The organism is Algiphilus aromaticivorans DG1253 (assembly GCF_000733765.1).
GTDB classification, from domain to species: domain Bacteria; phylum Pseudomonadota; class Gammaproteobacteria; order Nevskiales; family Nevskiaceae; genus Algiphilus; species Algiphilus aromaticivorans.
Window position 1 is genome coordinate 1,018,004 of record NZ_JPOG01000001.1, and the last position, 115,343, is coordinate 1,133,346.

A 115,343-nucleotide genomic window follows, 5' to 3' on the forward strand; every position below is an offset into this window, starting at 1 on the left:
GTTGATTCCGGTAACAACGACGAGGCCGACCTGCACGCGGCCTTGCGGCTCTACGACGGGTTGCTCGAGGAGATGCCCGACGCGCCGGGCAATGATCTGGCGCGCTATCAAAAGGCCCGTGCGCTGGATCTGCTGGGCCGGCGCGCAGATGCTGCGCGCGCCCTCGTCGCATTGACGGAGCGGCATTCGGAATCCGCCTTGTATGCGGACGCCGCCTTTCGCGCCGGCGAGATGTTCTACAGCGAAGACCTGCTCGCCGAGGCCGCCGAGGCATACGAGCGTCTGCTTGCGGTCCGCCCCGAGGTTGAATCGCTCTACGAACTCGCTGCCTACAAGCTGGGCTGGACGCAGCTGCGCGCGGGTCGTCATGGTGAAGCTGCGGAGGTATTTCTGGCCATTCTGGAGCGTCTGCTACCCGAATCCGGCTGCGCCAACGGCTGCCCCGAAGCGGTGCTCGACGACGAAGGTTTCGAAGGGCCACATCGCGAGATCGCGGAAGATGCATTACGCGGATTCAGTCGCGCCCTCATCGCGCTGGGTGGAGCCGAGACCTTGCGCGGGCGGGACCTCTCGCCCGAGGGGGCGCCGCTGTACTACTGGGCAACGGCGGAGGCCCTGCTCGAAAGGCAGCGCTACAGCGATGCAGCGAACGCCTTCGCTGCCTTCGCCCAGCGCTTTCCCGGGCACGAATTGGCGCCGAGATTCCAGGTACGGGTCGTGGAAGCCTACGAGGACGGCGACTTCGGGACGCTCGCGGGCGAGGCGCGTGCCACCTTCGTGACGACCTACCATCCCGAAACCGGCTACTGGGAGGGCCGCGAGCCACCGGAGTGGATTGATCCGACCCTGCGCGAGCAACTCGATCTGCTCGCGACCGATCAGCACGCCCACGCCCAGTCGCTTGCCGAATCGGAGGTAGCCGAACGCGAGGGTGCGCATCGCCTCGCTGCACACTGGTACGACAAATGGTTGGTGTTGCTAGCCGAGGGCCCGGAGCGCACCGCGGTGCGCATGCGTCATGCCGACGCCCTGCTCGACGCTGGCGCTCCTGAAGAAGCGATCCGCCAGTTCTCGCGCGTCGCCTACGACTCGCCGGAGGCCGCAGAGGCACCGGCGGCGGCGCTGGCTGTCGTACAAACGCGCTTCCGGCTTGCGCGCGAGGCGCCCGAGTCTGTGCGGGACGCGGAGCAACGAAAGGCCATCGCCGCCGCCCGTCAGCTGGCAGAGCGCTTCTCCGGGCACCCGGAACGGGCGCGCGTGTTGGTCCGCGCTGCAGAGGCGTCCCTTGCGCTAACCGAATATCAGCCGGCCATCGATATGACTGATGCCGTGCTCGCCGAGGCGGCGCCTGCCACGGAGCTGTGGCGGGTGGCGATGCATGTGCGTGCCGACAGCCACTTCGCGCGTGATGCCTTCGAACTCGCCGAGGTCGCGTATCGCGAACTGCTGGAACAGATGCCCTCCCGCGATCCGCAGCGCCCGGCGGTGACGCATCAGCTGGGAGCCGTCATCTACCGTCAGGGTGAGCAGGCCCGCGAGGCGGGTGAGTTCCGGCAGGCCGCCGCGCATTTTCTGCGCATCGGCACGGTGGTGCCGAATGCGCCGCAGCGGCCCGAGGCGGACTACGATGCTGCCGCAGCGATCGTGAAGGCCGATGACTGGGCGCAGGCTGCGGATTTGTTCGAGGCTTTCGTCGGGCGCCATCCCGATCACGAACTGGTGCCGGACGCGGACAAGTGGCTGGCTACTGCCTATGGCGAGCTGGGTACGCCGCGCAAGGCCGCGGAGGTCTATCTGCGTATCGGCCAGCGCCGTACGGAGTCGGCCGAGGTGCGGCGCGAGGCCGTGTGGCAGGCCGCCACGCTATTCGACGAAGCGGAGGCACGGCGCAGCGCCGCCGAGGGCTATCGCGCCTATCTGCAGGATTTCGGTGTGCCGCTGGACCGCGCGCAACGCGCGCGACTGCGCCTGGCGGCGCTTGCCGGTGGGGAGGATGGCGTCGAGTGGCTGCGCGCGGTGCGCCGCGCGCATCGCGAAGCCGGTGCTGCGGCAAGCGCCTATTCGGAGCTTGCGGCGGCGCGCGCAGCACTCATGTTGGGCACTGCGCTGGCCGATCGCGCCGGATCGGTGCGCCTTTCCTATCCTCTGCGCGCCAGCCTGCAGCGACGTCAGCCCCTGACACGAGAGGCCCTCGAGCATTTGCGCGCCGCGCGCGCTTCGGGCTTTGACGAGCTCGTGACCGAAGCCGCCTATCGCCTCGGCGCGGTGCACGCAACGCTGGCGCGTGATCTACGCAACGCCCAGCACCCGCCGGGTCTCGACGACTTCGAGCGCGATGCCTACGAGCTGATGCTTGAGGATGAGGCCTTCCCCTTCGAGGAGCGCGCCATCGCCGAGCACGAGCGCAATCTCGAGTACTTGCGAGAAGGGGTCTGGGACGAATGGGTCATGTCCAGCGGTCGCGCGCTGGCGGAGATGGCGCCGGGCCGCTATGCGCGCCGCGAGCGCCAGGAGGAAATGTATGCCGAGATCGATTGAGCAATCATCAGCAGTGGCCGGCTTGCCGGATGGGCACAGGCGCGTCGGGCGCCTTCTTCGAGGGGCGATGATGGTCGGGCTTGTGGCTGTCGTCGCCGGCTGCGCGTCGTCGCCGCGCTCGGGGGGCGATAGCTCGGTCAGGAGCGGGGCAGTATCGGCCTCCGAGCGCACTTCGGCGCGACAGGCTTCTTCGCCGGAAGTGCGTGAGCGCTTCCAGCAAGCCCTCGCGGCGATGCGCGAAGCCCGCTACGACGAGGCGCGTCCGATCCTGCAGGCGCTGGCGGAAGCCCACCCCGAACTGTCCGGTCCTCCGACCAATCTCGGCATTATCGCCATGCGCGCCGACAACGAACCGGCTCGGGCGCTTCAGCACTTTCGCTCGGCCGTGGCAGCCAACCCGGGCAATGCGGTTGCGCACAACTGGATCGGCGTGCTGTTGCGTCAGCGCGGCGCGCATGACGCCGCCGAGCGCGCCTATCTGCGTGCCCTGGAAGCGCGGCCTGATTACGCCAAGGCGCATCGCAACATCGGCATTCTCTACGATGTCCATCTCGGCAATCCCGGCAAGGCCAGGCAGCATTACCGGCGCTACCTCGATCTCGATCGCGAACAGGACAGCCTGATCGTTCGCGTCTGGCTGAATGCGCTGGAAGGCGTCCCTCCCGGGACAGCGGTGATTGCAGTTTCCGACGGTCAGCGAGGGCGGCAGCCATGAAGCGCTTCGCCGGGTGTTGGCTGGGGGCCTTGGCCTTCCTGCTGCTCGCCCCCGATGCGGCCGGTCAGCCCGCCGAGAAGCAGGCGTCGGCCGACGGCAGCGCCGTGATCGGGGACTACGATGCGGCCTTCGGTATGGTGCTGCAACCGTGGCGGGAGGAAGCCGTGAGCGATATCGATCGGCCGCCGCGTGTGCGCAATCTCGGCGCCGACGCGGATGCTCTGCGCGACGCACGCGCCCATGCATTGCAGTACGAGGCGTTGCACCGCTTCCATCGCGCGCAGCCGAAGCGACGCTGACTCGCTTCTGTATCGTCCGTGGGCTGGCCCCGTGCTGGCGCAGGGCATCCGGCCGAGAGCGATGATGGCATCGGTCCACCGGATCGCGAGGCGGGGGAGCATCGCGATCCGAAACGGGTGACCCCTCAGGCTGCTGCTCCGCGCGATTGCGCCGGTAGGCCTTACTGGGCCTCGAACCTTTGGCCGTCGAAGAAGCGGTCGGCACCCAGCGTCATGACGCCGTCTTCCGTCTCCGTCTGCCACAGCGCTGCGTGCATACCCTCCGGCTTGATGTCGCGTCGTGGTGTCGGCTCCCCAACGCGCGCTGCCGCGACGCGATAGAGATCCGGCCGATACACGGCATTGGCAATGGCAGGCACATCAATGTCTGCGGGAGCGTGTCGCCAGCGCTGCATCTGACGCAGGAACCACTGCGCATGGGAGCGCCAAGGGAAGGTCGCAGCTCCGGCGTGGAAGACGAGCCCAGGGTCCTGGTTCGCAAGTGCAGCGCCGGAGGTCAGCGACTGGCTGATAATGTGCGAGGGGGCGTCGACATAGTGGCTCGCTGAAAGCAGATGCGCTGCTTTATCGCGGTTGTCGGGATGATCCAGCCAGCGCGCGGCTTCGATAAGCGCCGCGACGAGTGCGGTATGCGTCTCCGGGTTGGCCTCAGCCCATTCCTCGGTGACGCCGAGCACCTTCTCCGGGCTGTTGTTCCAGATCTGGTGCTTGCTTAGCAGGATGCGTCCCGCGCCGGAGGCCTCGGCAAGCGTGTTCCAGGGCGCGCCGACGCAACAGCCATCGATGCGCCCAAGCCTCAGATGCTCAACCATCTGGGCCGGCGGGATAACAAGCAGCTCGAGATCGCGGTCGGGGTCGATGCCGCAACCGGAAAGCCAGTAGCGCAATTCGTAGTGATGCGTGGAGAAGGGGTAGACGTGGGCGAATACATGCGGTGGCACGCCGGCCGCACGATCCGAATCGAGCACGCGCTTGAGCGCGACACCAGCTGCCGCCGGATCGCCGTTGATCGCTCCCATGCGCTCGTAGAGCGAACGCGAGACGGTAATGGCGTTGCCGTTGAGATTGAGCGACAGGGCCGTGATCATGGGCACTCCGATGCCATCCAATCCCAGGGCGGCGGCGAGCGGCATCGGCGCGAGCATATGCGCTGCGTCGAGCAGGCCGGCGGCGAGCTTGTCGCGGATCGTCGCCCAGGCCGTCTCCAGGCAGATCTCCACATCCAGGCCCTGCCGGGAGAAGAAGCCGAGATCGCGCGCCACGATGATGGGTGCCGCATCGGTCAGCGGCAGGATGCCGACGCGTAGCGCCTGTTTTTCAATGCTTGGTGTCATCTGACAATCTCACAAAAGGTCCGCGGCTGAGATGATTGCCCGGGCGGCGTCGCCCATCTTGAGGTTGCGCGTCATTGCCAACCTTCTGAGCTGCGAGTAAGCGGTTTCTTCGTCCATATCGCGGCGCTTCATCAGCAGGCCCTTGGCCTTTTCGACATCGCGGCGATCCGCGAGCTTGAGCTTCGTCTCCTCAAGCTCCTGCTTGAGCGCTTCGAACTCCTCGAAGCGCGCGATCGCCACGTCGAGAATCGGCTTGAGGCGCTGCGAGCTGAGGCCATCGACGACATAGGAGGTGACGCCGGCGTGAACGGCCTGCCGAATGGTCGCGGGCTCGCAGTTCTCGGCGAAGAGGACGATGGGGCGGGGGAGACTTCTGTGAACCTGGCGCAGCGATTCCAGCGTGTCGCGGCTGGGCGCGTCGACATCAATCAGGATGACGTCGGGTTGGTGTCGCTGGACGGTGGCCAGAAGATCGGCGTCGGTGGGAGTCATGGCCACGATCTCGTGCCCGAGTTCGCGCAGCGAGGCCTCGATCGAGGCACATCTCTCGGGATCATCATCCACAAGCATTACGCGCATAAGGTTTCGAACTACCTTTCGAGAATCTGTAGGGCTTCGGGCCGTGCGGGCTTCCGCGACGGATGCATCATCGGTGTCGATCGTGTTGGTTTTCGGTCGGGTCATGACTTGGGTGACACCTTGTACAGAGCTTTCCTGATGCTTCTCCGGCGAATCCATCCCTGAAACGAATAACGGCGCCTGCCTCGAAGTGCTGGACGCCGTTGTCCGATTCACTCGTTGTCCGGAAACTCAGCGCAGGCAGTTGCATCTGATGTACTCCGGTTGTCGTACGAAAGGGAGCAATGCAACCGGCATGCCAGTGTCGGGATGTGTTGCGCCATGTCGCTGTTCTAGAGGACGTCGCCTTATCGCGGCGCCGCTCGCGCTGTGATGCACCAGAACGGTGACCTGGGGCAGGGGTGTGTGCGCGACTTTGGTGCGACGACGGCATCGCTGCCCTGCATCCGCCCGTTTCACGGCCTGACTACCTGGCACGGGATGTGCATCAAGTTATGGTGCGTAGATGCGGGGCAGTGTGCCCCTTAACTGAACATCTTTCCCGCCGTGAGTTCGGGATCCGGACAAAGCCGTCCATGGGCGTGGGCCCAAAAAGCCCACGCAAATGGGCGGCTTTGTCCGTTTGAGCAACATCAGGAGATGTATGAACGCAACAGGAAGATGTGCCGGAGCGGTGGCATTCGGTTCTCTCCATTCGGACGCGGGGACCACAGCCGTGGCTGAACACATCGTGCATATCGGAAAGGGAGTGGATGCATCGCGACCGAAGTGCCACTGGCATTTCGCAGCGCGATGCACGCCCGGGGCATGGATGTCCCGGACCGGGTCATTTGCCGAGGTTTGGAAGCGGGAGGGTGTGACCGCGGCCAAGCATTCAGGAGGTTCCGCATGAGCAAGCACATTGTTGTTATTGGCAATGGGATGGTCGGCCAGCGCTTCGTGGAAACCCTGCGCGAGGCCGACCCCGCAGCCCGTATCACCGTGCTCGGCGCCGAGCCGCGCCCGGCCTACGATCGCGTGCGGCTGTCGGCCTTCTTCTCCGGTACGAGCGCTGACGAATTGTCGATGGTGGCACCGGGCTTCTACGACGAGCAGCAATGCGTGCTGCGCATGAATGCGCGCGTAGCAAGCATCGACGCCTCCAGCAAGGAGGTGCATACCGAGCAGGGCGAGGTCGTGGCCTACGACAAGCTCGTGCTCGCCACCGGCTCCTATCCCTTCGTGCCGCCGGTCGAGGGTAGCGATCGCGACAATTGCTTCGTTTACCGCACCATCGAGGACCTGGAGGCCATGCAGGCTGCCGGGGCCGAGGCGCGCGTCGGTGTCGTCGTCGGCGGCGGCCTGCTCGGGCTCGAAGCGGCCAAGGCGCTGGCCGACATGGGGCTGGAAACCCACGTCGTGGAGTTCGCCCCCCGCCTGATGGCCGTGCAGCTCGATGATGCCGGTGGTGCGCTGTTGCGCCGAAAGATCGAGGCGCTGGGTGTGCATGTCCACACCGGCTGCAACACCAAGCTGATCGAGGATGGCGTGGAGTGCCGGCACCGCATGTGCTTCGCCGACGGCGAAACGCTGGAAACCGACATGATCGTCTTCTCCGCAGGTATCCGCCCCTGTGACGCGCTGGCGCGCGAGGCCGGTCTGGCACTCGGCGAGCGCGGGGGTGTGGCCGTGGACGACGCCTGCCGCAGCTCGGAGCCGGACATCTACGCGATCGGAGAATGCGCGGCCTGGAACGGCCGCATCTTCGGTCTGGTTGCGCCCGGCTATGAGATGGCTAAGGTAGCGGCGGGGCAGATCGTGGCCGCCCTCTCGCCCGAGAACGGGGCAGGGGATGCGGCCTCGCCTGTGGCGGCACCGCTTTTTCAGGGCGCCGACATGAGCACCAAGCTCAAGCTGCTCGGGGTGGAGGTCGCCTCGATTGGTAATCCGCACGCCGAAGGCGAGGGCGTTTACAGCCTCGCCTTCCAGGACGAGCGCACCGGCGTCTACAAGAAGCTGTTGCTTGGAGAGGCGGACAAGGCGTTGGTAGGTGCGGTCATGGTGGGCGACAGCGAGGACTACGCCACCTGGCTGCAGATGGCGCAGGGCGCCATGGCGCTGCCCGAGGATCCGCAGACGCTGTTGCTGGCCTCCAGCGACGGCGCGTCGGCCGCCTCGGACGCCATGCCGGATAGCGCTCAGATCTGCTCCTGCAACGATGTCAGCAAGGGCGCGCTCTGCGGGGCCGTGCGCGAGGGTTGCACGACCATCGCCGCACTGAAGAGCGAGACTAAGGCCGGTACCTCCTGTGGCGGTTGTGTGCCGCTGGTCACCAAGATCATGAACGCCGAGCTGGAAGCCCAGGGCGTCACGGTGAATAACCACCTCTGCGTGCACTTCCCCTACTCGCGGCAGGAGCTGTATCACTTGGTGCGCGTCAACGGCTATCGCAGCTTCCAGCAGTTGCTGGATGCGCACGGCCGCGGCCATGGCTGCGATATCTGCAAGCCGGCGGTGGCCAGCATCCTGGCTTCCTGCTGGAACGATTTCGTGCTGGCGCCCGAACATGCCGGGATGCAGGATTCCAACGACTACTTCCTGGGCAACATCCAGCGCGACGGCACCTATTCCATCGTGCCGCGCGTGCCGGGCGGCGAGATCACGCCGGACAAGCTGGTCGTGCTCGGTCAAGTCGCGCAGCGCTACGGGCTCTACACCAAGATCACCGGTGGTCAGCGCATCGATCTTTTCGGCGCGCAGGTCCATCAGCTGCCCCACATCTGGGATGAGCTGATCGCTGCCGGCTTCGAGTCCGGCCATGCCTACGGCAAGGCCATGCGCACCGTCAAGTCCTGTGTCGGCTCGACCTGGTGCCGCTACGGGGTGCAGGACTCGGTGGGCATGGCCATCGAGCTGGAGCATCGCTATAAGGGACTGCGTGCGCCGCACAAGATCAAGCTGGGCGTCTCCGGCTGCACGCGCGAATGCGCCGAGGCGCAGAGCAAGGATGTCGGCGTCATCGCCACCGAGCGTGGCTGGAATCTCTACGTCTGCGGCAACGGTGGCATGAAGCCGCGCCACGCCGAGCTGCTGGCCTCGGATCTGGATCGCGAGACGCTGCTCCGCTATATCGACCGCTTCCTGATGTTCTACATCCGCACAGCCGAGCGCCTGCAGCGTACCGCCGGCTGGCGCGACAACCTGGAAGGTGGCCTCGACTACCTCAAGGCTGTGGTCATCGAAGATTCGCTGGGCATCGGCGCCGAGCTGGAAGCCGAGATGGCGCAGGTCATCGCGACCTACGCCTGCGAGTGGCAGGAGGCTGTCAACAACCCCGAGGCGCGCAAGCGCTTCCGCACTTTCGTCAATGCCGACGGTGGCGATGAGCAGATCGTCACTGTCGAAGAGCGCGGCCAGCGCCGCCCGGCCACCGACGCCGAGCGCGCTACGCTGCGTGGCATTCCGGTGGTGCAGGAGACCCCGGTTACGGAGGAAGCCGAATGAGCCGCAATACCGACTGGCAGCGCATCTGTGCGGTCGACGACATCCTTCCCGATACCGGCGTCTGCGCGCTGGTCGAGGGACGGCAGATAGCGATCTTTCGCCTGCGCGCCGATGACAGCCTGCACGCCATCGATCAGTACGATCCCTGTTCGGGCGTCAATGTGCTGGCGCGCGGCATCGTCGGCGATGTCGATGGCGAGCGGGTCGTCGCCTCGCCCATCTACAAGCAGCACTTCAGTCTGACCACCGGCCGTTGCCTGGAAGCCCCCGAGCACTCGGTCTGTGCCTGGCCGGTGCGTGCCATGGACGGTGCGGTCTGGCTGCGGCCCGAGCCCAAGCGCTGCTTCCTGCCGCAGCCCGTCAGCAAGCGCGAGCCGGAGGATCTGGTGGTGATCGGCAACGGCATGGCCGGCATGCGCGTGGTCGAGGAGCTCCTGGAGATGGCGCCGGATCAGTACCGCATCACGGTCTTCGGCGCCGAGCCGCGCGGCAACTACAACCGTATTCAGCTGTCGCCAGTGCTGGCCGGCGACAAGCAGGCTGCGGATATCGAGCTGCACAGCCGCGAGTGGTACGCCGACAAGGGCATCACGCTGCACGCCGGCGATGCGGTGCTCCGGATCGACCGCGTGCGCCGCCGCGTCTGCGCCGCCTCCGGGCTGGAGGTGCCCTACGATCGCCTGCTGCTGGCGACCGGGTCGACTCCCTTCATGCCCCCGATCGACGGGCTGGCCAAGCGCGGCGTGACGCGCTTCCGCGATCTCGACGACGTCGATCGCATGATCACCGCCAGCGCGGATCACGGGCGCGCCGTTGTGATCGGCGGCGGCCTGCTCGGGCTGGAAGCCGCCAGCGGCCTGGCTGCGCGTGGCATGCAGGTCGAGGTCGTGCATCTCATGGACCGCCTGATGGAACGCCAGCTCGACCATCCGGCGGCCGCCATGCTGCGCGATACGCTGGCTGCGCGCGGCATCACCACGCATCTGGAGGCACAGACCGAAGCCGTGCTGGGCGGCGATCGGGTCGAAGGCGTACGTCTGGCCGACGGGCGCGAGATCGCGGCCGATCTGGTCGTCGTCGCTGCCGGCATCAAGCCGAACACGGCGCTGGCCGAGGCGGCCGGGCTGCGCTGCGAGCGCGGCGTGCTGGTCAACGACACCCTGTGCAGCTCGGATCCGCGCATCTATGCGGTGGGTGAATGCGTGCAGCATCGCGGGGCCACCTACGGGCTGGTTGCGCCGCTCTATGAGCAGGCCAGCGTCTGCGCGCGCCAGCTCGCCGGGGTTTCGGGCTCGGGCTACGCACCCTCGACGCTGGGCACGCAGCTCAAGATCAGCGGTGTCGAGCTCTACTCGGCCGGAGTCGTGAGCCCGCAGCCGGGCGACGAGGATCTGGTCATGCAGGACGCGCGCGCCGGCATCTACAAGCGCGTGGTGCTGCGCGACAACCGCATTGCCGGTGTCGTGCTCTTCGGCGACGCGCGCGACGGCAACTGGTATTTCGAGCAGATGCGCGACGGTGTCGATATCAGCGCCATGCGCAGCCAGCTCCTCTTCGGTCCCGAGTACTGTGCCGCCGCTTGATCAAGCGGACCACGGGTCGGCAACGACCTGCCCTTACTGCGGTGTAGGCTGCGGCCTGCGTGCCGCGGCGGATGGCACGCTTTCCGGCGACGCTGGCCACCCCGCCAACGCCGGGCGGCTCTGCGTCAAGGGCAGTGCGCTGGGCGAGACGCTGGGCCCGGCAGGCCGGCTGGGTGCACCGCAGCTGCGACAGCCCGACGGCGGCTTCGCCGACACGGACTGGGACAGCGCGCTGACGACCGTGGCCGATGGTTTCTCCCGGATCATCGCCGAGCACGGCCCGGAAGCCGTGGCCTTCTACGTTTCCGGGCAGCTGCTGACGGAGGACTATTTTGTAGCCAACAAGCTCATGAAGGGCTACATCGGCAGCGCCAATATAGATACCAACTCCCGGCTGTGCATGTCCTCGGCAGTGGCAGGGCACAAGCGCGCCTTCGGCGAGGATGTCGTCCCCGGCTGCTATGCGGATTTCGAGCAGGCCGATACCGTCATCCTGGTCGGCTCGAATCTGGCCTGGTGCCATCCGGTGCTCTACCAGCGTCTGGTAGCGGCCAAGCAGGAGCGATCCGATATGCGCGTCATCGTGGTCGATCCGCGCCGGCACGCCACCTGCGAAATCGCCGACCTGCATCTGCCGATCAAGCCGGGCAGCGATGTCACGCTCTTCAATGGGCTGCTGGGCTGGCTGGCGGAACAGGACAAGCTGGACCGCGACTATATCGATGCCCATACGGCCGGTCTGGAAGCGGCGCTCACTACCGCCCGCGCTGCCGGCGACATCGCCCGGGTTGCCCAGGATTGCGGGCTGCGTGCCGAGGATGTTGCCGCTTTCTTCGAGGCTTTCGCGGCCAGCCCGCGCGTGGTCACGGCCTTCTCGCAGGGCGTCAACCAGTCGAGCGCTGGCACGGACAAGGTCAACGCCATCATCAACAGCCATCTGGCCGTGGGCGCCGTCGGCAAGCCGGGTGCCGGCCCCTTCTCGATCACTGGCCAGCCGAATGCCATGGGAGGCCGCGAGGTCGGCGGACTGGCCAATCAGCTCGCCGCGCATCTCGATATCGAGGAGACTGCGCATCGCGAACTGCTGCAGGCATTCTGGGGCTGCTCCCAGATGCCCGAGCAACCCGGCCTGAAGGCGGTGGATCTCTTCGAGGCGGTACACGAAGGTCGGGTGCGCGCCATCTGGATCATGGCCACCAACCCGGTGGTCAGCCTGCCGGAAGCCGAGCGCGTGCGTGCGGCGCTGGCCGGCTGTGAGCTGGTCGTCGTGTCGGACATCATGGCCGAGACCGAAACCGCCAGACTGGCACATGTGCGCCTTCCGGCTGCCGGCTGGGGCGAGCGCGACGGCACCGTGACCAACTCCGAGCGCTGCATCTCGCGGCAGCGTCCCTTCCTGCCGTCCCACGGCGAGGCCCGGCCGGACTGGTGGATCATCTCGCAGGTGGCTGCGCGCATGGGCTTCGGGGCGGCCTTCGACTATGCCGGGCCGGAAGCCATCTTCGACGAGCACGCCCGGCTCAGCGGCTACGGTCAGGCGGCGGTTCCGCGGGTCTTCGATATTTCCGGTCTTGCAGGCTTGTCGCGTGCCGACTACGACGCGCTGGAGCCCCGCCAGTGGCCGCTGCCAGCGGGCGCCGATGCGGAGTTCGACAGCGCGCGCTGCTTCGGCGACGGGTGCTTCGCCACCAGCGACGGTCGCGCGCACTTCGTGGCCTGCACGCCGCGACCGCCCGCGGTCCGTCCCGATGTCGAGTTCCGGCTGGTGCTGAATACCGGGCGCGTCCGCGATCAGTGGCACACCATGACGCGCACCGGTCTGTCGCCGAAGCTGGCGGCACACCGGCAGGAAGTGACAGTGGATCTGCACGCCACCGACGCGCTGGCCTCCGGTGTGCAGCCGGGCGGGCTGGCGCGGGTGAAAAGCCCGCGCGGCGAAGTCTTCGCGCGCGTGAGCTGCAGCGGCGAGATGCAGCGCGGTCACGCCTTTCTGCCCATCCACTGGAACGGCCAGACCGCGGCGCGTGCCGAGGTCGGCAAGCTCATCGCGCCGGTCGTGGACCCGATCTCCGGCGAACCCGAGTTCAAGCACACGCCGGTCGCGGTATCGCCGCTGCCGGTGCGCTGGCACGGCTACGCGCTACTGCGCAACGACGATGCCGACAGCGCACATAACTGGCTGGCGCGCTGGGGAGAGATCTTGCCGGCGTACTGGTGTCTCATCCGCGGCGAGCAGCATCTGCAGTTCCGGCTGGCCGGCTTCGAGAAGCCGCAGGAAGTCGCGTCGCGGGTGCGGGCACTGCTCGGAGCGGGCGGCGATGCCGACTGGCTGGAGTACAGCGACCAGACCGCCGGCGATTACCGCGCGGTCTGGCTGGTCGACGATCGACTCGAAGCCTGCTTCTACCTCTCGGCGCGGCCGGACCTGCCGGGGACCGAGTGGCTGTCGGAGTGCTTTGCCAGCGAGCGGCTCGCCGGCAACGAGCGCGCCGCGCTGCTCGCGGGCGCGCCCAGCACGCGGGCCAATGAAGGCCCGACGGTCTGCGCTTGCTTCGGTGTCGGTCGCCAGACCATCGTCGATGCCATCCGTGACCAGGACCTGGACAACGAGGCCGCTGTTACCAAGCGCCTGCGTGCCGGCGGCAACTGCGGATCCTGTCTGCCGGAGATCCGCGCGCTGCTCGCTGACGTCGCGGCCTGAGCGTTACTGCTGGCCTTCGTAGAATTCCTTCAGAGCGTCGCGGCGCTCGGCAACGGCTTGCTGATCGGCCTCCGGCACGTCCTCGGTCATCTTCTTGGCCACGCGCAGGCTCTGCTGTAGGGCGTCCATCTGCTGGCGCATCTGCTGCTTCTGGGCGTCGCTCATCTGATCGTTGTTCTCGATCTGCGCCATGCGCTGCTCCATCTGACGCTCGACCGCTGCCATATCGGTGTCCTGCTGGCTCATTTCCAGGGCGAGGAAGGCGCGCGTGATGCGGTTGGAGGTCTCGGCCCAGTCGATGGCGCCGTCGAAGCCGTGCTCGCTGGCGATGTCTTCGAGTCCGTCGCGGCCGCTTTCGAGCTCCTTAATGGCGCCGACGAAGTCGGGGATGCCGTCTTCTCCGGCGGCGATCTCCTGCTCGTCGATGCCGTTCTTCTCGGCCCAGCTTTCCACCGCCGGCATGGCATCGAGCCAGCGGTCGATGGTGTCGGTGGTCAGCTTGCCGCTGGCCGAGACGCCGAAGGCGACGAGAAAGCCGGCGGCGACAAGAAAGATACGCGAGGCGTTCATGGGGGGCTCCTGGAGATGGTTCGGCCGCTACCGTGACAGGCGGTGCCTCGGCGCGCAACGCCGTTGCTGCCGCTGCGTCGCGCGACGGAGTGTTCAGTCTCGACTAATGGCGGCGTCATAGCATGCGATTGCGCTTCGGCGTTACCCATTCATTTCCAAGAGGAACTGATCATGAAGAAGCTCACGCTCTGTTTTTCCGGATTCGCTCTCGCTGGTGGCATGGCAACGCTGCCCTCCACAGCTTTCGCGCAGGACCCGGAGATGGGCGGCTACATCGGTGGCGGTCTCGGCTACTACCGGCTGAACGACGAGGATTTCCCGGATAGCGAGGATGAACTCGATGACAACCGCTGGTCCTGGCGCGGTCAGGTCGGCGTTCAGTTCAATCCGGTCGTTAGTCTGGAAGGCGGCTATACCGACTTCGGTGATCTCGACGACGGCAACCTGGAACTCGACGCCGACGGCACCTTCGTCTCTGCGCTCGTGCATCTTCCGCTGGGTGGCGGTTTTGCGCCCTACGGCAAGATCGGTCAGCTGTGGTGGGATGTCGAGCGCACCGTGACCACCAGCGACGGTGGACTGATCGGCGGTGACACCACGGTCGCGCGCAGCAGCGAGGATGGCAACGACACCTTCTACGGCGTCGGCGTCCGCTTCGGCGAGGGGCCGGGGCTGCAGATGCGTATCGAGTACGACCGCTTCGCGCTCGACGATGCCGACGCGGATATGGCATCGGTCAACCTGCAATACCGCTTCTAGTCGGAATCGGAGGGCGGCGCGCAAGCGCGCGTCGGCCTTCCGCTGTAGCGGGGAAGGTGCCGGGGCGACTAAGCTGATGGTGATTCCCGCAGAGGACGCTTCCGCATGTTGCGCTCCATCCTTCTCCTCCTTTGTCTGTCCCTGAGCACCCCGACCGCTGCGCGCGTCACAGCGGTGCATCTGATGCCCGATGGCGCCGAGATCACGCGCGAGCTTCAGCTCGCCGGTGAGCTGCTGACCGTCGAGGGCCTGCCCGCCGGTCTGGATATCGCCCGGCTCCGTATCGAACCCGACGAAGGCGTTCGCATCCGCTCGGTCGATCTGCGTATCGACCCCGAAGCGGCCGAGGGTGCGTCCCTGCGCGAGCGCCTGCAGGGCGAACTGAACGACGTGCAGGATCGTATCGCCCGACTTGACCGCGAAGCCTCCGATCGAGAGATCGCACGGGGCCTGCTGCAGCGCATTGGCAGCGGTGACGAAGAGCAGCGAAGCCTGCGTCAGACCATGACTGAAGCCGTTGATGCCCTGCATCGCTTGACGGGACAGGAGATCGAGGCCCGCGCGACACGGCGCGAGCTCGAAGCCGAACGCGATCAGTTGCAGGCACGTCTCAATGAACTGGGCAGCCGCGCGCGCAGCTCGCAGCAGCTTCACATCGACGCGGGCGAGGGCCGTGGGACACTGCGCTTGCGCTATCCGGTGGATGCCGCGCGCTTTGAGGTCGCCTATCGCATGACGCTGGATACGGCCGCCGGGATGATTGCGCTGCAGCCGCGCCTGCTGATCCGGCAGAGCACCGGCGAGGATTGGGACAACGTCCGGATCACCGCTTCCACGACGCGACGTAGCTACCGGCTTTCCGTTCCGGACCCTCAGCCGCGTGTGCTGCGACCGCGCCCGGAAGCCAAGGCCGATCAGTTTCGCGGCGCGGCCGCCGCCGCGCCGCAGATGGAGATGGCGCAGCGGGTCACCGCGGGGGTGCAGCCGCGCGCCTATGACATCGCCTTCGAGCTGCCCGAGCCCGTCAGCATCCCCGCCGACAATCGCCCGCGTCCCTTCGCGTTGCCCGAAGTTCGGCGCGAGGCGACGCTGCACGCCCGCATCGTGCCGCAGCAGGAGCCTGCGGCCTACCTGGTCGCGGAGTGGCACATGCCCGAAGACGCTGCCATGGCGGCCGGCCGCGCCGAGATCCTGCGTGATGGCGTGCTGGTCGGGCAGACGCGGCTGCCACTGCTCATGCCCGGCCAGGAGCACGAGCAGGGTTTTGGCATCGATCCCTCGCTGGAGGTTGATGTCGTGCGCGAGCCCGTCAAGCGCGACGAGAGCTTCTTCGGCGGCACGCAGCGCTGGGTGCAGGCGCAGACCGTGACGGTGGACAGCGCGCATCGTCAGCCGGTGGCGCTGCGCATGGTCGACGCCGTGCCGGTTTCCGGGGACGGCGACATCAGCGTCGAGCTGGCCGGGGACCCGCCCAGCGAACGCGACGTCGAGGGCCGCAAGGGCGTGCATGAGTGGCGGACCGAGCTCGCTCCCGGCGCCAGCCAGCAATGGTCCACACAGGTGACCATCTCGGCGCCGGCCAAGCTCGACCTGAATTTCTGAGCGCTCGCAGGGGCTGAGTCGGCCGCGCCGGTATCATGGCGCGATGGCCGAGATAACGACGACCCGGCTGCCCGGCATGGGCGGCCTTAAGCTTGCGGTGGACATTGCAGGCCCCGAGAGCGGCGCGCCGGTCGTGCTGCTGCACGGTGGCGGTCAGACCCGCCACGCCTGGGGACGTGCCTTCCGGCGCCTGGCCGAGGCTGGCTACCGCGTGCTTTCCTTCGACGCGCGCGGTCACGGCGACAGCGCCTGGCACCCGGACGGCGACTACGGCACCGACGCGCTGATTGGCGACCTGCGCGCCATCATCGCCACCCTGGATGCGCCGCCCGCGCTGGTCGGGGCCTCCATGGGCGGCATCACCTCGCTGGCTACCATCGGCGAGGCCGAGCAGCCGGTCGCGCGCGCGCTGGTTCTGGTGGACGTGGCGCCGCACATCGAGCCTGCCGGCGTCGCCCGCATCCGCGACTTCATGACCGGTCACCCCGAAGGCTTCGCCAATCTCGACGAGGCCGCCGATGCGGTGGCCGCTTACAACCCGTCGCGGCCGCGTCCGAAGGCTCCCAGCGGCCTCATGAAGAATCTCCGCACGGGCGACGACGGGCGGCTCTACTGGCACTGGGATCCGAAGATCATCAGCGAGCGCTTCGACGAGCACGCCGCCTACCTCGAGACTTTCGAGACGCGCATGACCGCCGCCGCGCGCAATATCCGCCTGCCGACGCTGCTCGTGCGCGGCGCGGCCAGCGATGTCGTCAGCCCCGAAGGCGCCCGCAAGCTGCGCGAGCTGATCCCGCACGCCCGCGTCGAGGACATCGCCGCCGCCGGGCACATGGTCGCCGGCGACCGCAACGACGCCTTCAACGACGTCATTCTCGACTTTCTGGCAAGGCTGCCGGGCATCACCTAGGCGCTTCACCGTCGTCGCTTCCGGGGCGATCGCCGTCCCGAGCCCGATCCCGGTGCAGCGCGTGCGCCTGTCTGGTGCACGCGCTCAATCTTGGGGTGCAGGCGCGCCCGCCATGGTGCAGGGCGGCTTCGCCGTGATTGGCACGCTTCCTGCTGTACTCCTGACAGGCCGTCATGCGTCGATGGATCAAGGGCGATCCACAGCAGCGGTGCTGATATAGGCAATGCACACGCCGCTTGGGCAAAGGCGCCCGCTCCGGTCACCACGGTGGCCGGAGCGGGCGCCTTTTTTATTGGGCAGGCGGGAGCGGGATAAGGCTTGCACTCCTGCTCTTCGCGCACGCTAGGAGCACAACCATGGAACTGGCAAATAAGGCGACGCGCATCCGTCTCTTCGACTTCAAGTCGATCCAGATGCGCACCTTCCACCTCACCTGGCTGGCCTTTCACCTCTGCTTCTTCGGGTGGTTCGGCATCGCGCCACTAATGGCCGTGGTGCGCGAGGATCTGCAGCTCGACAAATCGATGGTTGGCTGGACGATCATCGCCTCGGTGGCGATCACGGTGCTGGTGCGCTTCATCATTGGCCCGCTCTGCGACCGCTTCGGTCCGCGGCGCACCTACAGCGCGCTGCTCGTATTCGGCTCGATCCCGGTGATGGGTATCGGTCTCGCCGATAGCTTCGAAACCTTTCTCATCGGGCGCCTGGCCATCGGCGCCATTGGTGCCTCCTTCGTCATCACGCAGTACCACACCTCGGTGATGTTCGGCCCGAACTGCGTGGGCACGGCCAACGCGACCACCGCGGGCTGGGGCAATCTCGGCGGCGGCACGACGCAGATCGTCATGCCGCTGATCTTCGCCGCCATCGTCAGCCTCGGCGTCTCCGAGTTCGTCGGCTGGCGGCTGGCCATGGTGGTACCGGGAATCATCCTCTTCGGCATGGGCATTGCCTACTATCTGCTGACGCAGGATGCCCCCGACGGCGACTACCGCGAGCTGCGCGAGCAGGGTCTGATTCCTCCGGCCAAAGACGAGCGCAGCAGCTGGGGCAGCTTCAAGGTCGCGTCCAAGGACTATCGCGTGTGGGCGCTCTTCGTGGTCTACGCGGCTTGTTTCGGCGTCGAGCTGACCATCAACAACGTCGCCGCGATCTACTTCTTCGACGAGTTCTCCCTGGATCTGAAGACGGCCGGGCTCATCGCTGGCCTATTCGGGTTGATGAATCTCTTCGCACGCACGCTGGGCGGCTTCTTCTCCGATCTCTTTGCCCGCCATCGCGGCCTGCGCGGCCGGGTGCAGTTCCTCTTCCTGGCGCTTTTCGTCGAAGGCCTCGCGCTGATGGTCTTCTCGCAGATGACGGTGCTAGCGCTGGCCATCGGCACGATGATCTTCTTCAGTCTCTTCGTGCAGATGGCCGAAGGCGCGACCTTCGGCCTGGTTCCCTTCATGAACAAGAAGGCCCTGGGCGCGGTGGCCGGTATCGTTGGCGCCGGTGGCAATGCCGGTGCCGTGGCGGCGGGCTTCCTCTTCAAGACCGAAAGCCTGACTTACGGCCAGGGCTTGTTCTTCCTGGGTTGCGCGGTGCTGGTCTGCTCCTTCGCGGCACTTGCCGTGCGCTTCTCGGACGAAGTCCAGGCCGAAGAGGAAGGGCTTCTCGCCGAAGCGCTGGCTGCGCGTGCCGCCGACAGCGATGCGCGAGGCGAGGGGCGCCCGGTACCTGCCTGATTCGCGGTGCGGATACCCGATAACGCGGGCCGGCTGATGTTTCGGCCGGCCCGTGTCTGCAGTTCGCGCTGAGCGGCGCTGGATGCGCGTGCCGGACTCCGGCATGCTCCCCGGGCCCGGATTCCCGGGCCCAATCAAGACAGGGAGACCGCGATGACTTTTGCCTACTGGTGTGTGCTGATCGGCGCGCTGATGCCCTTCGCCTGGACCATGACCGCCAAGGCCGGCGGCAGGCGCAAGATGAGCCTGAATGAAAATCGCGCGCCGCGCGAGTTCCTCGCCAAGCTGGACGGTTCGCAGAAGCGCGCGGACTGGGCGCAGCAGAACGCCTTCGAAGCCTTCCCGGCTTTCGCGGCGGCGGTGATCATCGCGCAGGTGGCCGGGGCCGAGCAGGCCACGATCAATCTGCTGGCCGGTATCTGGGTGTTGGCGCGCATCGCGCACGGCATCGTCTATCTCGCGGATCTCGCCACGCTGCGTTCCGTGGTCTGGTTCGTGGCGCTGGGCTGCGTCGTCGGCCTCTTCATCGCCGCGGCCTGAGGTCCGGCGCGCCTGAGATGAAGGCGTGCGGAGGGCTGAGGATGGTGACGGCGGTATGATCCCCGCTGACGCCGAGAAGTCCGGGCCGGACGACGACGAGGGTGTGCCGCTGCCGCCAGTGGCCATGCTGCTGCTGGCTGTCGTGCTGGGCGTGGCGGGCGGGCTGGGGGCGATTGCCTTCAAGCTGTTGCTGGCATTGGTGCACAACGCCTTCTTCCAGGGGCGGCTGGCGCTGGAACTCGACATGGGGCTGGCGATCGCGCCGAGCGTCTTCGGCGCCTTCGTGATTCTCGTGCCGGTGGTCGGAGCGCTGCTGGTAACCCTGATCACGCGGCACGTGGCGCCCGAGGCGCGTGGCGGCGGTGTGCCCGAGGTGCTGGACGCCATCTATTACGGTCGCGGCCGCATCCGGCCGGTGGTGGCGCTGGCCAAGGCGGCTGCCACGGCCGTATCCATCGGCACTGGCGGTTCGGCCGGTCGCGAAGGACCGATGGTGCAGATCGGCGCGACGGTGGGCTCGCTGCTGGGCGCCGTCGCGCGCATTCCGGCGCGCCAGCGCATCACGCTGATGGCTGCCTGCGCTGCCGCGGGCGTGGCGGCGACCTTCAATACACCCATCGGCGGTATCGCCTTCGCGCTGGAATTGCTGCTCGTCTCGCTGAGCGCGCGCACGGTTTCGCTGGTGGCGATATCGGCGGTGGTGGCCACGGCCATCGGGCGCATGCATGGCGGGTTGGACCCGGCCTTCAATGTGCCGGGCATCGCGCAGTTCGAGGATCAGGGCATCGGCCTGCCCATGCTGTTGCTCAGCGTGCCCTTCGGTCTGCTGGTGGGGCTGGCGGCGGCCGGCTTCATTCGCGGCCTTTACGCCGTCGAGGAGCGCTTCGAGCGGCACTTCGCCAACCCTTATCTGCGGCATATGGCCGGCATGCTGCTGGTGGGCATCATGCTCTACGGCTTCATGCTTGCCACCGGCAACTACTACGTTGCGGGCGTCGGTTATCCGGTGATTCTCGACGTGCTGCGCGCGGCACTGTCCGATCCCTTCTTTCTGATGCTGCTCTTCGCCGCCAAGCTGCTCGCCACGCTGCTGACGCTGGGATCGGGTGCTTCCGGCGGCGTCTTTGCTCCTTCGCTCTTCCTGGGTGCGACGCTGGGCGGTGCCTTCGGCGGTTTCCTCGATCTGCTGCTGCCGGGCCTGGGCGTCGACCCCGTCGTCTTCGCCGTCGCCGGCATGGCCGGAATGATCGGTGGCACAAGCGGGGCGGTGATCACTGCCATCACCATGACCCTGGAGCAGACGCGCGACTACGGCGCCATGCTGCCGGTCATTACCACGGTAGCGCTGGCGCACATGCTGCGCGTACGGCTGGTGCCGCAGAGCATCTATACGCTCAAGCTCGCGCGCCGCGGTCACAGCGTGCCGCAGTCGTTGCAGGCCGCAATATCGAGCGCGCAGACGGCGCGCAGCGTCATGTCGCGCGACTTCGAGCTGCTCGATCTCGCCGAGCTGGAAGACTGGAAGACGCGCTTCACGCCCGGTGCCGGTCACCGCCACACCGTCGTCTGCCGCGAGGGCGAGGTGCTGGGCGTCGCGCAGCCGGAACTGCTCTATCTGCTGCCCGATGAATCGCCCGAGACCCTGATCGATGCCGACTGGTTCGGCGCCGAGGCGGCCACCTCGCTGCCCGTGATCATGCGCGGGCTGCGCGTCAAGGGCAGCGACACGGCGCTGGTCTTCAATCCGCGGGGCTCGACGCGCTCGGCGGACCTGGTGGGCGTCATCACTTCGCGCGAGATCGGGCGCAATGCGCGCGATAACGCCGAGCTGATGGACTGACATGAAAGCCGCCGAAGGCGGCGCCGAACCCCCTCTCCCGCTCTGCGGGAGAGGGGGGGGACCGCCCGCGGACGCGCGGGTGGTGGGGAGAGGGCCTGCGCGTCGCTGCTCCAGGCGCCGGCCTTCGCGGCCAATCTCTCCGCTTTACCCCCTCAAAGGCTGTTGCCGGCAGCTACCGCCGATGCCCAGGCCCACTGGAAGTTGTAGCCGCCGAGATGACCGGTGACATCCAGCACCTCACCGATGAAGTAGAGGCCCGGCTGCTGTTTCGATGCCATGGTGGTCGAGTCGACACCGCGCGTATCGACGCCGCCGAGCGTGACCTCGGCGGTGCGGTAGCCCTCCGTGCCGCTGGGCGGCACGGGCCAGTCGTGCAGCTGCCGGGCGATGCCGCGCAGGCGCTGCGCCTTGAAATGCTGCAACGGACCGTCATCGAATAGCACTGCGCAGAGCTGTTGCGCGAAGCGGCGCGGGAAGCGCTCGGCCAGCAGGTTCAGCAGTGTCGTCTGTGGCCGCGTCTCGCGCGCCTGCGCCAGCCAGTCTTCGGCATCCCCATCCGGCAACAGATCCAGTTGCAGGCGATCGCCGGGCGCCCAGTAAGAAGAGATCTGCAGAATGACCGGTCCGCTCAGGCCGCGGTGCGTGAGCAGCATCGCGCCGTCGAAGCTCTGCCGGCCGGCGTGGGCGCGAATGGGTAGCGACACACCGCTCAGCGGCTGCCAATCTTCCAGCGGCCGGCCGCTCAGCGTCAGCGGCACCAGCGCGGCGCGGGTAGGGCGTATGGCATGGCCAAACTGCTGTGCGAGGTCGTAGCCGAAGCCGGTCGCGCCCATCCTGGGAATGGACAGGCCGCCGGTGGCCACCACCAGTTGCCCGGTGGTCACCGGACCCGCACTGGTCGCGAGCCGAAAGCCGGCATCGGTGGCTGTCGCAGTCTCGACTTCGCACTGCGTGCGGATGGTGACACCAGCGTTCTGGCACTCGGCGAGCAGCATGGCGACGATCTGCTTGGCGGATTCATCGCAGAAGAGCTGGCCCCGCTCCTTCTCGTGCCACTGGATACCGTACGCATCGACCAGGGCGATGAAATCCGCCGGTCGGTAGCGCGCCAGCGCGGATTTGCAGAAATGCGGATTGGCCGACAGGAAATGCTCCGGCCGCACGTCGAGATTCGTGAAATTGCAGCGCCCGCCGCCGGACATCAGAATCTTCTTGCCGACGCGGTTCGCACGCTCGATGACCAGCACCGAGCGACCGCGCGCGCCCGCGACGGCCGCGCACATCAATCCGGCGGCGCCGCCACCGAGGATGACGACGTCGTAGCCAGTGGCTGCAGACGGATTCGACAAGAGGTGCTCGGGTTGTTCGGGCAGCGGACTATAGCGACAATGCGCGCCTCGGGATCGAGGCGCTGCGCGATGGTTGCGCGGTCGAACAGCAGGCCGCCGATGGCTGGCAACCCTCCGTGCAAGCCTGCTTCGCGTGGCTCGCTATGGAGCGGAACCTTCCAGGAAATCCCAGATCGCGAAGGTTGCATCGAGATTGCCACTGGTTGGCCCGAGCGAGATGCCGAAGACCGGGATGCTTCCGGGCCAGGTGTGACCGCCGCCCTCGATAGTGAGCAGTTGCACGGCGCTGTTGGCTGCGCAGTCGTGGTTGGTCCGCTCTGTCACCGAGGTGCCGTCGTCGACCGCGGGAGGCAGTGCCGCGATGACTTCGCTCGCCGGATCGCAGTTGTTGTGCGTTGCCCAGCGATCGAAGTTCACGTTGGCGGAGAGCAGTCCCAGGCGGCCGTCATAGGGCACGATGAAATCGCGCGTGCCGTGAGTGGCGATTACCGGCAGTGGTCGCTCGAGTGGGCACTGCAGGTCCTGCTGGCGCCGCATGCCTGCGGCGATCAGCGCGAGTCCGGCGAAAGGGAACTCGCTCTGGCAGGCCATGTGGGTGGCCATGAAGCCTCCCTTCGACATGCCGGCGAGGTGGATGCGTGCGGCGTCGATGGGATAGTCCCGTGTGACCACCGCCACGACCTTCTCCAGGAAACCGATGTCGTCCACCAGGTTCAGACCGTTGGGGTTCTCGCGCCACTGGCGATTCACGGCCTCGGGCAGGATGATCCAGGCCCCCCGTTCGGCGGCAAGTCGACTGACACGCGCCAGATTCGCCATCCGCTCGGGCGTTCCGTAGGCGTAGTGCAGCAGCAGTATGGCCGGTGCCGGCTCGAGCGCCGGTGTCTCGGGGCGCACGATCACGACGCGCCGGCCCAGTCCCTGATGGGAAACGGCGATCTCGATGGCTTCGCTGCCCTCGACGGTTTCGACGAAGCGGCCGCGCAGACGCTGCCCCAGCTCGGCGCTGCCTTCGGACAAGCGATTCAGGCTTTCGGAGAGGCCTTCGCCGCTCCCGGCCAGTGTCTCGCGCAGACCGTCGCCGAGCTGGGAGAAAGTGCGGTCAAGCCCTTCAGAGAGCTCGTCATTCGTTCGTGTTAAGCCGTCTCCGAGGCGCTCGCCGGTGCGCCTGAGGCCATCCAGCAGCGGTTGCTCATCGCTTGCTGGCGCTGTTTCGGGCTCGCTCTGCTTGTTGCCGCTCAGCAGCCCGAGTCCGGCCAGCGCGGTGGTCGGCATAACGACGAGCGCCAGCGCCAGAAGTGCACCTCCGTTCTTTCTTGGAATCACCGTGTAACTCCCTGTTTTATAAATATCGAGGCTACTGTACTGGAGTGGCTGTGGGGCGCAAGCGCTTCCGACTCAGGCCGAGCCCCCGGCGCCGCCGCGTTGTTCGGCGAGCAGCGCCGCCAGTGCGCTGGTCATGGGCTTGAGGAAGAAGGCCTCGCCCGGCATGACGTCGACGCGAACGCCGCGTGCGCGCAGCGTGTCCGCGACGACCGGGCCCACGGCGGCGACGATGGCGCGCTCCAGCGCCGCCCGCAGCATGTCGGCTTCCTCGGTCGCCTCGGCGACCCGGAACAGGCGCTCCACCTGCGCCATGCTGGTGAAGGCGATGGTGTCGACGCGGCTGTCGGCCATGGCCGCTATCAACTCGCGCACCTGCGCATCATCGCTAGCGTCGGCGTAGACGTAGGGGGCGACGGCATAGGCGTCCGCGCCGGCCTCGCGCAGGAAGTCCATCAGCCGCTGGTTGGGTTCGGCGCCGTAGAGCTGCACGCCCACGCGCCGGCCCCGCAGATCCTCGCGCGCCAGCGTCGCAATGACCCCTTCGGTGGTCGGGCTGTCGGCGATCAGGCCAGGCTTCAGATCGAGGTCGCGCAGCACGCGGCCGGGCTTGGGGCCGCGCGTGATGGTGCGCACTCGTCCCAGTGCCTCGATGAAGGGGCTGCGCATCTCCGGCGCGTTGTGGTCGATGCAGCCAAGCAGGCGACGCAGGCCCTCGCCGGTGAGCAGGATCAGATCGTCGAAGCTGTCGTTACAGAAGGCGCGGATCCAGGCGATGACCGGGTCCGGGTCGGGGGCGTCCTTGATGGCCACCAGCGGGCAACGCCAGACGCGCGCGCCGCGGCGCTCCAGCATGGCGCAGAAGACATCCAGCTCGCGCGTTTCAGGCACGGCCACGGTGTGGCCGGAAAGGTCCGCTTCTTGCATATCGGCTCAGCTCTCGCTCGTCTTTCCGCCCTTACCCGGGCGTGTCAGGAAGGCGACTCGCAGTACGATCAACGACTGTACGTCATCTTGGTGATGCGCCATCGCCGCTTACGGGGTCATGAGAGTCGCACGCTTGCACAGTTTTGCCACCGTGGCATGCCTACTGGGCGTGCTGGCGCTCGTAGCGGCTCCCGAGACCGCGGCGAAAGAGCCGGCATTGACGGTCTTTGCCGCTGCGAGCCTGCGCAGTGTGCTCGACCAGGCTGCCGCGGACTTCGAAGAGCGGACGGGCGTCGAGACCGATGTGTCCTACGCCGGTAGCTCGACACTGGCGCGCCAGATCATGCTGGGAGCGCCCGCCGATGTTTTCTTCTCGGCAAGTGCGGGATGGATGGATCATCTTGCGGGGCGCGATCTGCTGCACTTCGGGACAAGGCGCGATCTCTTGAGCAATCGCCTGGTGCTGATCGCTCCTCGCGGCGCGAAAGGCGAGTTCGCGCTGGATGATCCTTCGGCGCTATTGAGGGTACTGGGGGATGGTTATTTGGCCATGGCTAATACGGAGGGTGTTCCAGCCGGTCTCTACGGCAAGGCCGCGCTGCAGTCGCTGAAGCTATGGACTTCCTTGCACAACCGCATCGCGCAGGCGGATAACGTGCGAGCAGCACTCGCGCTCGTTTCCCGGGGCGAGGCAGCGCTCGGCATCGTTTATCGCAGCGATGCGCTTGCTGCCGGTGAGAGTGTGCGCGTCATGGCAACTTTCCCGGAATCCAGCCATCCTCCGATTGTCTATCCGGCGGCGGCGCTCGCCCGAAGCGATCACCCGCAAGCACAACGATTTCTGGCGTTTCTGGCGGCTCCCGAGCGGAAGTCACTGTTCGAGCGCTGGGGCTTTACGGCGCTGGAGCACTGAGCGTGAGCCTGGAAGCCGGCGAGATCGCGGCGCTGCTTTTGAGCTTGCGCGTGTCGCTATGGGCGGTCGTGGTGAGCTTGCCGGCGGGGGTGGCGGTGGCCTGGCTGCTGGCGCGTCGTGAGTTCGCCGGCAAGGGACTGCTGGACGCGCTGGTGCACCTACCACTGATTCTGCCGCCGGTGGTGACGGGCTATCTGCTGCTGATCGTCTTTGGTCGCCAGGGGGTAGTGGGAGCCTGGCTCTACGAGTACTTTGGCGTCACGCTTGCCTTTCGCTGGACGGGCGCGGTGCTGGCCGGCGCCATAGTCGGATTCCCGCTCATGGTGCGCGCTATTCGCTTGTCCCTCGAAGCGGTCGACCGACGTCTGGAAGGTGCCGCAGCCGTGCTCGGTGCGTCTCCGCTGCGCGTGTTCGCTACGGTGACCCTGCCGTTGGCAATGCCCGGCATCATCGCCGGTGCGCTCTTGGCATTTGCGCGAGCGCTCGGTGAGTTCGGCGCCACGATCACCTTTGTTTCGAATATTCCGGGCGAGACCCAGACGCTGCCGTTGGCGATCTACAGCTATCTGCAGATTCCGGGCGGCGAGGAGGCTGCGACACGCCTGGTCGTGCTGTCGGTCGCCCTGGCTTTTGCTGCGCTTCTCGCCTCGGAGTGGCTGGCGCGTGCCATGCGGCGACGACTGGATCCGGGTTGATGCTGCAGCTCGATATCGATTTCCAGCAGGGCGACTTTCATTTGCGCGCCCGGTTCAGCGTCGAGCGCGGCGTGACGGCGCTCTTCGGTGCTTCCGGTGCTGGCAAGACAACCACGCTGGACCTGATCGCCGGGCTGCGGCGATTGCGTTCCGGAAGCATCGTCGCCAACGGCCGCACGCTAGCGGACACGGCCCGAGGCATCTTCGTGCCCAGTCACGCTCGGCATATCGGCTACGTCTTTCAGGAGCCGCGCCTGTTTCCGCATCTCAGTGTGCGAGGCAATCTGCGCTACGGCATGCGGAGTGGAGAACAGCGCGGCGCGCTGGCGACCTTCGACGAGATGGTCGCGCTTCTCGGTATCGGCCATCTCCTGTCTCGCCGGCCCGCCGGATTGTCCGGTGGCGAAGCGCGCCGCGTGGCCATCGGGCGCGCCTTGCTTGCAGCACCCTCATTGCTTCTGCTGGACGAGCCGCTGACCTCTCTCGATGACGAGCGCAGGGCCGAGCTCCTGCCGTTCATCGAGTCGATGCGCGACACCTTGCATGTCCCGATGGTCTTCGTGAGTCATCGCGATGACGAAGTGCGTCGTCTTGCCGATACGGTCATTCGCCTGCAAGACGGGCGGCAGATTCAGCAGTCCGGCCCTCCCTCGGTGGTCCTTGATTCCCTGACGTAGGACACTTCGAGGCGGTGCCGCTACCGCGGCAGATCGTGGGCTGACAGGCTGGATTCATGCGCGCTGCGAGCGCGTGCAGCCGCCAACCGCGGGTCATTCCGGGCCCGAAGCGATGCGGCCTGCCGTGTCTTCCGAGAAGGCAAACCCACCCGTTCGGGTAAGAGCCGTTTCCGCAACCCCTGCGATATGATTCGGCCCGTGCGCCGGGCCTGGCGCGGGAACAAGGGGACGACGGAAATGGCTGTTATCGACTCGAAGGTCGATGTCCACGGCGACGGCTTTGCCCACAATCGCGAGGGCATGCTGGAGCGCATCAAGGCCTGGCGCGAGATCGAAGCCAAGGGCCGCGCCGAAGAGGCGGCCAAGCAGGAGCGCTTCGAGAAGCGCGGCCAGATCCTGCCACGCGAGCGCGTGCATCTCATGCTGGATCGCGGCAGCCCCTGGCTGGAGCTGTCGACGCTCTGCGGCTATGGCCAGCACGACGACAAGGATGGCTCGCTGGCCGGCGGCAACCAGATCGCCGGCATTGGCTACGTCTCCGGCACGCGCTGCCTGATCGTGGCGAGCAACTCGGCGATCAAGGGCGGCACGATGACGCCCTGGGGCGTGCAGAAGACGCTGCGCCTGCAGGAGATCGCGCTCGACCAGCGCTTGCCGGTGGTCTCCATGATCGAGTCGGGCGGCGCCAACCTTCTTTATCAGGCCGAGGTTTTCATCCCCGGCGGCAAGACCTTCGCCAACCAGTGCCGACTGTCGGCGGCTGGGATCCCGCAGGTGACGGTGGTGCACGGCTCCAGCACGGCCGGCGGCGCCTATATGCCGGGGCTGTCTGATTACGTGATCATGGTGCGCAAGCAGGCCAAGGTCTTCCTGGCCGGGCCGCCGCTACTCAAGGCCGCCACCGGCGAGATCGCCGACGACGAGGATCTGGGCGGCGCCGAGATGCACTGCCAGGTCGCCGGCACTTCCGAATTCATTGCCGAGAACGACGCCGACGGCATCCGTCTAGCGCGCGAGGTGATGGCGAATATCGGCTGGAACGCCGATCGCCCGCCGCTGCAGCTGCGCGAGGTGCGCGCGCCGCGCTACGACGTCGAGGAGATCTGCGGCGTCGTGCCGGCGGATTACCGCCGCCCTTACGACCCACGCGAGGTTATCGCCAGAATCGCCGACGACTCGGATTTCCTCGACTTCAAGACCGAGTACGACACCCAGACCATCTGTGGCCGGGCCGTCATCGAAGGGCATCAGGTCGGCATCATCGCCAACAACGGCCCGATCACGACCAAGGGCGCGACCAAGGCCGGGCAGTTCATCCAGCAGTGCTGCCAGTCGAATATCCCCATCGTCTACCTGATGAACACCACTGGCTACATGGTGGGCTCGGACTCCGAGCAGGGCGGCATCGTCAAGCACGGCTCCAAGATGATCCAGGCCGTGGCCAATGCGCATGTGCCGCAGATCACCATCGTCATGGGCGGCAGCTTCGGCGCCGGAAACTACGGCATGTGCGGCCGCGGCTTCGGCCCGGACTTCATCTTCGCCTGGCCGAATTCGCGCACTTCCGTGATGGGCGGTGAGCAGGCCGCCGGCGTCATGGAGATCATCACGCGCGAGAAGTACGAGAAGCAGGGCAAGGCCATCGACGAGGCCGAGGAGAAGCGGCTGGCTGCGGTGCGCCAGCAGATCGTCGACCAGTTCGATCGCGAATCCGACGCCTTCGCGGCCAGTGCCCGTATGTTCGACGACGGCATCATCGACCCGCGCGACACGCGGCGCGTGCTCGGCCTCTGCCTCTCGGTCTGCCGCGAAGCCAAGCTGCGCCAGCTGCACGGCAACAGCTTCGGCGTTGCAAGGCTCTAGCGCGCCGGATCGGCTAAGGTCCGCCTCCCCTGAATACTGCGGAGTGAATGTGAGCGAGCTGACCCTGCCGGAATGCGAGACCCTGGCCCTTGCCTTCGACGACGGCGTTCTGCGCATCACGCTGAACCGTCCCGAGGCGCGCAACGCGATGAACGCGCAGATGGTCAGCGAGATCGGGCAGGTGCTCGATGCCGTCTCCATGAAGGAGACGGTGCGCACCATCGTGCTGCGCGGCGCCGAAGGCCACTTCTGCGCCGGTGCCGACCTCAAGGAAGTCATGGCCGGCGGCACCAAGGCGCCGAAGCCGGGCGAACCCGATCCGATCAAGGACTTCTCGCGCGCCTTCGGCACGCTGCTGCGCAAGGTCGAGCAGGCCCCGCAGGTAGTGATCGCCGTGGCCGAGGGCTCGGTCCTCGGCGGCGGCTTCGGCCTGGTCTGCGTCTCGGATATCGCGCTGGCGCATACCGACGCGCGCTTCGGCTTGCCCGAAACGACGCGCGGCCTGCCGCCGGCGCAGATCGCTCCCTTCGTCGTGCAGCGCATCGGCCTGACCCAGGCGCGGCGCCTGTGCCTGACCGGCGCGCGCTTCGACGGCCGCGCCGCCGAGGCGCTGGGCCTGGTGCACGAAAGCTTCGCCGACGACAAGCAGCTCGACGACAAGATCGACCGCCTCATCGAGGACATCCGCCAGTGCGCGCCCGGTGCCAACGCCATGACGAAGGACATCGTGCTGTCCGTGGGCCATATGAACATGGATGCCGTGCTCGACATGGCCGCCGAGAAGTTCGCCCAGGCCGTGCGTGGCCCGGAGGCGGGCGAGGGGATCTCCGCCTTCCTGAAGAAGCGGACGGCGAAGTGGGCGAGCAGAAATTGAAATGCCCTCTCCCCAACCCCTCTCCCAGAGGGAGAGGGGCCTTCCCCCTTCTCCCCGACGGGGAGATGGGCTGGGGAAGAGGGGATGCGATGCGGCTTACCGGTGACACCAGCCGGGACATGACATGGAGACTGGCGTGAAACGCTTCGACAAGGTACTCGTAGCCAACCGCGGCGAGATCGCCGTGCGCGTGATTCGGGGCGCCCGGCGTGCGGGCTATCGCACCGTCGCGGTCTTCAGCGATGTCGACCGGCATTCGCTGCACGTGCGCGAAGCCGACGAGGCTGTGCATATCGGCGCCGCGCCTGCCAAGGATTCCTATCTGCGCGGCGATGCAGTGATCGCCGCGGCTCAGCGCACCGGCGCACAGGCCATCCATCCCGGCTACGGCTTTCTTTCCGAGAACGCTGACTTCGCGCGCGCAGTCATGGATGCCGGCCTGGTCTGGATCGGCCCGCCGGCCGAGGCCATCGAGGCCATGGGCAACAAGTCGGCCTCCAAGGAGCGCATGCTCGCCGCGGAAGTGCCCTGCGTCCCGGGCTATCAGGGCGACGACCAGTCCACCGAGCGGTTGGTGCAGGAAGCCGAAGCCATCGGCGTGCCGGTCATGGTCAAGGCCGCCGCCGGTGGCGGTGGGCGCGGTATGCGTCTGGTCACCGAGGTCGGTGAACTGGCCGCCGCCATCGATTCAGCGCGCTCCGAAGCCGAGGGTGCCTTCGGCTCCGGTCAGATTCTGCTGGAGAAGGCTGTCGTCGACGCGCGCCACGTCGAGATCCAGGTTTTCGGCGACCGGCACGGCAACGCCGTGCACATCGGCGAGCGCGACTGCTCCATCCAGCGCCGCAACCAGAAGGTTGTCGAGGAGGCGCCGTCGCCGGCCGTCGATCCGGCGCTGCGCCAGAAGATGGGCGATGCGGCTGTCGCCGCTGCCAAGGCCGTCGCTTACGTGGGTGCCGGCACCGTCGAGTTCCTGCTCGCCGCGGACGGCGCTTTCTACTTCCTGGAGATGAATACCCGCCTGCAGGTTGAGCATCCGGTGACCGAGCTGGTCTATGACCTCGATCTGGTCGAGTGGCAGCTGCGCGTGGCGCAGGGTGAAGCGCTGCCCATGACGCAGACCGAGGTCGACGCGCGCCGCCGCGGGCACGCCATCGAGGTGCGCCTCTGTGCCGAGGATCCGGCGGCCGGTTACGTGCCGCAGTCCGGTCCGGTCATCGACTGGCGTGCGCCCGAAGGGCCCGGCATCCGCGTCGATACCTATCTGGAGTCCGGGGCGACGATCAGCCCCTACTACGACTCCATGCAGGCCAAGATCATCGCCTGGGGCGAGGATCGCGAGACGGCGCGCATCCGCCTGCTGCGCGCGCTGGAGGACTGCTTTCTGGCCGGCGTGCGCAGCAACCGCGATTTTCTGCACGCCATCGTCGGCCACGAGGCCTTCGCCGACGGCTCCGCCACCACGGCCTTCATTGGTCAGCACTTCGCGGCTGAGGCCATTGCCGGCACGCAGCCCAGCCCGCGTCACGTGCTACTGGCCGCGGTGGCTCTCTACATGGACGACGCCGTCAAACTGGCCGCCGAGCATGGCTTCGGCGCCGAGTACCGCGGCTGGCACAGCTCGCACGAGGCACCCACGGCCTTCCATCTGCGCTGGGGCGAGACCGACTATCGTTTCAAGCTCTTTGTGGCCCACGGCAGCGTCTTCCGCGCCAGCATTGAGGGCGAAGAGCTGGAACTGCGCGTCGAGCAGCCCGAAGGCGGGCGCTTCCGCTTCGACGCCGAGGAGGGCTCCGGTACCGCCGACTACGCGCGCAGCGTCGAGGGCGTGTGGGTTTCGGCCGGTGGTCACACCTACGGCTATGAGGACCGTACGCTGGCGCCGGTGGAGGGTGCGGCCCCCGGCTCGGACGGCCGCATCCTGTCGCATAGCGACGGCAAGATCGTCGCTGTGCACACCAAGCCGGGCGAGAACGTGAAGGCCGGCCAGACGCTGGTCGTGCTGGAAGCCATGAAGATGGAGTTCCAGCTCAGCACGCCGGTGGCCGGCACCGTCGATACCGTGGAAGTCGAGGCCGGCCAGCAGGTCGGCGCGCGCCAGCTGCTGGTGGCGCTGACGCCGGAAGCCTCAGCCGACGGCTGAAGCGGTCTGCGGCGTGCGCTCGGCGGCCTCACACATCACCGTGGCGAGCAGGTCGTAAGCCTGCGCCCAGGCCTCGCGGGTGTCGGCGTCGAAGTCGTCGCCCAGACCCTGCTCCAGTGTCCAGAGTAGCGCCGCGCCCACCATCGGGTAGTGCTCGCGCTTGACGCCGTAGACGAGGTGGCGGCGACCCATGGCCTGCAAGGGCTCCATGATCGCGTCCGGTTGGTGGAGGTTCTTCACCGCCAGCGACAGCGCCTGCATCAGCATGAGGCCCTGACGGCGCATGTTGTCGCCGAATAGCGCACGCAGCTCGGGGTTCTGCTCGAAAAGACGGTCGTAGAACATAACTGCTGCCTGCTCGGCGATGGGCTCGACCTTGCTGAAGCTGGATTGCACACGCTCTACCTGTTCCGGGGTCATGACTCTGCCTTGCTTGGAGGGGGCGCAAGCTTCGCTGGCGCGTGGTGGCTAGCGGGCTTTCGCCTTTCGATCGCGCGTGAAGAGCCGACAAGCGGCAACGCGGTGGCCCGATCGCGGCGCCGAACGCATACCATGCCCGCCCATGAGTACCGACACGCCCTATCTGATGACGGCCGCGCGCGGCCTCGGCCCGATTCTCGCGGACGAGCTGCGCGGGCTGGGCGCGCAGGACGCGCGCGAGCAGGGCGATGCAGTCGCCTTCGGCGGTGATATCGATACGGCCTATCGTTGCCTGATCGGCAGCCGGGTCGCCTCGCGCATGCTGCATCCGTTGAGCGTCTTCGATCTGCCGGACGCCGACGCCTGCTACACGGCGGCGTGTGCCATCGATTGGCCCGCGGTCTTCGGCTATGCGGGCAGCTTCATGGTCGAGGTGACCGGCCACAGCCGCTCCGTGTCGCACACCCAGTTCGCGGCGCTGCGCGTCAAGGACGCCGTGGTCGATCAGCTGCGCGAGGCGCGCGGCCATCGGCCGGATGTCGACACGCGCGCCCCCGATATCCGCCTGCTGCTGCAGCTGCAGGGTGCCAAGGCCCGGCTCAGCGTCGATATCGGCGACGGACCGCTGCATCGCCGCGGTTATCGCATCGATACCGGCGAGGCGCCGCTGCGCGAGAATCTCGCCGCGGCCATCCTGCTGCGCGCCGGCTGGCCGGCGCGGGCGGCGGCCGGCGAGGCTTTCCTCGACCCCTTCTGTGGCAGCGGCACGCTGGTCATCGAGGCCGCGCTGATGGCCACGAATACCGCACCCGGCCTGTTGCGCAATAGCCGGCTACCCGGCGTATGGACGGGCCATGACGAGAAGGCCTGGCAGCGCGCGCTGCAGCAGGCGCGCGAGGCTTGCGTCGACTGGCAGGGGTCGCCGCTGCTGGGCAGCGACACCGATGCCGGCGTCCTGCGCGCCGCCCGCGCTAACGCCAAGCGCGCGGCTGTGGCCGACATCACCCGCTTCGAGCAGGCCGACGCGCTGTCGCGACAGGCGCCTGCGGAAGCCGGCCTGCTGGTGGCGAATCTGCCCTACGGCGAGCGCATCGCATCAAGCAACGAGCTGATCCGCCTCTACAGTCTGCTCGGCACGCAGCTTAAGGCCCGTTTCGGCGGCTGGCACGCTGCGCTGCTGGTGGGCGAGGACTCCGAAAGTCAGCGCCTGGGTTTGCGTGCCTCCGCGAAGCGCAGCTTCCATAACGGCGCACTGGCCTGCCAGCTGCTGCAGTTCGATCTGCACGTGACCCAGGAAAGCGCGCCGGTGGCGGCACCGGATCTGGCCAATCGTCTGGCCAAGAATCAGCGCCATCTCGGGCGCTGGGCACGCCGCCGCGGCGTCAGCTGTTATCGCCTCTACGACGCCGATCTGCCCGAGCACCCGCTGCAGATCGATCGCTTCGAGGCCGAGGACGGCGCGCAGCATCTGCACGTTCAGGAGTTCGCCGCGCCCAAGACTGTCGAGCCGGCGCGCGCCGAGGCGCGCCTGCGCGGTGCGCTGGCAGCCATCGTCGAGACCACCGGCGTGGCGCCCGATCATCTCTACTTCAAGCAACGCCGCGCACAGAAGGTTGGTCAGCAGTACGCGCGGCAGAGCGAGGCCGAATCGGGCTTCTGGGTACGCGAACACGGTGTGCGGTTATGGGTGGATCCGGAGCGCTATCTGGATCCCGGGCTCTTTCTCGATCACCGCCCCATGCGGTTGCGCCTGCAGGAGGAATGCAAGGGATTGCGCATGCTCAATCTCTTCAGCTACACCGCCGCGGCCAGCGTGCACGCGGCCAAGGGCGGGGCAGCGCAGACAGTGTCGGTGGATAGCTCCAACACCTATCAGGCCTGGGCCGAGACGAACTTCGCCGGCAACGGTTTTCGCGCCGAGCGCTCCGACGCGCGCAGCCGACGGCTGCCGGGGGCGCACGCGCTGCTGCGCGGCGACTGCCTGCGCTGGCTGGAGAACGCCGTCGACGACCCGCGCTTGCGCTTCGAGCGCATCTTCTGCGACCCGCCCACATTCTCGAACTCCAAGCGCGACGAGGAAAGCTTCGATGTTCAGCGCGACCACGTCGCGCTCATCCAGGCTGCCGCCGCACTACTGGCGCCCGACGGCGTGCTCTATTTTTCCTGCAATCGGCGGCGCTTCAAGCTCGACGAGGCCTCGCTCGAGGGGCTGAGCGTGCGCGAGATTACTGCCAGCACACTCGACGAGGATTTTCGCCGTAAGCCGCCGGCGCATCGCTGCTGGGCGATTACTGGCACGCTGAGCACATGAGTATCGATCCGCTGAAAATCGTCCTGTTACTGACTCAGCCGCTGAGCGTGGCGCTGTTGTTGGCGTTGGCCGCGACTCTTTATGCACACTGGCTATTGCGCGCGCTGGCTATCGTCGCCTGTCTGGTGACGCTGGCCATGAGCACGCCCTGGGTGGCCGAGCGTCTGGCCGAGCCGCTGGAAGCGGCTTACGCAGGTCAACCCATTGCCGACTATGGGCAGAGCCAGGCCATCGTATTACTGGGCGGTGGCGTGACCGCCGGGGATCGAGAGGGCCAGACGGACGCCACGGCCGCTGCCGATCGTATGCGTTTCGCGGCGGCGCTCTGGAAGGCCGGCAAGGCCCCACGCATCATCGCCACCGGCGGTGTTGGGGGGCGCGACTGGAGCGAGGCCCACGCCATGCGCGCCTGGCTGATCGATCTCGGCGTTGATGCCGATGCCGTCATGCTGGAGCCCTTGGCGCGCAACACGCGGCAGCATCCCGCCCACGTGCGACCCTTGCTCGACGACCCGGAAGCCCCCTTCCTGCTTGTCACCTCGGCGCTGCACATGTCGCGGTCCATGGCGCGTTTTGCTGCGGCCGGGCTGCGGCCCATCGCCGCGCCCACGGATCGCGAGCTGTTGCTATACGACGATATCCGCGACGTGCTACCCGACACCCGTGCGCTGGATCGCAGCACGCGTGCGCTCAAGGAGCGCCTCGGCATGCTGCATCTGCGTGTGTTCAGCGACTGGCTGGGGCGCTGAGCGTCACTCGCGTCCGCGTTCCTCCCACATGCGCCGCTCGATCGCGCCGACGCGCTCTTCGGCTTCGTCGGCGCTGCGGCCACCGATCAGCGTGAAGGTGGCGATCAGTCCGACGAGCAGGCCCTGCCAGGGCTCGAAGAAGGCCAGTGCGGCGCCGGTCAGCAGCGCCACGCCGCGCTCGGTTGGGTGGCGCACGATCGCCATGGCGACATAGGCGCAGGCGAAGCCCGTCAGCACCAGCGTCAGCGACAGCGCGATGCCCATCAGCGGCTTCAGACCGGTGAGCAGCGGCAGCAGAAAGAAGACGAAGGGAAGGCCCATGAAGTAGTAGGAGGCGATGCCGCTGTGCAGCGAGTCCATCGTGCGCGGTCCCTGTCGCCAGCGCTGGACGATGGCGACGTGCACGCCGGTCCAGACGCTGCCCTGGGTCGGGAAGAAGGGAGCAGCGATGGCCATGACGGCATTGCGGATGCCCAGTGACCAGTGGGTGCGCGTGGTGTCGATGTCGATGTGCTCGTCCGGTCGATCGGTGTTGGCGTCGCGGATGATCTCGTTGCCCGCAACCAGATCGCCGAAGAGGATGATGTAGGTCACCAGCGCCAACGGCACGGCCGCGAGGAACATCTCCCAGCTCGGCCAGCCGATGGCCAGCGGCGAGACCTTGGCCCAGGTCTCGGCGAAGGGCGGGATCAGGATTCCCCACTGGATGTCGTACTGCACCTCGCCGACCAGGGGGCCGACGATGGCGGCGACCAGAAAGCCGGGCAGCAGCCCCAGGCTGCCCAGCACCCTGAGCGCGCGGAAGCGCGTCTTCAGTAGTCGGAAGGGAATCGAGAAGATGAAGATCAGGCAGACCGCGCAGGCGGCGATGGTGGCGATGGGCTGTGCCAGCAGATAGTCGGGGGCGTCGTCGATGAAGACGCGCTTGAAGGCGGCGATGGCGGCGCCGAGAATTAGGCCCGCCTTGAGCGCATCAGGCAGCCAGGCCATGAAGCGTTTGCCGAGCCCGGTCGCACCCAGTACGAAGAGCATTGTCGATAGCGTCATCGCGAGCGCGGCCATGGCCTGGAAGCGCTCCACCGGCGTGTCGTAGCCGCCGAGGACGAAAGACAGTACCAAGGGCAGGGCTGGCGTTACCCATCCCGGCGCGTAGGGCTCGCCGAACAGGATGGGCGCGGTGCCGAGCAGGAAACCGCTGATCAGCGACATGGTCACGGCCTCCTCGAAGCTGAGGCCGAAATGCGCCGTCATCATCGGTACCAGTGCCAGGCCGGTGGCCGAAGCCAGCGCGGTGCCCTGCAGGAACTCCGGCCAGCACAGGCGTGTGTGCCAGAAGGGCAGGCGGAAGGTGAAGGGGCCCCAACGCCAGCCCGCGCGCTCGGTGGCGCCGCTGTCGGCATTCGCCATCTGTCGTCTCCGTATTGTTGTGCTTGCTTGTGGGCCGGATCATGGCACGGCTCCGTGGTCGCGGGCGATGCCTGCCGCGCCGCGGTCGATCGCATTCGCGTCGAACCAGAAAATGCGCGCTAACGCGCGCACCACGCCGATCAGGAAGAGAGCAGACCATGGCGAGTTCCGGCAAAGGCGGACGCGGCCTTGGGCGGCGCGGTCGGGGCTTCGCCGCTGGCGCTGGTAGCCGAGCTGGATTCGAGTGCGCTGTCCAGCATGATCGTCGCCGTGGGCGACTACGCTGCAAGACCGGCAGCGCTATCGCTCTTCGCCCATATGGGCGAAGAGCGATAGCGCTGTTTCGGGGTGCCGGATTCTCTGCAGAGCAGCGATGCGCGAGCCGACGCGATGGCGTCGGCGGCTTGCGTGCAGATCTGGCCGTAGGTGCTGCCGATGATCGCCATTAAGCAGGGGCAGCGTGGGGCCCCGTGGTGGCGTCATTGCGCTCTCATCCAGCATAAAGTCCGGTTACTGCGTCCATCGCTAGAGGGATGATTGATTTTCATCAGGTTGTCTGAGAGATACTAGGGATGAGCATGAACGACGCATTGTCCGAGCCCCTGCAGCTGCCATGCGGGGCCAGTCTCGGGAACCGGATTTCCAAGGCCGGAATGACCGAAGGGCTGTCCGACCGCTATCTACGAGCCACGCCCAAGCTCTGCAAGCTGTATGAGCGCTGGTCGCGGGGAGGGGGGGGGCTGTTGATTACGGGCAACGTGCAGATCGACAAGCGTGTGCTGGAGCGGCCCGGCAATGTCGCCATTGATGCAAATGGAGGGCGGCGAGAGCTCGAGATGTGGGCACGGGCCGGCACTTCTGGGGGCAATCATCTGTGGATGCAGATCTCGCATGCGGGGCGCCAGGCGCCGTGGTACGCCACATGGGAGCCCTTGGCGCCGTCGGAAGTGCAGCTCAAGATTCTGGGCACCTACCGCAAGCCGCGAGCCCTCACCGGGGGAGAGATCCAGGACTTGATCGGGCGCTGGGCGACAGCCGCCGGTGTGGCCAAGGATTGCGGCTTCACCGGTGTACAGATCCACGCTGCGCACGGTTACCTGTTGAGTTCCTTCCTGTCGCCGGTGACGAATCGACGCGACGATGAATGGGGCGGTTCTCTCGAGAATCGCGCCCGCGTCGTGATCGAAACGATCCGTGCTGTGCGCAAGCGCGTGGGCCCGGATTTCCCGGTTGCAATCAAGCTGAACTCGGCGGACTTCCAGCGAGGAGGCTTCGAGTTCGATGATTGTCTGCGACTAGTGGAAATGCTCAATGCCGAGGGGCTGGACCTCATGGAGATATCCGGCGGTTCGTATGAGCAACCGCGTCTTCTGGGTTACCAGGGCGACGCGCAGTCAGCTCATGGAAGCAAGAGCACGGCGAAGCGCGAGGCCTACTTCCTGGAGTATGCGAAGCAAGTGCGGGCATTGGCGAAGATGCCGGTTATGGTCACCGGTGGTTTCCGGAGCCGCGAGGTCATGCTTTCCGCACTTGAGTCCGGGGATGCCGATGTCGTCGGTATCGGTCGTCCCATGTGTGGTGATCCGGACATCGCCGGCAAGCTGCTGCGGGGCGAGGTTTCCGAGACGCCTCGATTCGAGCAAACGCTCACGATCATGCGCGGGAGCCAGTCCAATCCGCTCTCCAGGCTCTGGCCCTTACAGGTCTTCGGCCAGCAGGCCTGGTACTACATGCAGTTGTTCCGGATGGGACGCGGCAAGGATCCGAAATGGTCGCTGCGGCCGATGGTGTGTTTTCTGCGCTACCAGATGGACGAACTCTTGCAGTCGCTACTTTTGAAGCGGCGCAATCCGCCAGTCGAGCAGGAGGTGCCCGAGCATGCCGGCCACCGCTAAGAAGACTTCCCGTACCCCCAGAAAGAAGTCGCGTGTGTCCGCACCAGCGCTTGCGTCTCCACAGGAAGGAGATTCCGTAACCTCGCTGGCGGGCCGCGATGCCAATCTGCCGGAGTGGATGCTCTCGCAGGCCTATGCCGAAGAGCGGCCCAAATACGATTCGGCCGTAGTGATCGGCAGCGGTATCAGCGGTTTATGTTGTGCGGCGCGCTTGGCCCGCAGCAAGTCCTTCAATGGCAAGGTGGTCTTGCTCGGGCAGCCTCCGGCACAGAGTCGGAGACTCATCGGTGGCCTGACATTGCGGGCGCGGGCGCTGGATTACTTTGCTGCCTGCCTGGGTATTTCTCGATCTGTATTGCTCGATAGGCTGTACGACGGACGTGCAGCCGAAGTCGCGTGTCACCGTCAGGTGGCAGCGCGTTTTACGCGACACCGCAACGGCGAGTACGAGATCGGGCCCCGGGGGGAATGGATGAGCCGCTGGGAGCATCAAGGCCGTATCCTTGCGTATGGGGTCCGCAATTCGCATATGGCCGGAACGATTTATGAGTTCATGGTGCAGCAGGGCATCGAATGGAAGAATGCCAGGCCGCAGTCCTTGTCCGATTGTTTGGACTTGGCGCCGGGCAAGAAGCCTTTCGTCATAAACTGCAACCCCGCACCTTTACCGGGGCTGGGCGGAATTCCGGTCAAGCCGAAGCGCTTCGTCGTCGCAGCGCAGGTGCCATTCTCGGCACCGCATCGCGAAGCCAAGGGGATCCTGCAAACCAATACCAGCTTCTTTTGCGGTCGCCGGCGCGGCGGGAGTCTTGATGCGTCCGTGTGGTATCCGCTACTCGATCCGCTGTCGCCGAGTGCGCGAATGTACGCGGTCTTCTACCGCATCGTGCGGAACACTCCGAAGCTCCATAAAGCCGCGGAAACAGAAGTCTTGAAGGATCATCTGGTGGGTGTCGGTCACGCACTCGGCCTGGAACCGGTCGACCCCGAGGAGACCATGGGAACTGCGGTAGTGCCGTGCTCCGACTGGGAGGCGAATCGGGAACATACTCCGGGCTATATCGACCTGGGCAGGCTCGCGAATCTCGGAACCCCGATCATTGCCGGCGACGGAATGCCGCGCGCGGCCTTGGCCGCCTATGTAACAGCGGAAGCCCTGATTGCAGGGGTGGAGCCGCAGGCCTATCTCAATCATGCGGGCGGGAAATGGCGGTTCGGCAACCGGGTGACGTCGCTGGCTTTCGGCCCGCACAGCTGGGCAGGAGATATGGCGCTGCGCTGGTTCCCGGGCTATGGCCTGCGGTTAATCCAGGACCGGGGCGAGACCTGGGCTGGTGTGGAATAAGCCCTCGCTGCGCAGCAATTTCTATGGATGAATCGTTATGGCCATAACAAGTCAGGGGGATGGGATATGAACCACGAGCAGTCTCACCGCATAATCAAGCACGGTGTTGCGGCGATGCTCGTCGCTCTGGCAGGCGGTTTCGCGCTCACCTTCACCATGCTGCAGGGCGTTTCGCTGTCGCCCCTTCCGATCTTTCTCGATGTCGATATTCCCGGAACCGAGCGGGGTTGGCGCATCTTTCACATCGGTATGTTGATGAACGGGATGATGGCGATCGCCCTGGCCTTCGCGCTGCGCTCTGTCACCGTCACGGCTACCGGTGCGGCGCTCGTCAGCTGGGGCGTCATCATTGCCGTGTGGGGCAACGGCATGTTCTACCTCTTCGGCATGTTCGCCTCGAACCATGGCCTCTCTCTGCATGACTCGCCGCTGGGCGAGCCCAGCTTCGCCGGTGCCCTGGCCTTCATCCCTGCCATCGTTGGGGCGACGACTTTGACAGTGGCGCTTATCGTGCTGTTGCGGGGCAAGTTGGCATCACCCTCGCGGTAGATTCCGCGTCGCTCCGAGCTGAACATGTCCGCCGGACACCGCCGTCATGCACAAAGCTTCCATGGCCCGGGCCGCGGGTGCGAATCGCGTCGCTCAACATTCTGGCGGGCCGCCCCTGGTCAAACGAGACAAGCTCCGGCCTTAAGTCTGGTTACAGGGCCATTGGGTGGCGGTAGAAATTCGCCATGCGTCGCTCTCTTGAGCAGAGCGCCTATTCCGATTCATCTACAGGAGAAAATGCATGGCGAATGATGCGGAATCAGGAACCCAAGTTGCAGCTACTGCACCCGCGGCAAACTTTCGAAGTGCGATGTCGCAGTTCCCCACCGGCGTAACCGTCGTGAGCTGTGAGGACGGTGAAGGGGTGCACGGGATGACTTGCAACAGCTTCACGTCGATCAGTCTCGATCCTGCCTCGATTCTCGTCTCGCTCAAGCCGGGCAGGACGCATCACCTAGTAGCGTCACGAGGGAGATTCGGTGTAAGCATCCTGAATGAATCGCATGAGCCTCTTGCGAAAGATTTTTGCGGGGCGCGGGCGGGCGAGGCGCAGTCCAATTTCGTAACGCGGCGTTTGGTCCCCACCTTGCGCGATGCGCTGGCCTGGTTCGAATGTCGTCTGATCCGTCAGGTTGAAGTGCACGACCACACGCTTTTCGTCGCTCGGGTGGAAGCCTGCGGAAGCATCGCGGGTGGCCCGCTGGTGTTCTTCGGCGGGAGCTTCTACCGGCCAACCGCGTTCGGTGGCGGCCTGGATGAACGGGCCGGCACGCAAGGCGCTACGCCTCGCCTCTCGTCACACCGCCCGGGGCTCTCAGAAGCATAAGGTGGCACTGTGGTGATTCCTCGGGGAGGTTTCGCGACCGATGGCATGAGTCGACAAGTACACGAATTCGGGAGCGAAGGGTCGGATTGGCCGCCCACGCCGCGGTTCGCGGCGCCATCCTACAACTGCGCGGTATTGCGGCGGCCACGACTGGAAGATGAGCTGTGCGAGGCGGTCAGAACGCGTGTGCTCAGCGTCGTGTCAGCTCCTGCCGGTTACGGGAAATCGCTGTTGGTGTCTACTGCCTGCGAGACGCTCAGTAGGCAAGGAGCCCGACCGGTCTGGATCCATCTCGATGCACAGGATAGTGGCTACGACGGCATGATCCGGACCCTTGATCATGCCTTCCGGCCCCAGGCGCAGGCATCCCTAGAAGCAGCACCGCGACGCGTCCGAGGACAGAAGCACGATAAGAATTACACCTACATACTGGAATGGCTCGATCAGCTCGCCAGTAATGACGAGCCGGTCATACTCGTATTCGACGATTACGAAGTAGTCAATGACGCGGCGGTCCACGAGCTTCTGGACAACCTGATCAAGAGCTATATTCCGAACGTCCACACTATCGTGCTGAGCCGAGGAGTTCCTCCTTTATCGTTGTCGGCGCTGCGACATCGGCAACAGTTGTACGAAATCGGACGACGCGAACTCGCGTTCACCAAGGACGAGATCGAGGTGTTCCTCAACAGGCAGTATTCGATCGAAGTCACTCCCCGCAATCTCGAGGTCATTGAAGCGAGGACGGAAGGCTGGCCCGTGGCGGTGCAATTGGTTGGGCTGGTGCTGTCGCACCGAAGTGATGCGACCGGGTTCATTGAGGGTCTCTCCGGTAGCGACGTGGACGTGGCGGATTTCCTGAGCGCCGAGGTCCTGTCACGTCAGTCGCCGGATATAACGGATTTCCTGTTGCGGATCTCACCGCTGTCGAGGGTTAGCGCAGAACTCTGCGTCGCGGTTATCGGGTCTCCGCATGCGCCGAAGCTGCTCGATTGCGCGGTGCGCTCCAACCTCCTCTTGTTTCCGGTAGACAGAAACAATACTTGGTTCCGCTTCCACCCCCTTTTCCGGGAGTTTCTTGAGGGCCAGCTACTGCAGCATCCCGAGATATCGCGGGACAAAATCCTGCGGGCAGCGATGAGTTGGTGTAAGCAGAACGATTTACCCGCTGATGCAATCAATTACGCGTTGGAATTGACCGATTCCACCCAGGCCGCGCAGCTGGTGACCGAATATGCGGAACGCTTCGTATATACCACTGGCGATCATTCCCTGTTCCTGGCTTGGATGGAGCAGCTCAAGTCCTACCCGAAGAAATACGCCTTCGACCTGAGGTACTGGCAAGCGTGGGCGCTGACAATATCGCATCGTACTCGGGATGCGGAGCGCGCGCTAAAGGATATCGAGAAGTCCTACGCGAGGGAGTCACCAAGAAACCAAACCCGAATGCGGAGAGCGCGTATTGAAATTATCCGCATTCTGCTTTACGTGTTCACGGATCGATGGGTGGACTGCATCAATGCTGCAACGGAATGGCTCGCCATCTATCAGGATGACGATGCATTCGATACTTGCTCGATAGCTACAGCACTGGCAGCCGCGTCGTGTACTACGGGCGAGTTCGCGATGGGGCGGAGCGCGCTGCAGACCGCTCGCTATGCGGTGGAGGCCGCCCATAGCCCCTATGCGGAGTCTTGGGTCGGCGTTATCGAGGGACATCTCGCGATGTCCTTGGGGGATTTCCGCGTGGCGCGTTCCGTCCTGATGCATCAGTTCGAGTGCACTAGTCGGGCGCTGGGCTATTCCTCCAGCGCGCTATCTACGGTGAGTCTCCTGCTTGCAGGGGCATGCTATGAACTGGGCGACCTGGAGCATGCAAAAAAGTATCTCAAGTTCGGGCTGCCGCATATCAACGATCACGGGCTTATAGAGAGCGCTGCCTCGGGCTTTCGCGTAATGATCCGCACGAGGGAGAAAAGCGACGGGCTGGAGGCTGCTTTGGAGGCGTACCGCGATTGTGAGCGGCATTCTCGTGCCTACGGGGCTCGCTTGGCGCTTATGCTCATGAACGAGTACGTATGTCTGGTGCTTCGACACGCAAGGGTGGACAAAGCGGTAGAGGAAACGGGTTTTGACGGCAACTCCTTTGCAAGCGACTACTTCGTGGCCCGCGAAGGGGAGGATGAGTTGTGCGGATTGGTGCGAGCGCTGATCTCTGCACGTGTGCTTATCGCGTCGAATCAATCGGAGTCGGCGCTCAGAGTGCTGTCTCCGGCACTGGCAACCGCATCTCGCACGAATCGACGAGCTTACAAGGTGGAGCTACTCATCCTGCGAAGCCGCGCTGAGTACGTGGAGGGCAATGATCAGAGAGCGCGACGTACGTTGCTGGAGGCGATGACAGAAGCTGCCCCCCTCGGAATGACACAGGTCTTTCTGGACGAAGGCGCCGAGTTGCGTCCCTTGCTTGACCCCGTTATGCCCATGTTTGCGCAGTTGCCGGATGCCAGTGAGAGCTTCATCAATGCGATGAGGGCCTTTTCCGCGAGCGCGAAACGGAAGGACGGTAATCGGAGTAGTAGCTCTTGTGTACCTGAGGAGCTTTCCTCGCGCGAGGTACAGATTCTGCAGTTGCTGGAGTCGGGTCTTACCAATGAAGAGGTTGCGTCGCGCCTTTTCCTGTCTCCTAAAACCATAAAGTGGCACCTATATAACGCTTACCAGAAGCTCGGAGTGAAGAACAGGACTGGGGCGCTCGCAAAGGCTAGGGAGGGAGGAATGGTCTGATTCCGGGGGAGGGTCGCGTTTCCGCGAGATCCGGGCATGCGTGAAGAAGAATCGCATCGAAGATGTCAGCCCGGGAATCCGCCACAAACGAGCTCAGCCCCTCCAAGCCTGGGGGGCGAACATAACGCTCTCTGGTCCAGCCCTATCTCGCGGATCACGGCCGCTGCACAGCGCCATTTCTGGCGCTCGTTGAAGACGGGGGCGGCCGAAGGCACATACATTCGCTAATGTGTGCGTCACGCGTGGACAGGAGAGTGCGTCATGGCGGAATCCGGGAAGGTGGATGCGGCCTTGCGTGGCGCGATCGGGGCTGAGCCGCCGGCGCCGGTGGCCGAGCTGGATGCTACGGAGCAGCGCGCGCTGGCCGCGCTCATCGCCGATTCGCGGCAGCGACAGCAACAGCAGTTGCAGAAGGCGCTGGAAGACGCGCTCGGCTACCTGCCACGGTTGCTGCGCGCGCCGGTGCGGCGCGTGCTCTTTCCAAAGCGGGGAGGCGGCAAGTGAGCCGGCTGGCGCATCAGGCGGAGATCCTCAAGCTCGCGCGTTTTCTGGACGTGGCACCGGAGAAACTTTCCATGCTCGACCCGGTGCCTGCAGAAGCCATCCGTCGTTTGCGCGAGCAGGCCACCGAGCAGTTCTTCGCCTCGGACGAGGCTTTCTTCCGGCGCGTGGTGTCAGCCTCGCGCCTGCTGCCGATCTCGATACTGACGGTGGTGGCCGAAAAGGTGCTCGGCCCGATGCTCAGCGCCCGCGTCGCCGGTCAGATGGATGTGGACCGCGGTGTCGGCATCGCCGAGCGGCTGCCAACGGAGTTTCTGGCCACCCTTTGCCTGAGCCTGGATCCACAGCACACGCGCGATCTGGTCCGCGCCATGCCGGAGGCGCGCCTTCGCGATGTCGCGCGCGAGCTGGCCGCGCGTGGCGAATACGTCACCATGGCGCGCTTCGTCGACATCCTGGATGCAAAGGTCATCGCGGCCGTCATCGAGGAGATCGACGATGCGGGCCTGCTGCACAGCGCCTTCTTCGCCGAGAACCGGGCGCGGCTGGAAGAGATCATGGCGCAGCTGCCGGTGGCGCGCCTGAAGCGGATCATCGAAGCGGCTGCCGACAATGCCGAGCTCTGGCCCGATGCGCTGTCGCTCATGGAGCACGTCGGCGAAGGGTGGCGCGGTCGGCTCGGCGACCTCGCTGCCGAGCTGGATCCGAGCGTGCTGACCAGCATGATCACGGCCGTGCGCGACAACGCGCTCTGGTCGGTGGCGCTATCGGTCTTTGCCTGTATGAGCGAGGCCAGCCAGCGCCGCTTCGCCGCTCTGGACATCCTGCAGGACCACGACGTGCTGGCTGACGCGATGGCGGCGGCGGATCGTGAGCAGCTCTGGCCGCAGGTGCTGCCCATGATCGCCTTCATGGAGGAATCGGGGCGTGGCCGCGTGGCGCAGGCTGCCGAAACCCTGGACGGTGAGCAGATGCTGCGCGTGGCCGAAGCCGCTTCGAAGCACGAGCAGTGGCCGCAACTCTTGCAGCTGATTGCGGCTATGCCTGGCGGCCAGCAGTCGCAGACCGTCAATCTGCTCGGCATGGCGCCGGAGCGCACGCTGCAGGGCTTGCCCGAAGCGCTGGAGGCCGAGCAGGCCTGGGATCTGCTCGCCGGCGCCTGGCCGACGCTGGCCGGAGGTGCGCGCAAACGCCTGCGCAGCGTCGCCAAGGGCGCTGGGCTGACAAATCGTCTGCCAGCGGATCCGGCTTGAGAGGCGGCCGGCGTTATGAGCTCAGCCTGCAAGGAAGGCCCGTGCAGGTGGAGCACAAGGCGGTGCGCTATTTGCGTCTGCGCGTACGGCACGATGGGCAGACGCGCGTAAGCGCGCCGCTGCGTGTATCGCAGGCCGAAGTGCGGGCCTTCCTCGACGAGCGCGCGGACTGGATCCAGCGCCAGCAGCAGCGCCTGGCGGCCACGCCGCGGTCGGCCGGCTTTGCACTCGCCGACGGCGAGTGCCTGCCCTTCGCCGGCGGGCCGCTGACCCTCTGCGTGTCCGAAGGACGGCCGGCTTGCTGGCGCGAGGCCGACACGCTACAGCTGCGCGTGCCGGCGGCGCATGATGTCGCGGCGCGCCGCGAGTGCCTGCTCGGCTGGTACCGGGCTCAGCTCGCCGAGGTTCTGGAGCAACGTATGCCGCATTGGGCGGCGCATATGGGGCTGGCGCTTCCGGAGTGGCACATCCGCAACATGGCGACCCGCTGGGGCAGCTGCAATCCGACACGTGGCCGAATCAATATCGCACTGCGCCTGATGGCGCAGCCCTCAGCTTGTCTCGACTACGTCATCGTGCACGAGCTGGCGCATCTGCGCGTGGCTGGCCACAACCCGGCCTTCTGGGAGACGGTGGCAGGCGCGATGCCGGAATGGCGTTCGGCGCACGATCACTTGCGCACCGGCAGCGGCGAACCGGGTCTCTGGCGCTAGGCGAGCGGCCTTCCGTCACTTCTTCTCGGGTGCCGATTCGCGCTCGGCACGGCAGACCCAGACCGCGCAGGGCGCGTGGCCGAGCACACGCTCGGTAACGCTGCCGACGAAGAAGTGCTCCCAGGAACCGAGGCCGGCCGTGGCCATGACGATGAGGTCGACGCCATGCTGGCGCGCCGTGTCCACGATCGTGCGCGCCGGCGAGCCGGCCACCACGCTGCGCTTGGGGGCAACCGGCAGCTCGACGCTGGCGAGGAAGTTGTCCAGCGCGGTGGCGGCGTGCTCGTGCTGGATGTTCTCCAGGCTCATAGGGTAGTGCGGCGGCAGGAACCAGTCATCGACGGCGTGCAGCGCGACCAGCTCCGCGCCATGCTTGTGGGCGATGGCGGCTGCGGTTTCCAGGGCGCTGCGTGAGGGCTGCGACAGATCCACAGGTGCGAGCACGCGACGGAAGCGCTCCGTCGGGGTGGCCGGATCATCCAGCGGCACGATCAGCGTGGCCACCGGCGCCGATCGCACCAGGTCCTGCGCCTCCGAGCCGAGGAACAGCTTCTTGACGCCGCTTCGGCCGTGGCTGCCGGCGACGATGAGATCGATATCGTGCTCCTCGGCGTAGGCGGTGACGGCCGGCGCAGCGCCAAGATCGAAGCGCATGGCCTGTGTGACCGGGACGCCGATGTTCTGGACGAGGCTGTCCATGCGGCTGCGCGCCTCTTCCTTCTGCCGCTCGTCGATGTAGCCCTCGACGGTGCCGAACTCGGGCATGTACATGGTCGGTGAGGCGACCTGGACGTGCAGTACATGCAGCTCAGCGCCGTGATCGCGCGCCAGCTGCACGGCGCGCGCCTGCGCGCTGGCGGAAGCCTCCGAAAAGTCGGTGGCGAAGAGGATGCGCTGGATGCCCTTCATGCTGTCTCCTGCGGAATGATTGTCGTCCGAACGGCGATTGAAGCAAGCTTCCAGCATAGACCCTGCCGGCGTCGCCTTAAAGCGATGGCCCGCGACGGCATGCCCATCGGGCATCATCGCGACATGAATGCTGCGCTCGCCGCTACGGATCTCCGCGACCTGGCCATTGCGCTGGCGCTTGGCCTGCTGATCGGTCTGGAGCGGGGTTGGCGAGAGCGCAATGCAGGGGAAGGCGAGCGCGTGGCCGGCATTCGTACCTTCGCGCTGCTCGGATTGCTTGGCGGCAGCGTGATGATGCTCGCCCGCGAATCGAGCCTGCTGCTACCGGCGGCCTTCCTCGGCCTGGCGCTTCTGCTGGTGGTTGCGCATCGCTACGAGGTGCGCAGGGACAACGATGCCGGCATCACCACGATGGTTGCCGCGCTGCTGACCTTCGCGCTGGGCGCATTGGTCGTGGCGGGCTTCGCGCTCGTGGCGGTAGCGGTCGCCGTCATCAGCGTCTTCATCCTCGATGCCAAGACGCGCTTGCACGGCTGGCTGACACGCCTATCCGAGAGCGAGCTTCTTGCCATCTTCAAGCTCCTGCTGATATCCGTGGTGGCGCTGCCGCTGCTGCCGAATCGTGGCTTTGGCCCGGGCGGGGTGCTGAATCCCTTCGAGATCTGGTGGCTGGTGGTGTTGATCGCGGCGCTGTCGTCGGTCGGCTACTTCGCGATGCGTCTGGTCGGCACCGGCCGCGGTCTTCTGCTCACCGGGGCACTTGGCGGACTGGCTTCCTCGACCGCGCTGACTTTGAGCTTTGCGCGCTTGCATCGCCGCTCGCCCGCGCTGGTGGCGCCGTTGTCGGTGGGAATCCTGCTCGCCTGCGCGATGATGTTTCCGCGTGTCTGGATCGAGACGGTGCTGGTGGCTCCGGAGCTGGCGCCCGGGCTCGTGGCACCGCTGCTGGTGATGACCTTACTGCCGGCCGCGAGCCTGTTCTTCGTCACATCCGGGCCTGCCAGCCAGACGAGCCGCCCCGCCGAGGCGCTGAGCAATCCCTTCGAGATGCGCGCGGCGCTCCAGTTCGGCCTGTTGCTGACCGCGGTGATGCTGCTCAGCCACTTCGGGCGCGAGATCTTCGGTGATCTGGGCGTCTATATCGTGGCGATCATTGCCGCAGTCGGCGATGTCGACGCCATCACGCTGAGCATGGCGCGTCAATCCTCCCGCGGTCTCGATGCCGAAGTGGCCCAGCGCGCCATCGTGCTGTCGGCCGCAGTGAATACGGTTACGAAGGGCGTCATCGCCGCACTGGTGGGCGGCGCACACTTGTGGCGAAGCGTTGCGCTGCCACTCGTGATTTCGGCTGTCAGCGGCGTGACCGTCGTGCTTCTGTTCTGACTTCTTGCGCCCCTAGGAGGGGTCGACGCCCTCCACGCGGTATTCGCGTCGCAGGGCGCGCGTCAGATTGATACAGCAGAAGAGCAGAATCACTGCGACCGGCAGGCCGGCTGTGATCGAAGCGGTCTGCAGGCTGTCCAGCGCCTGCTGCCCGCCCACCAGCAGCAGGGTCGCCGCAACTGCGCCTTCGGTCAGCCCCCAGATCACGCGCTGACGGCGCGGCGAGCGCTTGCTGCCGCGCGAAATCAGCGCATCGACCACGTGTGTGCCTGAATCCGATGAGGTGATGAAGTAGGTAGCGATCAGCAAGGTGGCGAGCCCTGAGCTGATGGTGGCCAGTGGCAGCTGCTCCAGCGTGACGTAGAGCGCCACGGTGGTATCGGCCGCAACCGCCGAGGCGATGTCGGCGGCGCCGGACAGCTGGAGGTCGAGTGCGGTGCCCCCGAAGGTCGCCATCCAGAAGAAGACGAAGAGGCTGGGCATGGCCAGGACGCCGCCGATGAACTGGCGGATGGTGCGTCCGCGTGAGATGCGCGCGATGAAGATGCCCACGAAGGGGGACCAGGCAATCCACCAGGCCCAGTAGAACATGGTCCATTCCTTCTGCCAGGCCGAGCTGTTGAAGGCGTCCGCGCGCAAGCTCAGGGCGATCAGCTGCTGGAAGTACTCGCCGGTGGCATCCAGCAGGAAACGCAGGATGAAGAGGGTCGGTCCGGCGATGAGCACGAAGGCGAGCACCACCAGCGCCAGAACGAGATTGAAGACGCTCAACCATTTCAGGCCGCGGCCGAGCCCTGAGATCACCGACATGACGGCCACGCCAGTGATGCAGGCGATGATGCCAACCTGGTAGCCGGGGGCTACCGGAAGGCCGATCAGCAGGTTCAGGCCGGTGTTGAGCTGCAGGGCCCCGAATCCGAGCGAGGTCGCCAGGCCGAATAGGGTGCCGAAGACAGCCAGGATGTCGATGGCGTGACCGATCGGGCCGTAGATGCGGTCGCCCAGCATGGGATAGAAGATCGAACGGATGGTCAGTGGCAGGCCGTGCCGGAAGCTGAAATAGGCCACCGAGACGCCGAGCACGACGTAGACCGCCCAGGCGTGCAATCCCCAGTGGAAGAAGGTATAGACCATCGCCTGACGCGCGGCTTCCGGCGTACCGCCCTCACCGGAGGGTGGGGACTGGAAGTGCAGGATGGGCTCGGCCACGCTCCAGAAGACCAGCCCGATGCCCATGCCGGCGCTGAAAAGCATGGCGAACCACGCCAGAAAGCCGAATTCCGGACGGTCGTCCGGCATGCCGAGCCGAACGCTGCCGTAGCGGCTGAACGCGAGCCAGATCAGAAAGGCCAGAAAGCCGGTGACCGCGACCAGGTAGCTCCAGCCGAGATACTCGGTGATGAAAGCATGCAGCGCGGAGAAGGCCGCGCTGGCGGTCTCCGGCATCGTCGCGCCGAAGAGCAGGAAGGCGAGCACCACGCTCCCCGATATCGTGAAGACGGTCGGATTGACGGTGGAGAAGAAGTTCTGGAGGCGCGCCTTCATGACGCCACCGGACCGGCGAAGTCGCACAGCAGCATGTCATTCATGCGTCGGGGGTGCCCTGCTTAGCCTCCCGGAAGCCGGTCAGCTCGGCTTCCTGCAGCAGGTGGTCCGCTGCGGCCGTTTCGAAGTCGGGGCGCTTGGCGCCGTCCGCGAGATCGAGCATGCGGTCCAGGGCGAGCAGGCGAAAGCGGTAGTGGTGGCGACCTTCGGCCGGTGCCGGCCCTAGGTATCCGTGTTCGCCGAAAGTATCCAGCCCCACGCAACAGCTCTCCGGAAGCGCGTCGTTGGCGATGTGTTCGGTTTCCGGTGGAAGATTCCAGACCAGCCAGTGGGTCACGGTGCCGAGCGGGGAATCGATGTCTTCCAGCAGCAGGGCAAGGCTGGCGGCGGTCTCCGGCACGCTCTCGATACGCAGGGGTGGCAATTCGTTGGCGTCCGGCGCGGTGTAGCGCTCCGGGATCTGTTCGCCGTCGTTGAAGGCTGGACTGCTCAGACGCATCGGAGGCTCGGTTCGGAAGAGGCGCCGGCGCCGCGAGGGGCGCCGGCGCGTGCCACGTCAGCCTAGCAGGCCTTGCAGAGGTCGAGTTTCAGTCGCCGCGATGAATCCACACAGAGCAAGGCGCGTGACTGAGGACGCGCTCGGTGACACTGCCGAGCAGAAAGCGCTCCCAGCCGCTGAGTCCGGCGCTGCCCATGACGATGAGGTCTGCCTTGCGGTCGCCGGCGGTATCGACGATGGCACGTGCCGGTGATCCGATGACGGCGGCCCGGATCGGGTCCGGCTGTACGGGGTGCTCGGCCAGAAAGCTTTCCAGTGCCTCCTCGGCGTGCTCGCGGCCGATCTGCTCGGGACTGATCGGGTAGTAGGGAGGCAGCAGCCACTCATTGAGGACATGCAGCGCAATCAGCTCGGCTTTCGATTCGGAAGCGATGGCCGCCGCCTGCTTCAATGCTGCGGCCGAGGCTGCGGAGAAGTCGAGCGGCGCCAGCACCCGCTGGAAGGGCTGGTCGTCGCCGCTGCCATCCGAGCGCACGATGAGCGTGGACACAGGTGCGCTGCGCGCCAGGTCGCGTGCCTCCGATCCGACGATCAGATTGCGGATGCCGCTGTGGCCGTGGCTGCCGGCGACAATCAGATCGATGCCGTTTTCTTCGGCATAGGCCGCCACCGTGGCTGCTGCGCCACGCGCGAAGCGGATCTCCTGAACCACCGGCACGCCGATGTTCTGGATGAGCTGGTCCATGCGCCGGCGCGCATCCTCCTTCTGCGCCTGCTCGATGACATCCGCGGCCGTGGCGTGTTCGGGAATGAACATCGTCGGCGAGGCAACCTGCACGTTCAGGACATGCAGTTCCGCCCCATGCTGGCGTGCAAGCTGGACCGCGCGCGTCTGCGCGGGCGCGGAGGCTTCCGAAAAATCGGTTGCGAAAAGAACGCGCTTGATGCCAGTCATGGTGGGTCTCCTTTCTCGTCAGGATCCTGATGGTGCAGCGCGAAAGACCGGGGCGCTATGCGACTTTCTGCTGAGACGTCGGCCGCTCGTCCTGATGCGCCATCCGGGGCCATGCGAGCCCTCAGCGATGGACCGTCCCGAGCTGGCAAGAGCTTCGCGCTGTCCCGTTCCGTGCCCAATTGGCCCGCCCGGCAACAGCACGTCATGCGTCCTCCGGCCATTCGCGTTCCAGCAGATCGAGCTTGTCGGGCTTGCCGTCCCATTCCTCGGCGTCGGGCGGCGGGTCCTTCTGCTCGGCGATGACCGGCCATTCCTTGGCGAGCTCGGCATTGAGCTCGATGAAATGCGCCTGCTCTTCGGGTACGTCATCGTCGGGATAGATGGCGCTGGCCGGGCACTCGGGCTCGCACAGCGTGCAGTCGATGCATTCCACGGGGTCGATGACGAGGAAGTTCGGGCCTTCGTGGAAGCAATCCACCGGGCAGACTTCCACGCAGTCGGTGTACTTGCACTTGACGCAGTTATCGGTGACAACGAAGGTCATGAGAAGCCTCCCGGCAGCGCGTGGCGCTGCCGTTGATCAATAGAGTGGGGCGATGCGTGAGACTAGCTGGTGCAGAGGCTACAGCTGTCCGAGTCGGTATCGCGCGTTGGTCGCATCTGACTGCGCAGGCTGCGGAAGAGGCGCAAGGCCTGATCAGAGCTGTCGGTCAGTGGTGTGACTACAGACTTCGTCGATTCGGCGGCCAGCGCCTTCGCGAAAGCGTGTGTGAAGTCACGGCATTCCTTGGCCAACGCCTGCCGGCGCATGATGCAGCCGTCGATCACGGCGGCCAGATGCCCGGCGAGCGCGTCGGCGGCATGTGCCGATGGGGACCAGAGTGCATCGTGCTGCACGGTCCGCCGGTGTGCACGCTCTCGCAGCGATTCGACGATGCCGAGCATGGCTTCGATATCCGGATCGGCGCCTTCAGCCATGGCTTCGCACTGGCGTCCTAGGATGCGCAGCAGCCCATGCAGCGCCTGACGGCGCTCCTTCACAGGTGGGGAGATGGGGGCAGGCATGGCAGCTCTCCGCGGTGGACTTGAAACAAGTATACAAAATACATGTTATTGCCGCAAGCGCAGTGTGGGGCAGGAGCCATCGGCACTAAGTCACGCCCTGGGCGAGCATGGCGTCCGCAACCAGCGCAAAGCCCGCCACATTGGCGCCGCGCTGATAGTCGATGCGGCCACTGTCGTCGCGGCCATAGGCAACGCAGGTCTCGTGAATGCCGCGCATGATGACGCGCAGCCGTTCGTCGACCTCGGCGCGCGGCCACTTCAGCAGGGTCGCGTTCTGTGCCATCTCCAATCCCGACGTCGCCACACCGCCGGCATTGGTTGCCTTGCCGGGTGCGTAGAGCACCTTCGCGGCGTGCAGCCGGCGCGCGGCCGCCGAGTCGGTTGGCATGTTGGCGCCCTCGGCCACCAGCCAGACGCCGTTGTCGACAAGCGTTACTGCGTCATCCTCCTGAAGCTCGTTCTGCGTCGCGCAGGGCAGGGCAACATCGCCGGGCACATGCCACGGCCGTCGCAGCGCCTCAAAGCTCAGGCCGTGCCGCTCGGCGAAGTCGGCGAGTCGGCCGTAACGCTGCGTCTTGAGTTCGTGGATATCCAGCAGCATCGTCGGCGTGATGCCGGTGTCGTCATCGACGACCAGCGTGCCGCCGGAATCCGACAGCGTGACGACGCGGCCACCCAGCTGCATGACCTTCTCGGCAGCGTGAAGCGCGACATTGCCGGCGCCTGAGATCAGTACGCGCTGGCCTTCCAGCGAGCGGTTGTGTTGCTCAAGCATTTCCTCCACGAAATAGACCAGGCCGTAGCCTGTGGCCTCCGGGCGCATCAGGCTGCCGCCGTGGGACGGGTGCTTGCCGGTGAAGAAGGCCGAAGCGTCGTTGCGCAGCTTCTTGATCATGCCGGCCATGTAGCCCACTTCGCGCGCGCCCACCCCGATGTCGCCGGCAGGGATATCGGTTTGCGGTCCAAGGTGGCGGTGCAGTTCGATGGCCAGGGTCTGGCAGAAACGCATGATCTCGGCCGGGCTCTTGCCCTTGGGGTCGAAATCGGCGCCGCCCTTGGCGCCGCCGATGGGGATGGTTGTCAGCGCGTTTTTGAATGTCTGCTCGAAGGCCAGGAACTTGAGCACCGACAGCGTCACCTGCGGGTGGAAGCGCATGCCGCCCTTGAAGGGGCCGATGGCCGAGCTGTGCTGCACGCGCCAGCCCCGGTTGACCTGTGTGCAGCCACTGTCGTCGCACCAGGCGATGCGGAACTGGATGATGCGCTCGGGCTCCACGATGCGCTCCAGCAGGCCGTTCTCGGCATACCGCGGGTTGGCGTCGATGAAGGGCCAGATGCTGCTCATGACCTCTTCGACAGCCTGCAGGAACTCGGGCTGATCGGGGTCGCGATGCCGGACATGCTCCAGAAAGGCAGAAAGTTCGTTGTTGCGCACGGCAGGCTCCCAGTGACTCTGACCAGTATCGTGCGCCATTCATCGCCATGCGGCATTGATCTCCGTCAGCTTCTCTTCGGAATGGGGACGGAATGACGCAAAGGGCGCCAGGGGCGCTCAATTGCTGGCGAGAGGCTGATCTGGATCAAGAATCGCGCCGCGTGCGGGGGCTAGGCTCGATCTGCCTACACTCCAGTGATTCCGCCATGGCCTTCGATTCAGAACTCGTCGCACGCTACGACACGCACGGGCCGCGTTACACCTCCTATCCGACGGCGGCGCAGTTTCACGCGGGCTTCGGTACTGCGCACTACCTGGAGGCCGTCGAAGCCTCCAATGACGAGCCGATCCCTCGCGACCTGTCGCTCTACGTGCATCTGCCCTTCTGCAACAGCGCTTGCTGGTACTGCGCCTGCCACCGAAGCATCACGCACCGCGACGATCGTGCGCGCAGTTACCTGAGCGCTCTCTACGAGGAGATCGTTCGCAAGGCCGCACATTTCGACCGCGACCGGCTGGTGCGCCAGCTGCATTTCGGTGGCGGAACCCCCACCTTCTACAGCCTGCAGGAACTGGCCGATATTCTGCGCATTCTGGCGCGGGCTTTCTCCTTCGCACCGTCCCGCGACTGCGAGCTGGGCATTGAGATCGATCCCCGATCCGTTAGCCCTGAAGAGGCGCGGGATCTCGCCAGGCTGGGCTTCGATCGCTTTTCCCTGGGGGTGCAGGATTTCGATCCCCGCGTGCAGCGGGCGATCAACCGCCGGCAGAGCATTGGGCAGGTGCGCGGGATCGTCGATGCCGTCCGCAAAGCGGGCGCAGGATCGGTTAGCTTCGATCTGATCTACGGCCTTCCCCACCAGACGCCGCAGCGCTTCGCTCGCACCCTGAAGCTTGTGGCTGCGTTGCAGCCGGATCGGGTCTCGGTCTATGCCTATGCCCACATGCCGGAGCGCTTCCCCCTGCAATCGCTGATGCCGGCGGATGCGCTGCCTGATTCCGCCACACGCCTTCGCATGCTGCAGCTGTGCCACGAGTATCTCGGCGCGGAGGGCTACCGCGCCATCGGCCTGGATCATTTCGTCAGGCCTTCCGACCCGCTCATGCGCGCCTTCGAGAACGGCACGTTGCAGCGAAATTTCCAGGGCTATTCCACGCATGGCGGTTGCGACCTGATCGGTCTGGGAGCCAGTGCGATCTCCAGCATCGGCGACGTCTATGCACAGAATGAAACCGATATTCGGCGATGGCAGGCCACGCTGCAGACGGGTGAGTTGCCGATTGCGCGCGGGCTCCGTCTCAATGCCGACGATCGCTTGCGCCGGGACGTCATCCAGGATCTGATGTGCCGCGGGCACGTCGACACGGCTGCCGTGGCAGCCGAGCACGGCCTGGATTTCTGGCGCTATTTCGCTGACGCCCTCGCGCCCCTCGAAGCCATGTCCGAGGACGGATTGCTGGTCATGGACGCTGGCAGCCTGCGCATCACCGAGAAAGGTCGTCTGCTTATGCGCAATGTGGCAATGGTCTTCGATGCCTACGCGGCAACATCGCCGCAGAAGCGCTTCTCGCAGGTCATCTAGAAAGTGCTTGCGCTTAGCCGGTGACTCTTCGTGTCACAGCGCGCCCGATGAAGCGGAACTTGTCGCCCAGCGGAAAGCGCTTGAGGACGGTGCCGACCACGCCCTTCGTGAAGCGCGTGCGCTTGGAATAGTCGATGGCGACGTCCACCACCGCGGATTGCCCGCCGTCGGCAGCCTTCAGCGCCAAGCGGATCCCCTCGTCGAGATCGTCATTGTTGTCGATGGAGATATAGCGCGCGCCGGTGGCCTGGGCGATACCGGCCAAGCGGATTTCGCCGAGCTGGGTGCAGGTTTTGCGGTTGTAGGGGATCTCTTGTCCCTGGGAGATCTGCGACAGCTCACCGTCGTGCAGCACGAAGATCACGACGCCGGCCTGCTCGACCGTGGCAGGGAGCAGTTCCATGCCGGTCATCAGAAAAGCGCCGTCGCCGGCTATCCCGACAACCTGCCGTTCCCGGTTGGCGAGCTTTGCGCCGATGGTGGCTGGCACGCAATAGCCCATGCAGTTGAAATCGGTCGGCGAAATGAAGCTGCGCGACCGCAGGATCGGCATCAGCTCGGCCGTCAGGAAGGTGTGGTTGCCGTCGTCGGTGGTGACGATGGCATCAACCGCGAGCTGCTTGCGCAAGGCTTCGAAGAAGCGTAGTGGGTTGACGCGCGGCGAGCGGTGCTTGTGCCACTCGTCGCGATAATCGCGCTTGTCGACGGCGATGCTTCCGGATACTGCCTTACGGCGCTCGACGTGCGGCTCGGTCGCGCGATGGATGCGCTGGCGCAGCATGGGCACGAGCACGCGCGCGTCGCCGATAAGGGGGACCTGCGCCGGATAGTTGCGCCCCGGCACGGCAGGGTCGATGTCGATATGGATCAACGCTTCGGGCACGCGGCAGCCGAAGCTACCCGTCGGGATCTCGGCGAAGCGCGTGCCAACGGCGAGCATGCAGTCGCAGTCCTTGAAGGCGTTGTGCGCCGCCGGCACGGCGGCTGGCCCAAAGCCCATGCCGGTATGCAGGGGGTGATCGCCGGGGAAGGCGCTCAGGCCCTGCAGTGTCGTGCTGACTGGTGCGCCGAGGTGCTCGGCGACGGCGCGGATGTCCTCGGCCACGTCCACCGCACCCCAGCCCACGAAGAGGCCGGGCTTGTCGGCCACGGCCAACATGGCGGCAGCGGCATCGAGCTGCTGCTCGATGCCCGGAGCCAGTTCCGGCAGTGTGGGCGGGACGAAGACCGGCACGCTCGCGATGTGCTCGCGGAAGAGTTGCAGGTTGACGGGGACTTCGACGAAGACGGGGCCGGGCACACCGCTCATGGCGGTTCGATAGGCCTCGAAGAGGGTCGGCACGATGTCGGTGTGCGCGGAGAGCCGCCAACTGCGCTTGCACACATTGGCGAGCAGCGCCTGCTGGTCCAGCTCGTGAATCTGATAACCGAAGGGGACATCCGTGCGCGTGCCGCCGGAGATGATGAGCATGGGAATGCCGTCGAGGTAGGCCTCGCCGATGCCGCTCATGGCGTGTGTGATACCGGCAGCCGGCACGATGGCGAGTACGCCGATCTCCCCCTGCGAGGTGCGGCTGATGGCGTCCGCCATGAAGGCCGCGCCGCACTCATGCGTAACCAACACCGGGTGAATCCGCTCGGAGCTGTTGAGTTCGTCGTAGAGTTCGGTGTTGTGCACGCCGGGGATGCCGAAGGTGTGCGATACCGGGAGTTGCTCCAGCGCATAGCGCACGAGCCAGGCGCCGGATCGCTTGCCGCCGATGGGGATGGAGTCAGTGGGCTGCAGCTGTGCTTCAGGCGTTGCCATGATCAGGCTCCTGCGATGTGATGGGTCAGGCGGCGCGCGCTCAGCACGCAGCCTCCAATGAAGGTGCCCTCCAGTGAGCGTTTGCCGTGCAGGCCACCGCCGCCGAAGCCGGCGGCTTCGCCGATGGCGTAGAGCCCGGGCATCGGCTGGCCTGAAGCGCTCAGGGCGCGACTTTCGAGATCGGTCTGGATGCCACCCAAGCTCTTGCGCGACAGGATGTGCTCGCGAATGGCGATCAGCGGGCCCGCCTTCGGGTCGATGATCGGCTGGAAACGGCAGGTGCGCACGCGGTCGCCGCGGTAATGGCGCGCGTTGTCGATGCGGCGCAGCTGCTCGTCGTTGAAGAAGCTCTTGCCGCGCGCGATCTCGGCGTCGTAGGCCGCGATGTCCTGCCGCATGCGCTCGGGGTCGACCTGCAGCCCGTAGAGGCTGCGCGCATTCATGGCCTCGGCAAGCGCTTCCAGCGAATCGGCAGCGACCATGTCGTCGGGGCATTCCCGCAGCAGGCGATCGACCAGCTCGCGATTGCCGAAGAGCACATCGCGCACCATCCGCAGACGTCGCTTGTAACGGAAGGCCTGCATGTAGTCGTAGCCCGACACGGCCAGTTCGGTGCGGGCGATGCGGCGGTTCATGATCTGCCAGCTGTACTGACCCGGTTGCCCGAGCACCGTTTCGACCAGATGGCGGGTGTCGGTATAGCCCACCAGCGGCGCCGGGCCGATGCGCTCGCCGCGGGCGTTCAGCCAAAGCGCCGAGCGTGGCGGCACGAGGCTGAGTCCGTCGTTGTCGCGTTGCCGGGCCGGATGGTGCACGCCGGCGGCGTAATGCCAGTGCCGGTCGCGGTGGGTCACATGCGCGCCTATGTCTTCCGCCAGATCCTGGAGTCTGCCGTCGCCGTAGCGGTGGGCGCCGTTGAGCAGCATGGCGGGTGGCGGCGGCAGGCTGCTGTCCCAATGCTTGCGCACCTGGCTGAGATCGCCGCCGCAGAGGCCACCGGAGGCGATGACGATGTGCTCGCCGCTGGCGCGGAAGGATGTGCCCCTATGGTTGTCCTTACCGGTGAAGGCGGCGGCCCGGCCGTTGCAGGTCTCGATAGCCACCACTTCGTGGTGGAAGGCGAGCTCCAGGCGCTGGCGGTGGGGGTGGCTCTCCAGCGCGGCCAGCACGCGGCTGACGATCTCGTTGCCGAGTCCCCAGGTGACATGCCAGCGCGGCACGGAATTGCCGGCCCGGTGCCAGCCGCGCTCGGGCCAGGTGACCACGGGCAGGAAGCGCACGCCCTTGCCGCGCAGGAATTCGTAGATGTAGGGGACCGACTGCTCACAGTAGAGGCGCGCCCAGGCCCAGGGCCACGGATCGGATGCGTCCAGCTCGCCGTAACGGCACCAGTCCTGGAAGGCGAGCTCGGGGCTGTCGCGGATGCCGGTGCGGCGCTGGTAGGGGGTATCCACCATCGTGATGCCGCCGAAGGCATCCCGGGCGAGGCCGCCGATGCGCTCGGGGCTGTCCCGATCCAGCAGCAGAACATGCCGGCCGCTGTCCAGCAGCTCGAGCGCGGCCACCAGACCAGCCAGCCCGGCGCCGGCAATTACAACATCGCTGCGGTAGCTACGTTCTGTCACGGAGGCTCCTGCCTGCTTGCCCAACCCGGCCATGGGGCGGTCCGGAATAGATATAGCAAGGCGGTACCGCCGGCGATCTGATCTAGGTCAAGGGAAGCGGATCGCTTCGCACCTACAGTCGAGCCTGGTGCATCGGGAGCGACGCGTGGCAGGCACGATCACTACATACTTGAGCGGTAGCCGCGCCAGACGCTTCAGGGCGGTGCAGCAGGCCGCCGTTCCGCGCAGCAAAACGTTCGACAGGACGGCGCGTGAGCGCTCCTTTGCCATCATCGAACAGCTGCTCGATCGGCAAACGGCAGCGACACGACGACAGATTGGCACTTTTCTCATCCTTGTCGACGGCCTGAGCCTTCTGCGCTTCGGGCGCCGCATCCATCGCCTGCGCCCGCGGCAGCTTGAGGCTTTGCTGGCACGGCTGGCCGATTCACGTATCGCGTTGATGCGGCGCGGCGTCGATGGCATCGCGACGCTGGTCAAGGCCAGCGTCTACGGCCAATCCGAGCTTCGCGCGCAGCTGGGTTACCGGCCTCCGGATGGCGTCGATGGCTGAGGCGCAGGTCATCGATGTCGACGTGGCCATCGTCGGTTCCGGCGCCGGCGGTGGCACCGTGGCTGCGCAGCTGGCCCCGCTCTGTGTGCGCGGCCTGCGCGTTGCCGTTTTCGAATGGGGCGGCCACTTTGCCGCGGCCGACAACACACGCCGTGAGCTGGAGATGGTCCGGCGCTACTACGTTGATGGCGGCGGCCTGCGTACGGTTTCAGGAGAGATCACGCTGGCGGCCTGTCGCGCTGTGGGCGGAGCGACCAATGTCTACACAGGGGTCAGCTTCTTTCCGCCACCCCATGTGCTCGACAAGTGGGCGGTGCCCGGCCTCAACATTGACGATCTTGCGCCGCGCTTGGCGCGTCACGCGGCCGACAACGGTGTGCATTATCACGTTGAGGCCGAGATCAACCGCAACAACCAGCTCTTCGCGCAAGGCTGCCGCGCGCTGGGTTGGACGCCGCGCACGTTTCCGATCAACACGCGCGGCTGCGCCGGTCTGGGGACGTGCAATCTGGGCTGCCCCCGCCAGGCCAAGCAGGGGACGGCGCAAGTCCAGTTGCCGCGTGCCGAGCGACAGGGCGTGAAAATCTTCCCCTATTGCCGCATCGATCGCATCGACAACGGGGTGCTGCTCGGCGAAGTCGAAGCCCCGCCGGATGGGCTCCGGCCGGGGCCCTTGTCACCGGGGAAGCTGCAGGTGCGCGCGAGACGTATCGTGCTCGCCGGTGGCGCGCTGTTCACGCCGACCCTACTCATGCGCAGCTTTGCGGATGCGATGCGTCGCTGGCCGGCACTGGGCCGCTACTTCACCTGTCATCCGGCGCTGACGCTGGTTGGTCTGCACGATACGCCCGTAGATGGGCCCATCGGCCATCCCAAGAGTTTCTACTGCGATGATTTCGCGCGGCAGGAAGGCTTTCTTCTGGAGAGCTGCTTCTACCCGCCCTTCGCCACCGCACGGAATCTGGTCGGTCTGGGTGACGATCTGGATCGCATGATGGGGCGCATTGATCACCAGCAGCAGGTTCTGGCGCTGGTGCTGGATCGCGCGCAGCCGACCAACCGCATCGTGATGGGTTCCGACGGTGGCCCCAGGATTCACTACGCAGTCGACGCCGCACTGCGCGCCACGCTCGCAAGTGCTATTCGAGCCAGCGGACGTCTGCTTTTTGCCGCGGGAGCGCGTTGCGTGCATCTGCCTGGCACCCAGGCTTTCCTGAGCACGCACGAGGAAGCCGATCGGCTGGGCAGCCTGGTGGCACCCGCCCGCCTCAAGGCCGGTCGGGTCACGATCAGCGCGGCGCATCTGATGGGGGGATGTCGCATGGGGACCCAGGCCGCCGCTTCCGTCACCGACGCATAGGGACGCGTGCATGGGCTACCCGGTGTCTATGTCGCCGACTCGAGCCTGTTTCCGGACTCCGTCGAGGTGAACCCCTACCTCACGATCATGGCCTTGGCCGACCGAACGGCCGAGGCCGTCGCTGCCGATATCGGGCTGGCGCTGCCGCTGCGCGAGGCGCGCGGGGCGTACCAGGAAGAGGAACAGCATTTGAGACTATCGAGTGGAGCACGGCCATGATCAGTCACGAAGTCAGCCTGCCGGTGGACGAGATTCTCGAGGCGGTGGAGCGCTTTGCGCGGGAGCGTGTCGCGCCAATGGCTGTGCGTCATGAGCAGCCGATGACAGCCGATACCGTGGCACAGCTCAACGAGGAGGTGGTGCAGCTGGGTCTCTTGCCGTTGGAGGATTGCGGCGGTACCGGCCTTTGGGAGGACTCGGCATCGCCGACCGCTAGGCGGCTTGGGCTGAGCATCCTTCAGCCCCTGTCTCGTGCCAGTACGGGTTTTGCCTGGCAGTTGCAGGAACGGGCTCTGGCGCTTTGGCTGGCACGACGTCTCGATCTCGACGGCACAGGCCTCGTTGTCGTCACGCAGGGCCGCTATGGCCTGGCGCGCCATGCGCTAGCCCGCTATCTGTTCGGCACGCCATTGCGCGCCGAGGACGAGGCGATGCTCGATGACTGCTTCGGCACTGCAACCGGCACGCGGCTGCTGGTGGCTGCCGACCCCTGGTGGCGCGTGCTCATGCCGGTATGGCGGAAGGGCCTTGGCATGCAGTGGGTGTGCTTCGCGCGGGAGGCCGTCGAATCCGGTCGGCACGAGCATCTGCATGGCCTGGACGAGCTGCTCGGTATCGCGTTGATGCCTCAGTCTGCCATCGAAGCCGAGCTGCCATCCCCGATACAGGACACCCGCAGCCTGATGAGCGGCGTGCTGGTTCTGCAGGCCGCCGGACAGCTTGCCTTGGCGCATGGCGCACTGCGTCGCGCCCTCGAAATCGCGAGCGAATACGCCGGGCAGCGTCGGCAGGGGGGCGTCCGCATTGACGAGCATCCGGCCGTTCAGGCCTTGCTGACCGACGCTCGCTCGGTACTCGCTGATACCGAAGTCTGGCTCTCCCGACTCGCTGCGTTGGAGCCGGAGGCGCCGCCAAGCCTGAACGAGGCCTTCCTGGCGCGCGCCAGTCTGCACCCAAGGATCTGTGGCGCCGCCAATGCCTGTATGCAGGTGCTTGGCGGAACCGGCTACATGCGGGACTGCGGGGTCGAGAAGATCGTGCGCGACTGCAATGTTTTGCGCTTGCTGCACGGCACGCCGGTGGAGCTGCACATGTTCGCCTCGGTGTTCTCCGTCAACGAAGCCTCGGCGGTTTGATCTACGTCATGAACCGCTGTCTCGCAGGCGCGCAGGCTTCAATCGGAATCTGCGTCCCAGCAGGGGAGGGCCTTGCGATGAGAGCGTCACAGAATCACTGGGTGCCCGGATCGTCAGCGGTACGGCCTCGCGGGAATGGCTGAGATCATGGGACATCCTCAGCCCATCGTCTCCAGCAGCGGCAAGCCGGTCATCGCTGGTGCTGCGAGCGGCGACGCCGAGCATTTGCTAGGACATTTGCCCCCTACGCACGCGTTATCCCCGCGGCGGGCATTTGCCGCGCTGCGCTTTCCAACCCGACTGCTGGTCGATGCCAGTCCAGTTGACCCCTGGGAGCTGGACACGCGCCGCCTGCCAGCCACCCTGCAGCGATTGCGCCGGCGCACGCGCGCATTTGTGCAGCGCGAACTGGAGCCACTCGCGCTGCAGATCGACGCGATGCCGCACTGGCCGGCAGGTCAGCAGCCCGAGGAGCTGAATGAGTTGCTACGCCGCGCCGGGCGAGCGGGCCTGCTGACGGATACGCTGCCGTGGCCCCTGGGCTCGGGGCCGCCAATGCGTTATCGGCATTCCCTTGCCATGCAGCAGAGCATCAAGGTCGAGGAGCTGGCGCGCGGATGCGGCGGCCTGATGCTGCTGCTGTCCGCCCACGTGCTGGGTCTGGCGCCCCTGCTGCAGAGTGGAGATCCCCGCCTTCTGCGCCGCTTTGTGCTGCCGGCGTTTCGCGCCTGCCGTCGCGGCGATCCGCATCTCTTCGCCTACGCGATCACTGAGCCGGCCGCTGGATCCGACGTCGAGGATGGTCACGGTGCTGCCTGTTATCGACCGGGCGTCGTTGCTCGGCGTACCGAAGGGGGCTGGCTTTTGCGCGGTCGCAAGTGCTTTATCAGCGGCGGCGACGTCGCCAAGAGCATTGCAGTCTTTGCCGCCCTCGACGGCGAGGATATGGCCTCCTGGACCTGCTTTCTGGTCCACAACGACAGCCCCGGCTTCCGCGTGGCACGCACCGAGCTGAAGATGGGCATGCGCGCTTCCGGTGCGGCGGAGCTTGAGCTCGAGGATGTCTTCGTGCCGAGTGACCGGGTCGTCGGTGGATTACGTCAGGGCTGGGCGTTGAATCGCGCCACGCTGAACATGTCGCGCCTGCCGGTAGGCGCCATGGCGGTGGGTTTTGCCCAGGCGGCAGCGGACATCGCCGTGGATTTCGCGCGCAGCCAGAGGCTGGGAGATCGCCGGCTTATCGACTACCAGGAGGTCCAGACCGCCATTGCGGACATGCTTGCGGAATGTGCCGCAATCCGGGCCTTCATCTGGCAAAGCGCCCGCAGCTGGGCGCCCCGGCAGATGACCGGAGCCGCCTGCAAGTTCCATTGCACCGACGCCGCGGTACGCGTGGCGTACCAGGCCATGGATCTTCTTGGCAATCACGCGGTGTTGCCCGGAATGCGCGCCGAGAAAGTGTTCCGGGATGCACGCCTTACCCAGATCTTCGAAGGCACCAATCAGATCAACCGACTGGCGCTCATCGAGGATATGCAGGACCTCTTCCTCAACGTTTAGCGGAGATTGTGATGGCGACCGAACTTCGAAGCAGCATGACACTTGTCCGCGAAGATCCCTTCTTCGACGTGCGAAGCAGCGCCGTGACGACGAGTCAGGGCAGCGTCGAGTTACCCATCCTCTACCGGGACAGTACTTGCGTTCAGGCCTTCTTCCTTTGCGATCTCGATCGCGTGCGCGCGGCGCTGCTGGATCGCCCGTTTGACCCAGGGCTGGTCATCGGGCGACGCGCGCTGGTTTCCGTCGCATTCTTCGAGTACCGCGATACCAGTATCGGGGTCTACAACGAGGCGGGTATTGCCGTACCGGTCGTGCCATATGGAACGCGGCCGCGAGGATGGCGCGAACTGCTTTGGGATGTCGACAATCCGCGGCGCGAGCTGGGCTTTCACATCCTGCATCTGCCGGTGACGACCGCCATTGCCAATGCTGGCGGGCGTGAGATCTGGGGATATCCGAAATTCATCACCTCCATACCGTTCGCGCTGGAAGGGGCAAGACTGCGCGCTGAAGTGCGTGATCCGGATTGTGATTCGTCCATCGTGAGTCTCAGTGGAAGGATGGGGCCTGCCCTGCGCGTGCCGACCATGAGCCTTCTGCTGTATTCGCGGAAGAACGGTAGATGGTTGCGAACTAGCGTCAACGCGCGCGGCACGACACGGGCTTCGATGAGTGGCAGCGTGCGCCTGCAGACCGGAAGTTCCGAGCACGCAATGGCCAAGACGCTTCGCAAGCTCGATCTGACCGAGGCGCGCCCGGTGATGGTGAGTCGATGCACCGACTTCCAGTCGCGACTCAACGAAGGCTTGTCGATGTCGGACCCCGGCAGCGTGTGACGGATTGTCGGCGGGGTTGACCGCATGCCCTAAAACAAGTAAAAAGAATACTACTTTATTCATGTCGCAAGGAGAGAACAGGATGGCGCAGCTGCAAGAACAAAGTCTCGGCGAGCTCGCTCGCACCATTCCCGGCGCAACGGCTGTCTTCCACAACTACCGGCTCGACTTCTGTTGCGGGGGCGACAAGATGCTCCGCGAAGCCGCGCAGATGCGGGGCGTGGATCCGGATGAGGTGGTCGCCAGGCTGGAGGATCTGCTGGCCGCGCCACCTTCCGCCGAGCACTGGGAACAGGCCAGCGAAGCAGAGCTGATCGACCACATCCTGGTGCGCTATCACGATCCGTTGCGCGAGCAGCTCCCTGAACTGCAGCGGCTGACCCGACGCGTGGAGAAGGTGCACGCTGCGCATCCCGATTGCCCGGCCGGGCTCGCCGATGTACTGGCGCAAATGGAGGAGGAGCTCGAGATGCACATGCGCAAGGAGGAGGAGGTTCTCTTTCCGATGCTCGCCAGGCGTCAGCATGGGGCCGCCTCTCAACCGGTGCGCGTGATGCGCGATGAGCACGACGCCCATGGTGAGGTTCTGGAGCGCATCGCGACGCTGACCAATGACATGCAGCCCCCGGAGCGAGCCTGCAACACCTGGCAGGCGCTATACGCCGGTCTGGCCCTGCTGCGGCACGATCTGATGGAGCACATCCATCTGGAGAACAACGTCCTGTTCCGGATGGGGCAGACACGGGCACAGCCGGCCTAGCCTCCGGCACGGCGCGCCCCGGATATTCCGAAGGTCCGCCTTGTCCTTCCACGCTGCCGGAGCGGCAGTAGGAGCGAGTAGTGCGCGCTTTGCCGGTGGATGTCGTTTCGGTGCAATCGCAGGTGGTCTACGGCCAGGTGGGCAACAATGTCGCTGTTCCGGCCCTGCAGGGCTTCGGCCTGCGAGTCGCCGCCGTGCCCACGGTCGTCTTGAGCAATACGCCGCATTACCCTAGCGTGCACGGTGGAGCACTGCCTGCGTCCTGGCTTGCAGGCTATCTGTATGACCTGCGCGCCCGCGGCGTGTGGCAAAGCGCGCGCGCCGTGCTCAGCGGCTACATCGGCAGCCCCGAGCAGGCCTCCTGTTTGGGCGAATGTCTGCAAGCCTTGCAGCAAGGGGTGAGGCCGCCATTGATCCTGGTGGATCCGGTGCTCGGCGATAGCGACAGCGGCCTGTACGTTGACGAGCGGCTCCCGGACATTTTCCGGCAGGCGCTGTTGCCCTATGCCGACGGCCTGACGCCGAACGGATTCGAGCTCGGCCTGCTGAGCGGCATGCCGGTCGATGACGTCGACGCCGCAGTGCGCGCGGCGCGTACCTTAATGGGAACGCGCGTGCAGTGGATCGTCGTGACGAGCGCTGCACCGGTTGCTGTGGCCGGCGACGAGATGCAATTGCTGGTTGTTACGCCGGAGCGCGTCGAGCGGCTTGTGCATCGCCGTGTGCCGATCGCGCCCAAGGGGACCGGTGACCTCTTCAGCGCGACGCTGCTGGGACACTGGCTGACCGGCCTCGACATCGTCGAGGCCGCTCATCAGGCGGCGCAGGCCGTGCTTACCGTGCTGGAAGCGACCTCACGGGCGCAGTGCGAGGAAATGCTGCTGCCGTTGCCCCCGGCCCTTCCGTAGCCGCTGCCTCAGGCGGCCAAACAGGCGCGATAGGCCGCCCGTGTCGCCATGAAATGGTCGACGGGAAAGCGAATCGCGACGCCTTCCAGTGCCGCGAGCAGCATTTCCAGATGCGCGTCCCAGCCGGCAGCTGCGCGCGCCATGTCCTCGTTTGCCGGTACCTGGATGCTAAGGCAGAGCTGGGTTCCGGGCGCGCCGTCGGCAAGCTCCCAACGCAGCGGACGTTCCGGACCGTTGCCATCGTCCCAGGAGTAGCTCAGAAGCCTCTCGGGCTCCAGCTCGCGAATCGTGCTGTCGATGCAGTTGCCGCTCTGCCCGAAATCGAGGCAGATGCGGCCGCCGACGCGAAGCGCAATATTGCCCGGCGCCAGCCATTGCCCGAGTGCCTCGGGCGCAGTGAGCATGCGCCAGACTGACGCCGTATCGTGCTCCGGAATGTAGCGATGCAGGCAGGTGGTCAGCGTGTCGCCCTGCCGGAGAACGGTGCAGCAGGGAGCCTTGGCTTGCGCCATGATCAATTCCTCCGCGAAAGCGGTAGTGCGTGAACACCGATTATTTCGGGCTAGTCTCCCGCCGGTATTGATGCACATCAGTTTCTTGCGGAAAAGCGGCTCATGGCGCTTAAGGGGCATCCGGTGGCTCGCCGCGCTCGCAGCGTCTGCACCACAGTTTGTGGCCCAGCATTGCTGCGCGGCCCTCTGGGGTGGTCACCCAGGGGCGATTGATCCACGGCGGGCGATGGCGCACGTGCTGACGGTGTCCGCAGGCCAGCAAGGCGCGCCAGTCACCCAGCTCGTCTCGGTCGAAATCGACGATGGCCTGCCACATGTTGCTATCGACGCTTCAGCGCGCGGGCACACGCAGAAGCAGCAGGAACAATAGCGCCAGCGCCAGGCTCCATAGCGCCGCTGCCGAACCGAGGGCGGCGAGGTTGTTGGCACCAAGCAGGCGCGTCAATGCGGCGAGACTCATCAGTCCCGCCACGAGCGGAAGCAGCGGCTGCTGTGCCGGTTGGTGGCGATTGCGCGTCAGGCGAACGCGCGCCATGACGGCGGTGCTCAAGGTGCCCAGCGCGCCGACAGTGATTGCGTGCGCAGCCCGGCTGGGGGGCAGCAGATCCAGCGTCCAACTCAGGCCCAGCAAGCCGAGGCCGACGACGAGCCAGGCGTAGCCGGCGCCCAGGCACCAGAGATCCGGTCTCCTGCGGCAGGCCCAGAGCCGCCAGCGCACGAGGCGCAGCAGGGCGAGGGCGGCGGCGGCAAGACTGAGCAGCCCGGCCAGGGGAGGTGCTCCGGGAATCGCCAGCGCGATGATGGCCCCCGCAACAGTCAGCAGCATAGCGCCCTCGATGGTCGGTTGGACACGATGATGCAGCGTGCCGCCACTTCGTTCGATGGCGCCGGCAGCGGCCGGGGCAATGATGCGCCCGCCCATGAACAGCATGAGCAATGAAAAGAGCAGCACCGACTGTTGCAGGAGCAGGAACTGCAGCCATACCGGCCCACTGACGAATGCCAGCTGCACACTCGGCACCGCGGCGCAGATGGCGATCAGCAGCGGCGCGATGGCACGGTTGCGCAGCTTCTTCGCGCCGCGCAGGAAAGGCGGCGCCACGGTGGCGGCCAGCAGCAGCGCAAAGGCGAAGTTGCTGAGCAACGCCAGCGCTCCACCTGGCATCATCAGGAAGCTGATACGGCCGAGCAGCCACAGCCCGGCCAGCGCCAGTACGCGTGGCCGCGGGCTGCGCGTTACCAGAAAGCCGGTAACAACAGCCAGCCCGAAGCCGAAAAGCAGCTCGTGGGCGTGTCCCGTGACGCTGGCCCAGCCCGGGAGCAGCGCAGCACCAGAGAGCATGCCGTGTACCGAAGCCGGCACTGCCAGCGCGCCGTAGGCGGCTGCGGCTGGAAAGAAGATCCCCTCCGCAGCTACGGGGCGCGCTCGCCGGGTGGGTTGGGAGTCGGAAGCTGGGAAGGCGGGCACGGTGTGGAGGAGAACGGGGAGCGGTATTGGTGATCGTGCGCGACAGCTGCGTGTGCCGCACGGCGGCCGGCAGAGGCCGACGGCAGGGCGCCAGAGTATGCCGGGCATAGCCGGCAGTCGTCTTGATTCGAATCAATGCCGTGCTTGGCGGCGCGGATGCGCGTTGAGAGCTGTTAGACGGGTGACAGCGCCCTTTATGCACCCGATATGGGACGCGGTGCGGGAGATTTCGCAGGAGACCCACGAGCAGGCTTTCGTTGTCCTGGCTCCTGTCATGCGAGTGCTCGCTCTGCAGAGTTCGGGGGGCGCCTGCCACCGGTCCGGGCATCGCGTTGCCAATTCGGTAGCTGGATTCGCGAGCGCCGTCCTGCCATATGGCCCGGGTGTCCTGTCGTGTGCGCGCGACAACGCCGAGTCTCGTTGTGCCCTTGATCCGGATCATATTCCCGGCCCGGCGAAGGTGACAGACTGCCGCTGCGGTAAGACGTGGCAGTCGCCATGCAGCTGCAAGAACTCCGAGCGCTTGGCGCCTACCGCCAGCACGACCGATGGCTAGGGCGGGAGCGCCCTCGCTGGCGGAGACTTCTTCTTCGTGCGAGCAGGGTGTCTGGGGAACCCGGCCGCCTCCCGGCATTGGAAAGGAGCGACAGGATGGACGAGGCACTCAAGGACCAGTTCGGGCGTCGGTTCGCCTACCTGCGGCTGTCAATTACTGACGTCTGCAACTTCCGCTGTGAATACTGCCTGCCCGACGGTTATCAGGGTACGCCCCGCGGCTTTCTCGGGCGCGGCGAGATCCAGCGACTGATCGGCTATTTTGCCCGCCTCGGAATCCGCAAGCTGCGGCTGACCGGCGGCGAACCGCTGGTGCGTCGCGATGTGCTGGACATCGTGCGTGATGCGGCAGCCACACCGGGCATCGAGCGGCTGGCCATGACGACCAATGGCTATCGCCTCGTCGACCTGGCTCAGCCCTTGCGTGAAGCCGGGCTGGATGCCATCAACATCAGCCTGGACAGCCTCGATTCCGAAAATTTTGAGCGCATCACCGGCGACCGACGTCATGTTCAGGTGATGGCCGGCGTCGAAGCAGCTCTGGCGACCGGCTTCGAGCAGGTCAAGATCAATACCGTGCTTCTGCGCGGGCTGAACGATTTCGAGGTGGCCGATTTCGTCGAATACGTGCGGGAGCGCGCGCTGTCCGTTCGCTTCATCGAGCTCATGCGCACGCGCGATAACAGCGACTATTTCGATCAGCGCCACGTGCGCGCCCTCGCTGTCGCGCAGCAGCTCGAAGCCGACGGCTGGACGCGATATCAGCGCGAGGCTACCGATGGACCGGCGATCGAGTTCTCGCATCCGGATTACGCCGGGCGCATCGGTTTCATAACCCCCTATGCTGCCGGCTTCTGCGATGGATGCAATCGGTTGCGGGTAACGGCACGCGGTGGTCTGCGGCTCTGCCTCTTTGGCGACGGCACGCGGGATTTGCGTCCCCTGCTGCAGGACGATGCGCAAGAGACGGCTTTCCGCGAGAGCGTCTTCGATGCACTCTTCCATAAGACGGCCGGCCACCGGCTGCATGAAGGTGATTACGGTGATACCCCGCATCTCGCCATGACGGGGGGCTGATGCATATGGCGATCCCGTACGCCGCTGTCTTCCGTTCGAGCCGCACCGCAACCGCGGATGCGCCAGCACCAAAGGAGTCCCTGCGAGGACCCGGGTAGAGGTTCAGCTTTATGGCGGCTTCCGTGAACACGGTAAGGGGGATAGCGTGGAAGTGACGCTGGGCGAGTGCTCGACCGTCGCCGAACTGCGCGCAGCCTTTGCCGCGCAGCTGGGCAGCGAGAGAGCGCGCGCTCTGCTGAAAGTTTCAGTCTTTGCAGACGATGAACGCGTCCTGCTCGATACCGATCCGCTACCGACGGGCAGCGTGCTGTCGGTACTTCCTCCGGTCAGCGGCGGGTAGGAGCATGGCGGTGAGCGGAATCATCACGCTGATTAGCGGAGCGCCACTGGATGCGGAGGCCGCGCTGTCGCATTGCTCGGCCTCCGGACATGGCGCGGCGGATCTGTTCATCGGCCGTGTGCGCGATCACAATCTCGGGCGCGAAGTTCGTGCCGTCAGTTATGACATGCACGCCACGCTGTGCCTGCGCGTCTTCGAGGACATCGGTCGGGAGGCGCGCGACGAGTGGGGTAAGTCGCTGCGCCTGTGGCTCGTGCACCGTCACGGTCGACTGGCGGTGGGCGATGCCAGTGTGATTGCCGCAGCGAGTTCAACGCACCGCGAAGAGGCCTTTCGTGCCTGCCGCTACCTCATCGAGCAGATGAAGCATCGCGCGCCGATCTGGAAGCAGGAGCACTACACCGATGGCGACAGCGAATGGGTGCAGGGGCATGCCCTCTGTCAGCACGGATGAGGCAGCGGCCCGTCTTCTGCCTGCGTCGTGTTGACCGGCGAGGCCTTGATGCGCATACCGTCTGGCAAGAATATGCCGATCTCGGGGTGCCTCGCCTGAGTGACGGAGGGCGCCCAATCGCGATGACGACGCGGTCGCGTAGCGGCCTGTCGTTGGCCAGTCGATGGAGTTGAGGAGGTCGCGCCGCCGCGACGCTGTAGCGGGAAACGCGCAACTGCCGCTCCGGACGCGTTGGTGTCACGCACTTGATCTAGATCAACGCCGAGTCCGTCATGCCAGCGGACACTGGGCTGTGCCTATGCTGGAGTCAGAAAATGCCGGTACTCAACGATTTCGCACAGCTTTACGCCTTGTCCTGGATCATGACGATTAGCCTGCTAGCGGCGCCGCTTGCGGTCTTTCTGGTGCGTGAGGCGCGCCAACGATCCTCTCGATCCATCTCGCCTATTGACACCCGCTTCCGGCAATCGCTGCTCCTTCGCCTGTTGTTACGCCTGGGGGTCGAACCCGAGCGCTATGGGCGGAGCTTCGGTCGGCATGGGCTGGCGCAGCAGCTCAAGGTCTGCGAATCCTGCCGCTATCGCCAGCAGTGCATCAAGGATCTCTCGGCCGGACAGGCTTCCCTGGCGCGCTGTCCGAACGCCGGTGCGATCGCCGCCTATTTCGCTGGCCGCGTTGTGGCGGCTTAGTATCCGGCTTCCTGGAGCCCAAGACGTGTCCAGCCACGCGCGGCAGACTGGATTGAGGGGTGAGCAGCCGGTTGCTTGCGGCGCGGCGGCCGTTGAAGACTCGGTTCCGGCGGGGCTATCCACGCGGGACGACCCCCGGCGGCGTCTCGATGCACAGCGTGCGGTAAGTCCCGTCGGGCGCGTGTCCGATGGCACCTCGTGGGAGCTGCTCGGTCACCGCGATGCCCTGAAGGTACTTCATGATTGGCGGACCTTCAGGAATCGGGTTTCCGCGCACCGGTCGGTACCCAACGGACTTGATCCGCCCGAGCACGACGACTATCGCGCTGCCATTCTGCCGTTGTTGTCCCCCGAGCGGGTCGCAGCCTTCGCGCCGCGCTGTCGCACCATCGTTGCGCGGACGCTGGTGGCGGCGCGCCGCACCGGTCGCGTCGACTGGATGCGGCAATGGGCGCTACCTCTGGCGGCCGAGCTGCAATGCGCCTATCTCGGCTTTCCGGAAGACCTCCAGCAAGCGCTCATGGAATGGAGCTTGCGCAGTGCGGCGGCGACGCGGGCAGGCGACCGCCAGCACCTGGCCGGCATTGCTGCGGAATTCGAGGAACTGTCGCAGCATGCAATCAGCCGTTGGGTGGACGAAGCGGACCCGGCAGCCGACAACATAACGCGCGCGCTCTGCGCAGCGCGCGTGCTGGGGCATCCGATGTCAGCGGCGGATGTCGCCAGCGTGCTGCGCAATTGGACCGCCGGCGAGCTCGGCACGATGGCGGCTGCGACCGGGATTCTGCTGCATTTCATCGCCACCGATGAAGTCGCGACCATACAGATGCGGACGCAGCCGGACCGGCTTGCGGAAGCCTCGGACGAGATCCTGCGCCTGCACGGGCCACTATTGGCCAATCGGCGCCGCGCCACACGCAATGTCGAGATCGCCGGGCAGCGCATTACGGCGGGCGAGCGCTTGCAAATCAACTGGGTGGCGGTCAACCGCGACCCCGAGGTCTTCGAGCAGCCGCACTGCTTTCGTCTCGGTCGACGGCCGGCGGATAACCTGCTTTATGGTGCCGGCATCCACCAGTGTCCGGGGGCGGCGCTATCGCGACTTGTTCTGTCGATCTTTCTCGAGGAGGCGCTGTCGGCTGCGGTCTCCCTCGACGGCCCGCCGTGTTTCGCACAGTCGCCGGCCAGCGGCTTTGCGAGGCTGCCGCTGCGCTTTGCCGAAACGGCCTGAGACGCTCCAGACTGTGGTGCCCCGCTGAATCCGGAGCCCGTGCACCGCGTCACGCCGAAGGCGTTCTCGTTAGCGGTTTGTTCTTAGCGCGAATTCGTATTGCCTCATACGGGAGCGCGGCCTTGATACTGCCAGCAGGCTATGCGGATGTGATCGCGCGCATCCCGGTCCGGCCACTACCGGGGTTTATCGCGGTCCTATCGAGGAGCAGAAGGCATGATTCAGGAAATGCTGGGTGTAGAGGTGCCATTGATACAGGCGCCGATGGCGGGTGTGCAGGACAGCGCGCTGGCCGCAGCCGTTTCCGAAGCAGGCGCGCTGGGTTCGCTACCCTGCGCGCGACTGGACGCCGACGGCCTGCGCGGTGAATGGCAGGCGTTGCGCGCGCGTTCGCGGCGACCGTGCAACGTCAACTTCTTTTGCCACGACTCGCCGGCACCGGATGAGCATGCGCAGGCGCACTGGTTGGCCACTCTTGCGCCTTACTACGAGGCACTCGGCCTGGAAGCTCCCGCCATCGGGGCGCATGCCGGTAGGCCACCCTTCGATCGCGCTGCGGCCGAGGCACTTGCCGAGCTGCGGCCGACTGTCGTCAGCTTCCATTTCGGTTTGCCCGCCGATCATCTCCTCGAGGAAGTGCGCGCCACCGGGGCGCGTGTGCTCAGCACAGCCACTACGGTCGAAGAAGCGCTCTGGCTGGAGCGCCGCGGTGTCGATGCCGTCATCGCGCAAGGCCTGGAAGCGGGTGGGCATCGCGGTCATTTCCTGTCACCGGATCTGACGCGGCAGGCCGGTACCTTCGCGCTGCTGCCACAGATCGCGCGCGCGATACGTGTGCCGGTCATTGCAGCCGGTGGCATCGCCGATGCCGCTGGTGTCAGGGCCGCCTTCGCGCTGGGGGCCTCGGCGGTGCAGGTCGGCACGGCCTTCCTGCTCAGCGACGAAGCCCGTACCAGCGATGTGCACCGCCGTGCGCTGCAGTCCGAGGCAGCGCGACACACGGCGCTCACCAATCTCTTCAGCGGGCGCCCGGCGCGGGCCATCGTCAACCGGCTCATGCGCGAGCTGGGACCGATCAGCGACGCTGTGCCTCCGTTTCCGCATGCGCTGCCAGCGCTGGCGCCACTGCGGGCGGCTGCCGAGCGCGAAGGCAGTGGCGACTATTCGTCGATGTGGGCCGGCGAGAACACCAGCGGCTGCCGGCAGGCACCGGCCGCCAAGATCGTCCGTGGCCTGATGGCCTGACGACCCTACTGGCTGCGCCTAGAGCAGGGCCAGCAAGCCGGTCATTGCCAGCAGCGCGCAGCCTAGCTGGATGCCGATGACCATGGCGGTTTTCAGGTCCGCACGATGCAGATAGTCCTCGGCAACGGTCTGCAGGCCCAGCGCCAGATGATGGAAGAGCGCCAGCAATAGCGCGGCCAGCAAGACACGGTTGGGCATCGCGCCGATCCACCGCTCGAAGGCCGCATGGTCGGCCGGAATTAGCTGCAGCAGCACACCCAGGAACCAGAGGCTGAGCGGCAGCAGCGCCACTGCGCTCACACGCTGCGCACACCAGTGATGGGCGCCGTGGTGCGCTGATCCGGCGCCGCGCGCACGAGCGAGTGGTGTCTGCATCTCCGGCCGGCTCATGGGGCGCCCCGGGCGAACATCCCCGCCGCCAACCAGAAGCACAGCGTCAGCGTTAGGCTGGCGCCCACCACGGCCCAGCCGGAGGCGTAGATCGCGGTCAGCGAGAAGCCGTGACCGCTGTCCCAGACCAGGTGCCGGATGCCGTTGCACAGGTGATAGAAGAGCGCGAAGCTCCAGGCAAAGAGCAGCAACGAGCCGAGCGGCGACAGCAGCAGCCCCAGCAGCCCGTGATAGGCCTCGGGCCCGGCACGCCCGGCGAGCAGCCAAACAACGATGAGCAGGGCGCCGAAGCCGAGGGCGATGCCGCTGAGGCGGTGGCAGAAGGACAGCACCGAGGTCAGCTGCGGCCGATAGACCTGAACGTGCGGTGCCAGCGGACGCTTGCGCGAATGCATGGCGTCAGCCCCGCCGCAGCGCGATGGCCTTCTTGATCGAGGCGATGGCCTCGCCCGGATTGAGGCCCTTCGGGCAGGTGCGCGTGCAGTTCAGGATCGTGTGGCACCTGTAAAGCCGGAAGGGATCCTCGAGCGCATCGAGCCGCGTGCCGGTGGCTTCGTCGCGGCTGTCGACGATCCAGCGTTGCGCCTGCAGCAGCACGGCCGGGCCGAGGAAGCGGTCGCCGTTCCACCAGTGGCTCGGACAGCCGGCCGTGCAGCAGAAGCAGAGGATGCATTCGTAGTAGCCGTCCAGTTCGGCGCGCTCGGCGGGGGACTGGAGCCGCTCGCGGTCGGGGGCCGGGCTGTCGGCCTGCAGCCAGGGCGCGATGGATTCGTACTGCGCGTAGAGATGCGTCAGGTCGGGCACCAGATCCTTGATGACGCGCAGGTTGTTGAGCGGATAGACGGTAACGGTCTCCTCGGTCTCTTCCAGCGGGCGCATGCACGCCAGCCAGTTGGCTCCGTCGATGTTCATGGCGCAGGAGCCGCAGACCCCTTCGCGGCAGGATCGCCGGAAGGTCAGCGTCGGGTCGATCTCGTTCTTGATGGTGATCAGCGCGTCGAGCAGCATCGGACCGCAGCGCGCGGCGTCGACGGTGTAGCGGTCGAGGCGGGGGTTGTCGCCGCTGTCGGGATCATAGCGGTAGACCGCCAGGCGCTTCGGCTGCAGGCAATCGGCCGGCGCAGGCCATTCGCGGCCGAGCCGCACGCGCGAGCCCGGCTCCACGCCCAGCTGCTTCGGCACCGGGAAGCGCTTCAGCGGCCGCCAGCGCGGCTGCTCGCTGGATCGACGAATCAGCATGCCGTCTCTCCCGGGCTAGCCCGTGCCACCGCCGGGCAGGGCGCCGCCTTCATCCTCCCAGCGCTCCTCGCAATCGCAGTCGTAGACCGGCTCGGGGCCGAGCTCTTCGAGCGCCTGGGCGGCGTGGGCGTAGGCGGCGCCGGCGCGCATCTCGGCCGCCACCCAGATGGCCTCCATGATCTGCGACTGCGTCGCGCCTTCGCGAACCGCGGCCTGGGTATGCCCCTTGATGCAGGTCGGGCACTGCGTGACGTGTGCCACCGCCACGGCGATCAGCTGCTTGGTCTGGGTGTTCAGCGCGCCGTCCTGGAAGACCGCCTTGCTGAAGGCGCGGAAGGCGGCATCGGCATCCGGCGCCAGGCTGCGGCGCCTCTCGTTGAGGGCCTGGTTCGGTTTCCAGCTGCTGGTTTCGGTCATCGCGCTGTCCTCCTTGTTGCCGTTCCGGGTGTTGCCCGGGCTGCCGGGCACGATTCGGTTACCGGCGTGCTCGATGTGTGGCTTCGGCCCTCGGGCCAGTAATGACTGTCGGGCAGGGGGCGGGGTCCGAAGATGGCCTGGCCGATACGAACGACGGTAGCGCCTTCTTCGATGGCCAGCTCATAGTCTCCGGACATCCCCATCGATAGCTCGCGTAGGGTGACATTCGGCGGCGCGTTCTGGCGGAGCCGGTCGCGCAGCGCGCGCAGGTGCTGGAAGCAGGCGCGTACGGCGGTGTCGTCGCGGGCCTGCAGCGCCAGCGTCATGAGGCCGGTCACGCGCAGGCTCTGGAAAACCGGCATTTGCTGGAGGAATGCTGCCACTTCGTCGGGCGGCAAGCCGTACTTGCTTGCCTCGCCGGAGGTGTTCACCTGCACCATGACCTCCAGCGCCCGGCCTTCGGCCTGCAGGCGACGGTCCAGTGCTGCAGCCGTGCGCAGGCTGTCCAGCGCCTGGAACTCGCTGGCAAAGCGGGCCACCTGCTTCGCCTTGTTGGTCTGCAGGTGGCCGATGATCGACCAGCGTAGGCTGAGCTCGGCCAGCGCCTCGGCCTTGGCGGCGGCCTCCTGCACCTTGTTCTCGCCGAACTCGCGGCAACCGGCGGCGTGCGCGGCGCGCAGTCGCGCGGCATCGACGGTCTTGCTGACCGGCAGCAGGCGCACGCTGGCCGGATCGCGACCGCAGGCTGTGCAGCGGGCAGCAATGCGCGCGCGCAGGCCGGCAAGGCGGTGTGCGAGACCGGCGGTGGCGGTGTCGTCGGCCTGCGTGGCCGGCGTCGAGCTATCTGGCCGAGCAGCCGTCATCTCAGGTGAAATCCAGTCGCGCCAGGTCGCGTGCTTGCAGGCGCACCTCGGCGTCCTGCTGCTGGGCGAGCTGATGAAAGAGCTCCTCCTCTTCCGGCACTTGCGCCAGCTCGGCGCGCACGCGGTACATGTCCTGCAGCGTGCGATGCGCGGTCAACGCATTGGCCAGCACATCGTGCACGTCGGCGCAGCCCAGGCACTTCGGGATGCGCTGCAGCACGCTCGGGTGGCCGAACTGCGCGCTGTCGCGCAGCCAGGTATCCAGCAGCCCCTCGCCGGTGTTGGCCAGGTAGGCGGCCATGGCCTCGGCGATGCGCTGCTCGCGACCGGCGAGAAATTCCAGCGCCAACCGCAGGCGGGCATCCGGCTGGCTCTTCGCCAGTTCCTGATAATGCTTGGTGAGCGCGACGTGAAAGGCCTGCGCCCAGTCGAGCAGATCGCGTAGCTGCCGAAAGACCATGGAGAGCCCTCCCGATATCAGCCGCGGGCGGAGTCGGGGCTCATCGCCAGTAGTCGTTGGCCTCGGCGATGGTGCGGAAATGGGTGGCGATGACCTGCGAGGCCGAGATCAGGCTATCGGCGTCTCGGGCATATTTCGGGCGCAGCGTCTTGCGCACGTCGGCGTCGGGCTGCGTCTTGGCCACGCCCTTCTGCGACAGCTTGACCGCCAGCGCGAAGCCTTCTTCGGGCGTGTCGGTAACCAGGCTGGGCAGCCAGCTTTGCCCGGCCCCGTCGGCGGGCTCTGCCGACGCGACGGCCGGCGCAGCCAGGCTGAGCGCCGCGGCAAGCAGCCCGGTTGCCATTGCCTTTCCGTTCCGGTGTCGCATCCGAAGCATGCGCATGCTCGACTCCTTTGTAGTGCCGACCAATGAAGATCGACTATCACGTTATCATTAAAAACGTAAACGAGATACTGCTTCAAATCGTTGGCGGGACACAGCGCCGGACATGATGCGCAACCGGATAGCGACGCCCCGCCCACCGGCACTCACAAAGGACCGGCACCAATGCGCGCTTTCAAGGATATTCCTGTCGTCGTCGTCCGCAGCGGCTCCAAGTACGAGAAGCCGACGGGCGTGCGCGCCATCAAGGATGGTGTGAAGCAGCGGAGCAATGCTGCGCCGGTTGCCAGGGGCAACAAGCCGAGCTGGCTCAAGGTGCAGGTGCCGACCGGGGAGGGCTACAAGCGCACCAAGCAGACGGTGCGCGACCACAAGCTTTCCACGGTTTGCGAAGAGTCCATGTGCCCGAACATCGCCGAATGCTGGAGCGCCGGCACGGCCACCATCATGCTGATGGGCGATGTCTGCACGCGCGCCTGCCGCTTCTGCGCGGTGGATACCGGCAACCCCAAGGGCTGGCTGGATCATGATGAGCCCCGGCAGGCTTCCGAAACGGTGCAGCTGATGGGGCTGCAGTACGTCGTGCTGACCTCGGTCGACCGGGACGATCTGGAGGATGCCGGCGCCGGTCACTACGCGGCCTGTATCCGTCAGATCAAGGCGGACAACCCCGGCACGGCCGTTGAGGCGCTGACCCCGGATTTTCAGGGCGTGCACGAATGGGTCGATCGCGTCATCGACACCGGGCTGGAGGTCTTTGCCCAGAACGTCGAGACAGTGCGGCGGCTGACGCATCCGGTGCGCGATCCGCGCGCCAGCTACGAGCGCACGCTGGATGTGCTGGCGCACGCCAAGGCGCGTAACCCCGAGGTACTGACCAAGACCAGCCTCATGCTGGGTCTCGGCGAGACCGAGGAAGAGATCGACCAGACGATGGACGATTTGCGCGCCATCGGCGTGGACATCGTGACCTTCGGCCAGTACCTGCAGCCGACGGCCAATCACCTGCCCGTGGAGCGCTTCGTGCACCCGGACGAATTCGCGAAGTACCGCCAGTGGGGCCTCGACAAGGGCTTCCTGGAGGTGGTTTCCGGCCCGCTGGTGCGTTCGAGCTATCGGGCCGAGCGCGTTCTGGAGAAGAACAACTGTGGCATCGGCGTCGAGCCCACCAAGGCGGGCTCGGCTGTGCGCCCTTAAGGCTTATTGCAGTTGCCATTCCAGCCGCAGGCCGTAGGTGCGGGGCGCCGCCAGCGTGCCGACGGTGTTGAAATCGGTCTGGAACTGGTTGAGGAAGTAGGTGCTGTCGGTCAGGTTGTCGCCGAAGAGCGTGAGGCTGAGGCCGCTTCGGCGGTGCTGCGCGCTGATCTGTGCCTGCAGGGTGTGAAAGGCGGGCTGCGCGATGGCGTTCTGCTGGTCGAAGAAATAGTCGTCGCTGTAGTAGAAGCTGACGCCGGCCTCGATGGCGCCGAAGCGCGTGAAGTGTCCGTAGCGTAAGCCGGCGCGGCCGGTGAAGCGCGGCGCGCGCATGCTCTCGTTGCCCGTGAAGTCGAGATCGGAGCGGAACAGGCCGGTGCGCTCGTCGAAGCCCGTGCCGTTGGGATATTCGGTGTACTCGCCGTCGAGCAGGGCGGCGCCGAGATCGAGGCGCAGGCCGGGCAGCCGGCGACGCAGCGGCAGCCACTGCAGCGCCGCGTCGATGCCCTGAATGACGGTTTCCGGGGCATTCTCCAGCGTCACCGCGCCGCTGCTCTGCAGCGACAGGATGAGCACCTGCAGGTTGTCGATGCGGTTGTGGAAGGCGGCGGCGCTGTAGCGCAGGCCCCAGTCGCGGGCCTCGCCCTTGATGCCCAGCTCCCAGGCCGTTATGCGCTCGGGCTGGACTTCGCTCGGCTCCCGGAAGAGATTGAGCACATTGAAGGTGCCGGACTTGTAACCCTCCTGCCAGCTGAGAAAGACCAACGGGCCGTCGTTGAAGCGGTAATCCAGCGTGACCTTCGGCGAGAAATCGCTGTAGTCGCGCTGCCGGGGCGCGAAGCGGCGCAACGGCGGATCGGCGGGCGAGTCGTCGGCGAGCAGCAGCGCGACGCGCGATTCGGTCAGGGCGCGCTCCTCGCGCAGGTAGCGGCCACCGAGGGTGAGGCGCCAGCCCCGGCTCAGCCCCAGGCTGGCCTGCGCGTAGACCGAGTGCGAGCGGGTGTCCACCAGCCCGTTGAGAAAGAGCTTGACCCCGTCGGGGACACCCAGCGGAAGGCCGATGCGCTCGAGCAGGCCGTCGACCAGTCCCAGCGGGCCGCTGAGCAGCGGATCGGTCAGCGACTCGGCCAGCGTGAACTGAACATCGCGGAAGCCCTGGTCCCTGCCGTCGAAGAAATAGTAGCCGGCGGTCCACTGCAGGCGCTCGGGCCACAACGAGCCTGGATTCGACAGCAGCTGCAGCTCGGCTGTGGTGATGCGCGCACCCATGTCCCGCGGGCGGAAGGTGGCCAGCGGCGTCGGCGAGCCCTCGAAGTCGAACTGCGTGAAAGTGCTGACCTCCTGGAAGCTGCCCGTCAGCTTGGCGTCGAAGCGCGGGCCCTGCCATTCGCCGATGCCATAGAACACAGTGTTGTCAGCCTTCAGGCGCGGGGCGACGTCCGGGTCGCTGGTGAAGGGCTCAGGCGACTCCAGCACGAGAAGGCGGAACAGCGGCTTGGTATCCATGGCGCTGACCAGCGCCGTGCCGGTGCCGTCCTGGTCGGTGAGCAGCGCGGCCAGCGACAGCGTCATCGTGTCGCTGGCATCCCAGTCCAGCCGCGCCTGCAATCCCCGCGAGCGCTCGGTGGCGAACGGCGGTCGCGGGCTGCCGGAGGGTCGATCGTAGTAGCTGTCGCGCTCGGAATAGCGCGCGGCGAGACCGAGCCGGAGGCTGTCGCCCAACCCGCCGGTGAGATAGGCGCGCGCGCTGCGCGCGTCGAAATCGCCGGCCGAGGTCGCGAGGGTGGCCGAGGGCTGTTGCTCGGGTGCCTTGGTGAGGATGTTGATGGCACCTCCCGTGCTGTTGCGGCCGAAGAGCGTGCCCTGCGGGCCCTTGAGGATCTCGACGCGCTCGATCTCGACGAATTCCTGCGCCAGCGCGTGCGCGAAGGGGGTGTAGACCCCGTCGATGTAGCTGGTGACGCTGCTGTCGCCCGACGGCAGGAACTGGTCGGTGCCGACGCCGCGCAGATAGATGACCGAGAAGCCGACGAAGTTGTCGTAGACCAGCCCCGGCGTGACGCGGCTGAGGTCGGTGGGGCTGGAGACACCGAGGCTGCGCAGCTCGCTGCCGGTGAAGGGGGTGGCCGATACCGGGATGTCGCGGAGATTCTCCTCGCGCTTGCGCGCCGTCACCACGACTTCCGCCAGGTCAGCCGGCGGCGGGGCTTCCGATCCGGCCTCGTTTTCGGTGGCGGCGGCCACCGGAATCATCTCGACCTCTTCCGCCGACGCCGGCCACTCCGACGCGCCCTGCGGCCAGGCTGCGCCGCTGCTCAGCATCAGCGCGCTCAGCAGCCCGACGCCCGGTCGTGCCGGCATCATCGCGCCGGCTTGCGGGCGATCAGCGCCACGGCCTGCAGGTGACGCGCGTGCCGGCGGAAGACGCGACGCATCTGCAGCACGCGCCGGCGTGCGGCGCGGTCCCGCAGCAGCCGCGCCAGAAAGCGCAGGCTGCGCATCGGCCCTTCGTCGATGAGGAAGCGCGACACCGCCAGCAGCCGCATCGGGGCGCGATGCACGGTCTCGACCCGGAAGCCCTGGGCCTCGAGCAGGTCGCGCCACTGGTGGATGTCCAGCGGTCGGGCGCCGACGTGAATCGCCTGGACGAGATCCTGGGTGATGCGCTGCCGCTGCGCGCTGTCCAGGTCGTCGGGTGTCAGCGCCAGCTCGTGGATGGCGTAGCGCCCACCCGGCGCGAGCAGTCGCCAGGCCTCCGCGACGATGGCGCGCTTGCCCGCCTCGGTCTGCATGGTCAGCATCGCCTCGCCCAGCACCGCATCGGCGCTGCCAGTGTCCAGCGAAGTGGCCTCGGCGTCGCCCTCGACGATGCGCGCGCCGGGCTGGCAGGCAATCTGGCCGGCCAGCAGGCTCGCCGCTTCGGGGTCGCGCTCCACGCCCACGTAGCTCGCCGGTGGCGTGCGCAGGACCTGGCGGGCGGTCAGGCCGAGACCCGGCGCCAGCTCAACGACGCGGTCGGCCTTGGTGACGCGCAGGGTCGCCAGCATGGCGCTGGTGAGTTGGCGGCCGCCGGGCCGCAGCACGCGCTTGCCCAGGCGGGCGAGCAGCCAGTGCCCCGGCATGCGGGCGACGTCGAGATGCGCGCCGGGCAGGACAGGCGCATCGGCCTGATCCGCCGAAGAATGAAAAGCGGTCTTGATCGTGCGGCTGTGCAGGAAGCTTGTCATGGTGCGCATCAAATAGGAATGAGATGCACTAATAATAAGGAAGCGCCAGCGCCCGCGTATTGATCCAGATCAATTCGCATTCGCGTTGACCGAGGGCTTTGATTTGGCGGGATCTCTGGCCTTGGTCCGTGGGGTAGGGTAGGCGCGAAGACCGTGCGGTGATCCGGACTGACCATCTGGCACCGTCGGCGGTGCCGGCTGGCGCGGCCTTTTCGGCTTGGCGACGAAGCCAGTGCCAGCGATGTGCATCGCGGTGCACTTCAGTCCTAAGCCGTGAGGCATCCCACGCTCACCAATCTCGTCAGCTGAGCCGCGGCACGGGTCATCGTCAGTTGGCTCATGCACCAGCTGGGACCGATCAGCGATGCCGCACCCCCGTTTCCACAGGCGCTTCCGGCGCTGGCGCCACTGCGCGCAGCTGTCGAGCGCGAAGGCAGTGGCGACTTTTCGTCGATGTGGGCCGGTCAGAACACCAGTAGCTGCCAGCAGGCGCCGGCCGCGGAGATCGTTCGTGCACTGACGGCCGGGTAGGGGCGCCTCCGGTCCCAGATAGGCGCCCTGACGATCCCAGGGCGTCCGATGCATAGCCGGGCCGCAGGCATGGGAGCGATGCAGCTCATTGCTGGGCCGGCTGAATAAAGAAGGCCGGACTGCACTGCGTGCTCGAGCGGGTTGTCGCGCGCTCGATGGCCTCGCGGTTCGGGCAGGCCGCAAGCGGCACTGGCTCTGCGTGCCTTAGGCTGCGGCTGCACTCGGCGACATGCGGGCAGTGCTGGCATCGGCGAATCTGCTGCTTCAGAAGCGATGCCTGGGTGCCGCGCACGTAGGCTTCCAGCGCAACGCCCTGACGCAGCAGCACCTCGGCCAGGCGCGTTCTGCGCAGCCTTTTCAGCAGTGCGCGTTGCTGGCGGTGCAGATGGGTCAGGCTATCCCTGTAGAAGAGGGCAAGCAGTGACAGGAAGCTCACACCGACTGTGAGCATGACGCCGCTAACCAGGGCGAAGGGAATCAGTGCTTGCATGTCAGGCTCCCGCTGGGCGTGCTCCGAATGCTGTGCGTTCGGAGCGCATTGCGCGTTGATCCAGATCAAGGGAAACGCGATTCCGGTCTGCAGCAGCACCGCGGGATCGGTCCCGACTCCCTTGTCCCAGCGGCAAGAGCGCGCTTGACGGAGGTTATGGCTATCTCAGTGGCTCGCCCGTGGCGCAAGTATTCTTCGCGAGCAAGTGAGGCTGTTACTTGACGTGGATCAACGCCATAGCCATGGTTGCTCGGCATCCTTGTCGAAGCAATGACAACGTCAGATGACGCAGGGAGTTGGGTGTGACGCCAAACCACATCGATGGGACCTCGCTTCGGATTTCAGGGGGTCACGGATTTTCGAGCTGCCCACGTGCTTTGTTGTCAACGGGCTGCGATGGGCCGCCTGGCCCGCCGATTCGCTACGAAAGCAAGACTCGGCATTCTTCAGGATTTGCATTCGCCCTTGAGCGAGTAGGTCGATGACGGCGTCAGGCGAAGAAGGTGCCGGCGTGGCCAACCGCATGCTCGGCATGACGACGCTGGCCTGGACGGTCTGCTTCGCGGTCTGGACCATCTTTTCCATCATCGGAGTGCAGATCCAGCAGGAGCTGGGTCTGTCCGAGACGCAGTTCGGGCTGTTGATCTCGACGCCGGTGCTGACCGGTGCGATTGCGCGCCTGCTGCTCGGCATTGCCGCCGAGCGCTTCGGGCCACGCTGGGTGAGCATCCTGGCGATGCTGGCCAGCGCGGCTTCAGCCTGGATGCTGAGCTGGGCGACGAGCTATGCGGGCTTCCTGGTCGCCGCGCTCGGCGTCGGGCTTTCCGGTGCGGTCTTCATTACCGGCATCAGCTTCATCGCTCGCTGGTACCCGAAGGAGCGCCAGGGTCTGGCTTTCGGGCTGTTCGGAGTCGGACAGGTGGGCGCGGCGGTGACGAACTTCGGCGCGCCGATCATCATGGCCGCAGTGGGTTGGCAGGCGACGGCGCAGATCTACGCGGTCGCGCTGGCCGCCGCAGCGGCGTTGTTCTGGCTGCTGACCAGCGATGATCCCGAGACCATCGACCGGCGGGCGACCGGGCGACGGGGCACTTCGCTGGCCGATCAGCTCAAGCCGCTGCGCTTCCTGCGTGTCTGGCGCTTCGCGCTGTACTACTTCTTCGCCTTCGGCGCCTTCGTTGCGCTGGCCTCGTGGCTGCCGCGCTACTACACCGGTTTCTACGAGCTGCCGCTAGGCCAGGCCGGCATGCTGACCGCGGTGTTTTCCTTCTCGGCGGCGGTCTTCCGCGCGCTGGGTGGCTGGCTATCGGATCGCTGGGGGCCGCGGCGGGTGATGTACATCACCTTCATCGCCTCGCTGTTCTGCCTGCTGCTGCTGTCCTATCCGCGCACGACCTACATCATCGAGGGGATGCGCGGGCCGATCGAATTCAGCTTCGGCATGCCGCTGGCCGGCTTCGTCGGCATCAGTTTTCTTCTAGGCTTCGTGATGTCGCTGGGCATGGCGGCGGTGTTCAAGCACATACCGGCCTACTTCCCGGACCACGTCGGCTCGGTCGGTGGCATGGTCGGGATGATCGGCGGCCTGGGTGGCTTCTTCCTGCCCATCGTCTTCGGCATCGTCAACGATCTGACAGGCGTCTGGAACACGGCCTTCATGGCGTTGTTCGCGCTGGTGGCGGTGAACCTGACCTGGATGCACTTCGCCATCGTGCGCATGGAGCGCCGACGCTACCCCGGCCTGGAAACGCTGCGCGACCTGCCCGAAGCGATTCCCGAGGGCGAAGCCTCCAAATCATGATCATGACTTCCGCCTTGACGACAGGCTGTCTGCGGCATCGATACACCCGATGCGCGGCGCTGTATTCCGGGAAGAACACCCATGCGCGAGCACACTGATGCCGAAGGCCCTGGCCCGACGAGCCGGCGCGCTTCTGGATCAGGGAGCGGCACAGCTCTTTCCGGGCTATTTCTCGGTGGTCATGGCAACCGGCGCGACCTCCATAGCCGCGCATCTTCTGGGCTACGCGCTGCTGGCGCAATTGCTGCTGCTGGCCAACGTGCTGGCCTACGTGATTCTGTGGGGATTCACCCTCACGCGCCTGCTGCGTTACCCGCGGCGTCTAGTCGGCGACATGGTGGATCACGCCCGGGGACCGGGCTTTTTCACAATCATCGCGGCGACCAGCATCCTGGGATCGCAGCTCGTGCTCCTGAGGGACTGGGCGGCCGGCGGTGCCGCCTTCTGGTGGCTGGCGAGCGGGCTTTGGCTGCTCATCATGTACGCCTTTTTCATCGCCGTAACCATTCGCAGCCGCAAGCCGACGCTCGCCAGCGGCATCAACGGTGCCTGGCTGCTGGCGGCAGTGAGCACCCAGTCGGTTTCGGTGCTGACCTCGCTGGTGCCGTGGAGCGGCGGCGACGAGCTGCGGTTGTTCTTCGCGCTGGCCATGTATCTCGTCGGCTGCATGCTCTACATGGCGATCATCACTCTGATCTTCTATCGACTGACCTTCCTGCGTCTGACTGCGGATACATTGACGCCGCCCTACTGGATCAATATGGGCGCCGTGGCCATCGCGACCCTGGCCGGAGCGACGCTTATTCTGCAGACTGGCGACAGCGCGCTTCTGACCGAGCTGCTGCCCTTTCTGAAGAGCTTCACGCTCTTCTTCTGGGCTACGGCTACCTGGTGGGTGCACTTCCTGATCGGGTTGACCCTCTGGCGGCATGTCCTGCAGCGGCACGCGCTGCGCTACGAGCCGCAGCTCTGGAGCATGGTCTTCCCTTTGGCGATGTACACCACCGGCACGCTGCGCTTATCCGCGGCGCTGGAACTCGATTTCCTGGCGATCATTCCCGCGATTACCTTCTGGCTGGCGCTAGCGGCATGGATGCTGACCAGCGCCGGCATGGCGGGGCATTTCGGCAGGATCACCTGGCGCGCACTGCTGTTGCGCACGGAGGCGCCGACTTGATCCTGGTCAAGCCATCAAGCGCCGAGTCCCGTCATTCTGTCCCCGATGGACGCAATACCTTCCAGGATGCACAAGCGCGCATGAAACCTGGTCGTCCTTTGATCCGCATGTATCGCGATGGCACCGAAGGTCATCGCACGCAAGGAGCTATCCGATGAGCAACCTCCTCAATCATCTGCGCTATTTCCGCCTCGAGAGCGGCAACTTCTCAGGCGATCACGGTGTCACCACCGAGGAAACACGCGGCTGGGAGGACGCCTACCGCCAGCGCTGGCAGCACGACCGCATCGTGCGCTCCACGCACGGCGTCAACTGCACCGGCTCCTGTTCGTGGAAGATCTACGTCAAGAACGGGCTGATCACCTGGGAGACGCAGCAGACCGACTATCCACGCACGCGGCCCGGGCTGCCGAATCACGAGCCTCGGGGTTGCGCGCGCGGCGCGAGCTATTCCTGGTACGTCTACAGCGCGAATCGGGTCAAGTACCCGCTGGTGCGCTCGACGCTGATCCGTTTGTGGCGCGAGGCGCGCGCGCAGCATCACGATCCGGTCGACGCCTGGGCGGCCATCGTCGAGGATCCCGACAAGGTCAAGAGCTACAAGCAGCGCCGCGGCCTGGGCGGCTTCGTGCGCGGCGACTGGGAGGAGCTCAACGAGATCATCGGTGCGGCCAATGTCTATACGGCCAAGCAGTACGGGCCGGACCGCATCTTCGGCTTTTCGCCGATCCCGGCCATGTCGATGGTCTCCTACGCTGCCGGCACGCGCTATCTGTCGCTGATCGGCGGCGTCTGCATGAGCTTCTACGACTGGTACTGCGATCTGCCGCCCGCAAGCCCGCAGACCTGGGGCGAGCAGACCGACGTGCCGGAATCGGCGGACTGGTTCAACTCCACCTTCCTGATGATGTGGGGCTCCAACGTGCCGCAGACGCGCACGCCGGACGCGCACTTCATGACCGAGGCACGTTACCGCGGCACCAAGACCGTGACGGTGACGCCGGATTACTCCGAGGCCTCCAAGTTCGGCGACATCTGGCTCAATCCGAAGCAGGGCACCGACTCGGCGATGGCCATGGCCATGGGCCATGTCATCCTCAAGGAGTGGCACGTCGAGGGCAGAAGCGATTACTTCGACGACTACGTGCGCCGCTACACGGATCTGCCCTATCTGGTGCGCCTCGACGAGAAGAACGGCCAGCTCACGCCGGGCTGCAATCTGCGCGCCTCGGACCTCGACGGTGCGATGGGGCAGCAGACCAACGCCGACTGGAAGCCGGTGGCCTGGGACGAGAAGCGCGGCGCGCCGGTGGTGCCGAAGGGCGGCATCGGCTTCCGCTGGAACGACGGCGACGGTCGCTGGAACCTGCAGGAAGAGGATGCCGACGGCACGCCCATCCGCCTGCAGCTGAGCCACATCGAAGGCGCCGAGGAGGTGGCCGAAGTCGCCTTCCCCTATTTCGGTGGGGGCGGCAACGCGCACTGGACGCTGACAGAGCACGAGGCCATCCAGACCCGCCGTGTGCCGGTGCGCCGCATCACGCTCGCCGATGGCAGCACGACACGGGTGGCCAGCGTCTTCGATCTGCTGGCGGCCAACTACGGCATTGACCGCGGGCTCGGCGGTGACAACGTCGCGGCCAGCTACGACGACGACGTGCCCTACACGCCGGCCTGGCAGGAGCGCATCACCGGCGTGCCGCGCGAGAAGGTCATCGCCGTGGCGCGGCAGTTCGCCGACAACGCGCACAAGACGCACGGCAAGTCGATGATCGTCATCGGCGCCGGCATGAACCACTGGTACCACATGGACATGGGCTACCGCGCCATCATCAAGATGCTGATGATGTGTGGCTGCATCGGTGTGTCCGGCGGTGGCTGGGCGCACTACGTCGGCCAGGAGAAACTGCGCCCGCAGACCGGCTGGACGCCACTTGCCTTCGCGCTGGACTGGCACCGCCCGCCGCGGCACATGAATTCTACCTCGGCCTTCTATTTGCATACCAGCCAGTGGCGGCACGAGAAGCTGGGCATGCGCGAAGTGCTGTCACCTCTGGCCAATGCCGAGGACTGGCCGGAGAGCATGGTCGACTACAACGTGCGCGCCGAGCGCATGGGCTGGCTGCCCTCGGCACCGCAGCTGTCGCGCAACCCGCTGACGCTGGGCCGCGAGGCTGTCGCCGCGGGCGTCAAGCCGGCCGACTATGTTGTCGAGCAGCTCAAGACCGGCAAGCTCGGCTTCGCGGCGGAGGATCCGGACAACCCGGTGAACTTCCCGCGCAACATGTTCGTCTGGCGCTCGAATCTGCTGGGCTCTTCGGGCAAGGGGCACGAGTACTTCCTGAAGTATCTGCTCGGCACCCAGCACGGCCTGCAGGGCAAGGATCTGGACAGCTTCCCGGAGGCGCCCAAGCCGGAAGAGGTGCAGTGGCGCGGTGCCGCCGAGGGCAAGCTCGACCTGCTGGTGACGCTGGACTTCCGCATGTCCACCACCTGCATGTATTCGGACATCGTCCTGCCGACGGCGACCTGGTACGAAAAGAACGATCTCAACACCTCGGACATGCATCCCTTCATCCATCCGCTGACCGCGGCGGTGGACCCGGCCTGGGAGTCGCGCAGCGACTGGGACATCTATCGCGGTATCGCGCGTGCCTTCTCCAAAGCCGCCGAGGGGCATCTGGGCAGCGAGACCGACATCGTCACGCTGCCCATGCAGCACGACTCCCCCGGCGAGCTGGCGCAGGGGCCCGAGCCCAAGGACTGGAAGCGTGGCGAGTGCGAGCCGGTGCCCGGCAAGACCATGCCGAATCTGGTGGCCGTGCAGCGCGACTACCCGGACACCTACCGCAAGTTCACCGCGCTGGGCCCGCTGATGCAGGAGATCGGCAACGGCGGCAAGGGCATCGCCTGGAAGACCGAGCCCGAGGTCGAGGCGCTTGGCGAGATCAACGGGCGCGTGCGCGAGCCAGGTTGCTCGCAGGGCCAGCCGCGCCTCGACTCGGCCCTGCACGCGGCCGAGACCATACTGACGTTGGCGCCCGAGACCAACGGCCACGTCGCGGTGAAGGCCTGGGGCGCGCTCTCCAAGATCACGGGGCGCGATCACACGCACCTGGCGCTGCCGCACGAAGACGAGACCCTGCGCTTCCGCGATCTGGTCGCGCAGCCGCGCAAGATCATCAGCTCGCCGACCTGGAGCGGCGTCGAGTCCGAGAAGGTTTGCTACAACGCCGGCTGGACCAACGTCAACGAGCTGATTCCCTGGCGCACACTGACCGGGCGCCAGCATTTCTACCAGGACCACCCCTGGCTGCGGGCCTTCGGCGAGGGTTTATGCGTCTACCGCCCGCCGGTGGATCTCAAGACCATCGAGCCGATGAAAGGCACGCGCGACAACGGCAATCCCGAGATCGCGCTCAACTTCATCACGCCGCACCAGAAGTGGGGCATCCACAGCACCTACACGGACAACCTGCTGATGCTGACGCTGTCGCGCGGCGGGCCGATCATCTGGATCTCGGAAACCGACGCGAAGAAGGCCGGCATCCGCGACAACGACTGGATCGAAGCCTTCAACATCAACGGTGCCATCGCCGCGCGCGCAGTCGTCAGCCAGCGCGTTGCCGAGGGCATGGCGATGATGTACCACGCCCAGGAGAAGATCGTGAACACGCCCGGCTCGGAGATCACCGGCCAGCGCGGCGGCATCCACAACTCGGTGACGCGCGCGGTGCTCAAGCCCACGCACATGGTGGGCGGCTACGCGCAGCTCTCCTACGGCTTCAACTACTACGGCACGGTCGGCTCCAATCGCGACGAGTTCATTGTCGTGCGCAAGATGAAGCGCATCGACTGGATGGACGGCGAGGAAGCCACCGAGCAAGCCACCGCCATCGCAGGAGGCGCGAAATGAAGGTCAGAGCGCAAATCGGCAAGGTCCTGAATCTCGACAAGTGCATCGGCTGCCACACCTGTTCGGTCACCTGCAAGAATGTCTGGACCTCGCGCGAGGGTGTCGAGTACGCCTGGTTCAACAACGTCGAGACCAAGCCCGGGGTCGGCTATCCCAAGGACTGGGAGAACCAGGACCGTTACAACGGCGGCTGGCGCCTCAACAAGGGCGAGCTGCAGCCGCGCATCGGCGGCCGTTGGCGCGTGCTGGCGAACATCTTCGCCAACCCGGACATGCCGGCCATCGACGACTACTACGAGCCCTGGGACTACGACTACCACCACCTGCAGACCGCGGGCGATTCCAAGACCATGCCCACCGCCCGGCCGCGCTCGGCCATTACCGGCGAGCGCATGCAGAAGATCGAGTGGGGCCCGAACTGGGAGGAGATCCTCGGCTCGGAGTTCGAGCACCGCTCCAAGGACTACAACTTCGAGGGCGTGCAGAAGGAGATCTACGGGCAGTTCGAGAATACCTTCATGATGTATCTGCCCCGGCTGTGCGAGCACTGCCTGAACCCGACCTGCGTGGCCAGCTGTCCGTCGGGCGCGATCTACAAGCGCGAAGAGGACGGCATCGTGCTGATCGACCAGGACAAGTGCCGCGGCTGGCGCATGTGCGTCTCGGGCTGCCCCTACAAGAAGATCTACTACAACTGGAAGTCCGGCAAGTCCGAGAAGTGCATCTTCTGTTACCCGCGCATCGAGGTCGGCGAGCCGACCGTCTGCTCGGAGACCTGCGTCGGTCGAATCCGCTATCTGGGCGTGCTGCTCTACGACGCCGACCGCATCCAGGAAGCCGCCAGCGTGGCCAACGAGCAGGATCTCTACGAGGCCCAGCTCGACATCTTCCTCGATCCGAACGATCCGGAAGTCATCGAGGCCGCGCGCGCCGAGGGCATTCCCGAGGACTGGATGGAAGCCGCACGCCGTTCGCCGGTCTACCGGATGGCCATGGACTGGAAGGTCGCCTTCCCGCTGCACCCGGAGTACCGCACGCTGCCGATGGTCTGGTACTGCCCGCCGTTGTCGCCCATCCAGTCCGCCGCCGAGGCCGGCAAGATTGGCTTCAACGGTGAGATCCCGGATGTGGATTCGCTGCGCATCCCGATGCGTTATCTCGCCAATATGCTCACCGCCGGTGAGGAGGCACCCATCAAGCTGGCGCTGGAGCGCATGCTCGCCATGCGCGCCTATATGCGCGCCCGCAACGTCGACGGCCGCGACGCGCCGGAGCTGCTCGACGCCGTCGGGCTGACGCCGGAGCAGGTCGAGGATATGTACAAGATCATGGCCATTGCCGACTACGAAGACCGCTTCGTCATCCCGACCAACAAGCGCGAGTACGCTGAATCGATCTACGACGGCGCTACCGAGCGTGGCGGCTGCGGCTTCTCCTTCGGCAGCGGCTGCAATACCGCCGGCGACGATCCGGATGTCTTCGGTGGCAAGCCGACGACCAAGCGCAAGTTCTTCCCGATCCGCGTCGAGAAGCAGAAGGAGGCCAGCCGATGAAGAGCCTTCTGGTGCTGTCCCGCTTGATGGGCTATCCGGACGAGGCCGTTGCCGCAGGTGTGGCCGAGATGCGCGCCGTGCTCGACGAGGAAGGGGTTCTGCCGGCACAGGCCAGGGCAGGGGTGGAGGCCGTGCTGCAGCGGCTGGAGACGACCCCGTTGCTCGATCTGCAGGAGGAGTACGTCGCCACCTTCGATCGCGGTCGCGCGCTTTCGCTGCATCTCTTCGAGCACGTCCACGGCGAGTCGCGCGACCGGGGCCAGGCCATGGTGGAGCTCATGCAGCATTACGCCGCGCACGGCCTGGAGCTTGGCGCGCGCGAATTACCGGACTACCTGCCGCTGATGCTGGAGTTCCTGTCCACCCAGCCGCCCGAGCAGACGCAGGAGCTGCTGGGCGACGCGATGCCGGCGATCGTGCTGCTGGGGGCGCGTCTACGCGAGCAGGACAGCATCCATGCCCGCCTCTTCGAGGCTCTGGAAGCGCTAGTGGACGCCGAGGCCGAGGAGCGCGAGGCGATGCAGCGCCAGGCCGCCGAGGAGGGGCCCGACGAGACCATCACGCGCATGGACGAAATCTGGCAGGAAGAGCAGGTCGTCTTCATGGGCAATGCCGATCCGGCGGGCGGCTGCGGCAGCGGCCAGCAATCGTCGTCGAGCTCGCAGGAAACACCGTTGCAATGGGTGCCGCCGGACCGCGCGGCCCATCCCCGGCCTTGATGGAGCATTCAGCCATGGATTACTTCAATCAACTCATCTTCGGCGTCGGCCCCTATCTCGCGGGTACGATCTTCCTGCTCGGTTCCTATCTGCGCTACGAGCGCGGGCAGTACACCTGGCGCGCCATGTCGAGCCAGATCTTCACCTCCACGCCGAACTTCCGGCGCGCGAGCATCGCCTTCCACGTCGGCATCCTGCTGCTCTTCTTCGGGCATCTCTTCGGGCTGCTGACGCCGGCGCCGGTCTACCATGCGCTGGGGCTGTCGACCTCTGCCAAGCAGCTCGTCGCAATGGTGGCGGGCGGTCTCTTCGGGACGCTGTGCTTCGTCGGGCTCACTTACCTGCTGTGGCGGCGGCTTTTCAACGAGCGCGTGCGCGCCAACAGCGCGCCGATGGATACCTTCATCATCCTCCTGCTCTATCTGCAGCTGATCACCGGCCTGATCTCCATCGGAGTGTCCACCCAGCACATGGATGGCTCGGTGATGGTGCTGCTGGCGACCTGGGCGCAGCACATCGTCACCTTCAGGCCGGAGGCCTGGCAGTACATCGCCGACGTGCACTGGGTCTACAAGGTGCACGTCTTCCTCGGGCTGGTCATGTTCACAGCCTTCCCCTTCTCGCGCCTCGTGCACATCTGGAGCTGGCCGGTCGCCTATGTGCGACGCAGCTACCAGGTCGTGCGCAGCCAATAGGAGTCACTCATGAGCGTGCAGCACTATGTGCCCCAGCCTCAGCCGCAGGGCGAGCCCAGCCCGCAGGCGCAGCCCACGCGCCGACCGGGCACGCAGGCCATCACCGTCAACGGCCGCGAGATCTCGCGCGATGCCATCGACCGCGAAGTCCAGCACCACCCGGCGCCCAGCATCGACGAGGCGCGCCGCCAAGCGGCGACGGCGCTGGTCGTGCGCGAGCTGCTCATCCAGCGCGCCGAGGCGCTGGGCGTGACAGGCGAAGCCAAGGGCGAGGAGACCGCCGAGGAGGCCGCCATCGCGCGGCTGATCGAGCAGGAGTGCGAGTGCCCGGAGCCCAGCGAGGAAGACTGCCGGCGCTATTTCGAGGCGAATCGCGACCGCTTCCGAACACCGGATGCGCACGAGGTCTCGCATATCTTTCTGCCGGCGCCCAACGACGACGAAGCTCTGCGCGCCGAGGCGCGCAATGCCGCGCGCAATCTCATCAGCCAGCTCGATGGGGATACCAGCCGCTTTGCCGAACTCGCGCGTGCGCACTCGCGCTGTTCATCGCGCGAGCAGGGCGGGCATCTTGGTCTCATCACCCGCGGGCAGACCGCACCCGAGTTCGAGCGCGCGCTGTCGCGCATGCCGGTGGGCGAAATCAACCACCACCCGCTGGAGACGCGCTACGGCTTTCATGTCGTGCTCGTGCATCAGCGCGAGCCCGGGGAGCCGCTGCCCTTCGAGGCCGTGCAGGGCGATATCGCCGCCTATTTGCGCGAGCAGGTGCACCGGCGTGCGGTCAGCCAGTATGTACAGCTGCTCGCCGGGCAGGCCGCCATCCACGGTATCGATCTGGAAGCGGCGGGTACGCCGCTGGTGCAATGACGATGGCGGAAACCGAGATTGCCAGCTTCGAGGATCTGCTCGCGGCCACGCGGGCCGACGATGCGCCCAAGCGGTTGCTGGTGGTGCTGCTGCGCGTCGACAGCGTGCACCGCCGCGAAGCCGACGGCAGCGAAGCGCCGCTGCAGGGCGAGGGCACGCTGTCGCCGGTGGCCGCCCATGATCTCCCTGTCGATGACGCGCTGAGCTTCGAGCGCCTGGTCAGCGAGGCGGATGAAGTGGCGCCGGGCTGGTCCTTCCTGATGACCGCAGTGCTTGCCGGCCGCGACCGTGTGCCCGCCACCGAGGATGCCGCGCCGCATCTGCAGCGTATGGCTACTGCCGTGACCTCCGGCGAGGGACTCGCGCAGTACGCGGTTTTTGATCGCTTCGGCGATGCGGTGCGTCTGCAGCCGGCTGAGACGCAATAGCGCGCATGCCGGCCGTCAGTTCGCGGCGCTGGCTGGGAGACAGCGCCGGCGCCTTTGCCGACAGCGCAGTGCTCTTTCCGCTGCTGCTGGCGCTGGCGTGGCAGACGGGGGCCTCGGCGGCCGTGATGCTGGCCACCACCGGGGCCGCCTATCTGGCGACCGGCTGGTGGTTCCGGCTGCCCATCCCCGTACAACCGCTGAAGTCCCTGGCCCTGATGGCCGTCACGGTGGGCGCCACCGCCGCCGAGCTGCGTCTGGCCGGCGGATTGCTGGGCGCGATCTATCTGATCATCGGCGTGCTGCCGCGCATCGGCGAGTGGGCGCAGCGCGTGCCGCAGCCGCTGGTGCACGGCTTTCAGCTGGGTCTCGGCATCCTGCTGGTGGTCACGGCATTGCAGTTGCCGGCGTTGGATACCCGTTCCTTGCTGCTCGCCGTAGCAGGTGCGGTGGCGCTGGTGGCGATTACCTGGCGCAGCCACTGGCCCTGGCTCGGCGTCGTCGCGCTGGCCGGCCTCATCTGGGGTGTTGCCACCGGCGGTGGCGTGGCGCCAGCTCCTTTCAGCGAGGGGCTGCGCGTCGGGGTGGTTGCACTGATGGTGCTGCCGCAGATCGCACTGACATTGACGAACTCCGTGCTCGCCACCGAGCGTGCCGCCCACGCCTATTTCGGGGAAGAGGCTGCGCGCGTGACCACGCCGCGGCTGCTCGGTTCGCTGGGCGTGGGCAATCTCGTCGTGGCAGCGCTCGGCGGCATGCCCTATTGCCACGGCTCGGGCGGGCTGACGGCGCATTACCGCGGGGGCAGCCGCAGTTGGCGCTCCAATGCGGTGATCGGCGTCGCGCTACTGGGTCTGGCGCTGTGGCTAGTGCTGGGTGGCGGCGGGCTGCCGGGGTATCCGCCTGCGCTGCAGGCCATGCTGCTGCTGGTGATCGGGGTCTTCCACATGCAGTTGGCGGCGCCCAGCTGGCGCCGGCCGCAGGGGCGCTGGGTGCTGGTGCCCATGGCGCTGGCTGCGCTGCTGCTGCAGAACATGGCGGCTGTGCTGGTGGTGGGCGCGCTCGCCGTGCTGCTGGTCTGGCGCCTGGGACCGCCTGCGTCCGAGGGTGAGACATGGTGAAGCGTGTCCCGTCGGCCGGCGGCTACCTGCCTCTCGGGCAGCTCATTTTCGGTTTGATGTTGCCGGTCACCGGCGTCGTGCCGGTGCTGGACGAGCTGACGCGCGGCCGACATCCGGGGCTGTCGGATTTCGCCCAGCACTTGTTCATGGTGGCCAACATGCTGGCGGCGGTGCTCTTCGCGCCGCTGGTCGGACAGCTTTCGGACCGGCTCGGTCGCCGTCAGCCGGTGCTGATCGGCAGCCTGCTCGCCAACATCGTTGTGCTGCTACTGCTCGCCCGCGACGCACCCTATGCGGTACATCTTCTGCTGCGTTTCTTCGATGGCGCGCTGCACATCAGTGCGCTGACGCTGCTCATGACCATGGCCGGTGACCGCGGCTCCGGCACCTCCAGTGGGCGGGCGATGGGCACCGCCGGGCTGGCGCTGACGCTGGGTGTAGCCGCCGGCGCGCCGCTGGGGGGCTGGCTCGGTGGGATACGGCCGACTTTGGTGCTAGAGGCCGGCGCGGTGCTGTCGCTGCTGCTTGCTGTGGGGTGCTGCTTTCTGAACGAGGTTCCAGCAAGCCAGCCTTCCCAGCCGGAAGATTGCGGGCGAACGATCCTGGGGCGCCTGCCGTGGCGGCAGCTGGTGGTGCCCTATGCCTTCACCTTCGCGGACCGCTTGTCGGTGGGTTTCATCGTTTCGACGATGACGCTCTATATGCGTCGCGTGCTGGACGCCGAGCCGGAGCGCATCGGGCTGCTGATGGCGAGCTTCATGCTGCCTTTCGCGCTGCTCAGCTATCCCTTTGCACGGCTGGCGCAGGCGTGGGGCGCGTTAACGCCGCTGATGGCGGGCAGCCTGCTCTATGCGGGCGCGCTGGTGGCGCTGTCGCTGGCGCCGCTGCCGCTGTGGTTCGCGCTGATGCCGGCCGGTGGTATAGCCGCCGCCCTGATGTTCGCGCCAACGCTGGTGCTGACGGCGGCCGCCGCTAATGACAGTCAGCGCGCAAGGGCGATGGGTGGATTCCACGCCGCCGGTTCGTTGGGATTCCTGCTGGGGCCGCTGGTGGGCGGTGGTGTGCTGGCTGCGGCGGAGCTGTTTGGACGCGACGGCTGGCTGGCGGCTTTCTGGCTGGTCGCGGGCTTACAGCTGCTCTGCGTGGCCCTCTTCCTGCCCCTGTGGCTGCGCCGGCGAGGTTCAGGCGGGTAGGGCCAGCAGCTCGCGCAGGCGCTGCTCGGGGTGCAGTAGATCCTGGAGCGTGTATCGATCGAGCACGCTCATGAAGGCGCGCAGTGCTTCCTCGATGGCCCCCTTGAGCGTACAGACCGGCGCCAGACAGCATTGACCGTCCGGGTGGAAGCATTCGACCAGCGCGAGGTCGGTCTCGGTGCTGCGCACGACGCGGCCGACGTTGATGGCCTCCGGCGCCTGCGCTAGGCGCATGCCGCCGTTCTTGCCGCGCACGGTCTCGACGTAGCCGAGCTGTCCGAGCTCGAAGACCACCTTCATGATGTGATTGCGTGATATCGCGTAGCGCTCCGAGATCTCGCTGATGGTCACGAGTCGGTCCTGCTCCTCGAGGCCAAGGTAGATCAGCACGCGCAGGGCGTAGTCGGTATAGCGGGTGAGCCTCATCGGGTGCGCGCCTCCACGGTTTGTCGGGCAAGCTGCTCGCTCAGCCTTGGGTAGAGCAGGGTCTCTTCAACCGCGATATTTTCCGCCAGATCGAGGATCAGGGGTTGCAGACGCGTGTAGAGCTTGCGCCACAGCTTGCATGCGTCCTCCGGTGTCTGGAACTCGTCGCAGAGGGCATGGATGCTGTGCAGCAGATGCTGAATGTCCTCGTGCTCGTGCCCAAGGCGGCGAAAGGTTGCTGGCGCCAGCGGATCGTCGATGGCGTCATCAGGCGCAAGTTGTCTGCGCTCGCGTGGCATATGGGCGTGCAGCAACGTCGCCAGATCCTGTAAGGCTTCTGCGAGGCCGTGTGGGGCGCTCGGGTGGCTGTCGTGCACGGATTCCACGCGTTCCGCCATCGGCAGCAGCGCGGCGAGTCGCTGCTCGTAGTCGCGCCGATAGGTCTGGGCAACGAGTTCGCTGAGCTTCTGCGCGCCCGCGTACCGGGCGTCGTCGGAAAGCCGCGCGATGCGCGCGACGCGGGCAGTGATCCCGTCAGCGTCCAAACCAAAGGCGTGCGCGGCCGAGCGCAGACTGCGCTGCTGGCAGCTTGGATGGGTCAGGCCGCAGAGTTGCAGCAGCGGCTGAGCCGCCGGCAGGTTGTCGAGGACGTCGCCGACCCGGGCGGTGGCGTTGTTCGAGGAATGGGACATGGCAGTACCTCGCTGTTGAAGGCTGGGCATCCCCGCGCGCGGCAGCGCCAGCAGGAGCGCGATCACGCCGCTGCCGACGCTGTGGTGCACAGCGCCCCGCCCAGGGCGGTGAGTGCTTGCACGTCTTCGAAACGAAGGCGCCGGCCGGAGACGCGAATCAGTCCAGTGCCGGAAAGTCGCTGCAGGCTGCGCGAGACGGTCTCCGGCGCGATGCGTAGATGCGCGGCAATGTCACGGCGCGGCATGGGTAGATCGATGCTGGTGCCCTGGGGGTCAATGCGCATACGCAGATCGATAAGGAAAGCGGCGATCCGGGCATCGACCGGATGATCGCCCGCTCGCGCGTGCGCCCGAGCCAGCGCCCGGCCGAGTCTGCCGAGCAGGAAGCGGCTGTCCTCGGAACTCTGCGCGGCTGCGGTATACAAGGCCTCCAGTGGCAGCGCCGCAACCTCGGCATTGCTGACGGCGCTGACTTCAGCCGGGTACGCCGACGCGCCCAGCCCGTCGAGACCGACAAGCTCACCGGGCAGGTGGAAGGCATGCACACGCTCGACACCGTCGGCATCCACGGCGACGCTTTTCAGGCAGCCGTGCTGCACGCAGAAGACGTGGTCGACGCGATCACCCTGTGCATAGAGGAGCTGCCCCCTGGCCAGCCGGATCCTGCCGCGACCGGGCTGACGGCTTTGAGCGCAGATGCCCTGCAGATCGCAGCGGATGCCGGCCCGTGTCAGCGTGCAGGGAGCATCGGCCATAAGCTGATTCGCGTCGGTCGATGCATGGGGGGTGTCGAAGGGTGGGGGCATGGCTTGCACCTGACAGGCTCAAACATGTATAAATCATACATGTTTAAATCCGTCGCGCCAAGCACCTATCGCACCAATACTCGAGGAGCTTTTGCATGACCCAGGAAGCCAGTCTTTCGTCGGACCGGTCGGCCGCCAATCCGGCATCGGCCTCGCTGCGGCGGCTGCTGGACTACCCCTTTCGTGTGTTCTTTCTCGCCACTGGTATCTGGGCCGTGCTCGCCGTGCCCTTGTGGCTGCTGATGCTCTTCGGCGTGATCGACGCACCCTCGGCGTTGCCGTCGTTGCTGTGGCATCAGCACGAGATGCTCTTCGGCCTGCTGCATCCAGCCATTGCCGGCTTTCTGCTGACGGCGGTCTGTGTTTGGACGCAAACCGAGCGGCTGCAAGGTCTGCCCCTGCTGGGGCTGGCGCTGGTCTGGCTTGCGGGCCGTATCACGATGCTCGCCGGTGAGATGCTGCCCGGTGGGCTCGTCATGGCGGTGAATCTCGCCTTTCTGCCGCTGGTCATGCTCGATGCCGGTCGGCGCATCGTGGCGGTCCGCCAGTGGCGTCAGCTGGTGCTGATGGTGGTGCTGGGCGCGCTCTGGGCGGCGCAGCTGGGCTTCTGGCTGGCGCCCTATGGCGTCGCGCCCTCCGTGGCCATGCTGGCGACGATGCTCCTTATGTTGGTCATCGGTGGCCGCATCACGCCCGCCTTCTCGGCCGGTTGGCTGCGTATGCGCGGGGAAACCGAACTGGCAGCGCGCATCGCCAATCGGCGCTGGCTGGAGCGCAGCATGCTGGCGCTGGCTGCAATCCTACTGGTAGCGGTCGTGCTGCAAGTGAGCGCGCTGGTGGCGGTCGCGGCGCTGGCGCTGGCGGTGGTGACGGCGGCCCGGATCGCCTTGTGGCGCGGGTGGCGCGTACGCGCCGAGCCGCTGCTGTGGATTCTGCATCTGTCGCTGGCCTGGATCCCGGTGGCATTGCTGCTGCTGGCGCTGGGGCAGTTCGGCCTGGTACCGGCCACGGCCTGGCTGCACGCAGCCGGCGTGGGCGCGATGGGTGGCTTGATCCTGGGCGTGATGAGCCGCGTCGCCCTCGGCCACACTGGCCGCCCGCTGGTGCTGCCGGCAGGTATTGCCAGCGCCTTCGTGCTGATCCATGCCGGCGCGGTACTGCGTGTAACGGCGGCCGTGAGCGTTGGGCCCTGGCTGCCGCTGATCGCGGTCAGCACGCTCTGCTGGGTGATTGCCTACGGCCTCTTCGTGGCGCGCTACACACCGATACTGCTCGCGCCGCGGCCCGACGGCAGGCCGGGCTGAGGCGATGCAGGACTACCTGGACTACGCCACCCTGCGCGCGCTGCACGTTGGAGCGGTCTACCTCAGCGGCACGCTCTTCCTGCTGCGCGGGCTCGGGATGCTGGCGGGGCAGAGCTGGTATCTGCGCGGCGTCTGGCGCGTGCTGCCGCACATCGTGGACACCGTGCTGCTTGCCGCAGCCATCGGCCTGCTGATCGTGCTCTCCGGCTATCCGCTGCGTGAGCCCTGGCTGATCACCAAGCTGGTGGCGCTGGTGGTCTACATCCTGCTCGGCAGCTACGCGCTCAAGCGCGCTCCGAGCTATGCGCAACGCGCCGGTTTCTTCGCCGCCGCGCTGCTGGTCTTTGTCTACATCATCGGAGTGGCTATGAGCCGCTCTGTCTTTCTCGGCGTCTTCGCCTAGCTCTCGCGGTCAACGAGTCCAGGGTTTAGGCTGGAGATGCCCAGCATGCGGTCAGGAGCATAGCGATGCCGGATACGGCCCATACAACCGGCTTCGACCAGGACGCCTTCTACGACAGTGTCCTGCAGGAGAAGTATTGCAAGCACGACGAGCGCACCCGGGAGGAGATATTCCGGCGCGTGGCGCGAGGGTTGGCGGCCATCGAGCGCACGCAGGCCGAAGCCGCGGATGAGGCGCGGCTCAAGATGGCCGCGAGGGGGCTGGGCGCAGCCGAGGCCACGCCCGAGGCCATCGAGCAGGCTGCCTACGAGCGCTTCCTGAGCGCCCAGCAGGCCGGCTTTTACCCGGCCGGTCGCGTGGCCAGCGCCTGCGGGACGGATATCCGCGCAACGCTCATCAACTGCTTTGTGCAGCCGGTGGGCGATTCCATCTCGGAGGATCGCGACGGCAAGCCCGGCATCTATCGCGCCCTCGGCGAAGCCGCCGAAACCATGCGCCGCGGCGGCGGTGTCGGCTACGACTTCTCGCTGATACGTCCGCGCGGTGCGAAAGTGGCCAGCACGCAATCGCGCGCAAGCGGGCCGATCTCCTATATGCGCGTCTTCGACCGCAGCTGCGAGACGGTGGAATCGGCCGGTGCCAGGCGCGGCGCACAGATGGGCATCATGCGCTGCGACCATCCGGATATTGAGGACTTCGTCACGGCCAAGGACTTACGGGAATTCAATGCGCTACTGGCGCAAATTGATCTTGATTCCGCCGAAGCCGAAGCGCTGCGCAACCGGGTGCGCACCCTCTCCAACTTCAACCTCAGCGTCGCGGTCACCGATGAACTGATGGCCGCGGTGGCGGATGGCCGCGACTTCGAGCTGGTGCACGCCGCTGAGCCCAGCGAGTCGCTCAAGGCCGAAGGCGCCTATCAGCGCGACGACGGGATGTGGGTCTACCGTCGCCTGCCGGCGCGCGATCTGTGGGACCGCATCACCCGGCAGACCTACGAGACTGCCGAGCCCGGCGTGGTCTTCATCGACCGCATGAATGCCGACAACAACCTCGGCTATTGCGAGCGCATCGAGGCCACGAACCCCTGTGTCACGGCAGATACTCGTCTGCATACCCGGCAGGGTCTCGTGCGTATCGGCGATCTCCATGCGCAGGGTGAATCCCTCGAGGTCAGCGTGGACACACGGGCGCTGGGCGGCGACAAGCGCGGCACGGCAGCGCGCACGGCGGCGCCGGCTTTCCTCACATCTGAATCGGCGGATGTTTATAAGGTGGTCACTGCTGACGGCTACGAAATCAAGGCAACACGCTGGCACGATTTCTACACCGCGCGCGGCAAGCTGCCGTTGTCCGAGTTGAAGATGGGCGACGAGGTTCTTGTGCAGTCCGGAAAGGGGCTCTTTGGCTCCGAGGGCAACGAGCATCTCGGGCGTCTGCTCGGCTTCATCACCGGCGACGGCCACTTCACGAACCGCGGCGGCGGCGAGGAGGCGGTGGTCCTCAGCTTCTGGAACGAGGAGCGCCAGCTTGCCGAGCAGATCTGTCATTACGTCAACTCTCTCATAGGCGACCTCGCAAAGACCCGGCGGATTTATCGGGTGCAGCCGGTGGCGGTGCCGGAGCGGCAGATGCTCTTCGTACGTTCCGTGCTGCTTGCACGTGTGTTGCAACACTACGGGTTCACGCGTGACAGCAAGCTCAGTGTTCCCGAAGTCATATGGCGTGGGAGCGAAGCCTGCGTGCGCGCCTATCTGCAGGCGCTATTCCAGGCCGATGGCACGGTCAATGTCTCCTGTAGTCGCCAGTCCTGCTCGGTGCGCTTGGCCTCGAGCAGCCGTGAGCTGCTTCGTGATATCCAGCAGCTGCTCGCGAACTTCGGTGTTTTCTGCCGCATTCGCGCACGTCGCGCTGCAGGGAAGCGCACGTTGCCGGACGGCAATGGTGGTGCACGTGCCTACAGTTGCCAGGCCGACTTCGAGCTAATCATCGACGGGGAATCCCGCGAGACCTTCATGCAGGAAATCGGTTTCCTGCTGGACCGCAAGAATGCGCGCTACCGGGAGTGGGTCGCGGACAAGAAGCTGCGCAAGACACAGCGCTTCGCCAGCCCCGTAGCCGAGATTAGCTACGTCGGCAAGGAGCCCGTATTCGACACGACGCAACCTGACCACAATGCGGTGATCTTCAACGGGCTGGTAACCGGGCAGTGCGGCGAACAGCCATTACCGGACTACGGCTGCTGCTGCCTGGGCAGTGTCGATCTGGCGGCCTTCGTGCGCGAGCCTTTCGGCGACGTGCCGGTTGTGGACTGGGAGGCGCTCGGCACGACCGTGGAAACGGCCGTGCGCATGCTCGACGACGTGCTGGACGCGACCTACTGGCCGTTGCCGCAGCAGCGCGATGAGGCCATGCACAAGCGCCGCGTCGGGCTGGGCATGACCGGGCTGGGGACGGCTACGGCCATGATGGAGCGCGTCTACGGCGCCGACGATGGCGTGGCGCTGGCCGAGGAGCTGGCCGACTTCATCAAGCGGCGGGCCTATCAGGCCTCGGTGGCGCTGGCACGCGAGAAGGGCGCTTTCCCGGCCTTCTCGGCTGACGATTATCTGGCCAGCGGCTTCATGCAGCGCATGCCGGAAGACATCCGCGCGTCTGTTGCCGCCCATGGCATCCGCAACTCGCATCTGCTGTCGATCGCGCCCACCGGCACGATCTCGCTGGCCTTCGGCCGCAACATCTCCAATGGCGTCGAGCCGCCCTTCGCCTGGGCCTATTCGCGCGTCAAGCGGCAGGCCGACGGCACGCGCCAGTCCTATGAGGTGCAGGATCGCGGTTATCGCCTGTACATCGAGCAGGGTGGCGATCCGGAGGCCCTGCCGGAGTACTTCGTCAATGCGCAGACACTGCCGGTGGCGGCGCATCTGGCGACGCAGGCGGCCGTGCAGCGGCACGTCGATTCGTCGATTTCGAAGACCATCAACGTGCCGGCCGACTATGACTTCGAGGCCTTCAAGCAGGTCTATGCCGATGCCTTCGCCGCCGGCTGCAAGGGCTGCACGACCTACCGGCCCAACGACAGCACCGGCGCGGTTCTATCGGTTACGCCGACGGGCAAGCAAACGCCGGCCAGCTTCGTCGAGGACTCCGACCGGCGCATCCGCCTGGATCAGGTGCCAGCGCCGGCGCTGGCCAGCCTGCGCTGGCCGGGGCGGCCCGAGATGGCAGAGGGTAATCCTTCCTGGACCTACTTCGTCGACGGCGATACCGCGCGTTTCGCCGTGGTCATCGGACACACCGACAACGGCGCCACCAGACCTTTCGAAGTCTGGGTCAACGGCACCGAGCAGCCGCCCGGACTGTCGGCCATCGCCAAGCTGTTGTCCATGGACATGCGCAGCCAGGATCGCGGCTGGCTGGCCAAGAAGCTCGACGCGCTGGTCAAGACGCGCGGTGCGCCGATACGGGCCGTCATGCCGGGGCAGGGCGAGGTCACCATGGCCTCGGCGACGGCTGTGCTGGCTCGCCTGGTCAAACTGCGCTGTGAGCAGCTCGGCGCCTTCGACGAGGATGGGGCCACACCGGTGCTGGATGCGCTGATGTCCGACAAGGAGCCCAAGGCCGACACCGACGGCACCATGAGCTGGACGGTCGATATCGCCAACGCGCAGACGAGTGACGACTTCGTGCTCGGCCTCAAGGAGCTGGTCATGCCGGACGGCAACCGCCGGCCCTACAGCGTCTGGCTGTCCGGCGACTACCCGCGCGATCTCGACGGGTTGTGCAAGCTGCTGTCGCTGGATATGCGCGTCATCGACCCGGCCTGGATCGGTGAGAAGCTGCGCAAGCTGCTCAGCTACGCCGAGCCGCACGGTGACTTCCTGGCGCGTGTACCCGGCGGCAAGCGTATGCAGCGCTATCCCTCGACGATGGCCTACATGGGCGCGCTGATGCTGCATCGCTACCGAATGCTCGGCATTCTCGACAGCGATGGCGCATCGCTGCACCCCATGGGCGTGCTTGCCGGGCGCGACGCGCGCAACAGCCTGCCGCGTTCGGCGCCCTTACCCGGTGCGCCCTGCCCGGACTGCGGCGCACAGGCCGTGGTGCGTCGCGACGGCTGCGACGCCTGCACGGCCTGCGGCTGGGTGGGGGCCTGCGGCTGAAGCCGCCCTTGTCGGCGGCACGGATGTAGTTTGCGTACCATTCGCGCGCCGCAGCCCTGGGCGCGACCACCCGCAATCGCCGGGCCGCCGCCGTTCGTCGGTAGGAGCGCTGCGTGGAAAGCGCGTGGTGGTTTTCTTATACGGAGGCGCTGCATGCGTCACCGACCACCGCGCGAATGGGGGCATGAATGCAGGGTTCATTCAAGGTGCACACGGGGATCCGCACGGCTCGCCGATGGCTGGCATTCATGCTGTCTGGCTTGCTCATGGCGGGTGCATGGAGCACGACCAACGCTCAGTTCGAAGACCTTGATGCGGCACTTGCACGCAACAGCGGCCTCGTCGGTGTGCAGCTCGTGCTTGCGGAACAGCCGCGCGGTCTGCGCATGCTCGTCAACGCCGCTGAGCGCGGTGATCGGCTCGCGCAGTACAACCTTGGGGTGGCCTATTCGCAGGGGCGCGTCACTGGCCGCCCCGCACCCAAGGCCGCATTGGGCTGGTATCGGCGCGCCGCTGCACAGGGCCACGCTTCTGCCGCCTACAACGCCGGAGTGCTCTTCAGCAACGGCGCTATCGGCGCTGTCGATCTCGAACGCGCCACCCAGTGGATGCGTTGGGCCGCCGATATGCGGCATGCAGCGGCCAGCCGATGGCTAGCGCGCCGTGATCGGTAGCTGGTTCCCGGCTCGTCGTCTGCCGCTGATCCCGCCAAGGCATCACTAAGCCCGCGGCAAGAACAACACGGAATATGGAAACAATGCGCAACGCCTTCAGCGTCGGCGTCCGGCGCGCTATTGTCGTGGGCAATGCGGCGCAAGCGTGACAAGCGAAGCGCCTCCACCGGAACCGCTGTTCCATCGATGCAAGGAGATTGCCATGACGCTAAGGATCGGAAGCACTGCCCCGGATTTCACCGCGCAGACCACCGAAGGCCAGATCCGCTTCCACGACTGGATCGGTGACAACTGGTGCATTCTCTTCTCGCACCCGAAGGATTTCACGCCGGTGTGCACCACCGAACTCGGCTACATGGCCAAGCTCAAGCCCGAGTTCGACAAGCGTAATACCAAGGTCATCGGGCTGTCCGTCGATCCGGTCGACAACCACAGCAAGTGGTCGGCCGACATTGAGGAAACGCAGGGCACCGCACCCAACTATCCGATGATCGGCGACACCGATCTGGCCGTGTCCAAGGCCTACGACATGCTGCCGGAGGATGAGGGCGCATCCGCCGAAGGCCGCACGCCGGCCGACAACGCCACCGTGCGCACGGTCTTCATCATCGGCCCGGACAAGAAGATCAAGGCCATGCTGATCTATCCGATGACCAGCGGGCGCAACTTCGACGAGGTGCTGCGCCTGCTCGATTCCATCCAGCTCAACGCCAAGCACACCGTTGCCACGCCGGTGAACTGGAAGCCGGGCGAGGACATCATCATCCCGCCCACGGTCAGCAAGGAAGACGCGGACAAGAAGTTCCCGGGGGGCTACAAGACGCTCAAGCCCTATCTGCGCGTGGCGCCGCAGCCGAAGGACTGAGCCGCAGCCGGCCGGTGCGGGCAATCGCGCCGGCCGGCGTTTCGGAGCGGCGCCTAGAAGCTGTCGCCTGGCACGCGCACCCAGCCTTCCATCAGCACGCGCGCCGAACGGCTCATGATGGCCTTGGCGGCGCTCCACTGGCCGTTGACCAGCTTGGCCTCGGCGCCGACGCGCAGCGTGCCGGAGGGGTGGCCGAAGTGCACCGAGGTGCGCTCGCCGCCGCCGGCAGCCTCGTTGACGGTCGTGCCGGGTACCGCGGCAGCCGTGCCGATGGCCACCGCGGCGGTGCCCATCATGGCGTGGTGCAGCTTGCCCATGGACAGCGCGCGCACGTTGAGGTCGATGTCCCCCGCATTGACCGGCTTGCCGCTGGAGGCCGTGTAGCTGGCCGGCGGCGCGACAAAGGCGACCTTCGGTGTGTGCTGGCGATTGGCGGCCTCCTCGACCTTCTCGATCAGCCCCATGCGCACGGCGGCGTGGGCACGGATGGTCTCGAACATCGCCAGCTGCTTGGCGTCCTCGTTGATGGCCGGCTGCAGCTCGGTGCCGCTGTAGCCGATATCCGCGGCGTTGACGAAGACCGTCGGGATGCCGGCGTTGATCATGGTCGCGGTCAGCGTGCCGACGCCGGGTACCTCGAGCCGGTCGACGACGTTTCCGGTCGGAAACATCGCGCCTTCGCCGTCGGCCGGGTCCATGAACTCGATGGCGACCTCGGCGGCCGGGAAGGTGACGCCGTCGAGTTCGAAATCACCGGTTTCCTGCACGGCGCCGTCGGTGATCGGGACGTGCGCGACGATGGCCTTCTGGATGTTCGCCTGCCAGATGCGCACGGTGCAGTGCCCGTTCTCCGGAATGCGCGCGGCGTCGATCAGCCCGTTGTTGATGGCGAAGGCACCGACGGCGGCGGTCAGGTTGCCGCAGTTGCCGCTCCAGTCGACGAAGGCCTTGTCGATGGAGACCTGTCCGAAGAGATAATCGACGTCGAAATCCGCGCTGTTGCTCTTCGACAGGATGACGGCCTTGGAGGTCGAGGAGGTCGCCCCGCCCATGCCGTCGATCTGCTTGGCGTAGGGGTCCGGACTGCCGATGACACGCAGCAGCAGCTTGTCGCGCGCCTCGCCCGGAACCTGCGCGGCCTCTGGCAAGTCCTGCAGCCGGAAGAAGACGCCCTTGCTGGTGCCGCCGCGCATATAGGTGGCGGGAACGCGGATCTGGGGTGCGTGCGGCATGTCAGGCGGCCTCTTCCTGTTCGAGGAAATCCTGGGCGAAGCGCTGCAGCACGCCGCCGGCCTCGTAGATGCGCAGCTCCTCCTGCGTATCCAGGCGGCAGATGACCGGAACCTCGAGTGTCTCGCCCTCGCGGCGATGGATGTGCAGCGTCAGCGTCGCGCCGGGGGAGGGCGTGCCCACCACATCGAAGGTCTCGCTGCCGTCGATGCCCATCGTCTTGCGCGTAGTGCCTTCCTGGAACTGCAGCGGCATGACGCCCATGCCGACCAGGTTGGTGCGGTGGATGCGCTCGAAGCCTTCCGCGACGATGGCCTCTACGCCGGCCAGGCGCACGCCCTTGGCCGCCCAGTCGCGCGAGGAGCCCTGGCCGTAGTCGGCGCCGGCGATGACAATCAAGGCCTGCTTGCGCTCCTGGTAGGCCTCGATGGCTTCCCACATGCGCACGACCTTGCCGTCCGGCTCGAGTCGGGTCAGCGAGCCCTGCTTCACCTCGCCGTCGACCACCGCCATCTCGTTGATGAGCTTCGGGTTGGCGAGCGTGGCGCGCTGGGCCGTCAAATGGTCACCGCGGTGGGTAGCGTAGGAGTTGAAGTCCTCCTCGGGCAGGCCCATCTTCGCCAAGTATTCGCCGGCCGCGCTGTCCGCCATGATAGCGTTGGAGGGCGACAGGTGGTCGGTGGTGATGTTGTCGCCGAGCACGGCCAGCGCGCGCATGCCCTTGAGCGAGGGCGCGGTCGCGAGCGCGCCTTCCCAGTAGGGTGGGCGGCGGATGTAGGTGCTTTGCGCGCGCCAGTCGTAGAGCGGGCTGATCTTGTCGTCGTCGAGGATTTTGAAGCTGAACATCGGGTCGTAGACCGAGCGGAAATGCTCCGGCTTCACCGCGCTGGCCACCGTTGCGTCGATTTCCTCGTCACTGGGCCACAGATCCTTAAGGGTGACTGCATTGCCATCCTTGTCGTAGCCGAGCACATCCTTCTCGATATCGAAGCGCGTCGTGCCGGCGATGGCGTAGGCGACCACCAGCGGCGGCGAGGCCAGGAAGGCCTGCTTGGCATAAGGGTGGATACGGCCGTCGAAGTTGCGGTTGCCGGAGAGCACGGCCACCGAATACAGATCGCGGTCGATGATCTCCTGCTGGATCTTCGGGTCGAGCGCGCCGCTCATGCCGTTGCAGGTGGTGCAGGCGAAGGCGACGATGCCGAAGCCGAGCCGGTTGAGCTCGTCCTGCAACCCGCACTCCTCCATGTAGAGCTTCACGGCCTTGGAGCCCGGTGCGAAGGAACTCTTCACCCAGGGCTTGCGGGTCAGCCCGCGCTGGTTGGCGTTGCGCGCCAGCAGGCCCGCGGCGATGACGTTGCGCGGGTTCGAGGTATTCGTGCAGCTGGTAATGGCGGCGATGATGACTGCGCCGTCCGGCATGCTGCCGTCCTCGGGCAGCTCGACCTTGCCGGAAATGCCGGCCTTGGCGAGGTCAGCGGTCGACACGCGCGCGTGGGGGCGCGACGGGCCGGCCAGGTTGCGCGTGACGCTGGACAGATCGAAGCGCAGCACGCGCTCGTACTCGGCGGTCTTCAGATCGTCGGCCCACAGGCCGGTGTGCCTGGCGTAGCGCTCGACCAGATCGACCTGCTCCGGGGTGCGGCCGGTGAGCTTGAGATAGTCGATGGTCTGCTCGTCGATGTAGAACATCGCGGCAGTGGCGCCGTATTCCGGCGTCATGTTCGAGATAGTGGCGCGGTCGCCCAGCGACAGCGCCGAAGCGCCCTCGCCGAAGAACTCGAGATAGGCTGAGACGACCTTTTCGTTACGCAGGAATTCGGTCAGCGCCAGCACGATGTCGGTGCTCGTCATGCCCGGCGCCGGCTTGCCGGTGAGCTCGACGCCGATGATGTCGGGCAGGCGCATGTAGGAGGCGCGGCCGAGCATGACGCTCTCCGCCTCCAGGCCACCGACGCCGACCGCGATGACGCCGAGCGCGTCGACGTGCGGCGTATGGCTATCGGTGCCGACCAGCGTGTCCGGGTAGGCGACGCCGTCGACGGCGTGCACCACTGGCGACATCCGCTCCAGATTGATCTGATGCATGATGCCGTTGCCGGGCGGCACCACATCGATGTTCTCGAAGGCTTGCTTCGTCCAGTCGATGAAGTGGAAGCGATCCTCGTTGCGGCGGTCCTCGATGGCGCGGTTCTTCTCGAAGGCGTCTTCCTCGAAGCCGGCGTGCTCGACGGCCAGCGAGTGGTCGACGATGAGCTGCGTCGGCACCACCGGGTTCACCTTGGCCGGGTCGCCGCCGCGCTCGGCGATGGCGTCGCGCAGGCCGGCAAGATCGACGAGCGCGGTCTGGCCGAGGATGTCATGGCAGACCACGCGTGCCGGATACCAGGGGAAATCGAGATCGCGCCGGCGCTCGATGAGCTGCTTCAGCGCATCGGTGAGCATGGCCGGGTCGCAGCGGCGGACGAGATTCTCCGCAAGCACGCGCGAGGTGTAGGGCAGGCCGTCATAGGCACCCGGCTGAATCGCATCCACCGCGGCGCGTACATCGAAGTAGTCGAGCTCGGTGCCGGGCAGGGGCTTGCGGTATTCGGTGTTCATGACCATGAGTGTTCCGTTCTTCAATGAATGCCGTGCTGACCTCTGTGGTCAGCTCGGCGGCTTGCGGCCATGGCCGCAGCGTCGTGAATGGGCCCATGCACGGCTAGCGGGCCGCGCAGCTTCGCGACCGCAGTGGTGAGGCGGCGCAATGGGAGCGTAATCTTGCCACTAAAGCGCCTTGTCGCGGTAACTCGCGCAGGCCGTTGCTCGTGGCTTCAGCCCCGGGCTGCCGCGACTTTCGCTGCGAAACGCAGCCACCACCTCTGCGGATATTGGCCCGTTGGCCACCCCGCAGCCTGCCGGTGCGCGCCGCAGCGACGGTGTCGCCGATCGACTGTTCAGCGCCGGCGCGGACGCATCTGATAAGAGGCACGACTGCGCGCGACGACCTCGCCATGGGCATCGGTCAGCGCGCCATCCAGTTCGAAGTCGGCCTTGCCGGTGGCGAGCGTTTCTTCCTCGATGCGGCGGGCTTCCTCCGCATCGAGCGTGAACTCGACGCTTACGTCGGTCTTCGCTGCGCGCTCGAAGCGCATGTCGAGCTCGGTGACAATCGGAATGAAGCGTTGCATCCCGAAGGTGGCCAACATCAGCGGCCCACCCGGAAACTCCGCTAGTGTGAACAACGCGCCGGCATACATCGTCCCGATGTGATTGACGTTGCCGCGCAGCGGCATGCGGCACACGACGCGTCCGGGCTCAAGGTGCTCTACGCGCGCACCGCTGCGGCGCACGAAGGGAATAACGAAGCGCGACAAGTGCTTCAGCGCAAGCGGTTGCAGCCGTTCGTCCACGACGCGTTCGATCTCGGCTACAGGCAACCCCCAATCCGCTGCGCGTGATGCCGCTCCCCGCATTGTTGCCTGCAAGATGTTGCGTCTCGCCATTTTTTTTTCTCCATCCGCGTAAGAAAGGCCGCTAGTGTGACGGCACGAGCGTGGATCCGTCTGCTTCACCACCCACTTGCTGATGTGTGAAGTACGCACGAATGCGTAGCGAAGGCCGCGAGCAACCCAGCAAGCACATTCGGCACGCTTGCTGGAAAAGGGGCGCTGCTTGGAGACGCTTCCTTAGCGCGTCTTGTCCCCCCGAACGCGCTTTGGAAGCCAGCGCTGCCGCTGCTTGCGCGGCGGTAGCAAGCGCGTATGCGCGACATCGCCCCGGGCGACACGGCCGATGGCTACCCGTGTGACGATCGGGCCCGTCAGCTCGAAGACGATGGTGGCCAGAATCACGGTGTTGAGGATCGCGGCGCTGTCGGGTAGTCGCTCGGCAGCCACCAGCGCGAGCCCTAGCGCGACGCCAGCCTGCGGCAGCAGGGCGGCGCCGAACCATCCGGCCTCGCGCCCCGTCAATCCCGCACGCATTCCGCCGAGCCACCCACCGGCGATCTTGCCCAGTGTCCTGAGCGCGATGTAGGCCACACCAATGAGACCAGTCTGACCCAGAGCGTCGAAGGCGAAGGAAGCGCCCGCCAGTAGGAAGAAGATGACAAGAAATGGCTGTTCGATGTTCTCGATTTCGCTGAATGGCCGCTCATGGTGCGATGCTAGATTAGCGATCAGGCAGCCGGCGACCATGGCGGCGAGTATTTGCGAGACCCCGAGCGCGTCAGCGGCGCCGGCGATAATCAGCACAACCGCGATGGCTTCCTCGAGAGTCGGAGTCCCGGAGCGAATGCGACCGGTCAGAAGGGCCATCGGCAGGCCGACCACGGTGCCGAGGATGAGCGCGCCACCGATCTCGTACACGGTGACCAGCATGGGCGCATCCCCGGCCTGTAAGCCCGCCGTCGCACTCATCGCCAGGCTGAAAGCCGTGAGCGCGACGACGTCGTCGACCGCGACTACACCGATCAGCAACCGGGAGAAGCGGCCCGGCGAACCCATCTCGCGGATGACTGCGACGGTTGCGGCTGGCGCTGTGGCAGTCCCGATGCCCGCCAGCGCAAGGCTGATCGTCCTGTCGAAGCCAAGCAAGAGCAGACCGCCGGCCAGTAGGGCGAAGGTGACAGCCGCCTGGATCACAGCGATGACGACGATGGAGGGCCCGATATCGCGCAGGCGCTCACGCGTGAACTCCCCGCCAATCAAGAAACCGATCATCACCAGAGCGATGCTCGAGACGATGGGGAACCAAGCCTCGCGCGCTGGAGGCAGCAGGTCGAGTCCGGCCGGGCCGACGGCGACCCCCATGCAGAGCAGGATAGTGACGCCGGGAAGAGGCGTGCGTCTACCGAGGCTCTCGGCCGCAAGGCCGGCCAGCAGCATGCCGCCGAGCGCCAAATGTGCAAGGGCGCTCGCGGAAAGCTCGGGGCTCATCATCCCACCACATCCCTCGAATACCTGATTGCGCAGGCTAAGCCATGCGGAGCGCGCCGGCACGCTGCCGGTGCGGCAAAGCGTACGCGGCGACTACGGAAGGGATCTGGTAGCAAGGGCGGGGCTCGAACCCGCGACCTCGGCATTATGAGTGCCGCGCTCTAACCGGCTGAGCTACCTTGCCAGAGGGCGCGAGAGTCTAGCCAAAAAAGCGTCTGCCCGCTAGTCGTCGCGCGACTGCACACACGCACGCGGTGTGGCAATTTCGTAGGGGCTAAAGGGGACACTGTCAGAATTCTCCTACATCGCGCCATTACTACGGGCGTTATCGTGCCTTTACGAAGGTCCATTCGCGAATGAACGTTTAGTCTCCAAAGCCTGTGATCCCGAACAATCTGATTTACATCGTCATGGATAGCTGCCGCTTCGACAGCTGGCAGCGTGCGCGCACCCCGAACATGGACCGCATCGGGGCGGGGGCGCGGCGATACTCCTATGCGTCCTGGACGTCGCCGTCGCACTACACCTATCTGATGGGGATGATCCCGCACGCCTCGCCGCAAGGCGTCTTTGCGTCCGAGGTCTACAAGAAGGATTTCGCACTGTGGGTGGATCGCACCGGGATTGAGGGGCTGTCCTTCAAGAGCTTCGTGCCGCAGCTGTCGCTGCCGAATGTCTTGCAGGAGGAGGGCTATCGGACGGTCGCCCGCGTGTCGTTGCCGGTGCTGAACCCGCAAACCCATCTCAATCGTCATTTCGACGATTACAAGCTGATGGACGACCACAACGATTTCGGCGGCATGGTCAAGGAGATGGGCTTCGATGAGGATGAGCCCTCCTTCTACTTCTGCAATCTCGGCGAGACGCACTATCCGTACATGCTGGACGGCGACAGCCTTCCGCATATCTCGGGCGTTCACGGGGTCTTCAAGCGCATGGACGACGATATGGGTGCCCAGGCGGACGACCGCTTCTTCGACGAGGAGCAGATGCACGATCTGCACGCTCAGCAGGTCAAGACGGTGGAGCACGTGGACAACCTGCTGGACGAGCTAATCAGCAAGGCGCCAGTGAATACTCATTTCATCATCACGGCCGACCACGGTGAGTGCTTTGGCGAGGGCGGCTACTTCGGCCACGGGCCGATCAATCATGAGAAGGTCATGGAGGTCCCCTTCCTCGAAGGGAAGAAGCGCTAGCGTCTTTCGATGCGAGCTTCCGGGGCGTTAGGGGACAATACGAGCCCGCCAAGAGCGGGGGAGAGGATGGAGCTATGACGCAGCGCAGCGCGTTCGACGTCATCACACTGAGCCCGGCCACCTGGTCGCATCCTGGCGTGGCCGTTTCGGCTGCTCGCGCCGGTGGCGTTGGTGTTATTGACCTGGAATTCAGCACGGATCCGGCCCTGGCGGCTGCGCATTTCGCGCGGCTGGTCGCCGAGAGCGCCCACGGCGAGATCGGTCTCCGGGTGGTTCCGGAAACAGAAGAGCTGGCGGTGGAGATCATCGCCGCGGCGCCGGCCGAGCGCCCGCTGGTGCTGATCGCCGGTGGCCCGGGCCCCGCCGCGATCAAGCTCGCGCGCGCGTTGCGCAAGGCGCGCGGCAAGGCGAACGAAGGTGACCGACTCTATCTGGAAGTCACCGACGCGGATACGAAGCTGGGCCAGTTGAAGCCCGACGGCATCATCGCGAAGGGCTTCGAGGCCCCGGGTTGGGGAGGTGAGGATTCGAGCTACGTGCTGGCGCAGAAGTGGCTGGCGCGGACGCAGCTGCCGCTGCTCGTGCGCGGCGGAGTAGGCCAGCATGCCGCGGCTGCGCTGCGCGCTGCCGGGGCGGCGGGTGTGGTGCTCGACGATCAGGTGTTGCTCTGTGACGAAACGCCTTTGCCGTCCGAACTCAAGGCCGAGCTGGCGCGACTGAACGGCTCGGAGACGCGCAGCCTGGGTGAACTCCTTGGCGCGCCATGCCGCGTATATGCGCGACCGGGTAGCGAGGCGCTGGAAACAGCGCAGAACATGCTTCGAGAGGCAGAGGCCGCGAAGGTTGCGCCCGAGGATTGGCGCGCGCGGCTGATGCCCCATGTTGGTTGGGGTGAGGGACAGCTTCGCCCCGTCGGGCAGGGTGTCGGCGTCGGCGCCGCCATGGGGCAGAAGCGCGTGGCCCGTGTCATCAAGGCCATCCGCAAGCAGAGCTTTTCCTCCCTGCGCATCGCCGCGCAGCAGCGGCATTTGGCCGAGGGCGCGCCGCTGGCGGCCTCGCACGGCACGCGTTACCCGCTGGTGCAGGGGCCGATGACGCGTGTTTCGGATCACGCGCAGTTCGCGGCTGACGTCGCCGAAGCGGGTGCGTTGCCCTTCCTGGCGCTGGCGCTGATGCGTGGCGAGCAGGTGGATGAGCTGCTCGCCGAGACGGCCGCCAAGGCGGGCGACCGCGCCTGGGGCGTGGGCATGCTCGGCTTCGTGCCGCAGGCTTTGCGCGACGAGCAGTGCGAGGCCATCTGGAAGCACAAGCCGCCTTTTGCGTTGATCGCGGGCGGCCGTCCGGACCAGGCGCAGCAGTTCGAATCGCGTGGCATCCCAGCCTATATCCACGTGCCGGCGCCGCAGCTGCTCAAGATGTACTACGAGCAGGGTGCGCGGCGCTTCGTTTTCGAAGGCCGCGAATGCGGCGGGCATATCGGGCCCATCGCCAGTTTCCCGCTGTGGGAGCAGATGATCGCGGCGCTGCTGGACGCGGTGGACGAGAAGAGCGCGCCGGAAGTACACGTGCTCTTTGCCGGCGGCATCT

The 115,343-nt window shown here is 66.2% G+C and carries 98 protein-coding genes, 1 tRNA gene, 2 pseudogenes and 1 riboswitch (2 of these 102 running past the window's edge); of the genes and pseudogenes, 63 read left to right on the forward strand and 38 right to left on the reverse strand.

Annotated features, from left to right (window positions below; genetic code table 11):
• The 3 genes from bamD to U743_RS04755 form a co-directional block, all read left to right on the forward strand.
• Positions 1–2,538 carry the 3' portion of an outer membrane protein assembly factor BamD gene (bamD, locus tag U743_RS04745; protein ID WP_043765930.1) on the forward strand. Its footprint begins 318 nt before the window's first position, so only the last 2,538 of its 2,856 coding nucleotides appear in the window; its start codon lies beyond the left edge, outside the window; its stop codon occupies positions 2,536–2,538.
• 67 nt (positions 2,539–2,605) lie between these two features.
• On the forward strand, positions 2,606–3,253 hold the full coding sequence (locus U743_RS18665) for a tetratricopeptide repeat protein (protein WP_198021930.1): 648 nt from the start codon (positions 2,606–2,608) through the stop codon (positions 3,251–3,253).
• A complete protein-coding gene (locus U743_RS04755; protein ID WP_043765935.1) occupies positions 3,250–3,552 on the forward strand; it encodes a hypothetical protein in 303 nt (100 codons plus the stop codon). The genes U743_RS18665 and U743_RS04755 overlap by 4 nt, the downstream gene beginning before the upstream one ends.
• A gap of 161 nt (positions 3,553–3,713) precedes the next feature.
• Here U743_RS04755 and U743_RS04760 read toward each other — a convergent pair whose 3' ends face one another.
• Positions 3,714–4,886, reverse strand: a complete 1,173-nt coding sequence (locus tag U743_RS04760) for a CmpA/NrtA family ABC transporter substrate-binding protein (RefSeq protein WP_043765939.1) — start codon at positions 4,884–4,886, stop codon at positions 3,714–3,716.
• Positions 4,887–4,895: 9 nt separating this feature from the next.
• The gene (locus U743_RS04765) at positions 4,896–5,624 is read right to left on the reverse strand and encodes an ANTAR domain-containing response regulator (protein ID WP_232226720.1); all 729 of its coding nucleotides are present in this window, start codon (positions 5,622–5,624) and stop codon (positions 4,896–4,898) included.
• Positions 5,625–6,353: 729 nt separating this feature from the next.
• Between U743_RS04765 and nirB the strand changes: the two genes are divergently transcribed.
• The 3 genes from nirB to U743_RS04780 are packed head-to-tail and all read left to right on the forward strand — an operon-like array spanning position 6,354 to position 13,232.
• Positions 6,354–8,948 (forward strand): nitrite reductase large subunit NirB, encoded by a 2,595-nt coding sequence (gene nirB, locus U743_RS04770; protein WP_043765945.1) that lies wholly within the window; start codon positions 6,354–6,356, stop codon positions 8,946–8,948.
• Entirely contained in the window at positions 8,945–10,531 is a 1,587-nt protein-coding gene (nirD, locus tag U743_RS04775; protein WP_043765948.1) for a nitrite reductase small subunit NirD, read from the forward strand. The genes nirB and nirD overlap by 4 nt, the downstream gene beginning before the upstream one ends.
• Positions 10,518–13,232: a nitrate reductase gene (locus tag U743_RS04780; RefSeq protein WP_043765950.1), complete on the forward strand. Its 2,715-nt coding sequence runs from the start codon at positions 10,518–10,520 to the stop codon at positions 13,230–13,232. Before nirD ends, U743_RS04780 begins: the two co-directional genes overlap by 14 nt.
• A 3-nt stretch (positions 13,233–13,235) precedes the next feature.
• Here the strand turns inward: U743_RS04780 and U743_RS04785 are convergent, their stop codons facing one another.
• Positions 13,236–13,802: a hypothetical protein gene (locus U743_RS04785; RefSeq protein ID WP_043765953.1), complete on the reverse strand. Its 567-nt coding sequence runs from the start codon at positions 13,800–13,802 to the stop codon at positions 13,236–13,238.
• 171 nt (positions 13,803–13,973) lie between these two features.
• On the opposite strand from U743_RS04785, the gene U743_RS04790 reads away from it, so the two are divergent.
• The 6 genes from U743_RS04790 to U743_RS04815 all read left to right on the forward strand — a co-directional run bounded on the left by U743_RS04790 (position 13,974) and on the right by U743_RS04815 (position 21,180).
• Entirely contained in the window at positions 13,974–14,561 is a 588-nt protein-coding gene (locus U743_RS04790; RefSeq protein ID WP_043765956.1) for an outer membrane beta-barrel protein, read from the forward strand.
• Between the two features lie 105 nt (positions 14,562–14,666).
• Positions 14,667–16,163: a DUF4139 domain-containing protein gene (locus U743_RS04795; RefSeq protein ID WP_043765959.1), complete on the forward strand. Its 1,497-nt coding sequence runs from the start codon at positions 14,667–14,669 to the stop codon at positions 16,161–16,163.
• Positions 16,164–16,206: 43 nt separating this feature from the next.
• Positions 16,207–17,073 carry an alpha/beta fold hydrolase gene (locus tag U743_RS04800; protein ID WP_043765961.1) on the forward strand — a complete coding sequence of 289 codons (867 nt, stop codon included), beginning with the start codon at positions 16,207–16,209 and terminating at the stop codon, positions 17,071–17,073.
• A 356-nt stretch (positions 17,074–17,429) separates the two neighbouring features.
• Positions 17,430–18,800: an MFS transporter gene (locus tag U743_RS04805; RefSeq protein ID WP_043765963.1), complete on the forward strand. Its 1,371-nt coding sequence runs from the start codon at positions 17,430–17,432 to the stop codon at positions 18,798–18,800.
• A gap of 153 nt (positions 18,801–18,953) precedes the next feature.
• Positions 18,954–19,340: an MAPEG family protein gene (locus U743_RS04810; RefSeq protein ID WP_043765966.1), complete on the forward strand. Its 387-nt coding sequence runs from the start codon at positions 18,954–18,956 to the stop codon at positions 19,338–19,340.
• Between the two features lie 55 nt (positions 19,341–19,395).
• Positions 19,396–21,180, forward strand: a complete 1,785-nt coding sequence (locus tag U743_RS04815) for a chloride channel protein (RefSeq protein ID WP_052367536.1) — start codon at positions 19,396–19,398, stop codon at positions 21,178–21,180.
• Positions 21,181–21,332: 152 nt separating this feature from the next.
• Here the strand turns inward: U743_RS04815 and U743_RS04820 are convergent, their stop codons facing one another.
• The 3 genes from U743_RS04820 to U743_RS04830 all read right to left on the reverse strand — a co-directional run bounded on the left by U743_RS04820 (position 21,333) and on the right by U743_RS04830 (position 24,779).
• Positions 21,333–22,529 carry a BaiN/RdsA family NAD(P)/FAD-dependent oxidoreductase gene (locus tag U743_RS04820; protein ID WP_043765969.1) on the reverse strand — a complete coding sequence of 399 codons (1,197 nt, stop codon included), beginning with the start codon at positions 22,527–22,529 and terminating at the stop codon, positions 21,333–21,335.
• A gap of 141 nt (positions 22,530–22,670) precedes the next feature.
• On the reverse strand, positions 22,671–23,855 hold the full coding sequence (locus U743_RS04825; RefSeq protein ID WP_156966336.1) for an alpha/beta hydrolase family esterase: 1,185 nt from the start codon (positions 23,853–23,855) through the stop codon (positions 22,671–22,673).
• A 72-nt stretch (positions 23,856–23,927) separates the two neighbouring features.
• Positions 23,928–24,779 carry a uroporphyrinogen-III synthase gene (locus U743_RS04830; RefSeq protein WP_052367537.1) on the reverse strand — a complete coding sequence of 284 codons (852 nt, stop codon included), beginning with the start codon at positions 24,777–24,779 and terminating at the stop codon, positions 23,928–23,930.
• Between the two features lie 133 nt (positions 24,780–24,912).
• On the opposite strand from U743_RS04830, the gene modA reads away from it, so the two are divergent.
• The 6 genes from modA (at position 24,913) to U743_RS04860 (ending at position 31,941) form a co-directional block, all read left to right on the forward strand.
• Positions 24,913–25,692 carry a molybdate ABC transporter substrate-binding protein gene (gene modA / locus U743_RS04835; RefSeq protein ID WP_198021932.1) on the forward strand — a complete coding sequence of 260 codons (780 nt, stop codon included), beginning with the start codon at positions 24,913–24,915 and terminating at the stop codon, positions 25,690–25,692.
• Between the two features lie 2 nt (positions 25,693–25,694).
• A complete protein-coding gene (gene modB, locus U743_RS04840) occupies positions 25,695–26,387 on the forward strand; it encodes a molybdate ABC transporter permease subunit (RefSeq protein WP_198021933.1) in 693 nt (230 codons plus the stop codon).
• Positions 26,387–27,064: a molybdenum ABC transporter ATP-binding protein gene (gene modC, locus U743_RS04845; RefSeq protein WP_052367538.1), complete on the forward strand. Its 678-nt coding sequence runs from the start codon at positions 26,387–26,389 to the stop codon at positions 27,062–27,064. The genes modB and modC overlap by 1 nt, the downstream gene beginning before the upstream one ends.
• A gap of 237 nt (positions 27,065–27,301) precedes the next feature.
• Positions 27,302–28,927 (forward strand): acyl-CoA carboxylase subunit beta, encoded by a 1,626-nt coding sequence (locus U743_RS04850; protein WP_043765975.1) that lies wholly within the window; start codon positions 27,302–27,304, stop codon positions 28,925–28,927.
• 58 nt (positions 28,928–28,985) lie between these two features.
• Positions 28,986–29,801: an enoyl-CoA hydratase/isomerase family protein gene (locus U743_RS04855; RefSeq protein WP_043771159.1), complete on the forward strand. Its 816-nt coding sequence runs from the start codon at positions 28,986–28,988 to the stop codon at positions 29,799–29,801.
• A gap of 136 nt (positions 29,802–29,937) precedes the next feature.
• Entirely contained in the window at positions 29,938–31,941 is a 2,004-nt protein-coding gene (locus tag U743_RS04860; protein WP_043765978.1) for an ATP-binding protein, read from the forward strand.
• Here the strand turns inward: U743_RS04860 and U743_RS04865 are convergent.
• Entirely contained in the window at positions 31,927–32,361 is a 435-nt protein-coding gene (locus U743_RS04865; RefSeq protein WP_043765981.1) for a globin family protein, read from the reverse strand. The two genes, U743_RS04860 and U743_RS04865, sit on opposite strands and share 15 nt — an antisense overlap.
• A gap of 142 nt (positions 32,362–32,503) precedes the next feature.
• Here U743_RS04865 and rlmKL point away from each other — a divergent pair, with 142 nt between their 5' ends.
• Together rlmKL and U743_RS04875 are read left to right on the forward strand one after the other, a co-directional pair.
• Positions 32,504–34,672 carry a bifunctional 23S rRNA (guanine(2069)-N(7))-methyltransferase RlmK/23S rRNA (guanine(2445)-N(2))-methyltransferase RlmL gene (gene rlmKL, locus U743_RS04870; protein WP_052367539.1) on the forward strand — a complete coding sequence of 723 codons (2,169 nt, stop codon included), beginning with the start codon at positions 32,504–32,506 and terminating at the stop codon, positions 34,670–34,672.
• A complete protein-coding gene (locus tag U743_RS04875; protein ID WP_043765985.1) occupies positions 34,669–35,421 on the forward strand; it encodes a YdcF family protein in 753 nt (250 codons plus the stop codon). The genes rlmKL and U743_RS04875 overlap by 4 nt, the downstream gene beginning before the upstream one ends.
• Before the next feature lie 3 nt (positions 35,422–35,424).
• Here the strand turns inward: U743_RS04875 and U743_RS04880 are convergent, their stop codons facing one another.
• The gene (locus U743_RS04880; RefSeq protein ID WP_198021934.1) at positions 35,425–36,828 is read right to left on the reverse strand and encodes a hypothetical protein; all 1,404 of its coding nucleotides are present in this window, start codon (positions 36,826–36,828) and stop codon (positions 35,425–35,427) included.
• Between the two features lie 189 nt (positions 36,829–37,017).
• Here U743_RS04880 and U743_RS19025 point away from each other — a divergent pair, with 189 nt between their 5' ends.
• The 9 genes from U743_RS19025 to U743_RS04920 all read left to right on the forward strand — a co-directional run bounded on the left by U743_RS19025 (position 37,018) and on the right by U743_RS04920 (position 46,697).
• Complete coding sequence (locus U743_RS19025) at positions 37,018–37,164, forward strand: hypothetical protein (RefSeq protein ID WP_156966338.1); 147 nt, start codon at positions 37,018–37,020, stop codon at positions 37,162–37,164.
• 236 nt (positions 37,165–37,400) lie between these two features.
• Positions 37,401–38,723 carry an NADH:flavin oxidoreductase/NADH oxidase family protein gene (locus U743_RS04885; RefSeq protein WP_232226722.1) on the forward strand — a complete coding sequence of 441 codons (1,323 nt, stop codon included), beginning with the start codon at positions 37,401–37,403 and terminating at the stop codon, positions 38,721–38,723.
• Positions 38,707–40,068: a hypothetical protein gene (locus U743_RS19030; RefSeq protein ID WP_156966339.1), complete on the forward strand. Its 1,362-nt coding sequence runs from the start codon at positions 38,707–38,709 to the stop codon at positions 40,066–40,068. The genes U743_RS04885 and U743_RS19030 overlap by 17 nt, the downstream gene beginning before the upstream one ends.
• 66 nt (positions 40,069–40,134) lie before the next feature.
• On the forward strand, positions 40,135–40,617 hold the full coding sequence (locus tag U743_RS17940) for a hypothetical protein (protein WP_052367541.1): 483 nt from the start codon (positions 40,135–40,137) through the stop codon (positions 40,615–40,617).
• Positions 40,618–40,858: 241 nt separating this feature from the next.
• A complete protein-coding gene (gene styB, locus U743_RS18670; RefSeq protein ID WP_084191367.1) occupies positions 40,859–41,443 on the forward strand; it encodes a styrene monooxygenase NADH-dependent flavin reductase subunit StyB in 585 nt (194 codons plus the stop codon).
• Positions 41,444–41,764: 321 nt separating this feature from the next.
• Positions 41,765–44,230, forward strand: a complete 2,466-nt coding sequence (locus U743_RS04905) for a LuxR C-terminal-related transcriptional regulator (RefSeq protein ID WP_043765994.1) — start codon at positions 41,765–41,767, stop codon at positions 44,228–44,230.
• A 261-nt stretch (positions 44,231–44,491) separates the two neighbouring features.
• Entirely contained in the window at positions 44,492–44,734 is a 243-nt protein-coding gene (locus U743_RS04910) for a hypothetical protein (protein ID WP_043765998.1), read from the forward strand.
• Positions 44,731–45,984 carry a hypothetical protein gene (locus tag U743_RS19260; RefSeq protein ID WP_043766001.1) on the forward strand — a complete coding sequence of 418 codons (1,254 nt, stop codon included), beginning with the start codon at positions 44,731–44,733 and terminating at the stop codon, positions 45,982–45,984. The genes U743_RS04910 and U743_RS19260 overlap by 4 nt, the downstream gene beginning before the upstream one ends.
• A gap of 41 nt (positions 45,985–46,025) precedes the next feature.
• Positions 46,026–46,697, forward strand: coding sequence for a M48 family metallopeptidase (locus U743_RS04920; RefSeq protein WP_043766003.1), 672 nt, complete (start codon positions 46,026–46,028; stop codon positions 46,695–46,697).
• A gap of 15 nt (positions 46,698–46,712) precedes the next feature.
• Here the strand turns inward: U743_RS04920 and U743_RS04925 are convergent, their stop codons facing one another.
• The gene (locus U743_RS04925) at positions 46,713–47,606 is read right to left on the reverse strand and encodes a universal stress protein (protein ID WP_198021935.1); all 894 of its coding nucleotides are present in this window, start codon (positions 47,604–47,606) and stop codon (positions 46,713–46,715) included.
• Between the two features lie 84 nt (positions 47,607–47,690).
• Here U743_RS04925 and U743_RS04930 point away from each other — a divergent pair, with 84 nt between their 5' ends.
• Positions 47,691–48,989 carry an MgtC/SapB family protein gene (locus U743_RS04930; protein ID WP_198021936.1) on the forward strand — a complete coding sequence of 433 codons (1,299 nt, stop codon included), beginning with the start codon at positions 47,691–47,693 and terminating at the stop codon, positions 48,987–48,989.
• A gap of 12 nt (positions 48,990–49,001) precedes the next feature.
• Here the strand turns inward: U743_RS04930 and U743_RS04935 are convergent, their stop codons facing one another.
• The 6 genes from U743_RS04935 to gdhA all read right to left on the reverse strand — a co-directional run bounded on the left by U743_RS04935 (position 49,002) and on the right by gdhA (position 54,527).
• The gene (locus U743_RS04935) at positions 49,002–50,534 is read right to left on the reverse strand and encodes a BCCT family transporter (RefSeq protein WP_043766008.1); all 1,533 of its coding nucleotides are present in this window, start codon (positions 50,532–50,534) and stop codon (positions 49,002–49,004) included.
• A 40-nt stretch (positions 50,535–50,574) separates the two neighbouring features.
• Positions 50,575–51,033, reverse strand: coding sequence for a YbhB/YbcL family Raf kinase inhibitor-like protein (locus U743_RS04940; RefSeq protein WP_052367542.1), 459 nt, complete (start codon positions 51,031–51,033; stop codon positions 50,575–50,577).
• 88 nt (positions 51,034–51,121) lie between these two features.
• Positions 51,122–51,988 (reverse strand): universal stress protein, encoded by an 867-nt coding sequence (locus U743_RS04945; protein WP_043766010.1) that lies wholly within the window; start codon positions 51,986–51,988, stop codon positions 51,122–51,124.
• A gap of 202 nt (positions 51,989–52,190) precedes the next feature.
• Positions 52,191–52,532: a ferredoxin FdxA gene (gene fdxA, locus U743_RS04950; protein ID WP_043766012.1), complete on the reverse strand. Its 342-nt coding sequence runs from the start codon at positions 52,530–52,532 to the stop codon at positions 52,191–52,193.
• A gap of 62 nt (positions 52,533–52,594) precedes the next feature.
• Positions 52,595–53,053, reverse strand: a complete 459-nt coding sequence (locus U743_RS04955; RefSeq protein WP_156966340.1) for a hypothetical protein — start codon at positions 53,051–53,053, stop codon at positions 52,595–52,597.
• A gap of 85 nt (positions 53,054–53,138) precedes the next feature.
• Complete coding sequence (gene gdhA, locus U743_RS04960) at positions 53,139–54,527, reverse strand: NADP-specific glutamate dehydrogenase (protein WP_043766017.1); 1,389 nt, start codon at positions 54,525–54,527, stop codon at positions 53,139–53,141.
• 167 nt (positions 54,528–54,694) lie between these two features.
• On the opposite strand from gdhA, the gene hemN reads away from it, so the two are divergent.
• On the forward strand, positions 54,695–56,071 hold the full coding sequence (hemN, locus tag U743_RS04965) for an oxygen-independent coproporphyrinogen III oxidase (protein WP_043766019.1): 1,377 nt from the start codon (positions 54,695–54,697) through the stop codon (positions 56,069–56,071).
• Positions 56,072–56,084: 13 nt separating this feature from the next.
• On the opposite strand, the gene U743_RS04970 is transcribed toward hemN, so the two are convergent.
• Complete coding sequence (locus tag U743_RS04970; protein ID WP_052367543.1) at positions 56,085–57,878, reverse strand: thiamine pyrophosphate-binding protein; 1,794 nt, start codon at positions 57,876–57,878, stop codon at positions 56,085–56,087.
• 2 nt (positions 57,879–57,880) lie between these two features.
• A complete protein-coding gene (locus U743_RS04975; protein WP_052367544.1) occupies positions 57,881–59,536 on the reverse strand; it encodes an FAD-binding protein in 1,656 nt (551 codons plus the stop codon).
• A gap of 136 nt (positions 59,537–59,672) precedes the next feature.
• Here U743_RS04975 and U743_RS04980 point away from each other — a divergent pair, with 136 nt between their 5' ends.
• From U743_RS04980 to pdxK, 7 genes and pseudogenes are all read left to right on the forward strand, one after another.
• A complete protein-coding gene (locus tag U743_RS04980) occupies positions 59,673–60,056 on the forward strand; it encodes a hypothetical protein (RefSeq protein WP_156966341.1) in 384 nt (127 codons plus the stop codon).
• Between the two features lie 163 nt (positions 60,057–60,219).
• Positions 60,220–61,635: pseudogene (locus U743_RS19265) on the forward strand (GMC family oxidoreductase N-terminal domain-containing protein).
• A complete protein-coding gene (locus U743_RS04995; protein ID WP_043766027.1) occupies positions 61,632–62,771 on the forward strand; it encodes an acyl-CoA dehydrogenase in 1,140 nt (379 codons plus the stop codon). Before U743_RS19265 ends, U743_RS04995 begins: the two are co-directional and overlap by 4 nt.
• Positions 62,772–62,918: 147 nt before the next feature.
• The gene (locus U743_RS05000; protein WP_084191707.1) at positions 62,919–64,331 is read left to right on the forward strand and encodes an acyl-CoA dehydrogenase family protein; all 1,413 of its coding nucleotides are present in this window, start codon (positions 62,919–62,921) and stop codon (positions 64,329–64,331) included.
• Positions 64,332–64,342: 11 nt separating this feature from the next.
• A complete protein-coding gene (locus U743_RS05005; protein ID WP_052367545.1) occupies positions 64,343–65,167 on the forward strand; it encodes an acetoacetate decarboxylase family protein in 825 nt (274 codons plus the stop codon).
• Between the two features lie 82 nt (positions 65,168–65,249).
• Complete coding sequence (ytfE, locus tag U743_RS05010) at positions 65,250–65,927, forward strand: iron-sulfur cluster repair protein YtfE (RefSeq protein ID WP_043766029.1); 678 nt, start codon at positions 65,250–65,252, stop codon at positions 65,925–65,927.
• Positions 65,928–66,007: 80 nt separating this feature from the next.
• Positions 66,008–66,835 (forward strand): pyridoxine/pyridoxal/pyridoxamine kinase, encoded by an 828-nt coding sequence (pdxK, locus tag U743_RS05015; RefSeq protein WP_043766033.1) that lies wholly within the window; start codon positions 66,008–66,010, stop codon positions 66,833–66,835.
• A gap of 8 nt (positions 66,836–66,843) precedes the next feature.
• Here the strand turns inward: pdxK and U743_RS05020 are convergent, their stop codons facing one another.
• The 3 genes from U743_RS05020 to U743_RS05030 all read right to left on the reverse strand — a co-directional run bounded on the left by U743_RS05020 (position 66,844) and on the right by U743_RS05030 (position 68,923).
• Positions 66,844–67,347, reverse strand: a complete 504-nt coding sequence (locus tag U743_RS05020) for an SRPBCC family protein (protein ID WP_043766035.1) — start codon at positions 67,345–67,347, stop codon at positions 66,844–66,846.
• Between the two features lie 109 nt (positions 67,348–67,456).
• Entirely contained in the window at positions 67,457–67,663 is a 207-nt protein-coding gene (locus U743_RS05025) for a DUF3565 domain-containing protein (protein ID WP_043766039.1), read from the reverse strand.
• A gap of 15 nt (positions 67,664–67,678) precedes the next feature.
• The gene (locus U743_RS05030; protein ID WP_084191371.1) at positions 67,679–68,923 is read right to left on the reverse strand and encodes an NnrS family protein; all 1,245 of its coding nucleotides are present in this window, start codon (positions 68,921–68,923) and stop codon (positions 67,679–67,681) included.
• Positions 68,924–69,317: 394 nt separating this feature from the next.
• Positions 69,318–69,475, forward strand: a riboswitch (molybdenum cofactor riboswitch).
• On the opposite strand from U743_RS05030, the gene moaA reads away from it, so the two are divergent.
• From moaA to U743_RS05060, 6 genes and pseudogenes are all read left to right on the forward strand, one after another.
• Positions 69,467–70,447 carry a GTP 3',8-cyclase MoaA gene (moaA, locus tag U743_RS05035; protein ID WP_043766044.1) on the forward strand — a complete coding sequence of 327 codons (981 nt, stop codon included), beginning with the start codon at positions 69,467–69,469 and terminating at the stop codon, positions 70,445–70,447. (Overlaps the previous riboswitch by 9 nt.)
• Before the next feature lie 112 nt (positions 70,448–70,559).
• Positions 70,560–70,787: pseudogene (locus U743_RS05040) on the forward strand (MoaD/ThiS family protein); the annotation flags it as partial.
• 10 nt (positions 70,788–70,797) lie between these two features.
• The gene (locus U743_RS05045) at positions 70,798–71,241 is read left to right on the forward strand and encodes a molybdenum cofactor biosynthesis protein MoaE (RefSeq protein ID WP_198021940.1); all 444 of its coding nucleotides are present in this window, start codon (positions 70,798–70,800) and stop codon (positions 71,239–71,241) included.
• 314 nt (positions 71,242–71,555) lie between these two features.
• Entirely contained in the window at positions 71,556–71,930 is a 375-nt protein-coding gene (locus U743_RS19275; RefSeq protein ID WP_043766053.1) for a hypothetical protein, read from the forward strand.
• A 181-nt stretch (positions 71,931–72,111) separates the two neighbouring features.
• On the forward strand, positions 72,112–73,161 hold the full coding sequence (locus U743_RS05055) for a cytochrome P450 (RefSeq protein WP_052367546.1): 1,050 nt from the start codon (positions 72,112–72,114) through the stop codon (positions 73,159–73,161).
• Positions 73,162–73,377: 216 nt separating this feature from the next.
• Positions 73,378–74,406, forward strand: coding sequence for an NAD(P)H-dependent flavin oxidoreductase (locus U743_RS05060; RefSeq protein WP_043766055.1), 1,029 nt, complete (start codon positions 73,378–73,380; stop codon positions 74,404–74,406).
• 18 nt (positions 74,407–74,424) lie between these two features.
• Here the strand turns inward: U743_RS05060 and sdhD are convergent, their stop codons facing one another.
• Genes sdhD through U743_RS05095 form a run of 7 tightly spaced genes read right to left on the reverse strand, consistent with a single transcriptional unit; the run spans position 74,425 to position 78,118 of the window.
• Positions 74,425–74,796, reverse strand: a complete 372-nt coding sequence (gene sdhD, locus U743_RS05065) for a succinate dehydrogenase, hydrophobic membrane anchor protein (protein ID WP_043766058.1) — start codon at positions 74,794–74,796, stop codon at positions 74,425–74,427.
• A complete protein-coding gene (sdhC, locus tag U743_RS05070; protein WP_043766061.1) occupies positions 74,793–75,191 on the reverse strand; it encodes a succinate dehydrogenase, cytochrome b556 subunit in 399 nt (132 codons plus the stop codon). Before sdhC ends, sdhD begins: the two co-directional genes overlap by 4 nt.
• A gap of 4 nt (positions 75,192–75,195) precedes the next feature.
• Entirely contained in the window at positions 75,196–76,035 is an 840-nt protein-coding gene (locus U743_RS05075) for a succinate dehydrogenase iron-sulfur subunit (protein WP_052367547.1), read from the reverse strand.
• Positions 76,036–76,050: 15 nt separating this feature from the next.
• On the reverse strand, positions 76,051–76,452 hold the full coding sequence (locus U743_RS05080; protein WP_084191375.1) for a carboxymuconolactone decarboxylase family protein: 402 nt from the start codon (positions 76,450–76,452) through the stop codon (positions 76,051–76,053).
• Entirely contained in the window at positions 76,449–77,315 is an 867-nt protein-coding gene (locus tag U743_RS05085) for a YggS family pyridoxal phosphate-dependent enzyme (RefSeq protein ID WP_084191376.1), read from the reverse strand. The genes U743_RS05080 and U743_RS05085 overlap by 4 nt, the downstream gene beginning before the upstream one ends.
• A 1-nt stretch (position 77,316) precedes the next feature.
• Entirely contained in the window at positions 77,317–77,775 is a 459-nt protein-coding gene (locus U743_RS05090) for a hypothetical protein (RefSeq protein ID WP_052367548.1), read from the reverse strand.
• Between the two features lie 40 nt (positions 77,776–77,815).
• Positions 77,816–78,118, reverse strand: coding sequence for a hexameric tyrosine-coordinated heme protein (locus tag U743_RS05095; RefSeq protein ID WP_156966342.1), 303 nt, complete (start codon positions 78,116–78,118; stop codon positions 77,816–77,818).
• A gap of 204 nt (positions 78,119–78,322) precedes the next feature.
• Here U743_RS05095 and lipA point away from each other — a divergent pair, with 204 nt between their 5' ends.
• Positions 78,323–79,354: a lipoyl synthase gene (gene lipA / locus U743_RS05100; protein WP_043766065.1), complete on the forward strand. Its 1,032-nt coding sequence runs from the start codon at positions 78,323–78,325 to the stop codon at positions 79,352–79,354.
• Between the two features lie 3 nt (positions 79,355–79,357).
• Here the strand turns inward: lipA and U743_RS05105 are convergent, their stop codons facing one another.
• Positions 79,358–81,715 carry a TonB-dependent receptor gene (locus U743_RS05105; RefSeq protein ID WP_043766069.1) on the reverse strand — a complete coding sequence of 786 codons (2,358 nt, stop codon included), beginning with the start codon at positions 81,713–81,715 and terminating at the stop codon, positions 79,358–79,360.
• Positions 81,712–82,578, reverse strand: a complete 867-nt coding sequence (locus U743_RS05110; protein WP_084191711.1) for a class I SAM-dependent methyltransferase — start codon at positions 82,576–82,578, stop codon at positions 81,712–81,714. Before U743_RS05110 ends, U743_RS05105 begins: the two co-directional genes overlap by 4 nt.
• Positions 82,579–82,917: 339 nt before the next feature.
• On the opposite strand from U743_RS05110, the gene U743_RS05115 reads away from it, so the two are divergent.
• Complete coding sequence (locus U743_RS05115; protein WP_043766071.1) at positions 82,918–83,109, forward strand: hypothetical protein; 192 nt, start codon at positions 82,918–82,920, stop codon at positions 83,107–83,109.
• 85 nt (positions 83,110–83,194) lie between these two features.
• On the opposite strand, the gene U743_RS05120 is transcribed toward U743_RS05115, so the two are convergent.
• Positions 83,195–83,698, reverse strand: coding sequence for a hypothetical protein (locus tag U743_RS05120; RefSeq protein ID WP_043766074.1), 504 nt, complete (start codon positions 83,696–83,698; stop codon positions 83,195–83,197).
• Positions 83,699–84,080: 382 nt separating this feature from the next.
• Here U743_RS05120 and U743_RS05125 point away from each other — a divergent pair, with 382 nt between their 5' ends.
• The 10 genes from U743_RS05125 (at position 84,081) to U743_RS05170 (ending at position 97,069) form a co-directional block, all read left to right on the forward strand.
• Positions 84,081–85,400 carry an MFS transporter gene (locus U743_RS05125; RefSeq protein ID WP_043766077.1) on the forward strand — a complete coding sequence of 440 codons (1,320 nt, stop codon included), beginning with the start codon at positions 84,081–84,083 and terminating at the stop codon, positions 85,398–85,400.
• 97 nt (positions 85,401–85,497) lie between these two features.
• Positions 85,498–86,577 carry a tellurite resistance/C4-dicarboxylate transporter family protein gene (locus U743_RS05130; RefSeq protein WP_043766080.1) on the forward strand — a complete coding sequence of 360 codons (1,080 nt, stop codon included), beginning with the start codon at positions 85,498–85,500 and terminating at the stop codon, positions 86,575–86,577.
• A gap of 154 nt (positions 86,578–86,731) precedes the next feature.
• Entirely contained in the window at positions 86,732–90,493 is a 3,762-nt protein-coding gene (locus U743_RS05135) for a nitrate reductase subunit alpha (RefSeq protein WP_043766085.1), read from the forward strand.
• The gene (narH, locus tag U743_RS05140) at positions 90,490–92,046 is read left to right on the forward strand and encodes a nitrate reductase subunit beta (RefSeq protein ID WP_043766088.1); all 1,557 of its coding nucleotides are present in this window, start codon (positions 90,490–90,492) and stop codon (positions 92,044–92,046) included. The genes U743_RS05135 and narH overlap by 4 nt, the downstream gene beginning before the upstream one ends.
• Positions 92,043–92,765, forward strand: coding sequence for a nitrate reductase molybdenum cofactor assembly chaperone (gene narJ / locus U743_RS05145; RefSeq protein ID WP_043766090.1), 723 nt, complete (start codon positions 92,043–92,045; stop codon positions 92,763–92,765). Before narH ends, narJ begins: the two co-directional genes overlap by 4 nt.
• Before the next feature lie 14 nt (positions 92,766–92,779).
• Complete coding sequence (narI, locus tag U743_RS05150; protein ID WP_043771211.1) at positions 92,780–93,460, forward strand: respiratory nitrate reductase subunit gamma; 681 nt, start codon at positions 92,780–92,782, stop codon at positions 93,458–93,460.
• 9 nt (positions 93,461–93,469) lie between these two features.
• A complete protein-coding gene (locus tag U743_RS05155; protein WP_084191377.1) occupies positions 93,470–94,330 on the forward strand; it encodes a peptidylprolyl isomerase in 861 nt (286 codons plus the stop codon).
• A complete protein-coding gene (locus tag U743_RS17945; RefSeq protein ID WP_156966343.1) occupies positions 94,327–94,758 on the forward strand; it encodes a hypothetical protein in 432 nt (143 codons plus the stop codon). The genes U743_RS05155 and U743_RS17945 overlap by 4 nt, the downstream gene beginning before the upstream one ends.
• 5 nt (positions 94,759–94,763) lie before the next feature.
• On the forward strand, positions 94,764–95,876 hold the full coding sequence (locus U743_RS05165; protein ID WP_052367550.1) for a molybdate transporter family protein: 1,113 nt from the start codon (positions 94,764–94,766) through the stop codon (positions 95,874–95,876).
• Positions 95,870–97,069, forward strand: coding sequence for an MFS transporter (locus U743_RS05170; protein ID WP_052367551.1), 1,200 nt, complete (start codon positions 95,870–95,872; stop codon positions 97,067–97,069). The genes U743_RS05165 and U743_RS05170 overlap by 7 nt, the downstream gene beginning before the upstream one ends.
• Here the strand turns inward: U743_RS05170 and U743_RS05175 are convergent.
• From U743_RS05175 to U743_RS05185, 3 genes are all read right to left on the reverse strand, one after another.
• Entirely contained in the window at positions 97,058–97,495 is a 438-nt protein-coding gene (locus U743_RS05175) for an RrF2 family transcriptional regulator (RefSeq protein ID WP_043766093.1), read from the reverse strand. The two genes, U743_RS05170 and U743_RS05175, sit on opposite strands and share 12 nt — an antisense overlap.
• Positions 97,492–98,187: a hemerythrin domain-containing protein gene (locus U743_RS05180; RefSeq protein ID WP_198021941.1), complete on the reverse strand. Its 696-nt coding sequence runs from the start codon at positions 98,185–98,187 to the stop codon at positions 97,492–97,494. The genes U743_RS05175 and U743_RS05180 overlap by 4 nt, the downstream gene beginning before the upstream one ends.
• Before the next feature lie 62 nt (positions 98,188–98,249).
• Complete coding sequence (locus tag U743_RS05185) at positions 98,250–98,993, reverse strand: Crp/Fnr family transcriptional regulator (protein WP_084191378.1); 744 nt, start codon at positions 98,991–98,993, stop codon at positions 98,250–98,252.
• Positions 98,994–99,088: 95 nt separating this feature from the next.
• Between U743_RS05185 and U743_RS05190 the strand changes: the two genes are divergently transcribed.
• From U743_RS05190 to U743_RS05210, 5 genes are all read left to right on the forward strand, one after another.
• On the forward strand, positions 99,089–100,297 hold the full coding sequence (locus U743_RS05190) for an NnrS family protein (RefSeq protein ID WP_052367553.1): 1,209 nt from the start codon (positions 99,089–99,091) through the stop codon (positions 100,295–100,297).
• 4 nt (positions 100,298–100,301) lie between these two features.
• Positions 100,302–100,700, forward strand: a complete 399-nt coding sequence (locus U743_RS05195) for a SirB2 family protein (protein WP_043766098.1) — start codon at positions 100,302–100,304, stop codon at positions 100,698–100,700.
• Positions 100,701–100,765: 65 nt separating this feature from the next.
• Positions 100,766–104,866, forward strand: a complete 4,101-nt coding sequence (locus U743_RS05200) for an LAGLIDADG family homing endonuclease (protein ID WP_052367554.1) — start codon at positions 100,766–100,768, stop codon at positions 104,864–104,866.
• Positions 104,867–105,114: 248 nt separating this feature from the next.
• The gene (locus U743_RS17950; protein ID WP_198021942.1) at positions 105,115–105,540 is read left to right on the forward strand and encodes an SEL1-like repeat protein; all 426 of its coding nucleotides are present in this window, start codon (positions 105,115–105,117) and stop codon (positions 105,538–105,540) included.
• A 202-nt stretch (positions 105,541–105,742) separates the two neighbouring features.
• Positions 105,743–106,405: a peroxiredoxin gene (locus U743_RS05210; RefSeq protein ID WP_043766101.1), complete on the forward strand. Its 663-nt coding sequence runs from the start codon at positions 105,743–105,745 to the stop codon at positions 106,403–106,405.
• A gap of 53 nt (positions 106,406–106,458) precedes the next feature.
• Here U743_RS05210 and prpF read toward each other — a convergent pair whose 3' ends face one another.
• From prpF to U743_RS05235, 5 genes are all read right to left on the reverse strand, one after another.
• A complete protein-coding gene (gene prpF / locus U743_RS05215) occupies positions 106,459–107,637 on the reverse strand; it encodes a 2-methylaconitate cis-trans isomerase PrpF (protein WP_043766104.1) in 1,179 nt (392 codons plus the stop codon).
• A 1-nt stretch (position 107,638) separates the two neighbouring features.
• The gene (gene acnD, locus U743_RS05220; RefSeq protein ID WP_043771237.1) at positions 107,639–110,236 is read right to left on the reverse strand and encodes a Fe/S-dependent 2-methylisocitrate dehydratase AcnD; all 2,598 of its coding nucleotides are present in this window, start codon (positions 110,234–110,236) and stop codon (positions 107,639–107,641) included.
• Between the two features lie 338 nt (positions 110,237–110,574).
• Entirely contained in the window at positions 110,575–111,057 is a 483-nt protein-coding gene (locus U743_RS05225) for a YiiD C-terminal domain-containing protein (protein WP_198021944.1), read from the reverse strand.
• Positions 111,058–111,306: 249 nt separating this feature from the next.
• Positions 111,307–112,560, reverse strand: coding sequence for a cation:proton antiporter (locus tag U743_RS05230; protein ID WP_052367556.1), 1,254 nt, complete (start codon positions 112,558–112,560; stop codon positions 111,307–111,309).
• A gap of 104 nt (positions 112,561–112,664) precedes the next feature.
• Positions 112,665–112,741 (reverse strand) — tRNA-Met (locus U743_RS05235).
• A gap of 199 nt (positions 112,742–112,940) precedes the next feature.
• Here U743_RS05235 and U743_RS05240 point away from each other — a divergent pair.
• On the forward strand, positions 112,941–113,756 hold the full coding sequence (locus tag U743_RS05240; protein ID WP_043771245.1) for an alkaline phosphatase family protein: 816 nt from the start codon (positions 112,941–112,943) through the stop codon (positions 113,754–113,756).
• Positions 113,757–113,830: 74 nt separating this feature from the next.
• On the forward strand, positions 113,831–115,343 hold the 5' end (the start) of the coding sequence (locus tag U743_RS05245) for a type I polyketide synthase (RefSeq protein WP_043766107.1). The gene runs 7,139 nt beyond the window's last position; 1,513 of the gene's 8,652 nt are visible here — the first part of the coding sequence; the start codon lies at positions 113,831–113,833; the stop codon falls past the right edge of the window.

Coding starts and splice junctions, on each gene's coding strand:
- U743_RS04905 (WP_043765994.1), top strand. CDS start 41,765: ATGATCCGGACCCTTGATCATGCCTTCCGGCCCCAGGCGCAGGCATCC.
- gdhA (WP_043766017.1), bottom strand. CDS start 54,527: ATGGCGCACGATACTGGTCAGAGTCACTGGGAGCCTGCCGTGCGCAAC.
- U743_RS05090 (WP_052367548.1), bottom strand. CDS start 77,775: ATGGTCTTTCGGCAGCTACGCGATCTGCTCGACTGGGCGCAGGCCTTT.
- modC (WP_052367538.1), top strand. CDS start 26,387: ATGCTGCAGCTCGATATCGATTTCCAGCAGGGCGACTTTCATTTGCGC.
- U743_RS05185 (WP_084191378.1), bottom strand. CDS start 98,993: ATGCCCCCACCCTTCGACACCCCCCATGCATCGACCGACGCGAATCAG.
- U743_RS05230 (WP_052367556.1), bottom strand. CDS start 112,560: ATGATGAGCCCCGAGCTTTCCGCGAGCGCCCTTGCACATTTGGCGCTC.
- U743_RS04755 (WP_043765935.1), top strand. CDS start 3,250: ATGAAGCGCTTCGCCGGGTGTTGGCTGGGGGCCTTGGCCTTCCTGCTG.
- U743_RS05105 (WP_043766069.1), bottom strand. CDS start 81,715: ATGATGCCGGCACGACCGGGCGTCGGGCTGCTGAGCGCGCTGATGCTG.
- U743_RS04975 (WP_052367544.1), bottom strand. CDS start 59,536: ATGGCCGGGTTGGGCAAGCAGGCAGGAGCCTCCGTGACAGAACGTAGC.
- U743_RS05170 (WP_052367551.1), top strand. CDS start 95,870: ATGGTGAAGCGTGTCCCGTCGGCCGGCGGCTACCTGCCTCTCGGGCAG.
- prpF (WP_043766104.1), bottom strand. CDS start 107,637: ATGCCGCACGCACCCCAGATCCGCGTTCCCGCCACCTATATGCGCGGC.
- sdhD (WP_043766058.1), bottom strand. CDS start 74,796: ATGAGCCGGCCGGAGATGCAGACACCACTCGCTCGTGCGCGCGGCGCC.
- moaA (WP_043766044.1), top strand. CDS start 69,467: ATGGACGAGGCACTCAAGGACCAGTTCGGGCGTCGGTTCGCCTACCTG.
- U743_RS05095 (WP_156966342.1), bottom strand. CDS start 78,118: ATGGCAACCGGGCTGCTTGCCGCGGCGCTCAGCCTGGCTGCGCCGGCC.
- U743_RS05115 (WP_043766071.1), top strand. CDS start 82,918: ATGCACCAGCTGGGACCGATCAGCGATGCCGCACCCCCGTTTCCACAG.
- U743_RS04945 (WP_043766010.1), bottom strand. CDS start 51,988: ATGACTGGCATCAAGCGCGTTCTTTTCGCAACCGATTTTTCGGAAGCC.
- U743_RS05125 (WP_043766077.1), top strand. CDS start 84,081: ATGACGGCGTCAGGCGAAGAAGGTGCCGGCGTGGCCAACCGCATGCTC.
- U743_RS04805 (WP_043765963.1), top strand. CDS start 17,430: ATGGAACTGGCAAATAAGGCGACGCGCATCCGTCTCTTCGACTTCAAG.
- U743_RS18665 (WP_198021930.1), top strand. CDS start 2,606: ATGATGGTCGGGCTTGTGGCTGTCGTCGCCGGCTGCGCGTCGTCGCCG.
- U743_RS05060 (WP_043766055.1), top strand. CDS start 73,378: ATGATTCAGGAAATGCTGGGTGTAGAGGTGCCATTGATACAGGCGCCG.
- U743_RS05155 (WP_084191377.1), top strand. CDS start 93,470: ATGAGCGTGCAGCACTATGTGCCCCAGCCTCAGCCGCAGGGCGAGCCC.
- hemN (WP_043766019.1), top strand. CDS start 54,695: ATGGCCTTCGATTCAGAACTCGTCGCACGCTACGACACGCACGGGCCG.
- U743_RS05200 (WP_052367554.1), top strand. CDS start 100,766: ATGCCGGATACGGCCCATACAACCGGCTTCGACCAGGACGCCTTCTAC.
- U743_RS05030 (WP_084191371.1), bottom strand. CDS start 68,923: ATGCCCGGCATACTCTGGCGCCCTGCCGTCGGCCTCTGCCGGCCGCCG.
- U743_RS17940 (WP_052367541.1), top strand. CDS start 40,135: ATGAACCACGAGCAGTCTCACCGCATAATCAAGCACGGTGTTGCGGCG.
- rlmKL (WP_052367539.1), top strand. CDS start 32,504: ATGAGTACCGACACGCCCTATCTGATGACGGCCGCGCGCGGCCTCGGC.
- U743_RS05190 (WP_052367553.1), top strand. CDS start 99,089: ATGACCCAGGAAGCCAGTCTTTCGTCGGACCGGTCGGCCGCCAATCCG.
- U743_RS04850 (WP_043765975.1), top strand. CDS start 27,302: ATGGCTGTTATCGACTCGAAGGTCGATGTCCACGGCGACGGCTTTGCC.
- U743_RS04955 (WP_156966340.1), bottom strand. CDS start 53,053: ATGCCTGCCCCCATCTCCCCACCTGTGAAGGAGCGCCGTCAGGCGCTG.
- U743_RS17950 (WP_198021942.1), top strand. CDS start 105,115: ATGCTGTCTGGCTTGCTCATGGCGGGTGCATGGAGCACGACCAACGCT.
- U743_RS04865 (WP_043765981.1), bottom strand. CDS start 32,361: ATGACCCCGGAACAGGTAGAGCGTGTGCAATCCAGCTTCAGCAAGGTC.
- U743_RS19275 (WP_043766053.1), top strand. CDS start 71,556: ATGCCGGTACTCAACGATTTCGCACAGCTTTACGCCTTGTCCTGGATC.
- U743_RS04830 (WP_052367537.1), bottom strand. CDS start 24,779: ATGCAAGAAGCGGACCTTTCCGGCCACACCGTGGCCGTGCCTGAAACG.
- U743_RS04910 (WP_043765998.1), top strand. CDS start 44,492: ATGGCGGAATCCGGGAAGGTGGATGCGGCCTTGCGTGGCGCGATCGGG.
- U743_RS04995 (WP_043766027.1), top strand. CDS start 61,632: ATGATCAGTCACGAAGTCAGCCTGCCGGTGGACGAGATTCTCGAGGCG.
- U743_RS04765 (WP_232226720.1), bottom strand. CDS start 5,624: ATGGATTCGCCGGAGAAGCATCAGGAAAGCTCTGTACAAGGTGTCACC.
- U743_RS05135 (WP_043766085.1), top strand. CDS start 86,732: ATGAGCAACCTCCTCAATCATCTGCGCTATTTCCGCCTCGAGAGCGGC.
- acnD (WP_043771237.1), bottom strand. CDS start 110,236: ATGAACACCGAATACCGCAAGCCCCTGCCCGGCACCGAGCTCGACTAC.
- ytfE (WP_043766029.1), top strand. CDS start 65,250: ATGGCGCAGCTGCAAGAACAAAGTCTCGGCGAGCTCGCTCGCACCATT.
- U743_RS05020 (WP_043766035.1), bottom strand. CDS start 67,347: ATGGCGCAAGCCAAGGCTCCCTGCTGCACCGTTCTCCGGCAGGGCGAC.
- narJ (WP_043766090.1), top strand. CDS start 92,043: ATGAAGAGCCTTCTGGTGCTGTCCCGCTTGATGGGCTATCCGGACGAG.
- U743_RS05195 (WP_043766098.1), top strand. CDS start 100,302: ATGCAGGACTACCTGGACTACGCCACCCTGCGCGCGCTGCACGTTGGA.
- U743_RS05025 (WP_043766039.1), bottom strand. CDS start 67,663: ATGTGGCAGGCCATCGTCGATTTCGACCGAGACGAGCTGGGTGACTGG.
- narI (WP_043771211.1), top strand. CDS start 92,780: ATGGATTACTTCAATCAACTCATCTTCGGCGTCGGCCCCTATCTCGCG.
- U743_RS05175 (WP_043766093.1), bottom strand. CDS start 97,495: ATGAGGCTCACCCGCTATACCGACTACGCCCTGCGCGTGCTGATCTAC.
- U743_RS04880 (WP_198021934.1), bottom strand. CDS start 36,828: ATGGCGAATGCCGACAGCGGCGCCACCGAGCGCGCGGGCTGGCGTTGG.
- styB (WP_084191367.1), top strand. CDS start 40,859: ATGGCGAATGATGCGGAATCAGGAACCCAAGTTGCAGCTACTGCACCC.
- U743_RS05165 (WP_052367550.1), top strand. CDS start 94,764: ATGCCGGCCGTCAGTTCGCGGCGCTGGCTGGGAGACAGCGCCGGCGCC.
- U743_RS04885 (WP_232226722.1), top strand. CDS start 37,401: ATGAGCATGAACGACGCATTGTCCGAGCCCCTGCAGCTGCCATGCGGG.
- U743_RS05110 (WP_084191711.1), bottom strand. CDS start 82,578: ATGACAAGCTTCCTGCACAGCCGCACGATCAAGACCGCTTTTCATTCT.
- U743_RS04935 (WP_043766008.1), bottom strand. CDS start 50,534: ATGAAGGCGCGCCTCCAGAACTTCTTCTCCACCGTCAATCCGACCGTC.
- lipA (WP_043766065.1), top strand. CDS start 78,323: ATGCGCGCTTTCAAGGATATTCCTGTCGTCGTCGTCCGCAGCGGCTCC.
- U743_RS17945 (WP_156966343.1), top strand. CDS start 94,327: ATGACGATGGCGGAAACCGAGATTGCCAGCTTCGAGGATCTGCTCGCG.
- nirD (WP_043765948.1), top strand. CDS start 8,945: ATGAGCCGCAATACCGACTGGCAGCGCATCTGTGCGGTCGACGACATC.
- U743_RS04940 (WP_052367542.1), bottom strand. CDS start 51,033: ATGCGTCTGAGCAGTCCAGCCTTCAACGACGGCGAACAGATCCCGGAG.
- U743_RS05080 (WP_084191375.1), bottom strand. CDS start 76,452: ATGACCGAAACCAGCAGCTGGAAACCGAACCAGGCCCTCAACGAGAGG.
- U743_RS19030 (WP_156966339.1), top strand. CDS start 38,707: ATGCCGGCCACCGCTAAGAAGACTTCCCGTACCCCCAGAAAGAAGTCG.
- sdhC (WP_043766061.1), bottom strand. CDS start 75,191: ATGCATTCGCGCAAGCGTCCGCTGGCACCGCACGTTCAGGTCTATCGG.
- narH (WP_043766088.1), top strand. CDS start 90,490: ATGAAGGTCAGAGCGCAAATCGGCAAGGTCCTGAATCTCGACAAGTGC.
- U743_RS05180 (WP_198021941.1), bottom strand. CDS start 98,187: ATGTCCCATTCCTCGAACAACGCCACCGCCCGGGTCGGCGACGTCCTC.
- U743_RS04785 (WP_043765953.1), bottom strand. CDS start 13,802: ATGAACGCCTCGCGTATCTTTCTTGTCGCCGCCGGCTTTCTCGTCGCC.
- U743_RS05210 (WP_043766101.1), top strand. CDS start 105,743: ATGACGCTAAGGATCGGAAGCACTGCCCCGGATTTCACCGCGCAGACC.
- U743_RS05000 (WP_084191707.1), top strand. CDS start 62,919: ATGGGACATCCTCAGCCCATCGTCTCCAGCAGCGGCAAGCCGGTCATC.
- U743_RS05005 (WP_052367545.1), top strand. CDS start 64,343: ATGGCGACCGAACTTCGAAGCAGCATGACACTTGTCCGCGAAGATCCC.
- U743_RS05130 (WP_043766080.1), top strand. CDS start 85,498: ATGCCGAAGGCCCTGGCCCGACGAGCCGGCGCGCTTCTGGATCAGGGA.
- fdxA (WP_043766012.1), bottom strand. CDS start 52,532: ATGACCTTCGTTGTCACCGATAACTGCGTCAAGTGCAAGTACACCGAC.
- U743_RS04760 (WP_043765939.1), bottom strand. CDS start 4,886: ATGACACCAAGCATTGAAAAACAGGCGCTACGCGTCGGCATCCTGCCG.
- U743_RS04800 (WP_043765961.1), top strand. CDS start 16,207: ATGGCCGAGATAACGACGACCCGGCTGCCCGGCATGGGCGGCCTTAAG.
- U743_RS04925 (WP_198021935.1), bottom strand. CDS start 47,606: ATGAAGGGCATCCAGCGCATCCTCTTCGCCACCGACTTTTCGGAGGCT.
- U743_RS04930 (WP_198021936.1), top strand. CDS start 47,691: ATGGCCCGCGACGGCATGCCCATCGGGCATCATCGCGACATGAATGCT.
- U743_RS04970 (WP_052367543.1), bottom strand. CDS start 57,878: ATGGCAACGCCTGAAGCACAGCTGCAGCCCACTGACTCCATCCCCATC.
- U743_RS04790 (WP_043765956.1), top strand. CDS start 13,974: ATGAAGAAGCTCACGCTCTGTTTTTCCGGATTCGCTCTCGCTGGTGGC.
- U743_RS05075 (WP_052367547.1), bottom strand. CDS start 76,035: ATGCTGATTCGTCGATCCAGCGAGCAGCCGCGCTGGCGGCCGCTGAAG.
- U743_RS05085 (WP_084191376.1), bottom strand. CDS start 77,315: ATGACGGCTGCTCGGCCAGATAGCTCGACGCCGGCCACGCAGGCCGAC.
- U743_RS04795 (WP_043765959.1), top strand. CDS start 14,667: ATGTTGCGCTCCATCCTTCTCCTCCTTTGTCTGTCCCTGAGCACCCCG.
- U743_RS04815 (WP_052367536.1), top strand. CDS start 19,396: ATGATCCCCGCTGACGCCGAGAAGTCCGGGCCGGACGACGACGAGGGT.
- nirB (WP_043765945.1), top strand. CDS start 6,354: ATGAGCAAGCACATTGTTGTTATTGGCAATGGGATGGTCGGCCAGCGC.
- U743_RS04875 (WP_043765985.1), top strand. CDS start 34,669: ATGAGTATCGATCCGCTGAAAATCGTCCTGTTACTGACTCAGCCGCTG.
- U743_RS04810 (WP_043765966.1), top strand. CDS start 18,954: ATGACTTTTGCCTACTGGTGTGTGCTGATCGGCGCGCTGATGCCCTTC.